This window comes from Chryseobacterium sp. DZ-32 (assembly GCF_059587025.1).
Map to the genome: position 1 here is coordinate 173,014 of NZ_JCAIOM010000003.1, position 115,343 is coordinate 288,356.

The 115,343-nt window shown below is 36.9% G+C and carries 121 protein-coding genes, 4 tRNA genes, 1 pseudogene and 1 riboswitch (2 of these 127 only partly in view); of the genes and pseudogenes, 86 read left to right on the forward strand and 40 right to left on the reverse strand.

What is annotated here, in order from left to right:
- The 6 genes from AC59HC_RS04510 to AC59HC_RS04535 form a co-directional block, all read left to right on the forward strand.
- On the forward strand, positions 1-684 hold the 3' portion of the coding sequence (locus AC59HC_RS04510) for a cytochrome-c peroxidase (RefSeq protein ID WP_496558072.1). 366 nt of this gene lie to the left of the window's left edge; 684 of the gene's 1,050 nt are visible here — the last part of the coding sequence; the start codon falls outside the window, past its left edge; its stop codon occupies positions 682-684.
- Between the two features lie 12 nt (positions 685-696).
- Entirely contained in the window at positions 697-1,644 is a 948-nt protein-coding gene (locus AC59HC_RS04515) for a transporter (RefSeq protein WP_202840907.1), read from the forward strand.
- 92 nt (positions 1,645-1,736) lie between these two features.
- A riboswitch (cobalamin riboswitch) is annotated at positions 1,737-1,921 on the forward strand.
- Positions 1,922-2,030: 109 nt separating this feature from the next.
- On the forward strand, positions 2,031-4,064 hold the full coding sequence (locus tag AC59HC_RS04520) for a TonB-dependent receptor plug domain-containing protein (protein WP_496558073.1): 2,034 nt from the start codon (positions 2,031-2,033) through the stop codon (positions 4,062-4,064).
- Entirely contained in the window at positions 4,061-5,194 is a 1,134-nt protein-coding gene (locus AC59HC_RS04525) for a YncE family protein (protein WP_411414249.1), read from the forward strand. The genes AC59HC_RS04520 and AC59HC_RS04525 overlap by 4 nt, the downstream gene beginning before the upstream one ends.
- Positions 5,195-5,207: 13 nt before the next feature.
- A complete protein-coding gene (locus AC59HC_RS04530; protein WP_496558074.1) occupies positions 5,208-6,401 on the forward strand; it encodes a cell surface protein in 1,194 nt (397 codons plus the stop codon).
- Between the two features lie 36 nt (positions 6,402-6,437).
- Positions 6,438-8,696, forward strand: a complete 2,259-nt coding sequence (locus AC59HC_RS04535; RefSeq protein ID WP_496558075.1) for a T9SS type A sorting domain-containing protein — start codon at positions 6,438-6,440, stop codon at positions 8,694-8,696.
- 142 nt (positions 8,697-8,838) lie between these two features.
- On the opposite strand, the gene AC59HC_RS04540 is transcribed toward AC59HC_RS04535, so the two are convergent.
- The 7 genes from AC59HC_RS04540 to AC59HC_RS04570 all read right to left on the reverse strand — a co-directional run bounded on the left by AC59HC_RS04540 (position 8,839) and on the right by AC59HC_RS04570 (position 11,929).
- Entirely contained in the window at positions 8,839-9,627 is a 789-nt protein-coding gene (locus AC59HC_RS04540; RefSeq protein ID WP_110008510.1) for a T9SS type A sorting domain-containing protein, read from the reverse strand.
- Positions 9,628-9,854: 227 nt separating this feature from the next.
- A complete protein-coding gene (locus AC59HC_RS04545) occupies positions 9,855-10,628 on the reverse strand; it encodes a T9SS type A sorting domain-containing protein (protein WP_202840901.1) in 774 nt (257 codons plus the stop codon).
- Between the two features lie 288 nt (positions 10,629-10,916).
- Positions 10,917-10,988, reverse strand: a tRNA-Glu gene (locus AC59HC_RS04550).
- A 63-nt stretch (positions 10,989-11,051) separates the two neighbouring features.
- Positions 11,052-11,123: transfer RNA gene (locus AC59HC_RS04555), tRNA-Glu, on the reverse strand.
- An 82-nt stretch (positions 11,124-11,205) separates the two neighbouring features.
- Positions 11,206-11,277, reverse strand: a tRNA-Glu gene (locus tag AC59HC_RS04560).
- A gap of 10 nt (positions 11,278-11,287) precedes the next feature.
- The gene (gene rpsT / locus AC59HC_RS04565) at positions 11,288-11,542 is read right to left on the reverse strand and encodes a 30S ribosomal protein S20 (RefSeq protein WP_002983073.1); all 255 of its coding nucleotides are present in this window, start codon (positions 11,540-11,542) and stop codon (positions 11,288-11,290) included.
- A 66-nt stretch (positions 11,543-11,608) separates the two neighbouring features.
- On the reverse strand, positions 11,609-11,929 hold the full coding sequence (locus AC59HC_RS04570; protein ID WP_105683297.1) for a hypothetical protein: 321 nt from the start codon (positions 11,927-11,929) through the stop codon (positions 11,609-11,611).
- 282 nt (positions 11,930-12,211) lie between these two features.
- Here AC59HC_RS04570 and AC59HC_RS04575 point away from each other — a divergent pair, with 282 nt between their 5' ends.
- The gene (locus AC59HC_RS04575; RefSeq protein WP_496558076.1) at positions 12,212-14,383 is read left to right on the forward strand and encodes a zincin-like metallopeptidase toxin domain-containing protein; all 2,172 of its coding nucleotides are present in this window, start codon (positions 12,212-12,214) and stop codon (positions 14,381-14,383) included.
- 6 nt (positions 14,384-14,389) lie between these two features.
- The gene (locus tag AC59HC_RS04580) at positions 14,390-14,707 is read left to right on the forward strand and encodes a hypothetical protein (protein WP_202840897.1); all 318 of its coding nucleotides are present in this window, start codon (positions 14,390-14,392) and stop codon (positions 14,705-14,707) included.
- 330 nt (positions 14,708-15,037) lie between these two features.
- Here AC59HC_RS04580 and AC59HC_RS04585 read toward each other — a convergent pair.
- Together AC59HC_RS04585 and AC59HC_RS04590 are read right to left on the reverse strand one after the other, a co-directional pair.
- A tRNA-Glu gene (locus tag AC59HC_RS04585) sits at positions 15,038-15,109 on the reverse strand.
- Between the two features lie 60 nt (positions 15,110-15,169).
- Positions 15,170-16,456 carry an N-acetylmuramoyl-L-alanine amidase family protein gene (locus AC59HC_RS04590; RefSeq protein WP_202840895.1) on the reverse strand — a complete coding sequence of 429 codons (1,287 nt, stop codon included), beginning with the start codon at positions 16,454-16,456 and terminating at the stop codon, positions 15,170-15,172.
- Positions 16,457-16,509: 53 nt separating this feature from the next.
- On the opposite strand from AC59HC_RS04590, the gene AC59HC_RS04595 reads away from it, so the two are divergent.
- From AC59HC_RS04595 to AC59HC_RS04605, 3 genes are all read left to right on the forward strand, one after another.
- Positions 16,510-19,095, forward strand: coding sequence for a putative LPS assembly protein LptD (locus AC59HC_RS04595; RefSeq protein ID WP_110008515.1), 2,586 nt, complete (start codon positions 16,510-16,512; stop codon positions 19,093-19,095).
- Between the two features lie 144 nt (positions 19,096-19,239).
- Positions 19,240-19,620, forward strand: a complete 381-nt coding sequence (locus AC59HC_RS04600) for a RidA family protein (protein ID WP_034694591.1) — start codon at positions 19,240-19,242, stop codon at positions 19,618-19,620.
- Positions 19,620-20,075, forward strand: coding sequence for a hypothetical protein (locus AC59HC_RS04605; protein WP_110008516.1), 456 nt, complete (start codon positions 19,620-19,622; stop codon positions 20,073-20,075). Before AC59HC_RS04600 ends, AC59HC_RS04605 begins: the two co-directional genes overlap by 1 nt.
- 65 nt (positions 20,076-20,140) lie before the next feature.
- Here AC59HC_RS04605 and AC59HC_RS04610 read toward each other — a convergent pair whose 3' ends face one another.
- Positions 20,141-20,710, reverse strand: a complete 570-nt coding sequence (locus AC59HC_RS04610; RefSeq protein ID WP_496558077.1) for a GNAT family N-acetyltransferase — start codon at positions 20,708-20,710, stop codon at positions 20,141-20,143.
- A 162-nt stretch (positions 20,711-20,872) separates the two neighbouring features.
- Positions 20,873-22,399, reverse strand: coding sequence for a trypsin-like peptidase domain-containing protein (locus AC59HC_RS04615; protein ID WP_202840891.1), 1,527 nt, complete (start codon positions 22,397-22,399; stop codon positions 20,873-20,875).
- 340 nt (positions 22,400-22,739) lie between these two features.
- Here AC59HC_RS04615 and trhO point away from each other — a divergent pair, with 340 nt between their 5' ends.
- Genes trhO through AC59HC_RS04635 form a run of 4 tightly spaced genes read left to right on the forward strand, consistent with a single transcriptional unit; the run spans position 22,740 to position 26,200 of the window.
- Positions 22,740-24,101, forward strand: coding sequence for an oxygen-dependent tRNA uridine(34) hydroxylase TrhO (gene trhO / locus AC59HC_RS04620; protein WP_120232570.1), 1,362 nt, complete (start codon positions 22,740-22,742; stop codon positions 24,099-24,101).
- A 58-nt stretch (positions 24,102-24,159) separates the two neighbouring features.
- Positions 24,160-25,404 carry a peptidase U32 family protein gene (locus tag AC59HC_RS04625; protein ID WP_496558078.1) on the forward strand — a complete coding sequence of 415 codons (1,245 nt, stop codon included), beginning with the start codon at positions 24,160-24,162 and terminating at the stop codon, positions 25,402-25,404.
- A complete protein-coding gene (locus AC59HC_RS04630; protein ID WP_062673534.1) occupies positions 25,404-25,634 on the forward strand; it encodes a ferredoxin in 231 nt (76 codons plus the stop codon). The genes AC59HC_RS04625 and AC59HC_RS04630 overlap by 1 nt, the downstream gene beginning before the upstream one ends.
- A 5-nt stretch (positions 25,635-25,639) precedes the next feature.
- Positions 25,640-26,200: a 5-formyltetrahydrofolate cyclo-ligase gene (locus AC59HC_RS04635; protein ID WP_496558079.1), complete on the forward strand. Its 561-nt coding sequence runs from the start codon at positions 25,640-25,642 to the stop codon at positions 26,198-26,200.
- Here the strand turns inward: AC59HC_RS04635 and AC59HC_RS04640 are convergent.
- Positions 26,164-26,745 carry a hypothetical protein gene (locus AC59HC_RS04640; RefSeq protein WP_202840883.1) on the reverse strand — a complete coding sequence of 194 codons (582 nt, stop codon included), beginning with the start codon at positions 26,743-26,745 and terminating at the stop codon, positions 26,164-26,166. The two genes, AC59HC_RS04635 and AC59HC_RS04640, sit on opposite strands and share 37 nt — an antisense overlap.
- Positions 26,729-27,910 (reverse strand): hypothetical protein, encoded by a 1,182-nt coding sequence (locus AC59HC_RS04645; protein ID WP_496558080.1) that lies wholly within the window; start codon positions 27,908-27,910, stop codon positions 26,729-26,731. The genes AC59HC_RS04640 and AC59HC_RS04645 overlap by 17 nt, the downstream gene beginning before the upstream one ends.
- Before the next feature lie 183 nt (positions 27,911-28,093).
- Between AC59HC_RS04645 and AC59HC_RS04650 the strand changes: the two genes are divergently transcribed.
- The gene (locus AC59HC_RS04650; protein WP_034694620.1) at positions 28,094-28,423 is read left to right on the forward strand and encodes a hypothetical protein; all 330 of its coding nucleotides are present in this window, start codon (positions 28,094-28,096) and stop codon (positions 28,421-28,423) included.
- A 122-nt stretch (positions 28,424-28,545) separates the two neighbouring features.
- On the opposite strand, the gene AC59HC_RS04655 is transcribed toward AC59HC_RS04650, so the two are convergent.
- Positions 28,546-29,313: a TrmH family RNA methyltransferase gene (locus tag AC59HC_RS04655; protein ID WP_343642463.1), complete on the reverse strand. Its 768-nt coding sequence runs from the start codon at positions 29,311-29,313 to the stop codon at positions 28,546-28,548.
- Between the two features lie 142 nt (positions 29,314-29,455).
- Complete coding sequence (locus AC59HC_RS04660) at positions 29,456-30,961, reverse strand: DNA recombination protein RmuC (RefSeq protein WP_343642465.1); 1,506 nt, start codon at positions 30,959-30,961, stop codon at positions 29,456-29,458.
- A gap of 220 nt (positions 30,962-31,181) precedes the next feature.
- Between AC59HC_RS04660 and AC59HC_RS04665 the strand changes: the two genes are divergently transcribed.
- The 5 genes from AC59HC_RS04665 (at position 31,182) to AC59HC_RS04685 (ending at position 38,861) form a co-directional block, all read left to right on the forward strand.
- Positions 31,182-31,856, forward strand: a complete 675-nt coding sequence (locus AC59HC_RS04665) for a response regulator transcription factor (protein ID WP_496558081.1) — start codon at positions 31,182-31,184, stop codon at positions 31,854-31,856.
- Positions 31,857-31,858: 2 nt separating this feature from the next.
- Positions 31,859-33,223 carry a sensor histidine kinase gene (locus AC59HC_RS04670; protein WP_411414585.1) on the forward strand — a complete coding sequence of 455 codons (1,365 nt, stop codon included), beginning with the start codon at positions 31,859-31,861 and terminating at the stop codon, positions 33,221-33,223.
- A 146-nt stretch (positions 33,224-33,369) separates the two neighbouring features.
- Positions 33,370-34,644: a TolC family protein gene (locus AC59HC_RS04675; RefSeq protein WP_343642469.1), complete on the forward strand. Its 1,275-nt coding sequence runs from the start codon at positions 33,370-33,372 to the stop codon at positions 34,642-34,644.
- A gap of 15 nt (positions 34,645-34,659) precedes the next feature.
- Positions 34,660-35,763, forward strand: coding sequence for an efflux RND transporter periplasmic adaptor subunit (locus tag AC59HC_RS04680; protein ID WP_496558082.1), 1,104 nt, complete (start codon positions 34,660-34,662; stop codon positions 35,761-35,763).
- A complete protein-coding gene (locus AC59HC_RS04685; protein ID WP_496558083.1) occupies positions 35,763-38,861 on the forward strand; it encodes an efflux RND transporter permease subunit in 3,099 nt (1,032 codons plus the stop codon). The genes AC59HC_RS04680 and AC59HC_RS04685 overlap by 1 nt, the downstream gene beginning before the upstream one ends.
- Positions 38,862-38,919: 58 nt before the next feature.
- Here the strand turns inward: AC59HC_RS04685 and AC59HC_RS04690 are convergent, their stop codons facing one another.
- Together AC59HC_RS04690 and AC59HC_RS04695 are read right to left on the reverse strand one after the other, a co-directional pair.
- Positions 38,920-39,675, reverse strand: a complete 756-nt coding sequence (locus tag AC59HC_RS04690; RefSeq protein ID WP_429816955.1) for a DUF5995 family protein — start codon at positions 39,673-39,675, stop codon at positions 38,920-38,922.
- Between the two features lie 204 nt (positions 39,676-39,879).
- A complete protein-coding gene (locus AC59HC_RS04695; RefSeq protein ID WP_496558084.1) occupies positions 39,880-40,116 on the reverse strand; it encodes a hypothetical protein in 237 nt (78 codons plus the stop codon).
- Positions 40,117-40,383: 267 nt separating this feature from the next.
- Between AC59HC_RS04695 and AC59HC_RS04700 the strand changes: the two genes are divergently transcribed.
- Positions 40,384-40,551: a bacteriocin-like protein gene (locus tag AC59HC_RS04700; RefSeq protein WP_157885768.1), complete on the forward strand. Its 168-nt coding sequence runs from the start codon at positions 40,384-40,386 to the stop codon at positions 40,549-40,551.
- A 34-nt stretch (positions 40,552-40,585) separates the two neighbouring features.
- On the opposite strand, the gene AC59HC_RS04705 is transcribed toward AC59HC_RS04700, so the two are convergent.
- The 3 genes from AC59HC_RS04705 to AC59HC_RS04715 all read right to left on the reverse strand — a co-directional run bounded on the left by AC59HC_RS04705 (position 40,586) and on the right by AC59HC_RS04715 (position 42,935).
- Complete coding sequence (locus tag AC59HC_RS04705; RefSeq protein ID WP_496558085.1) at positions 40,586-41,056, reverse strand: YciI family protein; 471 nt, start codon at positions 41,054-41,056, stop codon at positions 40,586-40,588.
- A 127-nt stretch (positions 41,057-41,183) separates the two neighbouring features.
- Positions 41,184-42,362, reverse strand: a complete 1,179-nt coding sequence (gene pncB / locus AC59HC_RS04710; protein ID WP_110008537.1) for a nicotinate phosphoribosyltransferase — start codon at positions 42,360-42,362, stop codon at positions 41,184-41,186.
- Positions 42,363-42,458: 96 nt separating this feature from the next.
- Positions 42,459-42,935 carry a Dps family protein gene (locus AC59HC_RS04715; protein ID WP_062673577.1) on the reverse strand — a complete coding sequence of 159 codons (477 nt, stop codon included), beginning with the start codon at positions 42,933-42,935 and terminating at the stop codon, positions 42,459-42,461.
- Between the two features lie 436 nt (positions 42,936-43,371).
- Between AC59HC_RS04715 and rpsL the strand changes: the two genes are divergently transcribed.
- The 8 genes from rpsL to AC59HC_RS04755 all read left to right on the forward strand — a co-directional run bounded on the left by rpsL (position 43,372) and on the right by AC59HC_RS04755 (position 52,622).
- Positions 43,372-43,785: a 30S ribosomal protein S12 gene (gene rpsL / locus AC59HC_RS04720; protein ID WP_002983146.1), complete on the forward strand. Its 414-nt coding sequence runs from the start codon at positions 43,372-43,374 to the stop codon at positions 43,783-43,785.
- Positions 43,786-43,808: 23 nt separating this feature from the next.
- Positions 43,809-44,285, forward strand: a complete 477-nt coding sequence (gene rpsG / locus AC59HC_RS04725; RefSeq protein WP_062673583.1) for a 30S ribosomal protein S7 — start codon at positions 43,809-43,811, stop codon at positions 44,283-44,285.
- Positions 44,286-44,291: 6 nt separating this feature from the next.
- Positions 44,292-46,409, forward strand: a complete 2,118-nt coding sequence (gene fusA, locus AC59HC_RS04730; protein WP_062673585.1) for an elongation factor G — start codon at positions 44,292-44,294, stop codon at positions 46,407-46,409.
- A 16-nt stretch (positions 46,410-46,425) separates the two neighbouring features.
- Positions 46,426-46,731 carry a 30S ribosomal protein S10 gene (gene rpsJ, locus AC59HC_RS04735; RefSeq protein WP_002661363.1) on the forward strand — a complete coding sequence of 102 codons (306 nt, stop codon included), beginning with the start codon at positions 46,426-46,428 and terminating at the stop codon, positions 46,729-46,731.
- 328 nt (positions 46,732-47,059) lie between these two features.
- Positions 47,060-49,315 (forward strand): TonB-dependent siderophore receptor, encoded by a 2,256-nt coding sequence (locus tag AC59HC_RS04740; protein WP_343642484.1) that lies wholly within the window; start codon positions 47,060-47,062, stop codon positions 49,313-49,315.
- Between the two features lie 15 nt (positions 49,316-49,330).
- Entirely contained in the window at positions 49,331-49,618 is a 288-nt protein-coding gene (locus AC59HC_RS04745; RefSeq protein WP_343642486.1) for a hypothetical protein, read from the forward strand.
- A gap of 126 nt (positions 49,619-49,744) precedes the next feature.
- Positions 49,745-50,251: a low affinity iron permease family protein gene (locus AC59HC_RS04750; protein ID WP_496558086.1), complete on the forward strand. Its 507-nt coding sequence runs from the start codon at positions 49,745-49,747 to the stop codon at positions 50,249-50,251.
- A gap of 142 nt (positions 50,252-50,393) precedes the next feature.
- Positions 50,394-52,622, forward strand: coding sequence for a zinc-dependent metalloprotease (locus AC59HC_RS04755; protein WP_496558087.1), 2,229 nt, complete (start codon positions 50,394-50,396; stop codon positions 52,620-52,622).
- A 60-nt stretch (positions 52,623-52,682) separates the two neighbouring features.
- Here the strand turns inward: AC59HC_RS04755 and AC59HC_RS04760 are convergent, their stop codons facing one another.
- The 7 genes from AC59HC_RS04760 to AC59HC_RS04790 form a co-directional block, all read right to left on the reverse strand.
- Entirely contained in the window at positions 52,683-55,403 is a 2,721-nt protein-coding gene (locus tag AC59HC_RS04760; RefSeq protein ID WP_496558088.1) for a hypothetical protein, read from the reverse strand.
- 77 nt (positions 55,404-55,480) lie between these two features.
- Positions 55,481-56,458: a hypothetical protein gene (locus tag AC59HC_RS04765; protein WP_496558089.1), complete on the reverse strand. Its 978-nt coding sequence runs from the start codon at positions 56,456-56,458 to the stop codon at positions 55,481-55,483.
- Positions 56,459-56,695: 237 nt separating this feature from the next.
- Positions 56,696-57,118, reverse strand: a complete 423-nt coding sequence (locus AC59HC_RS04770) for a hypothetical protein (RefSeq protein ID WP_411414595.1) — start codon at positions 57,116-57,118, stop codon at positions 56,696-56,698.
- Positions 57,119-57,276: 158 nt separating this feature from the next.
- Positions 57,277-58,086 (reverse strand): hypothetical protein, encoded by an 810-nt coding sequence (locus tag AC59HC_RS04775; RefSeq protein ID WP_496558109.1) that lies wholly within the window; start codon positions 58,084-58,086, stop codon positions 57,277-57,279.
- Positions 58,087-58,094: 8 nt separating this feature from the next.
- The gene (locus AC59HC_RS04780; protein ID WP_496558090.1) at positions 58,095-58,826 is read right to left on the reverse strand and encodes an MIP/aquaporin family protein; all 732 of its coding nucleotides are present in this window, start codon (positions 58,824-58,826) and stop codon (positions 58,095-58,097) included.
- Positions 58,827-58,847: 21 nt separating this feature from the next.
- On the reverse strand, positions 58,848-60,344 hold the full coding sequence (gene glpK / locus AC59HC_RS04785; RefSeq protein ID WP_496558091.1) for a glycerol kinase GlpK: 1,497 nt from the start codon (positions 60,342-60,344) through the stop codon (positions 58,848-58,850).
- A 10-nt stretch (positions 60,345-60,354) separates the two neighbouring features.
- The gene (locus AC59HC_RS04790; protein ID WP_343642498.1) at positions 60,355-61,953 is read right to left on the reverse strand and encodes a glycerol-3-phosphate dehydrogenase/oxidase; all 1,599 of its coding nucleotides are present in this window, start codon (positions 61,951-61,953) and stop codon (positions 60,355-60,357) included.
- A 116-nt stretch (positions 61,954-62,069) separates the two neighbouring features.
- Between AC59HC_RS04790 and AC59HC_RS04795 the strand changes: the two genes are divergently transcribed.
- Positions 62,070-62,834 carry a DeoR/GlpR family DNA-binding transcription regulator gene (locus AC59HC_RS04795; protein ID WP_202840850.1) on the forward strand — a complete coding sequence of 255 codons (765 nt, stop codon included), beginning with the start codon at positions 62,070-62,072 and terminating at the stop codon, positions 62,832-62,834.
- A gap of 75 nt (positions 62,835-62,909) precedes the next feature.
- On the opposite strand, the gene AC59HC_RS04800 is transcribed toward AC59HC_RS04795, so the two are convergent.
- The gene (locus AC59HC_RS04800) at positions 62,910-63,362 is read right to left on the reverse strand and encodes a GNAT family N-acetyltransferase (RefSeq protein ID WP_202840849.1); all 453 of its coding nucleotides are present in this window, start codon (positions 63,360-63,362) and stop codon (positions 62,910-62,912) included.
- A gap of 17 nt (positions 63,363-63,379) precedes the next feature.
- Complete coding sequence (locus AC59HC_RS04805) at positions 63,380-63,772, reverse strand: rhodanese-like domain-containing protein (RefSeq protein WP_202840848.1); 393 nt, start codon at positions 63,770-63,772, stop codon at positions 63,380-63,382.
- Positions 63,773-63,903: 131 nt separating this feature from the next.
- Between AC59HC_RS04805 and AC59HC_RS04810 the strand changes: the two genes are divergently transcribed.
- From AC59HC_RS04810 to rplQ, 29 genes are all read left to right on the forward strand, one after another.
- Positions 63,904-64,800: a LysR family transcriptional regulator gene (locus AC59HC_RS04810; RefSeq protein WP_202840846.1), complete on the forward strand. Its 897-nt coding sequence runs from the start codon at positions 63,904-63,906 to the stop codon at positions 64,798-64,800.
- A gap of 191 nt (positions 64,801-64,991) precedes the next feature.
- Positions 64,992-65,618, forward strand: a complete 627-nt coding sequence (gene rplC, locus AC59HC_RS04815; RefSeq protein WP_002983195.1) for a 50S ribosomal protein L3 — start codon at positions 64,992-64,994, stop codon at positions 65,616-65,618.
- Positions 65,609-66,238 carry a 50S ribosomal protein L4 gene (rplD, locus tag AC59HC_RS04820; protein WP_034694672.1) on the forward strand — a complete coding sequence of 210 codons (630 nt, stop codon included), beginning with the start codon at positions 65,609-65,611 and terminating at the stop codon, positions 66,236-66,238. The genes rplC and rplD overlap by 10 nt, the downstream gene beginning before the upstream one ends.
- A 3-nt stretch (positions 66,239-66,241) precedes the next feature.
- Positions 66,242-66,532, forward strand: a complete 291-nt coding sequence (gene rplW / locus AC59HC_RS04825) for a 50S ribosomal protein L23 (RefSeq protein WP_002983204.1) — start codon at positions 66,242-66,244, stop codon at positions 66,530-66,532.
- 22 nt (positions 66,533-66,554) lie between these two features.
- Positions 66,555-67,376 carry a 50S ribosomal protein L2 gene (gene rplB / locus AC59HC_RS04830; protein ID WP_027381305.1) on the forward strand — a complete coding sequence of 274 codons (822 nt, stop codon included), beginning with the start codon at positions 66,555-66,557 and terminating at the stop codon, positions 67,374-67,376.
- 2 nt (positions 67,377-67,378) lie between these two features.
- Positions 67,379-67,657 (forward strand): 30S ribosomal protein S19, encoded by a 279-nt coding sequence (rpsS, locus tag AC59HC_RS04835; RefSeq protein WP_002983209.1) that lies wholly within the window; start codon positions 67,379-67,381, stop codon positions 67,655-67,657.
- Positions 67,658-67,659: 2 nt separating this feature from the next.
- Positions 67,660-68,058: a 50S ribosomal protein L22 gene (gene rplV, locus AC59HC_RS04840; RefSeq protein WP_002983214.1), complete on the forward strand. Its 399-nt coding sequence runs from the start codon at positions 67,660-67,662 to the stop codon at positions 68,056-68,058.
- Between the two features lie 7 nt (positions 68,059-68,065).
- The gene (gene rpsC / locus AC59HC_RS04845; RefSeq protein ID WP_034694675.1) at positions 68,066-68,815 is read left to right on the forward strand and encodes a 30S ribosomal protein S3; all 750 of its coding nucleotides are present in this window, start codon (positions 68,066-68,068) and stop codon (positions 68,813-68,815) included.
- 97 nt (positions 68,816-68,912) lie between these two features.
- Positions 68,913-69,338, forward strand: coding sequence for a 50S ribosomal protein L16 (gene rplP, locus AC59HC_RS04850; protein WP_076596996.1), 426 nt, complete (start codon positions 68,913-68,915; stop codon positions 69,336-69,338).
- Positions 69,339-69,350: 12 nt separating this feature from the next.
- Complete coding sequence (rpmC, locus tag AC59HC_RS04855; RefSeq protein ID WP_034694678.1) at positions 69,351-69,536, forward strand: 50S ribosomal protein L29; 186 nt, start codon at positions 69,351-69,353, stop codon at positions 69,534-69,536.
- Between the two features lie 12 nt (positions 69,537-69,548).
- Positions 69,549-69,803, forward strand: a complete 255-nt coding sequence (rpsQ, locus tag AC59HC_RS04860) for a 30S ribosomal protein S17 (protein ID WP_027371715.1) — start codon at positions 69,549-69,551, stop codon at positions 69,801-69,803.
- Positions 69,804-69,805: 2 nt separating this feature from the next.
- Positions 69,806-70,174: a 50S ribosomal protein L14 gene (gene rplN / locus AC59HC_RS04865; protein ID WP_002983226.1), complete on the forward strand. Its 369-nt coding sequence runs from the start codon at positions 69,806-69,808 to the stop codon at positions 70,172-70,174.
- A 21-nt stretch (positions 70,175-70,195) separates the two neighbouring features.
- The gene (rplX, locus tag AC59HC_RS04870) at positions 70,196-70,522 is read left to right on the forward strand and encodes a 50S ribosomal protein L24 (protein WP_047427597.1); all 327 of its coding nucleotides are present in this window, start codon (positions 70,196-70,198) and stop codon (positions 70,520-70,522) included.
- A gap of 11 nt (positions 70,523-70,533) precedes the next feature.
- Entirely contained in the window at positions 70,534-71,085 is a 552-nt protein-coding gene (rplE, locus tag AC59HC_RS04875) for a 50S ribosomal protein L5 (RefSeq protein ID WP_034694682.1), read from the forward strand.
- Between the two features lie 3 nt (positions 71,086-71,088).
- Positions 71,089-71,358 carry a 30S ribosomal protein S14 gene (gene rpsN, locus AC59HC_RS04880; protein WP_002983233.1) on the forward strand — a complete coding sequence of 90 codons (270 nt, stop codon included), beginning with the start codon at positions 71,089-71,091 and terminating at the stop codon, positions 71,356-71,358.
- 146 nt (positions 71,359-71,504) lie between these two features.
- Positions 71,505-71,903, forward strand: coding sequence for a 30S ribosomal protein S8 (gene rpsH / locus AC59HC_RS04885; protein WP_002983236.1), 399 nt, complete (start codon positions 71,505-71,507; stop codon positions 71,901-71,903).
- Between the two features lie 17 nt (positions 71,904-71,920).
- The gene (gene rplF / locus AC59HC_RS04890; protein ID WP_110008552.1) at positions 71,921-72,466 is read left to right on the forward strand and encodes a 50S ribosomal protein L6; all 546 of its coding nucleotides are present in this window, start codon (positions 71,921-71,923) and stop codon (positions 72,464-72,466) included.
- A 15-nt stretch (positions 72,467-72,481) separates the two neighbouring features.
- Positions 72,482-72,835 carry a 50S ribosomal protein L18 gene (gene rplR, locus AC59HC_RS04895; protein ID WP_002983242.1) on the forward strand — a complete coding sequence of 118 codons (354 nt, stop codon included), beginning with the start codon at positions 72,482-72,484 and terminating at the stop codon, positions 72,833-72,835.
- A 19-nt stretch (positions 72,836-72,854) separates the two neighbouring features.
- On the forward strand, positions 72,855-73,376 hold the full coding sequence (rpsE, locus tag AC59HC_RS04900; RefSeq protein ID WP_002983245.1) for a 30S ribosomal protein S5: 522 nt from the start codon (positions 72,855-72,857) through the stop codon (positions 73,374-73,376).
- An 11-nt stretch (positions 73,377-73,387) separates the two neighbouring features.
- Positions 73,388-73,564, forward strand: a complete 177-nt coding sequence (gene rpmD / locus AC59HC_RS04905; RefSeq protein WP_029297759.1) for a 50S ribosomal protein L30 — start codon at positions 73,388-73,390, stop codon at positions 73,562-73,564.
- Between the two features lie 21 nt (positions 73,565-73,585).
- Positions 73,586-74,035, forward strand: coding sequence for a 50S ribosomal protein L15 (gene rplO, locus AC59HC_RS04910; protein ID WP_110008553.1), 450 nt, complete (start codon positions 73,586-73,588; stop codon positions 74,033-74,035).
- 9 nt (positions 74,036-74,044) lie between these two features.
- Positions 74,045-75,424 carry a preprotein translocase subunit SecY gene (secY, locus tag AC59HC_RS04915; protein WP_002983253.1) on the forward strand — a complete coding sequence of 460 codons (1,380 nt, stop codon included), beginning with the start codon at positions 74,045-74,047 and terminating at the stop codon, positions 75,422-75,424.
- 3 nt (positions 75,425-75,427) lie between these two features.
- A complete protein-coding gene (infA, locus tag AC59HC_RS04920; protein ID WP_002983257.1) occupies positions 75,428-75,643 on the forward strand; it encodes a translation initiation factor IF-1 in 216 nt (71 codons plus the stop codon).
- A 62-nt stretch (positions 75,644-75,705) separates the two neighbouring features.
- Complete coding sequence (rpmJ, locus tag AC59HC_RS04925) at positions 75,706-75,822, forward strand: 50S ribosomal protein L36 (protein WP_007839480.1); 117 nt, start codon at positions 75,706-75,708, stop codon at positions 75,820-75,822.
- Between the two features lie 9 nt (positions 75,823-75,831).
- The gene (gene rpsM, locus AC59HC_RS04930; protein ID WP_002983260.1) at positions 75,832-76,209 is read left to right on the forward strand and encodes a 30S ribosomal protein S13; all 378 of its coding nucleotides are present in this window, start codon (positions 75,832-75,834) and stop codon (positions 76,207-76,209) included.
- A 12-nt stretch (positions 76,210-76,221) separates the two neighbouring features.
- Positions 76,222-76,611: a 30S ribosomal protein S11 gene (gene rpsK, locus AC59HC_RS04935; protein ID WP_002983263.1), complete on the forward strand. Its 390-nt coding sequence runs from the start codon at positions 76,222-76,224 to the stop codon at positions 76,609-76,611.
- A gap of 19 nt (positions 76,612-76,630) precedes the next feature.
- On the forward strand, positions 76,631-77,239 hold the full coding sequence (gene rpsD, locus AC59HC_RS04940) for a 30S ribosomal protein S4 (RefSeq protein ID WP_110008554.1): 609 nt from the start codon (positions 76,631-76,633) through the stop codon (positions 77,237-77,239).
- Positions 77,240-77,272: 33 nt separating this feature from the next.
- The gene (locus AC59HC_RS04945; RefSeq protein WP_047376582.1) at positions 77,273-78,268 is read left to right on the forward strand and encodes a DNA-directed RNA polymerase subunit alpha; all 996 of its coding nucleotides are present in this window, start codon (positions 77,273-77,275) and stop codon (positions 78,266-78,268) included.
- Positions 78,269-78,274: 6 nt separating this feature from the next.
- Positions 78,275-78,793: a 50S ribosomal protein L17 gene (gene rplQ / locus AC59HC_RS04950; RefSeq protein WP_110008555.1), complete on the forward strand. Its 519-nt coding sequence runs from the start codon at positions 78,275-78,277 to the stop codon at positions 78,791-78,793.
- Between the two features lie 104 nt (positions 78,794-78,897).
- Here the strand turns inward: rplQ and AC59HC_RS04955 are convergent, their stop codons facing one another.
- Positions 78,898-79,332, reverse strand: coding sequence for a hypothetical protein (locus tag AC59HC_RS04955; protein ID WP_343643421.1), 435 nt, complete (start codon positions 79,330-79,332; stop codon positions 78,898-78,900).
- A 66-nt stretch (positions 79,333-79,398) separates the two neighbouring features.
- Between AC59HC_RS04955 and AC59HC_RS04960 the strand changes: the two genes are divergently transcribed.
- The 8 genes from AC59HC_RS04960 to AC59HC_RS04995 all read left to right on the forward strand — a co-directional run bounded on the left by AC59HC_RS04960 (position 79,399) and on the right by AC59HC_RS04995 (position 87,594).
- Positions 79,399-81,258, forward strand: a complete 1,860-nt coding sequence (locus tag AC59HC_RS04960) for a glycoside hydrolase family 35 protein (protein WP_496558092.1) — start codon at positions 79,399-79,401, stop codon at positions 81,256-81,258.
- A gap of 202 nt (positions 81,259-81,460) precedes the next feature.
- A complete protein-coding gene (locus AC59HC_RS04965; protein ID WP_496558093.1) occupies positions 81,461-82,093 on the forward strand; it encodes a response regulator transcription factor in 633 nt (210 codons plus the stop codon).
- A 6-nt stretch (positions 82,094-82,099) separates the two neighbouring features.
- On the forward strand, positions 82,100-82,891 hold the full coding sequence (locus tag AC59HC_RS04970) for a hypothetical protein (RefSeq protein ID WP_343643418.1): 792 nt from the start codon (positions 82,100-82,102) through the stop codon (positions 82,889-82,891).
- A gap of 1 nt (position 82,892) precedes the next feature.
- Positions 82,893-83,528 (forward strand): hypothetical protein, encoded by a 636-nt coding sequence (locus AC59HC_RS04975; protein WP_496558094.1) that lies wholly within the window; start codon positions 82,893-82,895, stop codon positions 83,526-83,528.
- Positions 83,525-84,313: a sensor histidine kinase gene (locus AC59HC_RS04980; protein ID WP_496558095.1), complete on the forward strand. Its 789-nt coding sequence runs from the start codon at positions 83,525-83,527 to the stop codon at positions 84,311-84,313. Before AC59HC_RS04975 ends, AC59HC_RS04980 begins: the two co-directional genes overlap by 4 nt.
- Before the next feature lie 67 nt (positions 84,314-84,380).
- Positions 84,381-84,710 (forward strand): hypothetical protein, encoded by a 330-nt coding sequence (locus AC59HC_RS04985; RefSeq protein ID WP_496558096.1) that lies wholly within the window; start codon positions 84,381-84,383, stop codon positions 84,708-84,710.
- A 216-nt stretch (positions 84,711-84,926) separates the two neighbouring features.
- Positions 84,927-86,219, forward strand: coding sequence for a phosphopyruvate hydratase (gene eno / locus AC59HC_RS04990; protein WP_047427629.1), 1,293 nt, complete (start codon positions 84,927-84,929; stop codon positions 86,217-86,219).
- Between the two features lie 88 nt (positions 86,220-86,307).
- The gene (locus AC59HC_RS04995) at positions 86,308-87,594 is read left to right on the forward strand and encodes a citrate synthase (protein ID WP_110008563.1); all 1,287 of its coding nucleotides are present in this window, start codon (positions 86,308-86,310) and stop codon (positions 87,592-87,594) included.
- 108 nt (positions 87,595-87,702) lie between these two features.
- Here the strand turns inward: AC59HC_RS04995 and AC59HC_RS05000 are convergent, their stop codons facing one another.
- Positions 87,703-87,867 carry a hypothetical protein gene (locus tag AC59HC_RS05000; protein WP_156121335.1) on the reverse strand — a complete coding sequence of 55 codons (165 nt, stop codon included), beginning with the start codon at positions 87,865-87,867 and terminating at the stop codon, positions 87,703-87,705.
- 288 nt (positions 87,868-88,155) lie between these two features.
- On the opposite strand from AC59HC_RS05000, the gene AC59HC_RS05005 reads away from it, so the two are divergent.
- From AC59HC_RS05005 to AC59HC_RS05060, 12 genes and pseudogenes are all read left to right on the forward strand, one after another.
- A complete protein-coding gene (locus AC59HC_RS05005) occupies positions 88,156-89,070 on the forward strand; it encodes a dimethylarginine dimethylaminohydrolase family protein (RefSeq protein WP_110008564.1) in 915 nt (304 codons plus the stop codon).
- A gap of 82 nt (positions 89,071-89,152) precedes the next feature.
- Positions 89,153-89,260: a four helix bundle protein gene (locus AC59HC_RS05010; RefSeq protein WP_429816889.1), complete on the forward strand. Its 108-nt coding sequence runs from the start codon at positions 89,153-89,155 to the stop codon at positions 89,258-89,260.
- 12 nt (positions 89,261-89,272) lie between these two features.
- Positions 89,273-89,560 (forward strand): annotated as a pseudogene (locus tag AC59HC_RS05015) (four helix bundle protein); the annotation flags it as partial.
- 55 nt (positions 89,561-89,615) lie between these two features.
- Positions 89,616-90,539, forward strand: coding sequence for a citrulline utilization hydrolase CtlX (gene ctlX / locus AC59HC_RS05020; RefSeq protein WP_202840835.1), 924 nt, complete (start codon positions 89,616-89,618; stop codon positions 90,537-90,539).
- Positions 90,540-90,560: 21 nt separating this feature from the next.
- Positions 90,561-90,920 (forward strand): S-adenosylmethionine decarboxylase family protein, encoded by a 360-nt coding sequence (locus tag AC59HC_RS05025; RefSeq protein ID WP_202840833.1) that lies wholly within the window; start codon positions 90,561-90,563, stop codon positions 90,918-90,920.
- A gap of 2 nt (positions 90,921-90,922) precedes the next feature.
- Positions 90,923-92,389: a DUF4178 domain-containing protein gene (locus tag AC59HC_RS05030; protein WP_496558097.1), complete on the forward strand. Its 1,467-nt coding sequence runs from the start codon at positions 90,923-90,925 to the stop codon at positions 92,387-92,389.
- A gap of 55 nt (positions 92,390-92,444) precedes the next feature.
- A complete protein-coding gene (locus AC59HC_RS05035) occupies positions 92,445-92,573 on the forward strand; it encodes a hypothetical protein (RefSeq protein WP_496558098.1) in 129 nt (42 codons plus the stop codon).
- A gap of 13 nt (positions 92,574-92,586) precedes the next feature.
- Positions 92,587-92,802, forward strand: a complete 216-nt coding sequence (locus AC59HC_RS05040; RefSeq protein ID WP_062673653.1) for a DUF350 domain-containing protein — start codon at positions 92,587-92,589, stop codon at positions 92,800-92,802.
- Positions 92,795-94,309, forward strand: coding sequence for a polyamine aminopropyltransferase (locus tag AC59HC_RS05045; protein ID WP_496558099.1), 1,515 nt, complete (start codon positions 92,795-92,797; stop codon positions 94,307-94,309). Before AC59HC_RS05040 ends, AC59HC_RS05045 begins: the two co-directional genes overlap by 8 nt.
- Positions 94,284-95,873 (forward strand): NAD(P)/FAD-dependent oxidoreductase, encoded by a 1,590-nt coding sequence (locus AC59HC_RS05050; protein ID WP_496558100.1) that lies wholly within the window; start codon positions 94,284-94,286, stop codon positions 95,871-95,873. The genes AC59HC_RS05045 and AC59HC_RS05050 overlap by 26 nt, the downstream gene beginning before the upstream one ends.
- Positions 95,874-95,882: 9 nt before the next feature.
- The gene (locus AC59HC_RS05055) at positions 95,883-96,908 is read left to right on the forward strand and encodes a hypothetical protein (RefSeq protein ID WP_202840825.1); all 1,026 of its coding nucleotides are present in this window, start codon (positions 95,883-95,885) and stop codon (positions 96,906-96,908) included.
- Between the two features lie 28 nt (positions 96,909-96,936).
- Entirely contained in the window at positions 96,937-98,691 is a 1,755-nt protein-coding gene (locus AC59HC_RS05060; protein ID WP_496558101.1) for a discoidin domain-containing protein, read from the forward strand.
- A gap of 137 nt (positions 98,692-98,828) precedes the next feature.
- Here the strand turns inward: AC59HC_RS05060 and AC59HC_RS05065 are convergent, their stop codons facing one another.
- The 6 genes from AC59HC_RS05065 to recJ all read right to left on the reverse strand — a co-directional run bounded on the left by AC59HC_RS05065 (position 98,829) and on the right by recJ (position 106,883).
- Positions 98,829-101,087, reverse strand: coding sequence for a TonB-dependent receptor domain-containing protein (locus tag AC59HC_RS05065; RefSeq protein WP_496558102.1), 2,259 nt, complete (start codon positions 101,085-101,087; stop codon positions 98,829-98,831).
- Positions 101,088-101,133: 46 nt separating this feature from the next.
- A complete protein-coding gene (locus AC59HC_RS05070) occupies positions 101,134-103,395 on the reverse strand; it encodes a TonB-dependent receptor domain-containing protein (protein ID WP_496558103.1) in 2,262 nt (753 codons plus the stop codon).
- 351 nt (positions 103,396-103,746) lie between these two features.
- Positions 103,747-104,085 carry a DUF3817 domain-containing protein gene (locus AC59HC_RS05075; RefSeq protein WP_110008576.1) on the reverse strand — a complete coding sequence of 113 codons (339 nt, stop codon included), beginning with the start codon at positions 104,083-104,085 and terminating at the stop codon, positions 103,747-103,749.
- Positions 104,086-104,166: 81 nt separating this feature from the next.
- The gene (gene nadD / locus AC59HC_RS05080; protein WP_110008577.1) at positions 104,167-104,751 is read right to left on the reverse strand and encodes a nicotinate (nicotinamide) nucleotide adenylyltransferase; all 585 of its coding nucleotides are present in this window, start codon (positions 104,749-104,751) and stop codon (positions 104,167-104,169) included.
- Between the two features lie 26 nt (positions 104,752-104,777).
- A complete protein-coding gene (locus AC59HC_RS05085; protein ID WP_202840811.1) occupies positions 104,778-105,140 on the reverse strand; it encodes a four helix bundle protein in 363 nt (120 codons plus the stop codon).
- A 30-nt stretch (positions 105,141-105,170) separates the two neighbouring features.
- On the reverse strand, positions 105,171-106,883 hold the full coding sequence (gene recJ, locus AC59HC_RS05090; protein ID WP_202840810.1) for a single-stranded-DNA-specific exonuclease RecJ: 1,713 nt from the start codon (positions 106,881-106,883) through the stop codon (positions 105,171-105,173).
- Between the two features lie 110 nt (positions 106,884-106,993).
- Between recJ and AC59HC_RS05095 the strand changes: the two genes are divergently transcribed.
- Complete coding sequence (locus AC59HC_RS05095; protein ID WP_202840808.1) at positions 106,994-107,806, forward strand: M48 family metallopeptidase; 813 nt, start codon at positions 106,994-106,996, stop codon at positions 107,804-107,806.
- A gap of 79 nt (positions 107,807-107,885) precedes the next feature.
- Here the strand turns inward: AC59HC_RS05095 and AC59HC_RS05100 are convergent, their stop codons facing one another.
- The gene (locus AC59HC_RS05100) at positions 107,886-109,508 is read right to left on the reverse strand and encodes an ABC-F family ATP-binding cassette domain-containing protein (protein ID WP_429816864.1); all 1,623 of its coding nucleotides are present in this window, start codon (positions 109,506-109,508) and stop codon (positions 107,886-107,888) included.
- 121 nt (positions 109,509-109,629) lie between these two features.
- Here AC59HC_RS05100 and smpB point away from each other — a divergent pair, with 121 nt between their 5' ends.
- The 5 genes from smpB (at position 109,630) to AC59HC_RS05125 (ending at position 114,367) form a co-directional block, all read left to right on the forward strand.
- Positions 109,630-110,088, forward strand: coding sequence for an SsrA-binding protein SmpB (gene smpB / locus AC59HC_RS05105; RefSeq protein ID WP_047427948.1), 459 nt, complete (start codon positions 109,630-109,632; stop codon positions 110,086-110,088).
- 77 nt (positions 110,089-110,165) lie between these two features.
- Complete coding sequence (locus AC59HC_RS05110; RefSeq protein ID WP_110008580.1) at positions 110,166-111,677, forward strand: OmpA family protein; 1,512 nt, start codon at positions 110,166-110,168, stop codon at positions 111,675-111,677.
- Between the two features lie 95 nt (positions 111,678-111,772).
- A complete protein-coding gene (locus AC59HC_RS05115; RefSeq protein ID WP_076596963.1) occupies positions 111,773-112,513 on the forward strand; it encodes a YebC/PmpR family DNA-binding transcriptional regulator in 741 nt (246 codons plus the stop codon).
- Between the two features lie 57 nt (positions 112,514-112,570).
- Positions 112,571-113,395 (forward strand): UDP-2,3-diacylglucosamine diphosphatase, encoded by an 825-nt coding sequence (locus tag AC59HC_RS05120; protein ID WP_110008582.1) that lies wholly within the window; start codon positions 112,571-112,573, stop codon positions 113,393-113,395.
- Entirely contained in the window at positions 113,396-114,367 is a 972-nt protein-coding gene (locus AC59HC_RS05125) for a glycosyltransferase family protein (protein ID WP_202840806.1), read from the forward strand. It abuts the gene before it with no gap.
- On the opposite strand, the gene AC59HC_RS05130 is transcribed toward AC59HC_RS05125, so the two are convergent.
- Both AC59HC_RS05130 and AC59HC_RS05135 read right to left on the reverse strand, forming a co-directional pair.
- Positions 114,356-114,646 (reverse strand): GNAT family N-acetyltransferase, encoded by a 291-nt coding sequence (locus tag AC59HC_RS05130; protein WP_202840804.1) that lies wholly within the window; start codon positions 114,644-114,646, stop codon positions 114,356-114,358. The two genes, AC59HC_RS05125 and AC59HC_RS05130, sit on opposite strands and share 12 nt — an antisense overlap.
- Before the next feature lie 132 nt (positions 114,647-114,778).
- A protein-coding gene (locus AC59HC_RS05135; protein WP_429816855.1) for an RDD family protein crosses the window boundary here: on the reverse strand, positions 114,779-115,343 show its 3' portion. The gene runs 185 nt beyond the window's last position; only the last 565 of its 750 coding nucleotides appear in the window; its start codon lies off the right edge, out of view; the stop codon is at positions 114,779-114,781.

Sequence of the window (115,343 nt, forward strand, 5' to 3'; positions counted from 1 at the left end):
TATATGTGGGACGGAGTGATTCACAATCTGAATGAGCAGCCCATCAGCCCGATTACTGATGTGAATGAAATGGACAGTTCCATACCGGAAGCCATTTCAAAAATAAAAGATGACCAGAAGTATAAAAAACTTTTCAGGGAAGCTTATGGAGACGAAACTATTACCGGAGAAAGAATTCTGAAAGCATTGTCGCAGTTTATGGCTTCCTTAATTTCTGCAGATTCAAAATATGACCGGTTCAGACAGGGAAAAGAGCAGCTGACTTCGGCAGAATCTCAGGGGATGGCATTATTCAATCAGAAATGTGCTTCCTGTCATAGCAGAGAATTATTTACTGATGAGAGTTTCAGAAATACGGGAATGTATTACAATACAGAATTCAAGGATGCCGGACGTTACAGAGTTACTCTTAACCAGGTCGACTGGATGAAATTCCGTGTTCCCAGTTTAAGAAATGTAGAATATACCGCACCTTATATGCATGACGGAAGATTTTACACGTTAGAGGCGGTACTTAATTTCTATTCTGATCAGGTAGAAGATAATGCCAATCTTGATCCTCAGCTAAAACAGAACGGCCACATAGGAATTGCTATGAACAGCCAGGAAAAACAATCGATCATTGCGTTCCTGAAAACATTATCGGATAAAAATTTTATATCCAATCCAAAATTTGCAGAATAATTTATAAAAGACATGAAGAAGATTATAGTGATAGTAAGTTTGATCCTGTTTAGTCAGTATCAGGCAAAGATCATCAGAGACAGTGCTTATATTGCTCCGGAAACTTTCAGCAGATTCAATTTTGATGATGACTGTGATGCTTGCGGCTGTGCAGCAGGAAACGGATCTTCCGGCTTTGAGTCATTGTTGAATCCACAGTTTGTCGGAATTAAGTATTTTGCGCAGCATTACAAAGCTAAAGAGAACTTGTTTGTAAAAGACCTTACCCAAGATCAGTATTTCAATACGCTGCAACTTTGGGGGAAAATTCCTCTGACTAAAAAGCTGAGTGTTTATGCGAGTCTGCCATTCCATTTTCATGAAAAGAAAACCATGCAGGGAGATATTAGAATCAATGGAATAGGAGATTTAAACCTGATGGGAATTTACCAGCTGATGAGCTCTAAAGATAATTTCCATCATCTGAGTGGAGGTTTGGGCGTGAAAATTCCACTTGGCAAGTTTGATGAAAAAGGAGCATCCGGTGTCAACCCTAGCTTTCAGCTGGGAACCGGAAGCTGGGATTATCAGGCCGCTTTGAATTATAAGTTTCAGAAAAATAAAGTAGCCGTATTGGTCAATACAGACTATATGATCAAAACAGAGAATAAGAAAAATTACCGTTTTGGAAACCAATGGAACTATGCAGCAACGGGTTTTTATCAGGTTGCAGGAAATGAAAAATCTATATTCTCTGTAAAAACTGGAGTTCAGGGAGAAGTCTACGCTCAGAACAAACAGTTTGATGAGGCACTGCCGAATACTGCTGGTAGCGCTTTGTACGGAAAACTGGGATTTGAAGCCTCTTATAAAAAGCTGAGCCTGGGAAGTGAAGTCATGCTTCCCATGTACACACGCCTGGCGGGAGGAGATATTGAAGCTCAATCAAGATTCAGTATTTTTCTGAATATTGGAATTTAAAAAGAAACCCTTGTTGAAATCATGTTAAAGCTCCTTCGGGAGCTTTAATTGTTTATAAATCATTATTTTAGTTGGGGATTAGGAATAATTATTTATCTTTGCCGGAATTTGGTGAGCCGTAAAAAGCTCTTAAAAGGGAATCCGGTGAAAATCCGGGACAGACCCGCTGCTGTAAGCTCCGCACCAAAGTTTTTGAAGAATATATCCACTGTTTTTTAATGGGAAGGATTTCAAAAATGGAGTAAGTCAGAAGACCTGCCAGACAATAATCGTTTGACGCTTTCGTGGAATAAAGCTTAGGACATCAATGATTCTGTGCAGTGACAGCTGTGCTTTGTCGTTGTATTCTTATACCCATTAGCGTCTTCATTACCCTAAATGAGCTAATGGCGGCAAAACTAACTACTTCTGCAATTCATAAAGCTGTTTTCACAATATTAGTGTTAACATCTCAACTTGTGTTTTCCCAAACTAAGAAAAAAGACAGTCTTCAGGAAGAGACCATTAAAGGAATCAATCTTTATAAAAAGAATTTTAAAGAAATCCTTCCGGCACAAACGCTGCAGGGAGAACAGCTGGAAAGACTGAACAGTCATTCCGTTGCAGATGCACTGCGGTATTTTTCAGGCGTTCAGATTAAAGACTACGGCGGATTGGGTGGTTTGAAAACCATTAATATCCGAAGTATGGGAAGCCAGCATGTAGGGGTTTTTTATGATGGAATTCAATTAGGAAATGCTCAAAACGGACTGGTAGATCTGGGAAGGTACTCTTTGGATGATCTGGAAGAAATATCGTTGTATAACGGACAGAAAAGTGAAATTTTTCAGCCAGCAAAGGACTTTGGCTCTTCGGGGTCTATCTATTTACAGCCTAAAACACCCGTATTTAAAGGAAATAGAAAAACCAATTTGGTGATAAGAGCAAAAAGTGCATCTATTGATCTCTTTAATCCTTCATTCCGGTTGGAACAGAAGATTTCAGACAAGGTTTCTGCCAGCTTCAGTGGCGAATTTATGCAGAGTGACGGAATTTACAGATTTCGGTATGCGAAGAAATACCCTGATGGGCAACAGGCCTATGATACCATTGCAAAAAGACAGGACTCAGATATCAAAGCAAAACGTTTTGAAACTTCTCTCAACGGAACTTTAAATAACGGAAGCTGGAATATCCGTGGCTACGGTTATATTTCAAACCGCGGAATGCCGGCACCCATTGTTAACGGGCGCTTTGAAGGAAGAGGAGCGAGACTTTCCGATGAGAATTATTTTGTACAGGCTAATCTGAGAAAAAAACTGTTCCCGAAATTTGAAACACAGCTTAAGGCAAAATTTGCCTACGATTATACCCATTTCATGGACACAGTTCGTTCGCAGTCTATTATTTATACCGATAACACCTATATCCAAAGGGAACTTTATCTTTCCTCTTCCAATATTTACTCAATCACTCCCAATTGGGATGTCAGCCTGAGTGGAGATTTTCAGTATAATAACCTGGATGCCAATCTGGATAATTTTTCTTATCCTACCCGCTACACTACATTGGTAGCATTGGCAACAACCTATCAGTGGAACAGATTCAAAATTATGGGAAGCCTTTTAGGAACCTTTACTTTTGAAGAAGTAAGAAAAAATAAAAGACCGGGAGATGCCAGAGAGTGGACACCTGCGGTGTTTATGAGCTATCAGCCGGAAAAAATTCCGGAGCTTACTCTAAGGGCTTTCTATAAAAGAATTTTCAGACTTCCAACCTTCAATGATTTGTATTATACCAATATCGGAAATACCTACCTGAAACCGGAATTCACCAATCAATATGATGTAGGATTTACTTATCAGAAGAATTATAACAACCGTTTCTTTAAAACATTTTATGCTAAAGTAGACGGTTACTACAATAAAGTACAGGATAAAATTGTGGCAGCTCCGAACGGAAGCATGTTCCGCTGGCTGATGATGAACCTGGGATTGGTTGAAATCATTGGTGCAGATGTGAATGTACAGACTGAAATGCAGCTTGGAAAAGTAACCCTCCGACCTTTGCTTTCCTACACCTATCAAAGCGCGAGAGATATAAGTGATCCGGAAGACACGTTTTATCGCAATCAGATTCCTTATACCCCATGGCATAGTGGATCTTTCAGTCTTATGGCAGATTATAAAGACTGGAGTTTCAATTACAGTGCAATGTACGTAGGAGAAAGATATGACGTGAATCAGGATAACATTCAATACAATTATGTGCAGCCCTGGTATACGCACGATTTGTCTGTTCAGAAAAAATTCAACTGGGCGAATCATCAGTTTAAAATAAGCCTTGAGATGAATAATATTTTCAATCAATACTATGATGTTGTCCTCAATTATCCGATGCCCGGAAGAAACTTTAAACTTATTCTAAACTTCACCCTATGAGAAAACTAAACTTTTATTTTTTATTTCTTGTGTTAGCTTTTCTTACTTCATGCCGTACAGATGAAATTATTGTCCGTCAGGAAGTAGTAGAAGGGCTTCCTTCAGAAAATACAGCAATAAAAGGCTTCTATATGCTTAATGAAGGGAATATGGGGAGTAATAAATGTACCCTTGATTTTTTTGATTACACCAAGGGAACTTATTTTAGAAATATTTATGCTGAAATCAATCCCAATGTGGTAAAAGAGCTGGGAGATGTAGGAAATGATATCAAAGTGTACGGAAGCAAACTTTATATCGTAGTCAATGTTTCCAATAAAATTGAAGTGCTGGATGCCAAAACGGCCAAACGTATTACTTCTATTCCATTACAAAACTGCCGGTACCTTGCTTTCAAAAACGGAAAAGCTTATGCCAGCAGCTACGCCGGACCCGTAGCGATTAACCCGAAAGCACCAAAAGGGAAAGTAGTGGAAATTGATACCACTTCTCTTTCCATCCAGCGTGAGGTAGTGGTAGGATATCAGCCCGAAGAAATGGAAATTGTGGGAAATACCTTATTTGTTGCCAATTCCGGAGGATATAAGGCTCCCGATTATGACAATACTGTTTCGGTAATTGATCTGAATACTTTTACCGAACTCAAAAAAATAAATGTTGCCATCAATCTTCATCACATTAAAAAAGATAATTACGGTGATCTCTATGTAACCTCAAGAGGAGATTATTATAATGTTCCTTCCAGTCTTTATCTCATAGATGCAGCCACGGGAACAGTCAAGAAAGATTTTCATCTCTCCGTGAGTGAAATGACAATCGTAAATGATAAACTCTATTTCTATGGAAATGAATTCAATTACAATACCCACAGCTATAAAAAGACATTTGGAATCATTGATGTAAAAACAGAACAGATCATCGCCAACAGAATTTTTGACAAAGAATATGAAGATGCCATTAAAACCCCTTACGGCATTGCCGTAAACCCAATCACAGAAGATATCTACATGACAGATGCCAGAAATTATGTATCCATGGGATTTGTGTATTGCTTTGATAAAAACGGACACTTTAAATGGAAAACGGAAGGCGGAAATATCCCTGCCCACTTCGCTTTTTTATACAAATAACCAACCTTAAGACATGAACAGAAATACCTTTACTTATTTAAAAACCGGGCTTTTATCCTTTTTCCTTTTAGGAGCAATTGCCTGTAAACATGATGATGAAGACGAATTTACCTTTAACGGCCTTGATGATTCCTATACCATTGAGCGTTTAAAGGTTTTGAGTATTCCTACCAATGCATCAGGATCGGTTACTTGGATTATCAACGATTCTATTATTTCCCAAAACTCAGAACTTGAATTTATCAGTGTGAATGCAGATGCTTATCCTCTGACTTTAAAGATCAGGAATAAAGGAAACGAGCAGGTTTTTCATTCTAAAATAATTGTAACCAAAGAAAAAACACCTTATAGCAGATACATTTCCAAAGTACTGGAGTTCCGCCCTGCCGTAGGACAGTTTATGAATGAAATCCCGGAATATTTACCAGGGAATACTGCCGCGAATATGCTTCAGAAAGCCAATGAATCTTTGGTGGGAGGTAATTCAACCATGATCAGTCTGGGAGGATATGGAGGATATGTAGTGTTCGGTTTTGATCATACCATTCCGAATTTAAATGGACGTGATTTTAAAATACTCGGAAATGCATTCTTTGGAAATGATGCTGCGGATCAACGTTCAGGATCTTGCGAACCGGGAATTATTATGGTTGCCTACGACAGAAATAAAAATGGAAAGCCGGATAATGATGAATGGTACGAAATTGCAGGCAGTGAATATTTTAAAAATGCTACCGTAAAAGATTACAGCATAACTTATTTTAAGCCTGACGAAAATAAAACACCTGTAGCCGGAACTGAATTCTGGCAGACCGATGTGGAATATATCAAGTGGAGTGACAACCTCGGAAATCAGGGGTTTAAAACAAAAAATACATTTCACGTACAAAGCTATTATCCCTTATGGTATACTGAGAGTTCTTACGGCTTTTCGGGAACAAGACTCACCAATAATTTTTATGATCAGAACGGTGACGGATCGTATTGGGTAGGAAAATCATACGAGTTCGGATATGCAGATAATGCTCCGAATAATGATGAAGCTTCCAATATTGATATTTCATGGGCGGTAGACAGAAGTGGAAAATATGTAAAACTTCCGGGTGTAGACTTTATGAAAATATATACAGGAGTCAATCAGGAAGCCGGCTGGCTGGGTGAAGTTTCTACAGAAGTAGCAGGAGCTTATGATCTGCATTTCAAATAATAATTCAAGAATACAATTTATTTAAATTAATAAAAAATGAAAAAGTTTTATCTTTTTATGATGCTTTTTCTGTTTGCATGCGTATCCAATGCACAGATAAAAGTACAGGGTGTGCCCAGAAATGATATTTCAGGGATCAGTAATCTTAATACCACTGCCATCAGTTTTTCTGATATTCAGTATTGGGTAGGGTCGGGAACCAATCAGGCTGCTTTTGTAGTACAGTGGAACGACGGTAAAAATCCTGATGCGATGGTTTGGGGATTCAAATGGAACGGAAGTGCTACCGGAGAAGATATGCTGAAAGCTATTGCTAAAGCAGACCACAGATTATATACGTTGCTTTATCAGGGAACACAATTTGGATCAGCAGTCGGAGGGATTGGATTTGATCTGAACGGTCAGGGGACCAATGCCCTGATCAAAAGCGGAAATACCACTTATCCGTTATATCCGGTCAATGGTTTTGTCAATACGACAGCTTATGATTTCGACAGCTACACCATTGTAGATGCTGCGAACGATCACTGGCAGTCAGGTTGGACCGTGAACGGATATTGGGCGTACTGGGTAAAGAATCCGACGGATGCAGATTTCGGATATTCCAGTGTTGGAGCTTCCTCACGTGCATTGCAAAATGGTTCCTGGGATGTATGGAATTTCAATGTAGGATTTAATGAAACACCTGTTTCTTCTACCATGACTCCGGTTTCTCCATATGTAGCTTCTACAAACTATACCAACGGATATTTTATGGTGAACGAAGAATGGTTTGGTCATACCAACGGTTCTGTAAACTTCATTGATAATAACGGCCAGATCAATTACCGTGTGTACAGTAATGCCAATAATAATCAGGCTTTCGGGGCAACGACACAGTACGGAACAATTTATGGTGATAAATTTTACTTCGTATCAAAGCAGGCTGCTGATGGGGGAGATACTCAATATACTCCGGGAGGAAGATTGGTTGTAGCCAATGCACAGACCATGCAGAAAATTGCTGGTTTTAATAACATCGGAGGCGGTGATGGTAGGTCATTTGTAGGAGTAAACGAGCATAAAGGTTATATCGGTACTTCTACCGGTATAGTTCTTTTTAATATTGATAATTTACAGGTTGGTAATTTAATTACCGGAACAGGTGGAAATGGGCAGATCGGAAATATGATCCGTACTTCACAATATGTTTTTGCCGTAAAACAGGGAGTAGGAATTTTAGTGATTAATCCTAATACCGATACGATAGTGAGTACTATTGCAGGAGGGTTCTACTCGGTGGTTCAGGCTAAAGACGGAAGTGTATGGGGAATTCAGGACCAGAAGCTGATCAGCATTAATCCTACCACTTTTGCAACACAGATCTACAATATCCCAACTACAAAGTATATCGGAGACTGGGGCGCATGGAATGCCGGAAGATTCACAGCAAGTAACAAAGAAAATGCTTTATACTGGATCAATTCAATAAGCAGCTGGAGCTCAGGAACACAGATTGTGAGATTTGATGTTACAACGAAAACATTTAACGAAAACTTTGCTGCAATTCCAGGACAAACAGGTCAGTTTAAACAAATTCCGTACGGAGCGGCTCTTCGTGTAAACCCTGTTACCGGAGAGTTGGTTCTGAATACCACAGAAAGCGGATATGGAGCACACTACCAGAAAAACTGGGTTCATACCTATGATATGACCGGAGCCCTTATCAATACAAAAACTCTGAACGACTACTATTGGTTCCCTTCGCTGACGGTATTTACCAATAACTCAGTTCCTGTTGTAAGTAATGTTTTCCCTTCACAGGTTACTGCAGGAAACACAACGACAATTGATCTGAAATCAATAGTTTCTGATGCCGATAATATGACGGTATCTGTTGTAAAAACTGTAAAATCAAACAGCAATCCTACCACGGTCTCTGCTGTAATTAATAATAATGATGAGCTGGTTCTGACACCGCTTGTTTCAGGTATATCTGATATTGTGATCAGCTTTAACTCAAACGGTAAATTGATTGAAAAAACACTTACAGTAAACAGTACTGCTTCAACATTAGCAACTGCTGAGGTTAAGAAGCTTGAGTTTGGCATCTATCCAAATCCTGTAACAGATATTCTTACGATTAAAACGCAGGAGAAAATTCAGAATGTTTCTCTTTACGATGCTTCAGGCAGAGTAATCAATGTACAGCTGAACAATGGTCAGATTAATGTAAGTGCACTTCCAAAGGGTATTTATATTGTAAAAGCTGTAACCGATAAAGCGGTATATCAGCAGAAATTAATCAAAAACTAATACTATTGCAGATAGTAATCTTGTTATTTTAACCCCTGATCAATTTTGGTCAGGGGTTTTTATTGACCAATCAATAGGGGATGATATAAAAAACCCGGCAAGCTTTTAAAGCTTGCCGGGTTCATTCTGTTGTATATCTTCTTTATTTGATAATCACTTTTTTAGAGTATGTTTTTCCTTCTTTTGTCTGAAGTTTCATAATATATACCCCTTGTGGCTGTTTGGTATCAAAAGTATTTGATGTCAGCTTGGAACGGAATACTTCTTTCCCTGAAGTATTGGTTAAAGTAACTTCGGAACCTTCTGCAGAAACATTTTTGTCAAGAGTGAACTGCCCATCCTGGCTGTGAGCCATGAAATTGATGAAAGGATCTTTGTACTGGTAAGCATAGTATACTCTAAGCTCTCCACCGATATTCAATAATCCGGAATTCACATTTATTTTAATGCGGTCAAAAGGGATGTTCATCGTCATCTCTATTTCCCCTTTGCTTGGATCTCCGCTTCCAAGAGTGATCAGTTTTGTGGCAAGACTTGTGTAATCGTTATTGGAAACATCTCCATTAAATGTTTCAATAGATACCCCGCCCAATAGCTGTGCAGATAGAGGAGTTCCGTTTGAACCTATCGCAAGAACAAGTTTATTGGTATTGTTCGCAATATTGGTAGTTGGGAAAATCAATGTCTGTTCTGTTCTTGCAAGAAGCCCCACTGAAACCTGTAGAGTAGAATAGTCATTCTCGTTGCTCCCTACAGCATTCTGAGGATTCAATACACCACAACCCAGGCATACTCCTAGCACCTGATTGGTCTGGCTGCTTGCGTAGGTTTTTACGATCTGAGCAAAAGACATTGTGCTGGTTAAAAATAGGAATGATGCCAAAACTGCAGCTTTCATCGTGCGTTGGCTCAATAATAAATAAGTTTTCATATGTAGAAAATTTTGGATTTTAGTTTTTTTTGTAAATTTATAAATAAAATAATTATGTTGCTTATTTTATTTCATAATTATGTGATTTGTTAATAATTTATTGATATTTGCAATTAATGATTTATTATTATTTAATGGGGTGAATGCTTGTAGTTGCTTGAAAATGAATGTAAAAAATATGGCAAGCTTGAAAAAAGTATACTGCATTTATTCTGTAATCAATTAAATTATTTGATTACAATTTTTTTTGAATAGATTTTACCTTCTTTCGTTTGTACATTCATGATATAAACACCTTCCGGCTGTTTCGGCTCAAATGTATTTGAGGTCAGCTTGGAACGGAATACTTCCTTTCCTGAAGTATTGTACAGGATAACTTCGGAACCTTCTACAGGAACATTTCCACCAAGAGTAATCTGTCCGTTCTGACTGTGAGCCATGATATTCATCAATGGATCCTGGTAAGCATAATAAACTCTGAAACCACCGCCAAGGCTTAGAACACCGCCTGTTAATCCGATTCTTATCCCATCATAAGGCTTTGTAGGTTTGAATTCTATTGTACCTCTGTTTGGGGTTGCGCCCAGTTTAAGAAGGCTTACATCAATTGTTCTCCGATCATCATTGGATGTACCTCCATTCATTGTTTCAAGCGTTACTCCGCTTAACAACTGTACAGATAATGGTATGTTGTCTGTTCCGATTCCTACTACCAGCCTTGTGTCAGATCTTAGGTCAGGGAAAATCAGGGTTTGCTGAATTCCTCCCAACAGAGCTGTTCCCAATACCATTGTTGAGTAGTCATCTTCGTTATCTCCTACGGCATTAAGGGGATTATCGATATGACATCCCAGGCAGGCTACTCCGAATACTCCGGAGCTTTGTGCGTGTGCATAAATTCTGTTTTGTGCCAAGGACATTGTGCTGGTAGAAAATAAAAATAAAGCTATCAATCCGGCCTTTAAAGAGGATCGGCTTCCCGAAAATAAATTGAATTTCATGTTATATTTTTTAAAAATGAATAGTTTTATTCAAATGTAAGGATTAATGGAAGAAGTAAAAAAAAATATTTCCATAAATGGTGATATTTTTGATGAAATTTAATATGACGTTCCTGTTGGGGTGAAAATTGTACAAGAGGTCTGGTGGATAGACTATTGTATCTGAAGAAATTATCGCTTAGTTCCTTAGGGTAGGTATAATGGAGCTATAGAAAGCTTAAACCTTGGGAAGAATCCCCGAAATCTATATATAGAAACGAAAAAAGGACTTTCGAAAAAGTCCTTTTGTAGCCCGTAGGGGAATCGAACCCCTCTTACCAGAATGAAAATCTGAGGTCCTAACCGATAGACGAACGGGCCCTCTATCTTCCATTACCGAAGTAATGTGTTAGCTTTTGTTTTTATAAGTGTCAACTCTTATTGTAGCCCGTAGGGGAATCGAACCCCTCTTACCAGAATGAAAATCTGAGGTCCTAACCGATAGACGAACGGGCCGGTTAGATTTATTTAAATATAGCTTTTTCTACAGTGATCTTTATAAAACCACCGTTGTTACAGTGGTCTTATAAGATGTAAGTAGCCCGTAGGGGAATCGAACCCCTCTTACCAGAATGAAAATCTGAGGTCCTAACCGATAGACGAACGGGCCAGCTATATTGTTACGCTAATTTATTAACGTGCTTTGTTAATTTGCTTTTCAAGTTAGCTGCTTTGTTTTTGTGGATAATGTTTTTCTTAGCTAATTTATCCAATAAAGCGATAACTTTTGGCAATTGTTCTGTAGCAGCAGCTTTGTTCTCTTCATTTCTTAAAGCTTTTAAAGCTGTTCTAGCAGTCTTGTGGTAATATCTGTTACGAAGTCTTCTAGTTTCGTTTTGTCTGATTCTCTTTAGTGCTGATTTATGATTTGCCATATCGTTTAAATGTGAGTGCAAAACTATAAACTTTTTTTTAAACTACCAAATTTATTTTTAAAAATTTTAATTTTCTTCTGATAGATACTTTCTGAGTTTATTTATTGCCTGTTCTATTTTTAAATTTTCTTGTTCTTTCTCTAATTTTTTGATCGTATTTCCCAGCATGATCAGTGCATTATTCCATTCTCCAGTGGTATTGGTGAAAGTAAGTTCATCAATTGTTACTTCAAAAGCAACCCTTTCTCCAGTCCTGTAAAGCCTGAAACTGATTTTATCATCTCTGCCTGTAATCCCGCCTTCATTGATTTGTAAATCGTAACTTTTTGGGTTAGAGTGGATTTTCTTAAAAAGCAATTTCGCTTCTTGTATTTTTAAATCCGGCATGATATAAAATTTGATGGTCTGCAGAAAACTGCAAACAATGATTTATCAATAATATTTTTCATCAGTGTTACCATATTGGTAGAACCAACTATGGATAAATTTTTTGCAAATATAATGCTTTTGTGACATATAACATATAGGGATTGCCTTTTTCAAATAATTCTTAATACAAATATTGCTAATAGCAATATTATGAGGTGAAGTCTCAAGTAAAATAAATATAATACGTCAGGTTCTGTCGTTACCCGAATCTACATTTGGCTCATAATAAATTCAAATGATATGATACAAAGATTAAATTACGTCTTGAGCAGAGACATTGACAGCCCTTTAGGAGAAAACAGTGTGTTTTTTGAAACATTTGTTGTTCCTCCCGAAGATTTCGATAAAATACCCGAAACTAAAGAAACAGATCGCATAAAATATACTTTCATACAATGTAAGAGTGGTGTTGAAGTGTTTGATAGATACGAAAAAGAGGGGGTAGAAGAGAAACAATTTAAAGTTTTCTATGAAGAAGATGACCCTAAAAAAAGTAACTTTTTTGGCACTGCCTGTCGGGTAAAAATGGGAAAAGATGCCAAAAACTTCTTTAACAGAATTTATAGTAATAATCAAAATACCACGTATGTAACTCCAACAGAATCAATAACCGTAAGTGGGTTTGACAATCTTGTTAGAGAGCTTGCAGATGATACAAAGATAAACGAAACTCTTTTAAGGGGTGCAATCTATCTGGAAATTGCTGAACAAAGTAAACTAAATGAAGTCTATAAAAAGGTATTCTCATTAAACAATCAGTTGGCAGACTGGATGAGAGGAGGCATAGAAACCATTGAGAAATGGAAATTTACAGAGGAAAATTACGATTACATCAAATATTATGTAAACCCGATGTACAGCACTTATCAAAATAAAATAGGAACAATTGGTTTTTCAAAACAGGAAGTGAAATACAAACCGATTATTCCTGTTCCCATTGCTGCTCAAGAATATAAGACCATGCAAAACGCTTCTGAAGTTGCAGCAACAGGATTTAGCAGGTTTAAAGAGTTTGCAAACTATTTTGAAGAAGTTTCTTTGGCAATAGTCACAACCGTAGTAAAGGCAACACCTACTATTACGGATGATATTTTCTTTGCTGTTGTTTTCTATTTAAAAAATTTCATTGAAGATAATATCCCTGAAAGTATAAAAAATGTCTATAACAAGCTCAAAGTTTTTTTTAATGAAATATTGGAAGTTTTTTCAGGTATTGGTGCAATTATCGTGGAGAAAGTCAATCGAGAAGTTGCAAAAATTAACGCTTTTTTATGTGGTCTGCTCAATAGCTTAATTTCTTTAGCACAAACCGTTATTATGCTATTAGCAATGGTTACGGATAAAATTCCTTTTTTGGAGATGGAAAAAATGAGTCCGTTAGAGTTGGCAAAACATCAAGAGAAATTAGAATTCATAGAAGATTTTGTAGATTTATTTACCAAAAATTCTAAAGAATTTCTTGCAGGTATTAAAAGTCTGTTCAGTGAAGGTAAGATATGGAAAGAACTATCAAAAGTTATTGATGTACTAAAAAAGAAGTTTTCTTCAATAAAAGATTATAATGAGTATTTTTGGGCATACTTCATTGGTGCTGTTGCATTTGAACTTATCTTAGATGCTATTATTGCATATTTTACAGGAGGAGGCTCTTTAGTGGCAGACCTGTCAGCTAAAATCAGCAGAATAACAGCTAAGGCAGAAGAGTTAGGAGCGAAGGGAATACAACTCTCTAAAAATTTAGGTGGGAAAATTGCTAATTCTGCACAAGACTTTTACAAATGGTTGGAGAAAGAGTTTCTTGAAATGCTGGAAGCTATAAAAAGTGGTAAAGTTGCGGAATGGATTAGAAAGAAAATTGATGCTATATTTGGAAGTGGTAATAGAATTCATGATGAAGTAGTTGAGGATATTGAAGAGCTTTTCAGAAAAATTGATGATAGTTTTGGATTAGATGGAGGGAGATTATTAACTTTAAAAGAATTAAAAAAGCTCCGAAAGCTGCTAAAGGAGTTATATGATGTAGATTTGAAAATTGTAGATAAGGACTTTGGAATGAAACAAAAACTTAAGGACTGGAATGCAAGAGGTGTAGTAGGTTCTTTCAATCCAAGACTTAAAACTATGTTTTTACGTTCAGAGGTTTCAGAATTGACAGTTTTCCATGAAATGGTTCACATGAAAACTTGGAAAAGATTATCCCCTGAAGAATATGCCAAATTACCTCTTTGGGAAGATGAAACAATGGTTTGGGAAGCTATATGGAAAACAAAAGAAAAATGGACTAAAAGAGAATTGGTTGATTCTTATGAATATTTAAATGATAAGATTAGAATACCAATGGGACAGCCAAAATTAGTAATTGATGAAATGGAAGAGTTAGTCAAATTAAAAAAATTAGGAATATTAAAATAAATAGATATGAAGCATACAAAAGAACAAATTGAGGAAATTGCCAAAGATGTTTTAGAGAAAACAAATTTCATATATGATACTAAAGAAAAAATGATTATTCGTGAAAATAAAGATTTTTATTTGGATGGAGAAAAAATTAATTCTTGGAATGTATCTGTATTTTTCGGAGAGGAAGATTGGGGAAAAAATCAACTAGCTGGACTTGTAATTAATGATGAGAATGGTCATCCTATTTATTTACAACATAGTTTTAACAGCTTTATATATTATAAAGTGAGTGATAATGGAGAAATTTTCACAGAAGTAAGACAAGGTAGTAAATAAATAATTAAAAAAGTTAAAAATAAATTTTATAAACAGAACAGGCTTGTTTTGAGCCTGTTTTTGTATTTCTCAAAAAGCTCCTTTTCAAACAAAAGAAGCAAATTCAAGGGGCTTTCAGCCCTGAGAGCAAGATATTTTCGAATTAACTTCAATAAATACAAAGATAACAAAAGGAAAGAAAAATTTTAGCGAACAAAAAAGATTTTCGAAATTCGCCCTGTACAAAGCGTGTATGAGAGTTCTTTTAAAATCCGTGGAGATTCCGTTGACTTTTGGAATAAAAAAATCCCTGAACCTTGTATTGATCAGGGATTGAGTGGTGTAGTTTAGTAGCCTATAGGGGAATCGAACCCCTGTTGCAAGAATGAAAATCTTGAGTCCTGACCACTAGACGAATAGGCCAAATTTTGAGGTTGCAAAAGTAGGAATTAACTTTTAAACTTCAAAATTATTTTTTTTGATTTATCTGTAGACCTTTTGTATCACGGTATTTTTGATACCTTTAGCTTCAAGTTCCTTCTGAAGTTTTACAGCATCTTCCAATGTGTATACTTTTCCATACGTGTAGTAGAATACACCGTTGTCCTTATTTCGTTCCACATCTTTTAAATTCTGGAGGATATAAGAATTCCCGTTCAGTTTATCGCCTGCATACACTTCAATCGTATAATATCCCATGCTGATTCTCTGATTAGGCATAAATCCTACGGCAAATGCATTTCTGAAGCCGGCATCCTTTGCTGTTTTAAGATTAATATCTTTTACCGAAGCCATATTGGTGACAGCATAGTAATATTTGTACTGCCCGTTTTCTTTAAGCGTAAGAATATAGTTCAGGCCTTTCAGGGCAGGATCATTTTCATTGTATTTCGTAGGAGAACTCATTAATAGAATTCTGAAATCATTTTTCAAAGGAACCTCTGCAGGTTTTTCCGGTTCTGGCTTTCTTGTTGCAATAGAACCACCGGATTTTCTGTCAATCGCCTTTTTATAATCAATTATGGCATTGTAGATACTTTCTGCAATTTCAGTCTGCCCCTTATCTGAAGCGATGTAGTGACTTTCTTCAGGGTGATTGATGAACCCGGTTTCTATCAGTACAGATGGCATGGCATTCATACGGAGAACGTGAAGGTTTTTCTGAAATACACCTCTTGATGATCTTTTATCTTTATTCACAAAATTATCTTCTACCAATCCTCCCAAAAGAAGACTTGATTCGAGATATTTACTTTGCTGAAGTTTCAGGGCAATTAATGACTCCGGTGAGTCCGGATTATAAGAACCAAAGATCTGTTTATCTTTTTCATCCAGGAAAATTACGTCATTTTCTCTTTTGGCTACTTCCAGGTTTTCATTATTCTGGTTGGGTCCCTGCACATACGTTTCTGTTCCATACGCTGTAGGTCTCTGGGATGAGTTACAGTGAATGGATATAAAAAGGTCTGCTTTGCTTCTGTTGGCCAGATTGGTTCTGTCAGACAGAGACGGATACTCGTCTATTTTACGGGTATAAATTACCTTAAAATCTCTGTTTTTTTCTAACATGGCACCTACTTTTAACGTAATGGCAAGTGTAATGTCTTTTTCTGCGATTCTTCCGATGTCGGAATAGGTCCTGTTGGCTCCATGATCACTTCCTCCGTGTCCAGCATCCAGAACGATAGTAAACTTCTTCTGGGAGAAAATAAAGTTGCTGATAAGGATAAGGAGAAATGATAAAATTATTTTAAAATTTTGTTTGTGCATCTTACAGTTATAAAAATTATATTAATTTTGGGCCTTAATTATATAGTATAAAATTGGCCAAAACCGTCTTCAAAAATATATTACAAATTTTAATTATCCTAATTTTTAACAATTTTTTAGCACAGAAAACTCCTGAAAAATTGCCTAAAAATGCGGTTAATGATACTATTTCCAAAAAGGATACCATAGTTGTAAAAAAAGAAACCCTCAATGATGTTCTCCGTACAAAAGCGGATGATCAGAGAAGAGACGTTCCGAAAAAAATGACATTCCTGAACAAAAATGCTCAGGTAAAGTATCAGGATATGCAGATTGATGCAGATTATATCTCTATTGATGATAATAAAAATCTGATCTATGCAAGAGGAAAACAAGACTCTTTGGGCAAGATTGTGGAGCCTGTAATCACTACGCAGGCCGGAAAAAAATACGAAACCAACGAATTCAGCTATAATACAAAAACAAAACAGGCCATTGCCTTCAATGCAAGAACAGAAGAAAGTGAAGGGGTAATTATAGCACAGAAAACCAAAAAATATAATGATTCCGTATTTGCAATGAGAAAAGCAGATTATACAACGGATGATTATTTTATCAAGAAAAAAGATACGGCAGCGGATTATTTTATGAGAGCTTATAATATTAAGCTGATTAAAACCAAAACAAAATCCCAAATCGTGACAGGTCCTATTCAGATGTTTATCGAACAGGTTCCTACACCGCTTTATCTTCCATTCGCTATTTTACCATTCTCAGATAAAAGAGCTGCGGGTATTCTGATTCCAAGTTTCGGGGAAAGAGAAGATGTAGGTTTCTTCCTGAACGGAATAGGATATTACCAACCCATCGGGGAACATTTTGACCTTAAAGTTTTAGCAGATATTTATACAAAAGGAAGCTGGAATTTACGTCCGCAGGTGAATTACCAGAAGAAATACCGTTACTCCGGAAACTTTACGGCAGATATCGGTACAATGGTGAGAGGAATCAAAGGTCTGGACGATTATACTAAAAACAGTACCTACAGAATCAACTGGACACACTCGCAGGATTCCAAAGCCAATCCTTTCCTTACATTCAGTGCTTCTGTTGATATTGTAAGTACCAAGTTCTATAACAACCCGCTTAACAACAATTACATTTTCAACCAGAATGTATTGAATACTCAGCAAAACTCTACGGTAACCCTTACCAAAAGATTCCTGAAACTGCCGATGACGATTACAGGAACTGCTTCATATTCCCAGAACTTTGCGACAGGATTGGCAGACCTTCGTCTTCCGCAGATGAACGTGGCCATCAACCAGTTTTATTTGTTTAAATCAAGAACAGGAATCAGACAGGGATTGCTTGAAAATATTACAGTGAATACCGGTTTCAACCTTACCAATTTCGTGAATACTCAGGAAAATGAGTTGTTTAAAAAAGAAATGTGGGATAAAATGCAGACCGGCCTTAAAAATAATATCGCATTGGCTACCAATACAACTTTGGCGAAATATTTTACTTTCAGTTTAAGTGCGAATATTGACAATGCCCTGACAACAAAAACACTGAACAGGTATTATGATCCGGTAAAGAATGTAACTGTTGATGAAATCAATAAAAACTTTACAGGATACTCTACTTTCTCTACTTCTGCCAGTCTTCAGACCACACTTTTCGGGATGATGAAATTCAAAAAAGGATCTGCTGTGGAAGCCGTAAGACATATGATGACCCCGAGTGTAAGCTTTACTTATTCCCCGGATTTTTCAAGTCCTAATTTCGGATATTACAGAAACTATTATAATGCAAACGGAGCGTTGACGCCATATTCTATTTTTGAAAAAGGAATTATCGGAAGCCCGTCAAGCGGTATGCAGGGAGCTTTGGGTTTTAATATCGGTAACAATATCGAGATGAAAGTAAAATCTAAGAGTGATTCTACAGGGGTGAAGAAAATCAAAATTTTTGAATCTTTAAACCTTGCAGGAAGCTACAACTTTGCCGCTAAAGATCACCCTTGGTCTGTGTTCTCCATCAACGGACAGTCTTCATTTTTCAATAATAAGTTAACGGTAAATACCAGTCTTGCACTGGAACCTTATAAAATTGAGTTTTTACCGGGACAGGATACCGGAATAAGAACAGAGCAGTTCGGACACTTCAGTGTACAGGGATTCAATGTTCAGTTATCATATCCTTTAAGCAGCGAGATCTTTGGAGAAAAAACAGATTATGCCAAAAAATATTCCTCGAAGGGAGAAATCCGAAATGAAAATTATTATTTTGATGATGATCATTATGCTCACTTTGATCAGGCCTGGACTTTAAATGTCAGCGCCAATTACGCTTATTCCAAAGGATTAAGCAGATTTGGTAATAAAATTGCATCCATTGGATTGGATGGTAGCATCAAACTGACTCCATACTGGAATATCAACGGAAGTACCCATTATGATATGGTGACCAAAGAATTGGCATATACAAGAATTGGTTTTTCAAGAGATCAGCGAAGCTTTACGATCAATTTCAACTGGGTTCCTTTCGGACAATATAAAGTGTATGACTTCTTTATCGGTATCAAAGCCAATATCTTAAGTGATGCCTTGAAGTACAAAGACAGAAGCTTTACCCAGCCTAATGCACCTTTCTAATATCAGATTGGCATTTGACAATATAAATTTTATATTTGCAAGCAAAATAAATTCTAATGAAAATCACTGTTGGCAGAATTCAAATACCAACGAATATTGCAGATAGTGATTGCATATAACCATAGAAAAAAATAAATATCCGTTATGAAACAAATAATCAACACAGTTAATGCACCTGCAGCGATCGGACCTTATTCACAAGCTAATATGGCCAACGGAGTTTTGTATATCTCCGGACAGATTCCTGTAGATCCTGCAACTGGTAAATTGGTAGAAGGTATTGAAAAGGAAACGCACCAGGTAATGAAAAACCTTGAAGCGATTCTTACTGAAGCCGGCATGACTTTCAAAAACGTTGTAAAAGCTACCATCTTCCTTAAAAGTATGGATGATTTTGCTGTAATGAATGATATCTATGCATCTTACTTAGATTCAGAAAGCTATCCAGCTCGTGAAACAGTACAGGTTTCATGTTTGCCTAAAAATGTGGATATCGAAATTTCTATGATTGCACATCAGGATTAATGAATTTTATAAGAAATACAGTTGCGGTTCTGATAGGTCTTGGTATTGCAGGGCTTATTATTACTCTTGGTATAAGGGCTTTTCCGCAATGGGTAACTTTTGAGGCTTTTGCTCCGTTTGAGCACTGGCAAAGGTTTCTTTTCAGTATGAAAGATGATAAGGCGTTTTTCGGCTTCCTTTTATTTATTTCCGGATTAGGAACTACTATTGGGGGAGTGGCAACCGCTATCATTGTTAAATATGCTAAAGTAGCCTATGCTATTCTGATTGGCTTTATTATGCTTTTTATTGCCATGTTGGATGTTATTATTTTTCCCTATCATCCTACGTTTTATAAGATCTCCATTTTCCTTACGTTCTTTCCGTTTTCCTGGATTGGAGGGAAGATTGTAGAAGTGATCTATGAAAGAAATAAAAAGAAAAGTATCGCTGACAAAATGAATAAGTCTAAATAAATAATAAAAAAAACGCTGCAGATTCTGCAGCGTTTTTTGTTGAAAAGAGTTAGTAGATTTCCGTATTAAACATATTTCAAAAAATAAAGAGGATAATCCAGCTCAAAGGTTTCATGGAAAATGGTAAATCCATTTTGTTGGTAGAAGGTTCTGTTTTCTAATGTTGTTGTTTCAACATATATGAGTTCGTTCTCATATTTACTCATAGATTCTTTTAAAAGTCTTGTTCCAATTCCTTTGCCCTGTTCACCAGGAACTACAGCTATTAACCATAAATGAACAAATTTTTCTTCCGGATGAAATTTTACTAAGAGTTTTTCTCGTTGTAAAACTTTAAAGATATTTTCAATTCCAATACAATTGAACAGCAATTTTATTTCAAGCCAGATTTTTTTTAAACTGATTTGGGATTTTTCTAAGTATAAAATGCATGCTTTGTGATCGTCGCTGAGAAATATGCTTCCATTTAGCAGTGATAAATCAAATTGAAATTCCATTAATGCTCTCAATCTCTTATATCTGTTGCCAGAATTCTTTATGACAAAATTGATAGAATTAGGAATAAGAACATTTATGAAAGACTGGCATAAAATAGTAACGACTTTTTCTCTATCCTCATAGGTAGCTTTTTTCATGCATTTTTGTTTTTTCAAATATATAAAAAATAGAAGTGTGTTAATCAGTGTTTTATATGGCTTGTGTTAGTTTCTGCATTGAGCTTAGTTAACTTTTTTTCAAAAAAAACCATTCTTAAGCAAGAATGGTTAACTTTTTAATGTGAAATCAAAAAAATTCAATTAAGGCATTTTGAATCCTTTCGTATAAATTCTTCCGTAATCATCTACGAATTTTACCTGTACATTCCCCTGATATTTCTCAAGGATTTTTTCTACATCTTTTTGTGAATTGACAGGTTTGCCGTTTACCTCGATGATGATATAGTTATCTACAATTCCGATTTTAGCCATTTCACTGCCCTCAGAAACGTTTTTAGCTACTACACCACTGTTCAGTCCATATTCTGTTTTGAAACGTTCCGTAAGAGGGTCAAATTCAGATCCGATTTTTTCTGTTACGCTAAGATCGGCTTTCGTTCTGGTTGAAGTTCCTCCTTTCTGGTCTCTAAGTGTTACCGAAGTAGTTCCTTCTTTACCATTTCTTGAGTAGGTTACCTGAACTTTGTCACCAGGACGCTTGCTTCCGATAGACATGGAAAGATCAGCAAAGTCTGTAATATCGTAGTTGTCTACTTTGGTGATAACGTCTCCTTTTTTCAATCCTGCATCTTCAGCACCACTGTTTTCACCAAATCCTGTAATATAGATTCCTGATCCTACTTTTAGATTTGTTTTAAACTGCTTGTTGTAAGATGCTACTAACTGATCATTTGAAAGATCTAAAGACTGAACTCCAAGGAATCCTCTCTGTACAATTCCGAATTTCTTGATATCCTCAACAATTTTTCTCGCCAGGTTAGAAGGAACGGCAAATCCGTATCCCTGGTAATATCCTGTGGTAGACTGAATCGCAGAATTGATCCCGATCAGTTCTCCATTGGTATTTACCAAAGCACCTCCTGAGTTACCCGGGTTAATAGCAGCATCCGTCTGGATGAAGCTTTCAATAGGATTAGCAGCTTTTCCCTGGCTTCCCAGGATTCCGATACCTCTTCCTTTAGCAGAAACAATACCTGCTGTTACCGTAGAGTTTAATCCTAATGGATTTCCTACTGCAAGAACCCATTGTCCTACATCAATATTGTCAGAATTCGCAAAATTCAGATAAGGAAGCCCTTTTTCTTCAATCTTTAATAAAGAGATATCTGTATTAGGGTCTGTTCCAACCAATGTTGCAATATATGATTTCTTGTTGCTTAGTACGACCTCCAGCTTATTAGCACCTGCTACCACGTGGTTGTTGGAAATGATATAACCGTCCGGAGAGATGATTACCCCTGAACCCATTCCCGATGGCATATTATCAGGAACCTGCTGCTTTTGTCTCTGCTGGCCTCTTCCCCCGAAAGGATCTCCGAAGAAAAAGTCAAACAAATCCTGCTCTGAAGCTCTGCTTGATGTTCTGCTTTGATAATTTTTAATAGTTACTACAGCGGGAACGGTTGTTTTAGCCGCCTTTACAAAATCATCACCTACTGCTCCCGTATTCATTCCTGCGAATGAAGTATTGGGTGCTGCTGTTGTGAAATAAGATTGATCTCCATTGTTGGAGCCGTGTCCGAAATATTGTAAAGCTCCAACGGTAGTAGCTCCGGAAAGGACTCCAACTACTGCAAATGGTAATAGTTTTTTTAAAGTACTCTTCATTGTATATCTTTCTTGTTTATTAATTAATTTTCTTTTTATGTTTTTGAGTAAACAAATTTAATGTTAAATAAGTAAGCAATTAGTATGCTATGTTTCAATTTTAACTAAAATTTAACGGCTATTATATGATTTTGTGCCTTATGTCATAATTGTTAATGCCACAGTTAACAAAACTTAAAAAAAAATTAAAGAAAATATGGCAGACTTATCATACATAGTGATCTGATTTTCATTGCTGGCAGGTTACTGATTATTGTTCGTGATTGGTGTTATAAATATACTTAATTCTAAAATGATTATCTTTGCAAAAATTTTTATTCTCACTTAAAACGTTTATAGCATGCAACTGTATAACACCTTAAGCGCAGAAGAAAGAGCTCAACTTATTGATGAAGCCGGTAAAGACCGTCTTACCTTGTCTTTCTATGCGTATGCCAAAATCGAAGACCCCAAAAAATTTCGCGACGAACTATTTATAGCCTGGAATGCATTGGACGCACTTGGCCGTATTTATGTTGCTACAGAGGGAATTAATGCTCAGATGAGTGTTCCTGCAGATCAGTTTGAGGCTTTTCGTGATACGCTCGAAGTTTATGACTTCATGAAAGGAATCCGTTTGAATGTAGCGGTAGACCAAGACAATTACTCATTTTTAAAATTAACCATAAAAGTCAGAAACAAAATTGTTGCTGACGGTTTGAATGACGAAACTTTTGATGTGACCAATAAAGGAATTCACTTAAAAGCTCAGGAATTCAATAATATGCTGGAAGATCCCAATACCATTGTTGTAGATTTCAGAAATCACTACGAAAGTGAAGTAGGGCATTTTGAAGGTGCCATTACTCCGGATGTGGAAAATTTCAGAGAAAGTTTACCCATCATCAATGAACAGCTACAGGATTTTAAAGAAGATAAAAACCTGTTGATGTACTGTACCGGAGGAATCCGTTGTGAAAAAGCCAGTGCTTACTTCAAACACCAAGGTTTCAAAAATGTTTATCAATTGGAAGGAGGTATCATTGAATATACACGACAGATCAAAGAAGAAGGAATAAAAAGTAAATTCATTGGTAAAAACTTTGTATTTGACCACCGACTGGGGGAGAGAATTACAGATGATATTATTGCACAATGCCACCAGTGTGGAAAACCTTGTGATAATCATACCAATTGTGCCAATGATGCCTGTCATTTGTTGTTTATCCAATGCGACGACTGTAAAGCTGCGATGGAAAACTGCTGTTCTACGGAATGTCTGGAGACCATTCATTTGCCGTGGGATGAACAGGTGAAACTGAGAAAGGGATTACAGGTTGGAAATAAAGTATTCAGAAAAGGAAAATCAGATGCACTGAAATTTAAAAACTCAGGAGATTTAACTGATAAGCCTTTGGCAAAAGCAGAGACAAAAAATATCCGTCAGAAGATTGCTGTTAAAAAAGAATTGATTGGAAAGGCAGAACATTACTACTCAAAATCAAAGATTGCACAGTTTTTAATTGAACATAAGGATTTATCAGTGGGTGATAAAGTATTGATCTCAGGTCCTACAACGGGAGAGCAGGAAGTCACCATTACTGAAATCTATGCTAACGGAGGGCCTTGTGAAACGGCAAACATTGGAGATCAGATTACTTTTGCGCTGCCATTCAGAGTTCGTTTATCTGATAAATTGTACAGAATTGTGCAAAACGCATAATTCATAGCTGTCAATACAATTATTTCTGTTTTAACAACTTAATAATTCCAGACTTGAAATGACAAAAAGCGGAAAAATAGAACTGATGTCTCCTGCAGGAGATTTCATATCACTTCAGGCAGCTATAGATAATGGTGCAGATTCTGTCTATTTTGGTGTTGAACAACTCAACATGCGTGCAAGAGCAACAATGAACTTCACCATTGATGATCTGCCGGAAATCGCCAGAAGATGTGCTGAAAAAGGAGTAAGAACGTATCTGACCCTTAACACCATCATCTATGATCATGATCTTTCTATCGTCAGAACACTTTTAGATAAAGCGAAGGAAGCCGGTCTTACAGCAGTGATTGCAATGGACCAGGCTGTAATTTCTTATGCAAGGCAAATTGGTATGGAGGTGCATATTTCCACCCAGATTAATATAACCAATATTGAAACCGTAAAATTCTATGCTCTTTTTGCTGATACCATGGTGATGAGCCGTGAATTAAGTATCAGCCAGATCAAAAAAATCTGTACTCAGATTGAAAAAGATCAGGTAAAAGGACCTTCCGGTAATCTTGTTGAAGTGGAAATTTTCGGACATGGTGCCTTATGTATGGCCGTATCCGGGAAATGCTATCTAAGTCTGCATTCCCATAATTCTTCAGCAAACAGAGGGGCCTGCAAACAGAACTGCCGGAAAAAATATACTGTGATTGATCAGGAGTCAGGTTTTGAAATTGAACTTGATAACGAATATATGATGTCTCCCAAAGACCTTTGTACGATTGGTTTCCTGAATCAGATTGTGGATGCCGGTGTGAAAGTCTTGAAGATAGAAGGAAGAGGAAGGGCTCCTGAATATGTAGCAACAGTTACAAAATGTTATAGAGAAGCAATTGACAGTATTGCGGAAGGAACGTTTTCTCAGGAAAAAGTGGATGAATGGATGAAACTTCTGGAGACCGTATACAACAGAGGCTTCTGGAGTGGATATTATCTTGGCCAGGAGCTGGGTGACTGGTCTTCAAACTCCGGTTCCAGTGCAACACAAAAGAAAGTCTATATTGGAAAAGGAAGGCATTTTTATCCGAAATCCAATATCGCAGAATTTGTGGTTGAGGCCTATGATATTTCTGTAGGAGACAGTGTCCTTATACAGGGACCCACTACAGGATCACAGGAAATGATCATTGAAAGTATGATCGTTGATGAGAAGGCTGGGGCAGACAAGGCAACAAAGTCTGATGTGATTACTTTCCCTACGAAGTTCCGTGTACGGCCAAGTGACAAATTATATAAAATTGTTAAAGCGTAATGGTCATTGCTACACTTCAGAGAGATAAATGTATTGGTTGTAATTACTGTGTTGAATTCGCTCCGGAATATTTTAGAATGTCTAAAAAAGATGGTAAATCAGTATTGCTTAAGACGATTGATAAAAAAGGCTTCTACACGTTAAAAACACCAGACCACGAAGCGTTTGAATATTTGGAGAGAGCAGCCAACGCCTGTCCTGTGAAAATTATTTCTGTAAGAATCACTTAATCATTATGCTGAAAGCTGAGCTTAGAAAAAAATATACCCAAAAAAGGAAAGCCTTGTCTGCTGATGAGGCTTTTCTGTTATCTGAGAAGATTTTTGAAAATTTCATTCAATATTTTAAGCCAAAAGAATCAGAAAAAGTACACGTTTTTATCCCGATTCCGGCAAGGAAAGAAATTGATACCCAAATCTTCATTCATTATTTTTTAGCACAGAATATCCGGGTGTATGTGCCTAAAATTGTAGCTGATAAGCTTATTAATATTGAAATTTCTGAAGATACTGCTTTTGAAACCAACAGTTGGGGGATTTCAGAACCTGTTTCCAATGAAGATTCTGGCGAAAAATACTTTCATTATGTGATTACGCCTTTGTTGTATTGTGACAAAAAAGGGAATAGAGTAGGCTATGGTAAAGGATTTTATGACAGCTTGTTTCAAAGTATTTCTCCCGAGGCAAAAAAAATCGGAGTCAATTATTTTGCCCCCGATGAATATGTGGATGATGTCTGGGAAAATGATATTCCTCTGGACTATTTGGTTACTCCTACCGAAGTGCTGTCTTTTTGAAGCGGTTTGGAATAAAAATCTAAAAAGTAGAATTTAAACTCTTTTTTAAGCTTTGATGTAGACAATAAGATGTATTGTGCATTCTTTTCAAAGCTTCCCAGCGACTTGTTTTTACTGTCAAAATATTCCACATTAAACCTGGCATAGTCTAGTGTATCTTTTTTATAAAAATCTTTATATACATTCAGATTGCTGACTTTCGCTGTTTTTACTTTCATGCTGTCCAGTTCCTTCAGCAATCTTTTAAATGTCAGTGAATCCGGTTTGTGAAAATAGCTTTCCATCTGGGAATAAATGACAGTATCTATTTCCGTATTTCTGTTTCCGCTGAGATATAGAGTAGACAGATCAAGAAGTTCCTGAACTTTCTGTTTGGTGATGGAATTAATCGCCTGCATGCTATCCATCTGTACGGCAGGATAGCTTTTTTCGTTGGTGCTGTTTCGTAGCTTATCGAGGTCGCTTACCTCTGAGGTTTTATTATTACAGGCAATAAATAATGTCAGAAGCACGGTGAAAATTAAAAAATTACTTATTCTTTTCATCTGTGGTAGCAATTTTAAATTTGATGGATACAATTTTACCTTTGGTATCCTTTTTCATTTCTATTACATTCAGGTTTTTCAGAGAGGTTGTTGGAGTCGTTACCAGCGTGATATACTTCTGCTTATCCAGCCTTTCAATGCCATAAGTATCATTATCATATACCTGGTAGATCACGGCATTACTGCTGATTAGGTTTTCCAGCTGGTTTCTCTTCTGCTTGATAAGAGCAACCTGCTCATCCGGATTTCCTCCTTTGATATCTTTGATAGAGAAATAATAGACAGCCATCTTATAATCATCAGGCTTTAGTTCTATTTTTTCTTCTTCAGGAGCATTTTCAAGATTTCTGTTCACTTCCAGAGGCTCATAGAAAGGAGCGCTGATTCTCATTTTTAAATTTTTATCCTTGGTAGAATAATAAAAACATTCGCCCGGCTTTATTTTATACATCAACGGAGATTCATTTTCCTTCACTACCATTATTTCTAAAGTATTGATCACAGAAACACCTCTGTCCTTATCAATGAAACAATATTTATAAGTTTTTGAAAAAAGAACATCTTTAAATCCTAAAAGGCCGGTAATGGTAATCAAAACGGAAGTAACAAGAGCCCATGCATTCTTTTTGAAGAAGTTCTTCTTCGCAGGAGCAGACGAAATTTCGATTTCGTTGGGAGTTGTTCTATTTTGTGTAATCGATTGATTTTCAGTATTTGATTTTTGTAAATCAGTATTTTCTGGGGTCCTGATTTCAACTTTTTTAGGTTGAAGTTCAATTTTTGGAAGTTCAGGAGCTTCAGAAACTGTTTTTTCAATTTCATCAATATCTTCTTCATCAAAATTTTCATTTTCCTGTAGCAGTTCACCCGCAAAAAGATGCTGTTTTTTGAACTCATACCAGGAGTCGTAACCCGCATAAATACTCAATAAATTGAGCATATCTATTCTTGGTAGTTTAGTAACCGGTGAAGTTTTGAAATACGTGTAAAATGACTTTTCACTGATGTTTCCTTTCGCTTTTTTTCGAAGGTCTTCCTGAAAATATATAATATCTATACCCTTCCACTTGGATATGTCATCCTGCGAAGGGGTATATTCTTTTAAGTATTGACCCTGAACATCCTTTTTTAGCTGTTCAAAGTGTAATAGATCCAAATCTGTCAATTTTTCAAAAAATAATTAAATTATTGATTATCAGCTATGTTTTTTTGTAAAACTATTTTACAAAGGTATTACAATTATTTTTCATAGACAAATTTTCTAACTGCTCTACCTTTGTCTTGTTCAAATAACAGAACAGAAGAAAATTTTATAAAACAATATTAACAAAATTAAATTTAATTTATTATGAAAAAGTCATTATTCGTAGCTGCTATCGCTGCAATCTCTCTAGTTGCTTGTAAAAAAACTGAAGCTACTGCTACTGAAGGTACAACTGATTCTGCTGCTGCTACTGTAGCTGATTCTGCTGCTGTAGTTTCTGATTCAGCTGCTAAAGTTGTTGATTCTGCTGCAACTACTGCTGTAGAAGCTACTAAAGATGCTGCTGCTGCTACTACTGCTGCTGGTGCTGAAGTTGCTAAAGATGCTGCTAAAGGTGCTGCTGACGCTGCTAAAGGAGCTGCTGATGCTGCTAAAGGAGCTGCTGATGCTGCTAAAGATGCTGCTAAGAAATAATTCTAGCATACGCTTAACAATAAAAGAACCGTTTCACCCAGTGAAACGGTTTTTTTATGCTTAGTCATTGCGAGCTAAAGGCGAAGCAATCTCTTTCATATCAAAATCAGATCAGGAATAGCTTATCCCTTCTTCTGTTTCAGAGATTCATAGCAGGTAATAGCTACTGCATTACTCAGGTTTAAAGAATCAATACTTCCTGCCATCGGAATTAAAGTGTTTTTTCCTTTTCCGATCCAGAAGTCACTTAACCCGGAATGTTCCGTCCCGAATAATACGGCAGAACGCTGTCTGAAATCTCTTTGATAAAGGTCTTCAGCACTTTCGTCCATCAGCGTAGTGTAGATATTAAAACTGTTTTTCTGCAGGAATTCCAATGTTTCCGTATTTTCAGCCTGATAGACTTCCATTCCGAACAGGCATCCTACACTGGATCTGATCACATTAGGGTTGTAGAAATCGGTTTTCCCGTCAGCAACAATCAAGGCATCAATACCAAATGCCTCACAGCTTCTTAAAATAGCACCAAGATTTCCTGGCTTTTCTACACCTTCAACAATAATTACCGTAGAATCTTTTTTAGGAACAAATGATGAAAGTGAATTTTCTTTGGTATGGTAAATGCCGATAATTCCTTCGGAACTTCCTCTGTAAGCGATTTTTTCATATACCTTCTCACTTACATAATGGATTTTTCCATCGGGAAGAGTTCCTTTAAAGATATTTTCAGAGATAAAGAACTCCAGCGGCTCAAAATCATACTGCATGGCTCTTTCATTTTCCTGCTGGCCTTCTACTACAAAAACTTTTGATTTTTTACGAAACCTGTTGTCAGTAAGAAGCTTAGTGACATTTTTTATTTTATCGTTTTGAAAACTTTCTATCAACATGCTGCAAAATTATGCAAAATTTATGATTGAACTTCTCTGGTTTTAATAAAAAGGTTTTTCCACGATATTTCAAATGGACTGTATTTTTCCATTTTAAAAATGAGAATGGTTATAAAGGTATGATGATTAGCTTTCCTGAGATTTAACTTTCTGATGGTTCAATAAGATTACTATTGTCAATAAGACTTTGTGGCAGCTCTTTTTTATTTTTAATTCCTAATGATTTCAATTTCTGAGTCTGGATCACCAGGTTGTCATTTCCGGTATGAAGCTGTTTGTAAGCATCATTGAATACATTTTTCGCCTGATCCAGATTTCGTCCTACTTTTTCCAGATTTTCTACAAAACCTACAAATTTGTCGTACAGTCTGGCACCGCGTTCCGCAATTTCAATAGAGTTTCTGTTCTGATATTCACGTTTCCAAAGATCGGCAATCAGCTTAAGAGAAGTGATCAGATTACTTGGATTAAGCAGAAGGATTCTTCTTTCATAGGCATAGTTCCAAAGATTCTGGTCTGCCTGCATTGCCGCAATATAAGCCGGTTCACTCGGAATAAACATCATTACGAAATCCAGTGATTTTCCATAGTCATCGTATGCTTTTTGACTGAGTTGATTAATATGATTCTTGATAGATCCGAGGTGCTGGCTCAGTTTTATGGCGTAAACATCAGCATCAGTTTCGTCAACCAATTCTGTGAAAGCAGTCAGAGATACTTTAGAATCAATGATGACATTTCTTTCATCCGGGTATTTTACAACAGCATCAGGACGCATTTTCTTTCCGGAGAATTCAGAAAATAAAGCTTTATTGTCTTCATCGCGCAATTCATGTTCGAGAAAATATTCTCTTCCTTTTACCAATCCTGATTTTTCAAGAATACTTTCCAGAATCATCTCGCCCCAGTTTCCCTGAGTTTTGCTTTCTCCTTTCAGGGCACGGGTTAATTTTTTGGCATCTTCGGAAATCTGCTGGTTCAGTTCTGCCAGTTCTTTCACCTTTTCTGCAAGGGAGAAACGTTCTTTATTTTCCTTTTCGTAAGCTTCGTTGACTCTATTTTTTAAATCCGCGATTTTCTCCTGAAAAGGTTCAAGGATATTTTTTAAGTTATTTTGATTTAAGGTAGTAAACTTTTCAGTTTTTTCTTCTAAAATTTTATTGGCAAGATTTTCAAACTGAAGTTTAGAATCTTCCTGAATTTTAACAATTTCTTCTTTCTGGGTGTCAAGAGATTGTTGAAGACCTTCATTTTTGGCAGAAAGTTCAGAGTTTTTAGCATAAAGAGTCTGTTTTTCAAGAATGTGAGTTTCTATCTGAGAAGTCTGCCTCTGATTGATTTGTTTTAACTCCTGAAACTGAAGATTTAAGGATGAATATTCGGCAGAGATTTTAGAAAATTCATTTTTAAGGTCATCCAATAGATCCTGCTGCAGCATATTGGCTTCTTTCTCTTTACTGATGATTTGATTAAGCTCCTGAATTTTCTGGTTTGAATTTTCAAGATCAGATTGGGTTTTAATGGATAAAGTGTTCAGTGCATCATAAGAACTTCTTGAAACCATTGACGATTTTAGTACAAAGTATAGTATAACAGCGCCCAGTACACCACCGGCAATCAATCCAATAATTAAATATATCATCTCCATCTTCCAAAATTATGAAAAAAGGTCGGAAGCTGGAAGCGGGATGTTGGAAGTTCCTTTTGGACAAATAAGAACTGATTTTTTTTACAATTAAATTCAATGTTTTTTAAAGGGAAATAAAATGGAAACAATCGCTTTATAAAATTCCATTACCTCTCGCTTCCGGCCCCCAGCTTTCTTTCTGAATTAGAATACCTATATTTATAGGAAATTTCAGAGACTTATGAATATTTTGTTGGTAGAAGATGATCAAAGAATCAGTAATTTCCTGATAAAAGGCCTTTCCGAGGCTGGCTATAATACAACCCTGGCAGATTCCGGGGAAAATGCACGTGAGCTTCTTCATACCTATGATTTTGATATTATTTTAATGGATATTATGCTTCCCGGACTGGATGGCATGCAGTTGACACAAATTATCAGATTTAAAGGAAACTTTACTCCGATTTTGGTTTTAAGTGCCCTGAACAGTCCTGATGATAAAATCAAAATGCTCGATATGGGTGCTGATGATTATTTATCCAAACCCTTCCATTTTGAAGAATTGATTTCAAGGATTAAAGCTTTAACCAGAAGAAATAAAATGAGCTACCAAAAGGAGGATCAATATTTATCATGCGGAAATATTGTGATTGATACTGATCTTCATAAAGTAACTCAGAATGATAAGGAAATAGAATTTTCCCCTACGGAATACAAACTGTTTACTTTTCTGATGGAGAATAAAAATAAAGTGTTGAGCAGAACCCAGATTTTACATAAGGTATGGGGAATTGATTTCGATAATACAACGAATGTAGTAGATGTTTATATTTCCTATGTCCGTAATAAGATTGATGAGACAGAACAGAAAATTATTCATACAGTAAAAGGAACCGGATATTTGATCAAAGACTGAAGATGACGCTAAGAAGTAGATTTACCCTTATTTCAAGCCTCTCATTTGGCATCGTTTCTATCATCACATCTGCGGTGATATTTTTTGCCTATTATGACAGTACCAAGATTTTCTATTTTGAAAAGCTCAGAAATACGGCTCTTATCTCTGCTATTTATTATCTTGAAAAGGATGAACTCCCGAAAGACCGACATGCCCAGATTAAAAAAGAATACAACCATCTGATTCAGAATAACAGGGTAGCGGTTTATAATCAGAATAATGAAGTTACCTTTGGACATAACCTTAACGATAAGAATATAAAGCTTTCCCATTTGCAGGCTGTCCGAAAAAACAAAGGAATACAGTTTATGTCTGATAATCAATTCTACTACGGAATTTTTTATCCTGATAACCAAGGTGACTTTGTGGTTTTTGTGAAGTCTTCCAACGATTCTTTTCAGTCACAAATCCTGAGATTGGCTATTATCATGCTTTCCGTATTGTTGATCGGGCTTCTCGCAATCTATTTTCTGAGCAGATACCTTTCTAAAGTAGTTTATAAACCTATCTCCAATGTAGTAGAACGGATCAATAAAGTAGAGTATAATAACATTTCTACGGCAATTATTACTTCTACCAATACCAATGACGAGATTGAAGATTTGATAAAGTCCTATAATAAACTGTTGGGCAGAATCTCTGAAAATGTACTCTTGCAGCAGAACTTTATCAATTATGTTTCCCATGAATTCAAAACACCCTTAGCAGCGATTTCTGGAAATCTGGAGGTGTTTGCCCAAAAAGACCGTACACCGGAAGAATACAGGGAAGTGGCTAAAGAGTCATTGGAAAATGTATATGAGATTGAAAATATTCTCAACAATCTTTTACTGATGTCCGGAATGACAAAGCTTGAGTCTTCTCACAAACCGATGAGAGTGGATGAACTGGTCTGGAAGATTTATGCAAAACTGGAACCCAAAGCAAAAGAAAACCATTCATCTATCAAAATACAGCTTCAGGTAACAAAACCTGCTTTACTGGAATTCCCGGGAAACGAAACACTTCTCTACCTGGCGTTATATAATATTGTAGAAAATGCCATCAAATATTCCTATGACAAACCTATAGTGATCACATTATCTGAAATGAACAGTCAGTTGTACATTGAGGTCAGAGATGAAGGAAGAGGAATTCCTGCTGATGATCTTGTGAAAATATCAGAGACTTTCTATAGAGGAAAAAATGTAGATGCTGTAAAAGGCAGCGGAATTGGTTTATCGCTTTCAAAAAGTATTTTTGATCATCATCATATTATCATGAAAATTGATTCTACGGTCAATGTGGGAACTAATGTTCTCCTGGAATTTCCTACCCATTCATAATCGTGTTATTTGTGAAAAGATTTGTGTTTTTCGTGTTTTAAAAAAGTTCTAATCAAACTCTAATGTTGAACTAACCGAATTTTAATTTTCTTTACAATTCCCTCTAATATTAGACAAATAGCTTTGTGGTCTTAAATAAGAGACCCTTGAAGAAGCTATTTTTTACACTATTTTATATTCCCTGTTTCAGTTTCTTTTCTGCACAGATTTCAGACACCATGAAAATCAGCAGAAAGGAGGCTGAAACTATTTTTCTGGCTAAAAACCTTGACCTTATTGCACAGAAGCTTGAAATTTCACAAGCCGAGGCAAGAGCTGTTCAGGCTAAATACTGGCCTAATCCTACATTGAGTATCAGTGAGGTTAATTTATGGAGAACTTATGACATCGAAGAACAGCCTGCGCTTATCAGAAACTGGGGAAAAAGCACCCAGATTTCGGCAGAGATCGAACAGGTGATTCAGACGGCAGGGAAGAGAAGAAAAAATATTGAACTTCAGAAAATAGAAGTGGAGGGAGAGAAGTATGAACTGCAGGAAGTTTTACGTGAACTTAAAAAGACCCTCAGGAATACGATTACTGAAATTCTTTATAATCAGGAACAGCAAAAGATCTATCAGGGACAGATTGCTTCCATTGAGAAATTAACAAAATCCTATAATAATCAATTAAACCTCGGGAACATCAGTAAAGCTGAATATGTCCGCTTAAAAGCACAGGAAATTGAATTCAAAAAGAAACTGGTTTCATTGAAGCAGGAAATCGAAGACCAGCAGGTAGAACTGAAAGCTTTATTAATGCTGCCTTCTCAAACGTATCTGGAGATTTCAGATTCATTTGTTATGCCCGAAAAACAACTATCAGAACTGGAAGTGACTCAATGGATGGAAAAAGCAAAAGAAAACCGTCCCGATATCATGATCTCCAAAAATAAAGAGAAACACGCTGCCAAAAATCTGGAAATTCAAAATGCCATGAAAACACCTGATGTTGCAGTTTCTATAGGATATGACCGCGGAGGAAATATCATGAAAGATTTTATAGGACTGGGGGTTTCTATGGATCTTCCCATTTTTGACCGTAACAAAGGGAATATTCAGGAAGCTAAGCTTGAGATTGAAAAAAGCAAACTGGAGACCCGCAAAAACATGATGAAATCTGATAACGAAATTGTATCTGTTTTCAGAAACTATATCAGAACACAACAGGTCTCACAAGAAATTGATGAAAATTATGAATCTACGCTGGATGGTCTGTTGGTGAGCCATGAGAAAAACTTCAGACTAAGAAATATCAGCATGCTTGAATATATGGATTTCCTGGATACCTATATCGGAAATAAAATGATCATCCTGGACACTAAAAAAGAATTGAATCAATACTACGAAAACCTGCAGTATGTTGTAGGACAAGATTTATAAGATATGAACAAGAATATGAACCCATACATTGCTGCGGCTTACCTGTCTGCCCTCGTCATTTTTACAGGCTGTGCCGAAAAAGTAGAAAATAAAGAAACCGAAAAAGCATATTGCATCAGCAAAGAACTTAAACAAGAGATTAAACTGGCCAAAGCAGAAATGCTTCCTATACAAGAAAGTATCACCCTTACCGGGGAAGTGGAAAGTAATTCTGATAAGACAGTTCCTTTTGTAAGTCTTGTAGACGGAGTGGTAATAGATACTTATTTCTCTCTTGGTGATTATGTGAAAAAAGGACAAACGCTGGCTAGTGTAAAAAGTACAGCCGTTAACGAAATGCAGGATGATACCCAGACCCTACAGGCGCAGTTGGCTGTTGCGAAAAGAAAACTTTCTTCTGTAGAAGCCATGTATAAAGATGATATTGCCTCCCAGAAAGATTTGCAGGAAGCAAGATCAGAAGTAGCCATATTACAATCCAATATTTCCAAAACACAGAAAAATATGCAGCTGTATTCCGCAGGAGGAAGCACGATTCAGATAAAAGCACCTGCGGACGGATATGTTATCTCGAAGAATATTTCAAAAGGAATGCCTGTTACTGCCGGAGGAGATCAGCTCTTTACGATTTCCAATCTGGATAAGGTATGGGTAATGGCCAATGTGTATGCCACCAATATGAGACACGTTTATGTGGATCAGCCGGTAGTGGTCAAAACGCTTGCTTATCCTGATGATAGTTTTTCGGGGAAGATTAATACTATTTCCCAGGTTTTCAATGAAAATGAAAGAGTACTCAAAGCCAAAATCATTATGGATAATAACGGAATGAAGCTGAGACCAGGAATGTCTGCAGATGTAGTATTGCCAGTAAATTCACAAAATAAAAGCGCATTGGCTATTCCTGCGAAAGCCTTAATCTTTGATAATAACCAAAGCTATGTAGTGGTTTACAAAAAAGACTGTGAACTGGAGATAAGACCCGTAACAGAAATTGCTTCCAACAGTCAGTATATTTATGTAGAAGGCAATTTAAAACCAGGTGAAAATGTCATTGCTTCCAACGGGCTGCTGATTTATGAAAACCTGAAAAACCAATTAAATAATTCCACGAAGTAATGCGAAAATTTGTACAGAATATAGTTTCCTTCTCTTTAAAAAACTCACTGATTGTTCTTTTGGGAACTTTTCTATTGCTGGCCGGAGGAATCTATTCCTATCTGCATACACCCATTGAAGCATTTCCGGATGTTACCAATACAAGGGTAAGGGTTATTACCCAGTGGCCGGGAAGAAGTGCTGAAGAAATAGAGAAATTCGTCACATTACCCATTTCAAAGGAAATGAATGCCATTCCGAACAAAACTTCGGTACGTTCTATTTCCTTATTCGGATTGTCTGTGGTGACGGTTATTTTTGATGATCATGTCAATGATTTTTATGCCCAGCAATATGCTTCCAATAAACTCGGAAATGTAGAACTTCCTGTCGGAGCAGAATACAGCATTGAGCCTCCTTCGGGAGCTACCGGTGAAATTTACAGATATATTATCAAGAGTAAACTTCCCATCAAAGAAGTAACAGCCATTCAGGATTGGGTGGTAGAAAGAGAGTTGCTGGCTGTTCCCGGTGTTGCGGATGTGGTAAGCTTTGGTGGAGAAGAAAAAACATATGAAATAAAAATTAATCCTACGGAATTACACAATTACGACCTTTCCCCCCTGGATGTGTATGAAGCAGTTTCTAGAAGTAATATCAATGTAGGAGGAGATGTAGTAGCAAAAGGTGATCAGGCTTATGTAGTGCGGGGGATCGGTCTTTTGGAGAAGAAAGAAGATATTGAGAATATTCAGATCGAGGTAAAAGGTTCTACACCTATTCTGGTGAAACATGTAGCTGAAGTAAAAGTTTCAGCAAAACCAAGATTGGGACAGGTAGGATACAACAAAGAAAATGATGTGGTAGAAGGAATTGTGATTATGCTTCGGGGTGAAAATCCAAGTGAAGTGATTGCAAGGCTGAAAGACAGAATAGAAGAACTGAATGGAGGAGAATTGCCGGGAGATGTCCAGATTGTTCCGATCATCGACCGTACGGAGCTTGTGAATACTACAGTGCATACGGTTTCTAAAAATCTTATTGAAGGAGTCATTCTGGTTTCCATCATTGTATTTATTTTCCTTTACAACTGGAGAACAACTTTCATCGTGGCATCAGTAATTCCTTTGGCTTTTCTGTTCGCTATTATTATGCTTAAAATTCAGGGATTGCCGGCCAACCTTATTTCCATGGGGGCGCTGGATTTCGGATTGCTTCTGGAAGGAACGCTGGTTATCGTGGAACATGTCTTTGTCGCCCTCGAACTTAAAGCGAAAAAGATAGGACTGCGCAGATTCAATAAAATTTCAAAACTCGGGATCATCAAGAAAAGTGCGGGAAGCGTAGCGAGCTATATTTTCTTCGCCCTACTGATTCTGATCGTTGCCCTGATGCCTATTTTCTCTTTCCAGAAAGTAGAAGGAAAAATGTTCTCTCCATTAGCATTTACACTTGGGTATGCATTATTAGGATCATTGATCTTAAGTTTAACATATGTTCCGGCAATGTGTAAACTGCTATTGACAAAAAATATTGAAGAGAAAGAAAACTTTATTTCAAGATTTTTCAGAGTTAATATCTATAAAATTTACGAATTCAGTGACCGCCATAAAAAAGGATTCATTGTTGGTTTCGTTGCTTTGCTTGCCATGTGTGGATGGAGATTTTCCAATTATGGATCCGAGTTTTTACCCAAACTGAACGAAGGCGCAATTTATGTAAGAGCAACCCTTCCCAACAGTGTCAATCTGGATGAATCTGTAAGACTGACTAAAGAAATGAAGGAAATTCTCATGAAGTATGATGAAGTAAAATTTGTCATGACCCAGACAGGCCGTCCCAATGACGGAACCGATCCCACCGGGTTCTTTAATATCGAATTTAATATTCAGCTGAAACCGGAAAATGAATGGAAGAAAAAAATATCCAAAGAAGAACTTCTTGAAGAAATGAGAGTCTCCCTTGAGAGATTTCCAGGTATCAATTTTGGATTCAGCCAGCCGATACAGGATAACGTGGAAGAATATGTGGCAGGAGTAAAAGCTCCGCTGGTTATTAAAATTTTCGGAAATGATTTATTTGAGCTGGAAAATTACGCCAATAAAGTAGCTAATTCCATCAGAACCGTTCCGGGAATATCGGACGTGAATGTTTTCAAAAATATCGGACTTCCGGAGCTGAGAATACAGCTTCACGATTCCAAAATGGCAAAATATGGAGTCTCCACAGCAGATGCACAGGCCGTCATCGAAATGACCATCGGAGGTCAGGCAGCCACCAAATTTTACGAAGAAGAAAGAATGTTTGACGTAATGCTCAGGTTTGAAAAAGATTACAGAGATACGCCTGAAAAGATGGGAAATATTCTCATCCCGACTCAGGACAATAAAAAAGTTCCGCTGAAAGAAATTGCAACCATTGATTATCATACGGGGCCATCATTTATTTACCGTGAAGGAAACAGCAGATATATCGGAGTTGGATTTAATATTGAAGGACGCGATCTGGGAAGTACCATCAAGGAAGCCAAAGCGAAAGTAGATCAAGAAGTGAAGCTTCCGAAAAAGCATAAAATGACATGGGCCGGAGAATTTGAAAGTAAAGAAAGAGCCGCAAAACAGCTGGCTATGGTAGTACCGATTTCTTTAGTTCTTATTCTGATGCTGTTGTACTTCAATTTCGGAAATATAAAAGATACGCTGATTTCATCCATTACACTCGCTTTTGCATTCATCGGAGGTTTTTTATCCCTTTGGTTTACGGGAACCATCTTTGGAATTTCAGCGGGAATCGGGTTTATCATCCTGTTTGGAGTGGCTACCATAGACGGTATCGTACTCATTGGAGTGATGAAAGAAAATCTGCAAAACAGAATGTCACTCAAAGAATCCATAGCTCAGGGAGTGAAAAGCAGAATCCGCCCGGTGGTGATGATTGCCCTGATGGGTTCTATGGGACTTCTTCCGGCAGCCATGTCGAATGGAATGGGATCGGAAATTCAGAAACCTTTAGCCATTATGATTGTAGGAGGATTAATTATCTGTATGCTGCTTTCATTTACAGTGTTACCAATTATTTTCCACTATGCCTATCGCAAAAAGTATAAGGAAGCCATATAGTTTCTTTCATTTTGTTCATTATGAGGCCGGGATCCGTGAGGAAGATCCCGGCCTTTTTTTACGAATTTTTTGTAGCTTCTAAAATCTCAATATTTTTTACCACATCACTGCTCTCACATTTTTTTAGTTCTTTTAAAAGAGCAGGAGTGAGGATCTTCGGGTTCAGAATTTGGGTGGCAACTTTTGCAGCGGCGTAATCTACAATACCGATCACCGATTCCCTTAAGAAATTAGGAGTATTGGAGGCAATGACTGCCGTTGCCCAGGAAGTGTCTCTTGCTTTGGATATGGCAAAATCAAGGACAGCATTATCCTTTCCGTTGGAGAGTTGGTCAACAAGATCTACAGGATAACAGATTTTGTTCAGCGAATTCTGTACATTCTGATTAATGGATGCAATGACATTATTAATGTTCTCAAAATCTTTTTTCAAAGGGTTTATTTTCCGGTAAGGCATAATAGAAGCGGCAGAAACACCAAGGTCCAGGTTAATGTGAGCATTCATACCAAGAAATATATGCTGTAATATTAAAAGATTCCTGTTTTTAGCAGCTTCAAAAGCGATGTACCATGAGTTGGTGCATCTTTCATTTTTACTGTAGCTTTCCCATGCCTGAAGATATCTTTGTGCAAAAGCAATATCAAGCAATGTCATTCTGGGATTATCTTCAAATTTTTTCTGCTGAATTCCTTTCAGAACCTGTGCGGTCATAATTCTGTAGGTACAGGCAAAATATCCTGCCGGACTTTTGTTTTTTTTACACCAGATAATAATTTCATCCAGTTTTTTAAGAACTTCGTCAATGGTTTTCATGATGGTTTTTTGTTATTTAAAGATACTAAAAAAGAGGCGTCTCAAAATTGTCATTCTGAACGAAATGTAATGTAGTGAAGAATCTCATATAGTTGTTTATCAATCAGATTCTTCCTTCGTCAGAAATCGAAGATTCGACGTAGTCAATGACAAAAGCCAATTGTTTGACTTTTGAGACAGCCTCTTTATGTATTGTTATTCTGATTATGGGGTGATGATAATCGGATCTGGAAAAGGTTCAAGAATCAGTGGCTTGCACATGGCAGCCGGTTGGCAGGTTCCTCCCATGCATATAAAGTTAGTCATTGTGGTAGTACCGTCAGGACATCTGATCATGCCTTCACCATGGCATCCGCCCGGACATTCTGCCGGATACAGGGTTCCTCCAAATACATCTTTCAGCTCTGTTCTCAAAAGTTTTGTAATGTTTAATTTTTTCATGTGTTTAATTTTTAATTATGGTATTAATTGATGGTTAACTTATTGGTAATTAGTTGAATAATGCTAATTGTCAATAAGCTAAAATAGTTAAATTAATTCATAGAAGCAAGGGAGATTAATTAATTTTTTTAATTTATTTTATATATAATTGTTTGAAATTTAATGAATTAAAAAATAAATTGTATATTTATTTCCAGGTAAAGAGAAATAATAAAGAGGAATCCGAAAATCTTCAAGAGTAGGAAATCAAATTAAACTAAATTAATCATGAAAAATTTAAAAAGCTTAAACAGAAAAGAGTTAAAGACTGTTTTAGGAGGTGCAGCATTAGCCTGTGAAGCACCTGTAGATGGGGGATGTCCGGCAGGGTACACATTCTGCAGCAACCCTTATTGCTGCTATCCACCAAGAAAACCATTTATCTGTTTCGATTAAGAAAAAATCCCTCAACTGAGGGATTTCTTATTTATTAAGGATTTTCTTTTGTAATTTCATCATGATGTTTAAGATACAATGGCAGCGCTGCGGAACCATACCATGGGAAAATTTCATAGCTGAAGACACCGGCCTGAACTGCAGGATCTGTTTTTACCCATTGTTCAGCTTCTTCTTTAGATTTGGTATTGAAAATAAACATGCCACGGTAGTTTTCTTTATTCTTTTCAAGGAAAGGTCCGGCAACAACAATTTTGCCTTCATTGGCAAGTTTACCGATATTAGACATATGCCCTTTCATGAGTTCGCCCATTTTGGCTTTGTCTTCAATTTTAGTAGTGCCAGATGTCAGCATAACAATCGTATAAGGTTTCATCCCATATTTATCAGCACCTAAAGAAGTAGCCAGTTCCTGATTATATTTAGGTTTTTCTGCTTTCTTTTCCTGAGCAAAAGAAAATGCTGAAAGAAAGAGACCTGCAAGTAGTAATGTTCCTGATTTCATCTTGTTTTTATTTTGATAAATATAATAAATCCTTATAGATTTCTGAAAACTGAATTTCAAATGTCGCTATGAAACAAAAAAACCTCGATGAGTTCGAGGTTTATATCTAATTATTCTGATGAGGTTACTAGTCTTTAATTCTTAAAAATTCTTTCGCCAGTTCGATCATCTTTGGATCTCCGGTATATTTACCATGCTCGTCGGAAAGTTTTACTGTAGGAATCCATTCTTTATTGGGAGCCTGTACGCCAATAAGTTTCATTACGATATTCATGGGCTTCAATCCCACATCATTGGTAAGGTTGGTGCCGATTCCGAATGAGATACCAATTTTTCCTCTGCAATAATTGGTAATTTCCTCCACTTTTTCAAGATTTAATGCATCTGAAAAAATAATATATTTAAACATAGGATTGATCCCATTTCTTTGATAGTGGGCAATGGTTTTATCTGCAAATTCCAGAGCGTCTCCACTGTCATGACGAACGCCATCGAAAAGCTTTGCAAATTTTTTGTCGAACTGCTGGAAAAATACATCTGTAGTATAAGTATCAGACAAAGCTACTCCAAGATCACCCCTGTACACATCTACCCAGTGTTCCAGCGCCAACTCATTGGCCATTTTGAATCCATATTCGGCAGCATGGAACATAAACCATTCATGAGCATGCGTTCCGATAGGTTTTACACCATATTTCATTGCAAAATGCACGTTTGAACTTCCGATAAAAGTAGACTCTTTTTTCTGGGTTAAAGCTTCCATCACCAGATTTTGTACCTTATAAGAGTGTCTTCTTCTCGTTCCAAATTCTGCAAATGTTACTCCAAGTCTGCCCAAGGAGTCAGCCTTTTCGATTGTTTTGCTCATTACCACCTCGTTGGAATCTCTTTCCATGTGGTTCATTTCATAATGCAGTTCACTGATCAATGCCAGCAGTGGAACTTCCCAAAGAATCGTTCTGTACCAAAGCCCTTCAACAATGACAGAAAGATCACCTCCTTCCTGATGGATTTTTACTTCAGAAGGATCATAGTGATAACCTTCTAAAAAATCAAGATAGGGCAGATCTATATAAGGACATGTTCTTGCCATGAACTTTTTTTCATCTTTTGTAAGTTTAAGTTCAGCCATTTTATTGACAGCTTCTCTTAAAGCAGCGTCAAACCCTTCCGGAAAGTGGTGTTTTCCCCTGTTGATAAATTCGTATTTTACGATAGAACTCGGGAATAGCTTTACCACAGCATTCTGCATGGTTATTTTATAGAAATCATTATCAAGGATAGAGTTTAATCTGACGTCGCTCATAATATGTGTAATTTTAACGCAAATATAAAAATAAAAAATAAAATCGCCTAAATGTAAGGCGATTTTTTTGAAATATTTCCATGCTTATGGATGGAGTTATTTTCCAAGATAAGAATTGTACATCCAAACTTCTTTCTCCTGCTCGGTGATATAGTCGCTCATCTGCGAATTTGTACCTTCGTCTCCTGCTTTATCTGTAATATCTAAAAGTTCTCTCTGCAGGTCAATTACTACTTTGAATGAACTTAGAATCTGTTCCACACTTTTGGTACCGTCCGTTACTTCTTTACTTTCTTTAATGGTTGCTACCTTTAAGTAATCTGAATAATTATGTGCAGGAGTAGCTCCTAACGTAAGGATTCTTTCTGCAATCTCATCAATCTTTAAGACCAGGCTATTGTACAATTCCTCAAACTTTGGGTGAAGGGTGAAGAACTGATCACCTTTAATATTCCAGTGAGAACCTCTTGTGTTCTGGTAGAATACTGAATAGTTAGCTAATAGTACATTTAATTTTTCTGAGATGTTTTTACAGTCGGCTTCTTTAAGACCGATAATACTTGCGTTTTTCATATGTATATATTTATTTTTAAAATGTGATACAATCACCACTTCCATTCAGTAGAATATGAAGCTTTTTAATGATGACTGCTGTGTTTATCATTGTATATCCCAAATTTACGAAATATCGTGCCGAACTCGTTGGATTATTCATAGATCATAACTATAAGAAAGTTTTTAAATATAGTTTGGATATATCGGGTATATGATTATGATTTACAGATCTGATTTAGAATTATAAAAATTCATAATTATTTAATACCCATTTTTTAAGCTTGGAAAAAAGTTTCTTTTCTATCTCTTTTCCTTATGTATATTATACTTCTTTGAATGTTATATCGAAACGTCTTCTATTTTCGATGTAAGTATTTGATTTTAATTTTTATATAAGTGTTTGCAGATTAAAAAAATATTACTATTTTTGCACCCTAAAATAAAAAGCAATTAAATGCCTACTATTCAACAATTAGTAAGAAAAGGAAGAGCCACGCTTGCCAAGAAGAGCAAATCGGCTGCCCTTGATTCTTGTCCACAAAGACGTGGTGTATGTACGAGAGTATATACAACTACACCTAAGAAACCTAACTCTGCACTTAGAAAAGTAGCAAGGGTAAGACTTTCTAACGGTAAAGAAGTTAATGCCTATATCCCGGGCGAAGGACACAATCTTCAAGAGCACTCGATAGTATTGGTTAGAGGCGGAAGGGTGAAAGACCTACCGGGAGTACGTTACCACATCGTAAGAGGTGCATTAGACACAGCTGGTGTAAATGGAAGAACACAGAGAAGATCTAAGTACGGAGCTAAGAGACCTAAACCAGGACAAGCAGCTGCTGCTCCTGCAAAAGGAAAGAAAAAATAATCATTAAATAAGGTACAAAAGCAATGAGAAAGACAAAAGCGAAAAAAAGACCGTTGTTACCAGATCCGAAATTTAATGATCAATTGGTAACGAGATTCGTAAACAACTTAATGCTTGATGGTAAGAAGTCAATCGCATTCAAAATTTTCTATGATGCATTAGATATCGTAGAAACTAAAAAAGGAGATAACGAAAAAACTGCACTTGAAATCTGGAAAGATGCACTTACAAATGTAATGCCTCACGTAGAAGTACGTTCTAGAAGAGTAGGTGGAGCTAACTTCCAGATCCCTATGCCAATCAGAGCTGATAGAAAAATTTCTATGGCAATGAAATGGTTAATCAAATATTCTAAAGCTAGAAATGATAAGTCTATGGCTTTGAAATTAGCTAACGAAGTTGTAGCTGCTTCAAGAGAAGAAGGTGCTGCTTTCAAAAAGAAATCTGATACTCACAAAATGGCGGAAGCTAACAAGGCTTTCTCACACTTCAAATTCTAATCTGAAATGGGAAGAGATCTTAAATTTACAAGAAATATTGGTATCGCTGCTCACATTGATGCAGGTAAGACTACCACTACAGAAAGGATTCTATTCTATACAGGGGTAAACCACAAAATTGGAGAGGTTCACGATGGTGCTTCTACAATGGACTGGATGGAGCAGGAAGCAGAAAGAGGTATTACTATTACTTCTGCAGCTACCACTTGTTCTTGGAACTTTCCAACAGATCAAGGAAAAGCTTTACCAGAAACTAAACCTTACCACTTCAACATCATTGATACACCGGGACACGTTGACTTCACAGTAGAGGTAAACAGATCTTTAAGAGTATTGGATGGATTGGTATTCTTATTCTCTGCAGTAGATGGAGTAGAGCCTCAGTCTGAAACAAACTGGAGACTTGCTGACAACTACAAAGTTGCAAGAATGGGATTCGTAAACAAAATGGACAGACAAGGTGCTGACTTCCTTAACGTGGTAAACCAGGTTAAAGAAATGTTAGGATCTAACGCAGTTCCAATCGTTTTACCAATCGGTGCTGAAGAAGATTTCAAAGGAGTTGTTGACTTAATTAAAAACAGAGCGATCATCTGGGATGAAGCAGGACAAGGAGCTACTTTCGAAGTAGTGCCAATTCCTGAAGATATGAAAGATGAAGTTCTTGAATATAGAGAGAAACTTGTAGAAGCTGTTTCTGAGTATGACGAAACTTTGATGGAGAAATTCTTCGAAGATCCGGATTCAATTACAGAAGAAGAAATCAATGCTGCATTGAGAGCTGCTACTATCGATTTATCTATTATCCCAATGACTTGTGGTTCTTCATTCAAGAATAAAGGAGTACAGTTTATGTTGGATGCAGTATGTAAATACTTGCCTTCTCCATTGGATAAAGATGATATCAAAGGTACTGATCCGAGAACAGACGCTGAAATTACAAGAAAGCCATCTGTAGATGAGCCTTTTGCAGCTTTAGCATTTAAGATTGCTACTGACCCGTTCGTGGGAAGATTAGCTTTCTTCAGAGCTTACTCTGGAAGACTTGATGCAGGTTCTTATATCTTGAACTCCCGTTCAGGAGATAAAGAAAGAATCTCAAGAATCTATCAGATGCACGCTAACAAGCAAAACCCGGTAGAATATATTGAAGCTGGTGATATTGGTGCAGCGGTAGGATTCAAGTCTATCAAAACTGGTGATACGATGTGTGATGAGAAAAACCCAATCGTTCTTGAATCGATGGTTTTCCCTGATCCGGTAATCGGTATCGCTGTTGAGCCTAAAACTAAAGCTGACCAGGATAAAATGGGTAACGCTCTAGCTAAATTGGCTGAAGAAGATCCAACGTTTACTGTAAGAACTGACGAAGCTTCTGGACAAACGATCATCTCTGGTATGGGTGAGCTTCACTTAGATATCATTGTAGACCGTATGAAGAGAGAGTTCAAGGTTGAAGTAAACCAGGGACAACCTCAGGTAGAGTACAAAGAAAACTTAACAAAAGTTGCCAGCCACAGAGAAGTTTACAAAAAGCAATCTGGAGGTAAAGGTAAATTTGCTGACATTGTATTTGAACTAGGACCTGCAGACGAAGGTAAAGTTGGTTTAGAATTCATCAATGAGATCAAAGGTGGTAACGTTCCTAGAGAATTCGTTCCTGCAATTGAAAAAGGATTTAAAGCTGCAATGAAGAACGGTCCTTTGGCTGGTTTCGAAGTTGAAGGTATTAAAGTTACTCTTAAAGATGGATCTTTCCACGCAGTGGATTCTGACGCTCTTTCTTTCGAAATGGCTGCTAAGCTAGGATTTAAAGAAGCTGGTAAAGCTGCTAAACCAGTAATTATGGAGCCTATTATGAAACTGGAAGTTGTAACTCCGGAAGAATATATGGGTAACATCATTGGTGACCTTAACAAGAGAAGAGGTACTATCAGTGGCCAGGAAGAGAAAAACGGAGCTGTTGTAATCAAAGGTTCTGTTCCACTTTCTGAAATGTTTGGATATGTAACAACTCTAAGAACACTTTCATCAGGAAGAGCTACTTCTTCTATGGAATTAGAGAAATACGCACCAACTCCACAAAACGTTGCTGAAGAAATCATAGCTAAAGCAAAAGGTTAATTTTTAAATTAAAGAAATGTCACAAAGAATCAGAATAAAACTAAAATCTTACGATTACAACTTGGTAGACAAGTCTGCTGAGAAAATCGTAAAAACGGTAAAGGCTACTGGTGCTGTTGTAAACGGTCCTATTCCATTACCAACGAATAAGAGAATCTTCACAGTGTTGAGATCTCCGCACGTAAACAAGAAAGCAAGAGAGCAGTTCCAACTTTCAGCTCACAAGAGACTAATGGATATCTACTCTTCTTCTTCTAAGACTGTTGATGCTCTAATGAAATTAGAACTTCCTTCAGGTGTAGACGTTGAAATTAAAGTGTGATAAATGCATACTTTGCAATGATTATACAATCCGTTCCTTTTCAGGGACGGATTTTTTTATGCATCTGCTATTTGTATAAACTCAGTCAATGGCCAAAGTCAGATCTGTATTTTTATCAATCTGACTTTTTTTGATTGTACTTTCTCTAATCATATCAAAAAACTAAAAGATTAGTATTAATAATAGAACAGATCTGTTTGATCATTGTAAGGAGTCCTTTTATTGAATTAATGATTTGATATTAGCAGGACTTTTCATGGTGACATATGTCACACTACTTTATTTATTTAGAATTAATAAAAATAATAATTTTGTAAAAAATTATCAGATGAATAAAGTAGTATCCTTTTCTCTGCTATTATTGGGTGGGGTTCTGGCCAATGCACAGAAAGTAAATGATTCAGTTAAACACAAAAAAATTGAAGAAGTAGAACTATTTGGTGAGAAAAAGAAACAGCCGCAAGGCCTGGACGCAATTACCAGATTGCCATTGAAGACCAGAGATCAGATACAGAGTATTTCTGTAATTTCCCATAAAGCCATTGAAGAATTAGGAGCGCTTACAGTTACTGATGTTGCCAAAAACGTTCCGGGGGTAACTTTATTTTCAAGCTATGGCGGAGGAAATGAGAGTATGTCTATCAGAGGATATCGAGGAGTTCCTGTACTGAAAAACGGGGTTCAGCTGGATTCAGACTTCCGTACTGCAGGGATGATTACGGATATGCAGGGAGTGGAAAGTATTCAGGTGATCAAAGGATCTGCAGCTATCGGCCAAGGGATCGGAAATGGTTTAGGATCTGCAGGAGGAGTAATTAATGTGGTAACAAAAAGACCGCAGTTTATTGATCAGACTAATGTAGGATTCCGTTATGGAAGCTGGGATTTTTACAGACCTACCGTAGATTTCCAGAGAGTTCTGGATTCTCACGGAAAAGTAGCTGTGAGATTCAATGGAGCATACCAAAATAATAATTCATTCAGAAGCCACGTACAGGGTGAAAGAATTTATGTGAATCCATCTGTTGCTTTCCGCCCGGATGATAAAACAATAATCAATGTGGAAATGGATTATCTTCATGATAAAAGGACACCGGACAGAGGAACAATCAATCTTGCTCCGGGAACTGTTGAAGCATTATATCATATGCCGAAAGGGAAGTTTTTAGGATATGCATCTGATTATTCAAAAACAGAGACATTCAACTTTGCGACTACCATCGTACGTAACCTTACAGACAAATTAAAAGTGAGAGCTGCTTTCGTTAATTCCGTAAGCAATACAGATTCTGAAGCTTCATCAGTATCATTACCGGCTGGTGAAACCAACTATAATATCAGACAGCGTACCATTGGAAAATCACAGGGAGAAGATATCAACAAAGTATTACAGTTAGACTTCATTGGAGAGCAGATAAAGACAGGATTTATCAATCATACTTTCCAGGTTGGTTTTGACTGGAGAGAAACAGAAACTTCATCCACAACTTACGGAGCTTATAAAAATTCAATTGCACCCGGAAATTTAATTACTGCGCGTGATACAAAAATTGATAATATAACGTATGCCGCCAATCCGCTTGATATTTTCGACGTAGTGAACGGAAGTATTCCCAATCAGCTTCCGGTAAATGTCATCTATAAAAATCTGGGAAGATCAAACGCTGTTTTAACTCCAAGTATCGGAGCAATGGCCCAGGACGTAATGACTATCGGGAAATATGTAAAAGCTCATTTGGGACTTCGTTACAGCAGACTGAACGGATCCACCAATGAGTCTGTAGATACATGGAATCCTAATTTTGGATTGATCGTTTCTCCACTTCCGAATGTTAATGTGTTTGGATCATATACTACAACAACCTCTTTACGATCTTCTAATAACCTCCTTTTAGAGGGTGGAAGAGTAGGCCCGTCGATGACCAAACAATGGGAAGCAGGTATTAAATCAGACTGGTTTAATGAGCGTTTAAGGTTTAACGTAACAGTATTTGACATTAAAACAGATCACCTTTCGTTCACTATTCTTGACGAAAATTATAACCCTGTTGTGATCGACAAACAGACGATGTATGGTCTTGCAGGAAATCTTCGAAGAAAAGGAGTTGAAGTAGAATTGATCGGAAGAATTCTTCCCAACCTTCAGGTGATGTCGGGGTGGGCATATCTGGATGCTCAATATCAGGACAGCCCTGCTTATATGAACGGATCAGCACCAATGAATGCCCCTAAACATACTGCAAACGGATGGCTGAATTATAAATTCAATGAAGGTACTTTATCAGGACTTGATGTAGGGGCAGGAATTTATTACGTAGGAAAAAGACCGGTTGACGAATGGACTCAGAAAACATTTACAGCAGGACACCTGAACAGTGTGAGGCCCGGTGACAAACCTTTCGATATGCCGGAATATACAACAGTAGATGCTCAGGTCGGTTATTCTCTGAAAAATGGAATGGGAATAAGAGTATTCTTCAATAATATTTTTGACAGTGTAGGATACAGTTCCTATTTCAGAGGTGGATATATCGATCAGATCCAGCCAAGAAACTTTGCTGTACAGGTAAACTATAAATTCTAACACAAAAAAAATATTATGAAAATTACCAGAATAGTATTTTTAGTAATCATTGCCATTGCCGGTTTAACCTCATGTTCCGAAGAGCATCTGTCTGAAGAGGAACTGAAAACGGCAAGAGAAAATATAGAAAGACATTACACAAATCCCAGAAGTATATATTCATGGGGTAATATTTCTCCCTGGAAAGATCATTGGAACAATACCTCTTATCCAAAAACTTTTTCACCTGGACAGGTCGGAAAGAGTATGATAGCAGAAGAAAAACAAAATCTTGAAAAGCATTTCTCAGGAAAAATCAAATAATTTAGTTTCAATCATTCATATCAATTTTAATTCAAAGAACATTAAGACAGAACTTTTGTCTTAATGTTTTTTAGTATTTATTATTCCGGATTCCTGTTAATTTTATACATTTAATCAATCTATAAAATGACGGTTATGGGAAAAAAAAGCCATAGTTTTTTTGAAAAATTTTCAAACTGGGCTGTAAAATTTACAGGAAGTCCATATGCTTTTATAGGAGCTTTTGTTATCGTAGTGCTATGGGCGGTAACCGGACCTTTCTTTGATTATTCCGAAACCTGGCAGCTGGTGATCAATACCGGAACTACAATCATTACCTTTCTGATGGTATTTTTGATTCAGAAAGCGCAGAATAAAGACTCCAAAGCGATACAGATTAAACTGAATGAACTTATAGCTGCTCATGAAAAAGCAAGTAATCGTATTGTGGATATTGAAGATCTTACAGAAGAAGAACTTGATCAGCTTCATGTTTATTATGAAAGACTAGGACATCTGGCCAAAAAAGAGACGGATATTCATACTTCCCATTCTATTGATGCCGCGGAAAGAAACCATGACTATAAATATGAGTTCTTCAAAAGAAAACATGAAGAATGGCTGCAGAAAAAAGATCATAAAAATATTGATTGAAAATTTTTCTTAATATTTTAAATACTGTGTTTTTTTTACATTGTATTACAGATATTATGGAGGTTTTGGTAGCTGTTTTTGAATTTTCATCTGGTTTCTAGTGTTTTTTTTAATAAATATATACATTTATTGAAAAAAACATATGAAAACAAAATTATTTTGTTTGCCGGTATTCCTGTTGGCAATATCTGCAAATGCCCAATGGAACAGAGGGCTGCCTCAACAAAAAATAATAAAAAAGAGTGATCATTCTGTTTACTACCAGCTTGATATTGATCAGATAAGGACACAGCTGCTAAGAGCTTCTAAAATAGGCGAAGGTTCTCCCGTCACTATTAATATTCCTACTCTTAATGGAAAAATCGAGAAATTTTCAGTCAACAGCTTTCCGGTAATGGATGAAGCCCTGGCTAACAAATACCAGCTGGGTTCCTACGTTGGGCTCGGAGTGGACGACCCAACCAAATACATCAGGTTCAGTGTCGCCCCCAATGATTTTCAGTCCATGATCATTGGTGCCGACGGTCAATATGAGTTTATAGAACCGGCAACATCTGATAAGTCCTTTTATTCCGTACATGGAAAAACTAATAAAAACGGGCATGCATTTACATGTTCTACAAAGGAAGATAAGGAATCTGTTGCCAATCTTCAAAAGTTGAAAAATGCAGGTGTTACTGCAAGATCTAATAATAAAACTTTCCACACCTTAAGGCTGGCTATGTCAGTGACAGGTGAATACACTACCTATTTCGGAGGAGTTTCTGGTGCACTTACCCAGATTAATGCCACTTTATCAAGGGTAAATGGGGTATTTGAAAAGGAATTTAATGTACATGTCAATGCAATCGATGCCCCTGGCCTGATCTTTACCAATTCTGCTAATGATCCCTACAGTATAGCTGATAATAAGTGTAAATGGAATTACGAACTAATGAATACATTGCATGGAGGAGCTTATGGTGTTACAGATGATGATTTTGATATAGGACACTTGTTCGGAGCTTCTGGAGGAGGCGGAAATGCAGGCTGTATTGGCTGTATAGGAAGTAATGATACTTCTACAACGATTGATCCTGATTGTGATGATATACCTTCTCCCGATAATTATAAAGGGAGTGGATATACTTCTCCTGCGGACGGTATACCACAGGGAGATAACTTCGACATAGATTATGTAGCGCATGAAATGGGACATCAATTGGGAGATAATCATACCTATAGTTTTAATGAAGGAACAGGCGTTTGTGTGGAACCAGGATCGGGATCTACCATTATGGGCTATGCCGGAATTACAGGGACCAATACAGATGTTCAGCAACATTCTGATGCCTATTTTCATAGCGTAAGTATTGACCAGGTGCAGGCTAATCTTGCTGCAGTAACTGCTGATGTGGAAACACCTATCACCAATAATCCACCGGTTGTAACCGCAATGAATACAACTTATACCATTCCTAAATCTACAGCATTTGTATTGACAGCATCAGCAACAGATCCGGACGGAGATGCCTTGACTTATTGCTGGGAACAAGTGAATTCATGTTTATTAGCCGATGGCATTGGTAAATCAGGAGGTACAGGTGATGGAGCGTTAGCTATTGGTAACACATCATCTGGAGCTAATTTCAGATCCTGGACACCTACCTCCAGTCCTACCAGGTATTTTCCTAAGCTGGCAACCGTATTGGGAGGTGCAGTAAAAAATACAGCAGATTTTGAAGCGGCAAGTACTGTCGCAAGAACTACAGATTTCCGGGTAACCGTAAGAGATAATAAGCCGGGTGGACAGGCTCAGACTGCTTATGCTACTCAGACTGTAGTTGTAGGATCTGCAGCCGCGTTTACTGTAAATACAACATCATTAACACCCAATGCCAATTCTGCAATTGCATGGACGGTTTCCGGAACAACTGCTGCTCCATATAACGTAGCTAACGTAAAAATTGATTATACAGCAGATGGCGGAGCAACCTGGAATGACCTTGCTGCATCAGTTCCCAATAACGGATCAGCGAATGTTTTTATCCCGGCATCTTTAGCTGGAAAAACGATTCACCTGAGAGTCTCTGCTATTGGAAATGTTTTCTATGCTGTGAAGCAGGCTACCGTATCCGGTTTATTGGCAGTTTCTGAAGCTGGAAATGCGAAACCTGTGAAGATTTATCCAAACCCTGCAGAAGATGTATTGAACGTCACAAATGTTTCTTCAAGCGCTTCTTATGAAATTTTCAGTGCTCCGGGGCAGATCATTGCCAGAGGAACTATAGGCGACGGCAAAATTAATCTAAAAACTCTTGTGAAAGGAATCTACTTTATTACCATCAATAATAAAGAAGAAAAGAGTACAACTAAGTTTGTTAAAAAATAATCAGGTCATCCATCAAAATAAAAAACCTCTGATCATTCAGAGGTTTTTTTATGGTTTGTCTTATCTCATAAAATAGTTGAAATAACTACAGCTTCCCATCAGATTTCGGGTAGTTTCAGTGTCAGAATACTGAGCCTTCAGCTGAGCAAAATAAGTTCTGTACTTCTGGTTTTTAAGATTGTCCATTTCTTTTTGTCTGGCATCTTCTTTTTCAGACCATTTCGGATCAGAATAATCAAAATCCTTAGGTGCCTTGGCTTCATACTGATAATATTTACCCTGTTCAGCACTTGCCATCTGGAATAGGATTCTAGCTTTTTCTTCTTTATTATTGGAAAGCTTAAGCGCCTTTTGATAATAATTGATGGGAAGGTCAAAATTATCAGGTTCAATATAAGAAGTATCAAGAAAGTTTTTATAATAATACTTGTAAGGATTCTTTCTGTCTGTATTCCAGAAATCATATTTACCACCGTTGCTGTTGTCGATATCCATAACAAACAATTCGCGGTAGTATCCTAAAATAGAAGTATTGTACAATAAGTTTCCGATAAGCTGATTGGCTTTTGCTGCTTTTTCACCTGTGCCGTTTCCAATCTTTTTCAATTGAATCAATGCGTCAGCAAGTTGAAGCTTATCCATGCTTGTTGTAATGAAAGGGAAATCAGTGTAGTTTTCTGCTTTCATACTTTCACTATCCGGGCTTCCGAAACTTTCCCAAACATTATGCCCGAAGACAAGGTTTGAAATATTTTTAAATCCGTTGTACTCTGCAGGAGCATATTGTTTTGGAGTGATGGTCTGGCCATTCTTTTCTGTCCATTCGTAATTTTGTCTTGGAATCCCAGCAAAGCTTTTAGCTTTTTCATAATAAGATTTCGCCTTTTCAAAATCGGCAAGTCTCATGGCTCGGTCTCCATAAATCGTATTGAAGAAGGCATCAATATTACCTACACTATCCATGTTTTTGGCGATGATCTGCTGCTCAAACTGGGTTTTATCAGGCTTTCTGTAAAATTCTTCTACGCTTTTTACCAGACTGGAGTTCGGGTTGTACTGCAGATCTGAAAGTTTATTGTTCATCAGGAATGATTTTCCGTCCTCTCCCTGAAGGAAGTAACGGTTCGCAATAACATCCTTAAGGAAATCTGCAGTAGAAGGTACTTCACCATAATAATCAAAATTATCTGTAGTGGCAGTGTCTTTCTCTACTTTTTTCTCTACAAAGTATTCCGCATACTCTTTCATCAGATGGTCTTCATAGTCTGCATCAATTTTCGGCTGGGAAACAATATCATTAAGAACTTTCATTCTTTTGATTTCCTCCAGATATTCCGGATTGGTCGTTTTGATGTCATTCAGAATTTCAGAACTTTCTTTATAGTCTTTCTTTAAAAACTTAAGATAAGCATCTGCAATCTGCCAGTATTCATCCTTAGACTTTTCTTTTGTTTTGTCTGTGAATTTTTCCAGGTCATTAAGGAAGTCCTGTGTCTTCTCATCGTAATAATACCCTGTTCTGTTATAGAATGGAATTCTGTCCGGATTGCTGAACAACTCATCATCACTTTGGTCAGCTTTAACGTTATTACCTGTTTTATCAGATTTGGAACCACCGAAAAGATTTTTGAAGAACCTTACAATTTTCTGCCAGAAAGAAAGCTTTTCTTCTTTCACCTCAGTTTTGGTTGAATCTGCAGATGTATCTTTTGAGGTGTTATCCGTTGAATTTTCCTTCGTCGTTGCTTTTTGAGCATCTGAAGTGTAGTAATAGGTAGGCAGATAGCTTCTTTCAAGCTCGTTGATACTTCTGGCAGCCATTACCTTCAGAATCTCGGAATCTGGATCAATTTCATACATCTTTTCCATCATGGGAATTGGATTGTTGAAATCTTCATAACCCAAAAGGAAGTAAGCCATATTCTTTTCTTCATTCGTATTGGCTCTTTTCATGATATTGCTGAAAGAGGCAGTGTCTGAAAGTTTCATGGAAACAAAAGCAGACTCCTTACGGTCTTTACTGTTCATGAATACCTGAAAAAAGTTCCAGTTGGCATCACTGTTCATTTCCAGTCCTCTTTGAGCTCCTGCCAATTGGTCCAGAGACATGAAGTAGACCGTTCCTTTCAGTTTGATGGGAGCAACATATGTTTTGAAAGCCTGCAAAGCAGAATCGTAGTTTCTGGTATAATGATTAAGACGTACCAGTTGATATCCGTACCGCTGCTTGATTTCAGGATTTCTCGCTGCGTTGTACAAAGAGGTTAAAGCAGCAATGGTTTTATGGTAATCAAGAGCCGTAGCATTTTTTCTGTTGGCATCCCTGTCGTAATAGAATGAGTTTTCACTTTCTATATAATTGATGCTCATATAAGGCTCAAGATACTTGGCTTCAATCAAATAATTAATACCTTCCTTATATTTCTGGTAAAATCCGGTGCCTAGCTTTTGTAAAAGAGGGTTGGTTGGATTTCCGTTCTTTAAAGCATTCAGGTCGTTCATACTGATCTTATACACCAGATTCTGGGTTTCGGAATAGCTCAGCTGATTGTTAAAAAACTTTTTCCATGTTTCAACATTATCATCAGGAATCAATGCAGAATTATATCCTCCATAAAATCTGCTTGAATAATTATGCAGGAAGGGGAGATAAGCCTTGTCTTTGATGATGGTTTGCGTAAAAAGGTTGAAGTAATCATAATCAGGATCCGACCACGCACAGGCGTCAGATTGTGTATAGAAAAGTGATACGACCGCAAGTGAAAGAATATACTTTTTCATAGGGTGTGCAGTGTTTTTTTAGTTTTAATATTGTATGATGGTAGTGTTCTGGCAAGTATGCCTCTATCTCCAGGAGATTAAAATTTCCGGTCTGACACAAATTTACTATCTAATTGATAATAAATGATATTAAAATGCGGGATTTTTTTCTGTAAAAACCCAATAACATCATTAAGCTGTTCTTCAGATATTTCCTCTGCCTTTATTTTGAAACCTTTATTCAAATAACTTCCAAAGTAGAATCCGTCTTTCATGACTTCAACTTCGTGATCTGAAATCTTTTTGAAACTGGAGTTTTCCAGATCTCTTTTCGATAAGGCATTAATAAGTCTGTGTTTTCCTAAATGATTGGTAACAATTCCCCATGAATATATGGGAAGTGCCACTTCAACATTTTTGATCGGATAATCTTCCATTTTTGAAAGGTAGCTTTTCAGAATATTCACATCCAGGATAGAATTCTTATCAGATTTTTCAAGAGGCGATGAAGTAGAGTAGCACATCAGATACACTTTTCCTACGGGAGGAATTCCGGTCTGCTTTTTATCTTTTACCTGGTGAAGGCGAAGTGTACAGGTAATTTCTTTTCCGGAAACTCTTTTGAGTTCTTTCAGAAATTTAAAATAATCATTCCGTGTTCCCGCAGTCCAGTCGCAGTCAATTTGAATTTCATTATTGGTTTTGAGATGATATTCTTCTGTTTTCTTTTGAATTAAAAGATGAATGCTTTCTGCCAGAAATCGGATCTCATCTGCAGAGATCCCCAGCAAGGTCTGATTGGTAATGAAAACCGTAGGAACAATCTGTTTGTCTGTCTGAAAACTCGGGTCCTTGGTAATCACTGCTACTGGCTGAAATTTTCCGTTTACTTTATCTACATCAAAGAATCTGGTGTATAAGTAAGGAACCGTAGCTTTATCCAATGCTTTATTTTCTGCATTGTCAAGCTTCAGTTTGGTTTTCCAGTAATAGAAAGTGTAAGGATGATTCTCTTTCCTGTTGCATGATACAGTAAGAAAGAGGAGAAATAGAAATAAAATTTTAAAATGTTTCATTGGTGTAAATCACCCTTCAAAAATAAAGATATTTTGGCAGAATATAACCCGTAAAATCCCGGTGATTAAAGGTAATAAGCAAAAAATATTGTATTGATGTAGTATGATTTGTTCAAATGCAGTAGGTTGTATAACGATTCCCCTCCTCCGGAGGGGTGGCAAATTTATAATTTGACGGGGTGGTTTTCCACAACAGGAAAACCACCCCAAATGGAGTGGCTTTTTCTCTATATTGTACTACTTAAAAAATTCGCTTTCACAGGTACAGGTTTCTTTATTGATGCTCTCAGTGGATGAGCAGCAGCCTTCAAGATTCTTAACATTTCCTTTTTCATCGGTAAGGTAGATTTTATCTTTATCAAATTTCACGAAAAACGTTTCCTCATATTTTTTAAAAACCACTTTCATTACCTTATTGGGTGCGTATTTACCAACATTGATTTCTTCCGTTGTTTCTTCTCCGCTGGCCTGATTCACCTGAACGTATCCAAAATGTACATCACCATTATTTTTGAGATCCAGATAATAATGAGGAGTACCTGTGCCACTATATCCTTTCATGATATCAAAAGCTCTGTATCCAATAAAAGGAAGCTCTGTCTGCTGTGCCCACGTAAAAATACTGATGCATAGAATCATTATACTGAAAAACTTTTTCATAGATATTTTTTTCAAAAGTAAAGATTTTTAAGCAAAAACATTCACCGTAAAAACACGGTTGTTTAAAAGATGTGTTGTACAAAATCTCTTTCAAAGTTTTTTATAACAATAAAGCCACTTCTTTTGGGAGTGGCTTTCTATAATGAGTTAAAATCAGATTAAAAAACGGTTGCCGCAAGCTGAATCCTTGCAAACTTATTCGATGGATTCCACATCGCCATCATGGTTACAGGAAGACTGTAATGATCGGTAATCTTAACAACCTTTCCGGCCTTTAGGCCTACATTTACGATGTCAAAGCTGTTTTTGCCATTGCCATATAAGAACGTTTTATCATTGAGAGCAAACCCGGCTCCTACAAATGCATCCAGATTGACTTTCTGTCCCTTAATAACAGGATAGCTTGCCTGTACATAAGTGGAATATCTGTTCTTTTTGTAACTCCCATCAGCTTCAAGAATAACTTCTCCTGCATTGGCTCCTCCATACAGCATGATATCAGCCTCAATATTGATCGGGAATGATGGCCCGAAAGTATAGTTGGTCCTTAAATCAATAATATGAGCAGTTCTTCTCTGTGAATAACTGAAAATATCGTCCGCAGCCACTGCAGTATTGATGTTTCGGGAATTGTAAAGGTCCCATAGCCCAATATAAAAACGTCCGTCAGAATATTGAACATAATAATTGATCTCTTTATAATGGGTATTGTCTTTATCATCCGCTAACGCAGAAGCTCCCCAGATTCCTACCTTCCATTTCTTTTCCGCATCCAGGGCATACGACAGGTTTCCCATTACAACAGGCTTATCAGTAATAATAAGGCCTCTCCATAAATGATTGTTCTGAATATTGGCCGTAAAATCAAGTCTTCCTTCTTTGGTTTCCTTAGCTTCACCACTTTCCTGTGAAAATAGCTTTCCTGTCCCTAAAACAAGAAGGAAAATCCCTTTTAAGATTTTTTTCATCATGTGTTTTATTTTAAAAATCCATATAATACTGCTGCGATAATAGCCCCTGTAATCGGACCTACTACAGGAATCCACGCATATCCCCAATCACTGCTTCCCTTTACAGGTAAAATGGAATGCATGATTCTTGGTGCAAGATCTCTTGCCGGGTTAATGGCATATCCTGTAGTTCCTCCCAAAGATAAACCGATTGCCCAAACGACAAAGGTAACAGGGATCGCTCCGATGGAACCCAGGCCTACTTTGGCGGTTGGATCTGCCTGCAGGGAAATACTTGGATCTGCAAAATAGAATACACAGAATACCAGTACAAATGTCCCGATAATCTCACTGATAAGATTGGACGATGTTTTTCTGATAGCAGGACCTGTACTGAAACATGCCAGCTTGGCTCCTTCATCGTCTGTAATCGCAAAATGGTCTTTATGAAACAGCCATACCAGAAATGCACCCAGCATTCCTCCAATCATTTGCGCTGCAATATAAGAGGGAACCAGGTCCCATGAAAACTTTCCTGCAGTCGCAAGACCAATGGTTACAGCCGGATTCAGATGGGCCCCACTTATTGGCCCTGCAACGGTTACTCCCACAAATACGGCCAATGCCCATGCGGTAGTAATAACAATCCATCCGGAATTATTTCCTTTCGTATCTTTTAAGACAACATTGGCTACAACACCGTTGCCTAACAATATAAGAAGCATCGTTCCGATCACTTCTGCAATAAATGGGGTCATATAAGTTTTTTTATGAGTGAGTTAATCTTCTATCCAGCTTTGGGCACTTTTTACAGCTTTCTTCCAGAAGTGGGTCATTTTATCCACTTGTTCTCTGGCCAGCTGAGGGTGGAAATCCTTGTCTACAATCCATTGTTCCTGGATTTCGTCTATACTTTTCCAGTATCCTACTGCAAGTCCGGCAAGGTAAGCTGCTCCTAATGCTGTTGTTTCAAGGGTTTTAGGTCTTGTGGTTTTGAACCCGAATAGGTCGGATTGTATCTGCATCAGAAGATCACTTGCAGAAGCACCACCGTCTACTCTCAGCTCAAGACTTGCTCTCCCTGAATCTGCTTCCATTGCTTTCACAATATCATAAACCTGAAATGCAATTCCTTCCAATGTTGCTCTTGCAATGTGTGCATCAGTAGTTCCACGGGTAATTCCTACAATCGTTCCGCGGGCATACTGATCCCAGTAAGGTGCGCCAAGACCTGTCAGTGCAGGTACGAAGTAAACACCACCATTATCTGGTACGGAAGCTGCCAGTTTATTGATTTCATCAGAAGAATGAATAAGCTTAAGACCATCTCTTAGCCATTGAATAGCAGCGCCTCCTACGAATACACTTCCTTCCAAAGCGTAGTTGACTTCTCCATTGATTTTCCAGGCTACAGTGGTAAGAAGATTGTTTTTAGAAGAAACTGCTTCCGTTCCTGTGTTCATTAATAAGAAACATCCTGTTCCATAAGTGTTTTTTACCATTCCCGGAGTGGTGCACATCTGTCCGAATAAAGCTGCCTGCTGATCGCCGGCAATACCTGCGATTGGAATTTTAGTGGAGAATAGAGTAGTAGCGGTCTCTCCGTATATCTCACTGCTTTGCTTTACTTCAGGAAGAATGTTTCTTGGAATGTCAAACAATTCTAATAAATCATTGTCCCATTCTAAAGTATGAATATTCAGAAGCATTGTTCTGCTGGCATTGGAAACGTCTGTAATAAACATTTTTCCGCGAGTCAGTTTCCATACAAGCCAGGTATCAACGGTTCCGAAGCATAATTTCCCTTCTTCGGCTTTCTGTCTTGCTCCTTCTACATGATCAAGAATCCATTTCAGCTTGGTCGCTGAAAAGTACGCATCCAGAACCAGTCCTGTTTTTTCTTTGATGGTTTCTGCATGTCCCTGTTCTTTCAGCTCGTCGCAGTATTTTGAAGTTCTCCTGTCCTGCCATACAATGGCATTATAGATGGGTTCACCGGTTTCCTTATCCCAAACGATTGTAGTTTCACGTTGGTTGGTTATTCCGATGGCTGCAACTTCCAGTCCTGAGATTCCTGCCTTTGCAATAACTTCAGCTGCTACAGAGATCTGTGAAGACCAGATTTCGTTTGGATCGTGTTCTACCCAACCCGGAGTAGGAAATATTTGTCTGAAATCTTTTTGAGATACATATTCTATTTCTCCACTGTGATTGAAGAGAATCGCTCTGGAGGAAGTTGTTCCCTGGTCTAGAGCGAGAATTAGTTTTTCATTCATGTATATAATGCTAATTTAGGTTGATTACTTTAGGTGAATAAGGAGTTAGTAAATATCCTCTTGCCAGTTCAATGAATTCATTTTCCTGCTGCTGAGCCCATTCTTCAGAATATCCTTTTTCTTCAGCAATGATTTTTGCTACGTTATGAGCGCTGTCTATCGCTGCTCTGGCATCCAGGAAAAGCAAACGTACTCTTCTTGCCAGGATATCTTCAATCGTTTCTGCCATTTCAGCTCTTACTGCCCATACTACTTCTGCTACAGTAAAAGGGTGATCCGGGTGGATTTTTTGAGCATAGCGCGGATTACTTTCCTGTAATTTTTTGATCGCCGGAATATCAGATCCGTACACATACAGATGATTGGTTCTGTCTACCTGTTCCGGTTTTACATTTCCATGAATGGAAAGATGTTCTGTTTTAGACGGGCTGTTTCCCAATCTGTGAACTTTCATGGCTTCGTTTACGGTATCTTCTGCCATTTTACGGTAGGTGGTCCATTTTCCTCCGATAATGGAAACTAATCCCGTTTCTGAAGTAATGACTTTGTGGCTTCTTGATACTTCTTTTGTACTTTTGCTTCCGTCTTTAGGAGCTGCAAGCGGACGAAGACCTGCGAAAACAGATTTTACATCTTCACGCGTTGGTTTTTTAGCTAAATATTGTCTCGCTGTATTCAATACAAAACTGATTTCCTCTTCCAGTGCACGAGGCTCAAAGCTTTCATCTTTCAAAAGGGTGTCTGTAGTTCCCACCAAAGCTCTGTCATGCCATGGAACAACAAATAAAACCCTGCCGTCCGATGTTTTTGGAATCATGATGGCATCATCGCTTTTCAGGAAAGATTTATCCAGTACCAGGTGAATTCCCTGGCTTGGTACCACCAATTTACCATGCTTAGGGTTGTTCATATTAAGAATGTCATTCGTAAATACACCAGTGGCATTGATGACTACTTTACCATGGATCTGATATTGCTGTTTAGAAAACTGGTCTTCTGCAACTACACCGATTATTTTATCCGAATCATCTTTCAAAAGGTTGATTACTTTAACATAGTTGACAGCACTTCCGCCTTTTTCAATAATAGTCTGGGTAAGGTTGATAGCAAGTCTGGCATCGTCAAACTGTCCGTCCTGGTAAACAACTCCACTCATTAAGTGATTTTGTTCAATAGTGGGAAGCTTTTCAATGGTTTTTGATTTGCTGATGTATTTCGTTTTACCTAAGCTCAATTTTCCGGCAAGAAAATCATAAACAGATAATCCTATCTTATAATAGATTCCTCCCCACCAGGTATAGTTAGGAATAATAAAAGACTGATTTTTTACAATATGTGCTGCGTTCTTTGCTAAGAGTCCTCTTTCTTTTAATGCTTCTTTTACCAATCCGACGTCTCCCTGAGCGAGATATCTAACTCCGCCGTGTACCAATTTGGTACTTCTGCTGGATGTTGCTTTTGCGAAGTCATGAGATTCAAGCAATAAAGTTTTGAATCCCCTGCTTACCGCATCTAATGCTGAACCTAAACCACTGGCTCCTCCTCCTATGACAATAAAGTCCCATTCTTTTACATTGGTTAACTTACTGAGTTCTTCGTTTCGTTTCATAAATGTTTCGTTTATGTTTCGTTTTCAAATATATAAATTAAAAATGAAAGCAAAAAGAAAATAAATGAAATTTTAAAATATCGGAAAAAATCGGTAATTTTGATGAAACGAATAAAATGGAAAAGCTATTACCAAGGCAGGATGAAATACTTAAAGAGCTGGATGAGAAAGGGCATGTGCTTGTCCAGGATCTGTGTGAAAAGCTCAATGTTTCTTCAGTTACGATCCGAAAGGATCTGAATTATCTCGAAAGCCTGGGGCTTCTTTTCAGAAATCATGGAGGAGCAAGTAAGCAGGTAAGATATGCTTATGAAAAAAATGTGGGTGAAAAAGAAAATATCAATGTGGAAGCGAAGCAGGTTATTGCCAAAGCTGCATTATCATTGATTCACGAAAACGACTGTATTATATTGGCATCCGGGACAACCATGCATTATCTTGCCAGAATGCTTGTGAATTTCAATTCGCTTACTGTTTTAACGTCCTCACTAAGGGTGGCTATTGAGCTTTGTAACAATCCTAATATTAATGTGATCCAACTGGGAGGGGAGGTGAGGAAAAGTTCAACTTCAATCGTAGGGTCCATTTCGGAAGGAATTCTCAAACAGTTTTCCTGTAATAAACTTTTTCTGGGGGTAGACGGTATTGATCTTGAATTTGGAATCAGTACCTCCAATGCGGCGGAGGCACATCTTAATCAGGTAATGATTGAGTGTGCGGATAAGACAGTCGTTTTGGCAGATTCGTCCAAACTGAATAAGAAGGGGTTTGGTAAAATTGCCTCATTGGACGAAGTGGATTATCTGATCACAGATAATGGTATCGGTGAAGAAGACCGGTCTGCGTTGGAAGAGAGAGGGGTTACGGTTATTGTAAAATAGGCTGTATTCAGCTTAATTAAATAGTTAAAAATAGAGACCATCTGACTTCAGGCGGTCTCTATTTTAAAATAGAAATCATTTGACTTGTACTTTCCAGAAAAATCTCTTTTTGTTTTTTCTTTCCGCTCCAAGCAGAGTGTAGAACTTAATGGCTCTTGTATTAAAATCCGGGGTTTGCCATTGAATCATCGAGCAGCCTTCTTCTTTTGAGTGGATTTTTATTAATTCCATTATTTGTTTTCCTGTTCCGTTTCCCCTTGCATTCTCTTTTAGGAATAAGCAGTCAACATACATATAGTAACCTGCGTCCCAGGTGGAGAACTGTTTGAAAAATGTTGCATATCCTGTTATTTCAGTATCAGATTCTGCAACCAGACATTTTATATGGGAATCCGGATCAAGGAGGTGTTTAGCGAGCTGTTCCTTTTTGTTTTCTTCCTTAAAAAAGTTTCTTTCATAGTGCGCATGGGCTTTACATAATTCAATAATGGAACTTATGTCTTTTTCTTCGGCGAATCTTATTTTCATATCTTTATGTTGATGGATTAGCAGGCGCATACAAAAGCGGAACCATTGGTAGGATCTGTTCCTTCTGTGGCATAGCCATCAAATTTCCACCATTCCATTCCTCCTATTAATTCCATCACCTTAAATCCTAATTGGGTCATTTTTAAAGCTCCTTTTGTGGAAGCATTACAGCCTATCCCGTCGCAGTAGCAGACATATATTTTTGACTTATCAAGGTGCCGGGTGCTTTCTTCTGTCATTTCCTGATGGGGCAGATTAATTGCAGATGGGATGTGTTCTTTGCTATAGCCATGTGGTCTTCTGGTATCTACTGCAATGTAATCTGTGCTGTTTTGAAATCCATCATATAAATCTGAAGGATCCATTTCATACATTAATTTTTTCTGGTAGAATTCAATTTGTTCTTGCATACTATTAAATTGTTTGTAGTGCAAAGCTATGATCGGGTTTATTCTTTTCCTAAGATTGAAATTGAATGTTCTGCAGTGTTAAATGAAATATTTTCAGATAGTGTTTTTTGTTATATGATTAACTTTGCGCTATGGAAATCAAGTTTTTAAAACTTATTAAAACAATTGCGGAGGAAGGGAGTATTGCAGGTTCTTCTGAAAAACTTTTTTTGACACAGTCAGCATTAAGCCATCAGCTTAAAGATCTGGAAATCCAGCTCGGGTTTAAAGTGTTTTACAGGGCAAGGAACAAATGGGAGCTTACTGAGGAGGGAAGTGTGCTTTACAAAACTGCATGTACGGTAATAGATAGTATAGGGAATGGCCTGAATGAGATTCAACAGATAAGAGCCGGAGCGGCGGGTACCATAAAAATCAGTACAGAATGTTACTCATTTTATCAGGGACTACCGTTATTTATTCAGAAAATGAAAGTATTATATCCTGAGATTGAAGTGGATCTGGTATTGGAAGCAACTCATAAGCCTGTGGAAAAAATCATATCCAATGAAATTGATATTGCAGTGGTCACTTCAAAACCTGCCGGTAATAATGAATTGATCTGCATTGAGATTTTTGAGGATGAAGTTTTTGCAGTAATTCATAAAGAAAACCTTTTAAATGATACTGAATATCTTAGTGCTGAGGATTTTCGGGATGCTCATTTAATCATTCATTCTTTTCCTTTAGAAACCGTTTCTGTTTACGATCGGTTCCTTAATCCTAGCGGAATGATGCCTGTGAAGATTTCAGCAGTTCCGTTAACAGAAGTTACTTTGGAAATGGTGCAGGCCAATATGGGGATTACCTGTATGCCGAAATGGGCATTGCATTCATTCAGGCTGTCTGATGAGCTGAAATTTAAAAAAATCGGAAGTAAAGGTTTGAGAAGAAAACATTATCTGGTGGTAAGAAAATCGGATGCCGGAAAAAAATATATTAATGACTTTCTTTTGAACTTCAAAGAATATTTTCAAAATTTTGGATAGTTTTTTTTCTGAAACTGCTAAATGATTAAAAATCAAAATATTTTAGTCGAAATATTTGTCAGTTACAAAATTATTCATAAATTTGCACACTCATTTTAGGGGCGTAGTATGCCTATATCAAAAGTAGAAATTACTTCAGACTTCCGAAAAATGGGGATAAATAAAGGATAAATTTTATTATAATATAAACAATGTCAGGTATTATTGGTAAAAAAATCGGTATGACATCTTTGTTTAACGAAGAAGGAAAAAACATTCCTTGTACAGTTATCCAAGCTGGTCCATGCTCGGTTTTACAGGTCAGAACCTTAGAAAAAGACGGTTATAAAGCTGTTCAGTTAGGTTTCGATGACAAGAGTGAGAAGAACGTTGGTAAAGCGTTAGCTGGTCATTTTAAAAAGGCTGGTTCTGCTCCTAAAGCTAAATTAGTAGAATTCTACAGAGAATTCGTTGATGAAGTAAAAGTAGGAGAAGAAGTAAAAGTTGATTTATTCGCTGAAGGTGAATATGTTGACGTAACAGGAACTTCAAAAGGTAAAGGCTTCCAGGGTGTTGTTAAGAGACACGGATTTGGAGGTGTAATGCAGGCAACTCATGGTCAGCACAACAGACTTAGAGCTCCAGGTTCTATCGGTGCTGGTTCAGACCCTTCAAGAGTATTCAAAGGGATGAGAATGGCTGGAAGAATGGGAGGTAAGCAGGTAACTGTTCAAAACCTTCAAGTGTTAAAAGTTGATCAAGAACAAAATCTTTTAGTAGTAAAAGGTGCTGTTCCGGGAGCTAAAAATTCTTATGTAATTATCAGAAAATGGAACTAGTAGTATTAAATACATCAGGAAAAGAGACCGGAAGAAAAGTAACTCTAGACGAAACAGTATTCGGAATTGAGCCAAATCAGCACGCGGTTTACTTAGAAGTTAAACAGTATCTTGCTGCTCAAAGACAAGGTACTCATAAAGCAAAAGAAAGAAGCGAAATTACTGCTTCTACTAAAAAGCTTAAGAAGCAAAAAGGATCAGGATCTGCTAGATACGGTGATATCAAATCTCCAGTATTCAGAGGTGGAGGTAGAGTATTCGGACCAAAACCAAGAGACTACAGATTCAAATTGAACAAAGCTCTTAAGAGATTGGCTAAGAAATCTGTTTTATCTCAAAAAATGAGAGACAACAGCATTAAAGTTTTAGAAGATGTGAGCTTTGACGCTCCTAAGACTAAAGATTTCATCAATGTATTAAATGCATTGGAACTTAACGGTAAAAAATCTTTATTCGTTCTTCCTGAAGCTAACAAGAATGTGTATTTATCTTCAAGAAACTTACCTAAAACTAAAGTAATGAACTTCAACGAGATCAGTTCTTACGATTTAGTAAACGCTGGTGAGATCATTTTCTTCGAAGGTGCAGTTGAAAAATTCCAGGAAAATTTAAAGAAATAAATCATGTCAGTTATTATTAAACCAGTTATTTCAGAAAAGGCTAATTACCTTACAGATTTAAGAGGTTCTTATTCTTTCTTAGTGAATCCTAAGGCGAATAAAATCGAGATCAAAAAAGCTGTTGAAGCGGCTTACGGTGTAAAAGTAGCAGACGTTAACACAATGATTTATGCTCCGAAGGTTTCTTCAAAATACACTAAAAAAGGTCTTCAAGTAGGAAAGACAAATAAATTGAAAAAAGCGGTAATCAAACTTGCTGAAGGTGAGGTTATCGATATTTTTGCTGTAAATTAATTATTAATTATAAATAATAGTAATGTCTGTTAGAAAATTAAAACCTATCACCCCGGGACAGAGATTCAGAATTGTAAACAATTTTGAGGAAATTACTACCAACAAACCAGAGAAATCTCTAACAGTTGGTATTAAAAAGTCAGGTGGACGTAACCAAACAGGTAAAATGACCATGCGTTACACCGGAGGTGGACACAAAAAGAAATACAGAATTATTGACTTCAAAAGAAACAAAGCAAACGTTGAAGCTACTGTAAAATCTGTAGAATACGATCCAAACAGAACTGCATTTATCGCTTTATTAGAGTACGCAGACGGAGAGAAGAGATATATCATCGCTCCAAACGGTATCAAAGTTGATCAGAAAGTAGTATCAGGAGAAAGCGTTGAACCAAACGTAGGTAACGCAATGAAATTGAAAAATATTCCATTGGGTACTGTAATCTCTTGTGTTGAAATGAAGCCTGGACAAGGTGCAATTTTAGCAAGAAGTGCTGGTTCTTCAGCTCAATTAACTTCAAGAGATGGTAAATATGCAATCATCAAGTTACCTTCAGGAGAATCAAGAATGATCCTTACTGAATGTATGGCAATGATTGGTTCTGTTTCCAACTCAGATCACCAATTAACTGTATCAGGTAAGGCTGGTAGAAGCAGATGGTTAGGTAGAAGACCAAGAACAAGAGCGGTTGTAATGAACCCAGTAGATCACCCAATGGGTGGTGGTGAAGGACGTTCTTCAGGAGGTCACCCAAGATCTAGAAACGGTAAACCGGCTAAAGGTTACAAAACTAGAAAGAAAAACAAAGTGTCTAACCGTTACATCGTATCTAAAAGAAAATAATTATGGCAAGATCACTTAAAAAAGGACCGTTCATTCATCATACTTTAGATAAGAAGGTTCAGGCAAATATAGAGTCTGGTAAGAAGACAGTTATCAAAACTTGGTCTAGAGCATCTATGATCTCTCCGGACTTCGTAGGACAAACTATTGCTGTACACAACGGGAAATCTTTTATCCCTGTTTACGTTACAGAAAACATGGTTGGTCACAAGTTAGGCGAATTTTCTCCAACAAGATCTTTCAGAGGTCATGGTGGTAACAAAAACAAAGGAAGCAGATAATCATGGGATCAAGAAAACAAGATAGTTCAATCGCAAGAAAAGAAGCTAACAAAGACGTTGTAAAAGCTTCATTAAATAATTGCCCGTCTTCTCCAAGAAAAATGAGATTAGTTGCTGATATCATTAGAGGAGAGCAGGTAGACAAAGCACTTTATATCCTAAAATATTCTAAGAAGGATGCTTCTAACAAGTTAGAGAAATTACTTCTTTCTGCTATGGCTAACTGGCAAGTGAAAAACGAAGGTGCTGACATCGAGGAAGCAAACCTTATCGTTAAAGAAATATTTGTGGATAGTGCAAGACAATTGAAGAGACTAAGACCAGCTCCACAAGGTAGAGGGTATAGAATCAGAAAAAGATCTAACCACGTTACATTAATCTTAGGTAACAAAGAAAATTAATCAAGGTATGGGACAGAAGACAAATCCAATTGGTAACAGATTAGGTATCATCAGAGGATGGGATTCTAACTGGTTTGGTGGAAACGATTATGGAGACAGAATCGCTGAAGACTACAAAATCAGAAGATACCTTGAAGCTAGATTATCTAAAGGTGGTATTTCAAAAATTTATATTGAAAGAACTTTAAAATTAGTTACAGTAACTATTACTACTGCTAGACCGGGACTTATCATCGGTAAAGGAGGTCAGGAAGTTGATAAATTGAAAGAAGAGTTGAAGAAATTGACTGGTAAGGATATTCAAATCAACATTTTCGAAATCAAAAGACCTGAATTAGATGCTGTACTAGTTGCTGATAGTATTTCTAAGCAAATTGAAAACAGAATTTCTTACAGAAGAGCTGTTAAAATGGCAATGGCAAGTACTATGAGAATGGGTGCTGAAGGTATCAAAGTTCAAATCTCTGGTAGATTAAACGGAGCTGAAATGGCAAGATCAGAATCTTTCAAAGAAGGAAGAATTCCATTGTCAACTTTCAGAGCTGATATTGATTACCACTGGGCAGAAGCTCACACTACTTACGGTAGACTAGGGGTAAAAGTTTGGATCATGAAGGGTGAAGTTTACGGTAAAAGAGAACTTTCTCCACTAGTGGGACAACAGAAAAAAGGAGGTCAGTCAGACAGAGGAAACAGAGGAGGAGACAGAGACAACAGAAGACCTAGAAAAAACAACAACAATAACAATAATAATTAAAATTTTAGATTAGAAATTTTGAATTTTAAATTACCGTTACTTTTTTAAAATAAAAAAAATCTAAAATCTAAAATCTAAAATCTAAAATTTAGAAATTATGTTACAACCAAAAAGAACCAAATTCCGTAGAGTTCATAAGATGAAGATGAAGGGGAATGCCCAGAGAGGTAGTCAACTTGCTTACGGAACTTTTGGGATCAAAGCAACGGAAGGAGCTTGGATCACTGCAAGACAGATTGAAGCGGCTCGTATCGCTGCGACAAGATATATGAAGAGAGAAGGTCAACTATGGATCAAAATCTTCCCAGATAAGCCAATTACTAAGAAACCAGCGGAAGTACGTATGGGTAAAGGTAAGGGTGCTGTTGAATATTGGGTAGCTGTAGTAAAACCAGGTAAAATTATGTTCGAAGTTGGAGGTGTACCTTACGATATCGCTAAGGAAGCTTTAAGACTTGCTGCACAAAAATTACCAGTAGTTACTAAATTCATCGTTGCTAACGATTTTGTTAAACCTCTATAATCTTTGAATACAATGAAAAATGCTGATATTAAAAATTTAAGCGCGGGTGATATTCAAGCTCAATTAACTGAAGCAAAAGCTCAATATTCTAAATTGAAATTGGCTCATGCAATCAGCCCAATTGAAAACCCGATTCAAATCAGAGATTTGAGAAAAACAATCGCAAGACTAAACACTGAGTTAACTAACAAACAATAATTTCATTTTACAATGGATAGAAATTTAAGAAAAGAAAGAATCGGAGTGGTTTCCAGCAATAAAATGGAAAAAACTATTGTTGTTAGTGAAACTACAAGAGTAAAGCACCCGATGTACGGTAAATTCGTTTTGAAAACGAAAAAATATACTGCACACGACGAGAACAACGAATGCACAGAAGGTGATACAGTTTTGATCCAGGAAACTAGACCTTTGAGCAAGAGCAAGAGATGGAGATTAGTAAGAATCATTGAAAAAGCTAAGTAATAATGTTACAAACAGAATCAAGATTAAAAGTTGCTGATAACACAGGTGCTAAAGAAGTACTAGTGATCAGAGTTCTGGGAGGAACCAGAAGAAGATATGCTTCAGTTGGTGATAAAATCGTTGTTACGATCAAGGATTCTACGCCATCTGGAAACGCTAAAAAAGGTCAGGTATCTAAAGCTGTAGTAGTAAGAACTAAAAAAGCAGTAAGAAGAAAAGATGGTTCATACATCAAATTCGACGACAATGCTTGTGTATTACTAAACGCAGCGGGAGAAATGAGAGGAACGCGTGTTTTCGGACCAGTTGCTCGTGAGTTGAGAGACAAAGAATATATGAAAATCATTTCATTAGCTCCTGAAGTACTTTAATTTTAAAAATTTTTAAAAGAAATGTCAAAGTTAAAAATAAAAAGAGGAGATAACGTAATCATTACTACTGGTAAGAAAGATATCAAAGGTAAGACTGGTGAAGTTATTGAAGTGATCAAGAAAGAAGGTAGAGACCCAAGAGTAATCGTTGCAGGACTTAACATCGTTAAAAAACACGTTAAGCCTTCAGCTTCTAATCCTCAAGGAGGAATTACTGAGAAGGAAGCTTCTATTCATATCTCAAACGTAGCTTTAGTTGGTAAAGACGGAAAAGCTATCAAAATCGGTTACAAAATCGAAGGAGATAAGAAAGTAAGAATTAACAAAAAAACGGGTGAAACTTTATAATTTGAATTAACATGGAATATATAGCAAGACCCAAAAAAGCATATAAAGAGACAATTGTTCCTGCAATGATGGAAGAATTCGGGTATAAGTCAGTAATGCAAGTACCTAAATTAGAGAAAATCGTTGTATCACAAGGTTTAGGTGATGCTACTGCAGACAAAAAAATCATTGATTATGCTGTAGAAGAGCTTACAAATATCACAGGTCAAAAAGCTGTTGGTACAATCTCTAAGAAAGACGAAGCTGCTTTCAAATTGAGAAAAGGTATGCCTGTAGGTGCAAAAGTTACTTTAAGAGGAAACCAGATGTATGAATTCTTAGACAGACTTACTGCTTCTGCTTTACCACGTATCAGAGATTTCTCTGGTATCAAAGCTGATGGTTTCGATGGTAGAGGTAACTACAACTTAGGTATTACTGAGCAGATTATCTTCCCTGAAATCGTAATTGACAAAGTGAAAAAAATCCAGGGGATGGATATCACTTTCGTTACTACTGCGAAAACAGATAAAGAAGCTAAAGCATTATTAACTCACTTCGGTTTACCATTTAAAAAGAACTAAGAAATGGCTAAAGAATCAATGAAAGCGCGTGAGCGCAAAAGAGAAGCACTAGTTGCTAAATACGCTGCTAAAAGACAAGCTCTTAAAGAAGCTGGTGATTACGAAGGACTTCAAAAATTGCCTAAAAATGCTTCTCCTGTAAGATTACACAACAGATGTAAACTAACAGGTAGACCAAGAGGATACATGAGAACGTTCGGTATTTCCAGAGTAACTTTCAGAGAAATGGCAAACAACGGTCTTATCCCAGGTGTAAGAAAAGCTAGTTGGTAATTATTACTAATTAAAAATCGGGACAATTAAGTTGTTCAGATACTAAAGATAAAAATATCAGACCGAAGATTTCTGAAGTCTGATATTTTACTCTTCAAGTCTTTGCAAAACTGATTGTTCTTTAACCAATAATTTATAAAAGAAAAATGGTAACAGATCCAATTTCAGATTTCCTAACAAGAGTAAGGAACGCACAAAGCGCAGGCCACAAAGTGGTGGAAATTCCTGCATCGAAAATCAAAAAGGAGATTACTAAGATCTTATTTGATCAAGGGTATATCTTAAACTACAAGTTTGAAGATAACGCTGTTCAAGGAGTGATCAAAATCGCTTTAAAGTATGATAAGCAAACTAACAAACCGGCTATCAAGTCTATTCAAAGAGCTTCTAGACCAGGTTTGAGACAGTACAAAGGTTCAGCCGAGCTTCCAAGAGTACTAAACGGTTTGGGTATTTCTATCATCTCTACTTCTAAAGGAGTAATGACTGACAAGAAAGCTAGAGAAGAGAAAGTAGGCGGTGAAGTAATCTGCTATGTTTATTAATTTTTAATCAGAGGAAAATGTCAAGAATTGGTAAAGCAATTATAACAATTCCAGCAGGAGTTACAATCACTGAAAACAACGGTGTAGTAACTGTAAAAGGAGCTAAAGGAGAACTTTCTCAGGAGCTTACTGCAGGAATTACTATAGAACAAAAAGATGGTGAACTTAACGTAAACAGACCATCTGATTCTAAACAACACAAAGCGCTTCACGGTTTATACAGAGCGTTAATCAACAACATGATTGTTGGTGTAAGTGCAGGTTTCGAAAAGAAACTTGAACTAGTAGGGGTAGGATATAGAGCTTCACACGCAGGTCAAAAACTTGAGTTGGCTTTAGGATTCTCTCACGGTATCGTATTAGAACTTCCAAGTGAAGTAAAAGTGGATACATTGACTGAAAAAGGTAAAAACCCAATTATTACTTTAACGTCTCACGACAACCAACTTCTAGGAATGGTAGCTGCAAAGATCCGTTCTTTCAGAAAGCCTGAGCCATACAAAGGAAAAGGTGTAAGATTCGTAGGAGAAATTGTTAGACGTAAAGCTGGTAAATCTGCTTAATAAATTATAAGTATTATGGCATTAAGTAAATTAGAAAAAAGAATAAGAATCAAAAGAAGAGTAAGAGGGAAAATCTCTGGATCTTCTGAATTGCCAAGATTATCTGTATACAAAAGTAATAAGGAAATTTACGCTCAGTTAATCGACGATAAAAATGGTAAAACTTTAGTTTCAGCTTCTTCAAGAGAGAAAGGTGTAGACGCTAAAGGGACTAAGACTGAAGTTTCTGCTGCTGTTGGTAAAGCTATCGCTGCTAAAGCTATCGCTGCAGGAATCGAAAGTATTGTATTTGACAGAAACGGATTCGTATACCACGGTAGAGTAAAAGCTCTTGCTGATGGTGCAAGAGAAGGAGGACTTAAATTCTAATCATTAAATTTCGGAAAATATGTTAGGACTAGATAATATAGAAAGAGTAAAACCGGGAGGATTAGAATTAAAAGATCGTCTCGTAGCTGTTAACAGAGTAACAAAAGTAACAAAAGGAGGTAGAGCTTTCGGATTTTCTGCTATTGTTGTAGTAGGTAACGAAGAAGGTGTTATCGGTTTCGGTTTAGGAAAATCTAAAGAGGTTGCTTCTGCAATTGCTAAAGCAGTTGAAGACGCTAAGAAAAACCTTGTGAAAGTTCCTGTAATGAACCATACTATCCCTCACCAAACTACTGCTAGATACGGTGGTGCAGATATCTTCCTAAGACCTGCTTCTCACGGTACAGGATTGATCGCCGGAGGTGCGGTAAGAGCGGTATTGGAATCTGCTGGTATTCACGATATCCTTTCAAAATCTAAAGGATCTTCTAACCCTCACAACGTAGTGAAAGCTACTTTCAAAGCGTTATTAGACATCAGAAGACCTGAAGAGATCGCTAGAATGAGAGGAATTTCTCTAAGTAAAGTGTTTAACGGTTAATAATTAAAACAATGGCAACAATTAAAGTAAAGCAAGTAAGAAGCGCTATTGGTAGAACAAAAACCCAAAAGAGAACGCTTGAAGCATTAGGATTAAAAAAACTTCACCAAGTTGTAGAACACGAAGCTACTCCTTCTATCTTAGGAATGATCGCTGCAGTAAGCCACTTACTTGAAGTTCAAAAATAATTTTATAAAAGAGAAATTAAAATGAATTTAAATAACATAAAACCTGCTGCAGGATCTACTTTCAACTCAAAGAGAATTGGTAGAGGTCAAGGTAGTGGAAAAGGAGGTACTTCAACAAAAGGACACAAAGGTCAGAAAGCGAGAGCTGGTTATTCTCAAAAAATCGGTTTCGAAGGTGGACAGATGCCTTTACAAAGAAGATTACCTAAATTCGGATTCAAAAACGTAAACAGAAAAGAGTTTAGAGGAGTTAACCTTGATACTATCCAGACTTTAATCGAGAACAAATCCATCACCGGAGATATCACGAAAGAAGTTTTAGTAGCAAACGGAATAATTTCTAAAAACGAATTAGTGAAAATTATGGGTAGAGGAGAATTGAAATCTGCGGTTTCAATCTCTGCTGACAAATTCACTAAATCTGCTGAAGAGCTTATTGCTAAAGCAGGTGGAAAAGCAATTACCTTATAATACTTACTAATGAAAGAATTTATACAAACACTTAAAAATATTTGGAGTCTTAAAGAACTTAGAGATAAAATTCTCTTCACTTTAGGGATTATCCTTGTGTATAGATTCGCATCTTATATCTCGCTTCCTGCAATTAACCTTGCAGAGGTGGGAGATCTCTTAGAGCATTATAAAAATCAAGGCGGTAACAAGCAAGGAGCAGGTCTCCTTGGCTTGCTTTCGTCGTTTACGGGGGGAGCTTTCAGCCACGCTTCCGTAATGGCGTTGGGAATCATGCCTTATATTTCTGCTTCTATTATTGTTCAGTTGATGGGGATGGCTATTCCTTATCTTCAGAAGCTTCAGAAAGATGGAGAGTCAGGTAGAAATACATTGAACCAAATTACAAGATGGTTAACAATTGGAGTTTGTCTGGTACAGGCACCTTCTTACTTAACTTCTATTACTCAATTATTCTTACCATATGCTCAGTTCCAGTCTGCATACTATGTAGAGCCAAATTCAATCATGTTCTGGTTGCCAAGTATTGTTATTTTGGTTGCCGGTTCAGTATTCGCAATGTGGCTGGGTGAAAAGATTACCGATAAAGGAATCGGAAATGGTATCTCTATCCTTATTATGGTGGGGATCCTTTCAAGATTACCTGAGGCATTCGTACAGGAGATGGCCGTGCAGAACGGAAAAGGAGGAATGGGATCTATCATGATCCTTATTGAAGTATTATTCTGGATGTTGGTAGTTCTTTTAGCAGTAATCTTATCAGTAGCTGTTAGAAAAATTCCAATTCAGTATGTAAGCAGAGCTCAAGCAAGAGGAGGTGTAAACAGAAATCTTATGCAGGGAGCAAGACAATGGATTCCATTGAAAGTAAATGCTGCTGGTGTAATGCCGATTATCTTTGCCCAGGCATTGATGTTCGTACCAGGATTATTAACAAAATTCGATGAGTCTAACACTTTTCTTGCAGGTTTCAAGAATGTTTTTAGCTGGCAGTACAACGTATTGTTTGCGCTATTAATTATTATCTTCTCATTTTTCTATACTGCGATTACAATTCCGGTAAACCAGATGGCTGATGACTTGAAGAGAAATGGAGGTTTAGTACCGAAAGTAAGACCCGGTAAAGAGACCGCTGATTATTTAGATGATATTTTATCAAAAATTACCTTGCCAGGTGCAATTTTTTTATCTATCTTTGCAGTCCTTCCAGCAATTGTGCATGGAAGCTTTGTTCAGACAGATGCGTTTGCCCTATTTTTCGGGGGAACATCATTATTAATTATGGTGGGTGTAATTTTAGATACAGTTCAACAGATTAATACTTATCTGCTGAACCATCATTATGATGGCTTAATGCAGTCTAAATTATCAAGAACGACTGGATATTAATTTATGGCAAAACAAAAACATATTGAACAAGATGGCGTGATCGTGGAAGCACTTTCTAACGCCATGTTCCGTGTAGAGCTGGAAAATGGGCATATCCTTATTGCTCATATCTCCGGCAAAATGAGAATGCATTATATTAAACTTTTACCTGGAGATAAGGTAAAACTAGAAATGTCTCCCTATGATTTAACAAAAGGGAGGATCACATTTAGATATTAAAACAATTAGCCAAATGGAATACACATTCCATTTGGCATTTGTAAAAAATAAATACTATCAAAATGAAAGTAAGAGCATCAATTAAAAAAAGAAGCGCTGATTGCAAAATCGTACGCAGAAAAGGTGTACTATTCGTAATCAACAAGAAGAACCCAAAATTTAAACAAAGACAAGGTTAACATTAAATTATGGCGAGAATTGCAGGTATTGATTTACCAAAAAACAAAAGAGGTGTTATCGGTTTAACTTACATCTATGGAGTAGGAAGAAGTACTTCTTCTGAAATCCTTAAAGCTGCCGGTATCAGCGAAGACAAGAAAGTCAACGAATGGAATGACGATGAATTGGCTGCAATCAGAACATATATCTCTGAAAACGTAAAAGTAGAAGGAGAATTGAGATCTGAAGTGCAATTGAACATCAAGAGATTGATGGACATAGGATGCCAACGAGGAATACGTCACAGACTTGGATTACCTTTAAGAGGCCAGAGAACGAAAAACAACTCTAGAACACGTAAAGGGAAGAGAAAAACTGTTGCTAACAAGAAAAAAGCTAGTAAATAATCGTTAGGAATTATGGCAAAACAAACTAAAGTAGTTAAGAAAAGAAAAGTAAAAGTTGAAGCTATTGGTGAAGCTCATATTCAGGCTTCTTTCAATAACATCATCATTTCTTTAACAAATAAAAACGGAGAGGTTATCTCTTGGGCTTCTGCCGGTAAAATGGGTTTCAGAGGTTCTAAAAAGAATACTCCATTTGCTGCTCAGATGGCAGCTGAAAATTGCTCTGCTGTAGCTCACGAAGCTGGTTTAAGAAGAGTAAAGGTGTTTGTGAAAGGTCCAGGTGCAGGTAGAGAATCTGCTATCAGATCTATCCACAATTCAGGAATTGAAGTTAGCGAAATCATTGATGTGACTCCTATGCCACACAATGGATGTAGACCACCAAAAAGAAGAAGAGTTTAATTTTTAGAATTTACCCATTATGGCAAGATATATTGGACCTAAAACTAAGATTGCTAGAAAGTTTGGTGCTGCAATCTACGGAGATGATAAAAACTTCGAAAAAAGAAAGAACCAACCGCCAGGACAACACGGTCCTAACAAAAGAAGAGGTGCTAAAAAATCAGAATATGCAATTCAGTTAGCTGAAAAACAAAAAGCTAAATATACTTACGGTATTTTAGAAAGACAGTTTGCTAACCTATTTGACAAAGCACACAGAAGTAAAGGTGTAACAGGGGAAGTTCTATTACAACTTTGTGAATCAAGATTGGATAACGTAGTATACAGATTAGGTTTTGCTAAAACAAGATCTGGAGCTAGACAATTGGTTTCTCACAGACACATCACTGTGAACGGAGAGATTCTTAATATCCCTTCTTACTTGGTAAAAGCTGGTGATGTAATCGCTGTAAGAGAAAAGTCTAAGTCTCTTGAAGTTGTTACCAATGCATTGGCTTCTAAGTCAAACTATGAGTGGTTACAATTCAACGATGAGAAGAAAGAAGGAACTTTCGTTTCTGCTCCTGAAAGAATCCAGATTCCGGAGGACATTAAGGAAAACCTTATCGTCGAACTTTACTCTAAATAATTTTTTAATCAAATTTTTGCTCAACCCAATAATATGGCAATTTTACAATTCATAAAACCCGATAAAGTAATTTTACTTAACTCTGATGAATTTAAAGGTCAATTTGAATTCAGACCTTTAGAACCAGGTTTCGGGCTTACAATCGGTAATGCTTTGAGAAGAGTGTTGCTTTCTTCTCTGGAAGGATACGCTATTTCATCTATCAAAATAGAAGGTGTAGAGCACGAATTTTCAACTATTCCAGGAGTAATCGAAGACGTTACCGAAATTATTCTTAACCTTAAGCAGGTAAGATTAAAAGCTGCAGCAGAAGGCCAGGCTAACGAGCAGGTTGTTGCTAAAGTTTCAGGTCAAACGGTTATTACTGCTGGTGATTTAGGAAAGTCTATCAACGGATTTGAGGTTTTAAACCCGGATTTGGTGATCTGCAACCTAAACAGTGATGTAACTTTCGAAATTACTTTCAATATTGAAAAAGGTAGAGGGTATGTTCCTTCTGAACAAAATAAATCAAACAATGCTCCAGTAGGAACTATTGCTATTGACTCTATTTTTACGCCGATCAAGAAAGTACAATACAGCATTGAAAATTATCGTGTAGAGCAAAAAACAGACTACGAAAAACTTGTATTAGATATAGAAACTGACGGGTCTATCAGCCCTCAGAATGCTTTAACTGAAGCTTCTAAGATATTAATTTATCACTTCATGCTATTCTCCGATGAGAGAATTACGCTTGAAACTGAAGCTGTAAAAGCATCTATCCAGTACGATGAAGAAACTCTTCACACAAGACAACTTCTTAAGTCTAAATTAGCAGATATGGATCTTTCTGTAAGAGCCCTTAACTGTCTGAAAGCGGCTGAAGTAGAAACTCTTGGAGAACTGGTTTCTTACAGTAAGTCTGATTTGATGAAATTCAGAAATTTTGGTAAAAAATCTTTGACAGAACTAGAAGAATTAGTGCATTCAAAAGGTCTTAACTTCGGTTTCGACGTTGCAAAATATAAGTTAGACGCTGATAAATAATTAATAATGAGACACGGTAAAAAATTCAATCACTTAGGAAGAACAGCTTCTCACAGAAGTGCTTTACTTTCTAATATGGCTTGTTCTCTAATTGAGCATAAAAGAATCAACACTACTGTAGCTAAAGCTAAAGCTTTAAGAGTATATGTTGAGCCTCTATTAACAAAAGCAAAAGAAGATACTACACACAATAGAAGAGTAGTATTCTCTTACCTTCAAAATAAATTTGCGGTTGCTGAATTATTCAGAACTGTAGCTCCTAAAATCGCTGAAAGAAACGGTGGTTATACAAGAATCATCAAGACAGGATTCAGACCAGGTGATGCTGCTGACACTGCTCTTATCGAATTAGTTGATTTCAACGAGCTTTACAACCCTAATGCTGAAGAGAAAAAAGCTACAAGAAGAAGCAGAAGATCAACAACTGCTAAAAAAGCTGAAGCAGTAGTTGCTGATGCTCCTGCAGTTGAAGAGAAAGTAGAAGAAGCTAAAGCTGATACTACTGAGGAAAAAACTGAAGAATAATATTCATTCAGATATATAAAAAAACCATCCGGAATCCGGATGGTTTTTTTATGTAATACTTATCAAATAAAATGTCCCTCAATATGGAAGGACAATTTTTTATTTTAAATCTTTGTTCTTTTCAGCTCAATAATATTATTACCCTGTTCAAGGTGAAGGCTGTCTCCTTTTACCCTTGCAGTCATATCATCTTTTTTGTAAATCGTTTCATCTCCTTTGGTTTCCGATTTAGGCAAGGTAAACGTTTTCTTGTTGCTGGTAATAGCTACCGTACTTTCTTTAGGATCGTTTTTAAATACTACTTTCACCAGTGTTCCGTCAGTAGCTTTATACACAAAATCTGTTTTTTCTGTTTTTTGACCGTTGATGTTTACAGTAGAAGAACTTTGTGTTAACGAATCTATCTTTCCGTTGTTGTCTGTAACTACAGTTTCTGAACTGTCTGTTTTGATAACGCTTTTGTTTCCGCTTTCACTTTTTTTACAGCTGACTACTGCCAGTGCCAATACAGCACCTAGTGCTAAAAGACTTTTTTTCATGATTATATTATTTGATATTCAATTGATTTTTATATTTTAAATTTTACAAAAATCATGCCTTACAATATGAGAAATTTTAAACGTTATTTAAGCATTATTCTTTTATTTTTCTCCTTAAATACTGTGTTTTCACAGAAAGGAAATTTTGAAATTAAAGATGGACATTTCTTCCTGAACGGAAAATCATTTACCGTGTATTCAGGAGAAATGCATTATCCCAGAGTTCCGTCGGAGTATTGGAAGCATCGTCTGGAGATGATGAAAGCAATGGGACTGAATACCGTTACGACCTACGTTTTTTGGAATTATCATGAAGAAGCCCCGGGAAAATGGAATTTTTCAGGTGAAAAAGATTTGCAGAAGTTCATCAAAACGGCACAGGAAGTTGGCTTATACGTTATCATTCGTCCGGGGCCTTATGTTTGTGCAGAGTGGGAATTCGGAGGATATCCGTGGTGGCTGCAGAAAAATAAAGACCTTGAAATAAGAAGAGACAACAAAGCTTTCTTAGAGGAATGCCGTAAATATATCAGTCAGCTGGCAAAGCAGATCGTACCTCTGCAGATTAATAATGGCGGCCCGGTTATTATGGTACAGGCAGAGAATGAATTTGGATCTTACGTTGCCCAGCGAAAAGATATTCCGTTGGAAGAACACAGGGAATACAGTCATAAGATTAAAGATGTGCTGTTGAAAAGCGGAATCTCGGTACCTTTATTTACCTCAGACGGCAGTTCACTTTTTAAAGGAGGATCTATTGAAGGTGCTTTACCTACCGCAAACGGAGAAGGTGATATTGCTGTTTTAAAGAAAAGCATCAATGAGTATAATGGTGGAAAAGGTCCTTATATGGTTGCAGAATATTATCCCGGATGGCTCGATCATTGGGCAGAACCATTCGTTAAGGTCTCCACAGAAGAAGTGGTGAAGCAAACAAAGCTCTATATAGAAAATGATATTTCTTTTAATTATTATATGATTCATGGCGGAACCAACTTTGGATTTACCAGTGGTGCCAATTACGATAAGGATCATGATATCCAGCCGGATCTTACGAGCTATGATTATGATGCTCCCATCAGTGAAGCAGGATGGGCAACCCCTAAATATAATGCGTTGAGAGAAATTTTTCAATCCCTCAATAAAAGTAAGCTTCCGGATGTTCCAAAACCAGTAAAAGTCATCACCATTCCCCGGATAAAATTTTCAAAAGTAAATTCTCTGTTTGATCTTACCGATCATCAGAAACCTGTTATTAATGACCAGCCACTGACGTTTGAAGATTTGAACATCGGAAACGGATATGTTCTTTACAGAAGAAAGTTTGACAAAGACCATAAAGGGATATTGGAAATAAAAGGACTCCGTGATTATGCGAATATTTACATCAATGGCCAATGGAAAGGTGAATTGAACAGAGTATATAAAAAGTATGATCTTGCTATTGAAATAAAATCCGGAGACCGGCTGGAAATTCTTGTTGAAAATATGGGAAGAATCAATTACGGAGCAGAGATTGTTCATAATTTAAAAGGAATTATCAGCCCCGTAAAAATTAATGGCGCTGAAGTTTCCGGGAACTGGGAAATGCTTCCTCTTCCTTTTGATACTTTTCCAAAACATCACTTTAAAAATAAAGAAATTGCAGATCATTCACCTGTTATTCAGGAGGCAGAATTTGTGCTTGAAGAAACCGGTGATACTTTTCTTGATATGAGAAATTTTGGAAAAGGTATTGTTTTTATTAACGGGAAAAATGCAGGAAGATACTGGAGTACTGCAGGTCCTCAGCAAACACTTTACATTCCCGGAGTATGGCTGAAAAAAGGCAAAAACAGGATTCAGATCTTTGAACAGATTAAGTCCCATCATACAATAAGCAGTATTGATCATCCTATCCTTGATCAGATTGTGAAAAATAATTGATTTTAAATATGTATTTATAATTTTTTATTTTAATTTATTATGAAATATTTATGATAATATTGTTTTTGAAGTGAAAAATTGATTAAATTTAATACAGCTAAAACACTAAGCCATAACTTCAAACTCAAACAGTAATATTACACAAAGGTGTAATTGATTTCAAATTGTTTTCTGTTGAAATTTGCTTCAAACAAACAAAGTCATGAGCATTTCCATAGCCATAGTAGAAGACGAAAAAAACTACAACAATGCGTTGAAGAAGGTCATCAATTATCAGAAGGATATGAAAGTGGTTGCCCAGTTCTTTGACGGCAATGATGCCATAACGAACCTGCCAGATATCTCTCCTGATGTTGTGATGATGGATATCCAGTTACAGGATATGCTCGGAATCGAAATCATAGAAAAACTGCGAAAAGAAATTCCCGATACCCAATTTATTATGTGTACCAGCTTTGATGATGATGAAAAGATCTTTAATTCTTTAAAGGCTGGTGCTATGGGATATCTTGTAAAAGGTGAAAGTATGGATAAGATTCTTTCTTCAATACGGGACGTATATCAGGGAGGTGCTCCTATGAGCTTTTCCATTGCCAGAAGAGTATTGAATCATTTCGAAAAAAAGCTTCCGGAAATAAAAGGCTTTGATGAACTTACGGAACGCGAAAAAGAAATTCTAGAACTTCTTTCACTGGGGCTTCTTTACAAAGAGATTGCGGATAAAAAATTCATCAGTATTGACACCGTCAAGAAGCACGTAGGAAATATTTACAGAAAACTCCACGTCAACAACAAAGTGGAGGCAGTCAATAAATTTAACCAATCAAAAAACTAAGAAATTATGGAAAATTCAAATGCAACAAGTCAGGTAGTCCTTGATGACAATTTAGCTTACAGAGAAGGCCCTATCGGTAATAAACTTGAACAGCTGGTTGAAGATGTGTCGGAAATGAGGCCCATTAGCCACATTCTGGCAGAAAGTTTTATTGACAGTGCTAAAAAGGGCGTTTTGCCTTTTATGCAAAATCGGGAGGTGAATTTTAATCTTGGGGGTATTTATGCTGTAAAACATTCTCTCCTGAAAGATATTTGTGAGATTATGAAAGATATTAAGGCGACCTATTTAACATTTACTTTCGTACAGATAGATCCCCGGGATTCCAGATTACGACTTACACCTTATTCTGAAAACAAGATGATCTACATGGTGGCCTCTTTGCAAACAGAGGGGAAAAATACCATTGATGAGCATAATTATCTTATCATCAATGCCAATCAGGATCTTTCACTTAAGGATCTGAAAATCTCCGATGAGAATGTAAAAGCACTTAATGATTTTTATCTTAAGAACGGACATCAGGTATTGACTAATTATTTAGGACGAAATAATACATTTTATATCAGTTATCATATCGTTGATCTGATAGATACCCTGTCAAAAGATGATAGTGAGACATTTATCATTAATCTTTGCGAGATCAGTGATGTGAAGAAAGTCGTTTTTGAAAATAATCTTGGCGATAAATTTCGCGAAGACCAATATAAAAGACATTTTGAAACCCATGAAAAACAAATGACACTGGTTTTTAGTACAGACGAAGGATATTACGATATGGGTTCATTATATCCGTAAAATGGTAATCCAGATAATATACATCGCAGTACTCCTGGCGGCTACTGTAAAGTCCATAGTTTTAGCTGGGAAGAAAGGTCTTTCCAGCCAAAACTATTTTGCGATATTTTTATTTCTTTCGCTTTGTCTGGAGCTGTATGGCCATTATAAAATATTCAATAAAGAATTTGACTTTGCTTATCTGTTTAATTACTACAGCATTTTTTTGATTATTTTTTTTGGCATCTACTATGCTAAAATTTTCCCCAAAAAAATCATTGTATTTTCCCGGTATGTTCTGATGGCCATACTTGCGTATATTATTCTGTTTATAAAGTTTTATAGTGATAACTATGAAAATACATTAGGAATATTAGTATGCTTTTATTTCATCATTAATGTGCTGGTTTGGTTTTTTATAAGGCTGAAAAATTTTGACGAAATAAAAATTCTGGACGATCCGCATTTCTGGGTTTCCTGTGGTTTACTTTTTTGGAGTATTTTCTTTATTTTCAGATCCATACCCATGTTTTTTCTTCGGGATAATGATCCGGGGCTTCTGCAAATTCTGAAAGTGATGCAGTATTGTGTAAATATCATTATGTATGGAATGTTCTATATTGCTTTAAGGAAATTTGAAAATAAAAACACAATATGAAGCAACTGCCGGATACAATAAGATTGGCTTATATTATTGCGGTTATTTTATTAATAACTTTTGTCATCTTTATTGTTTTAATAGTTGTTCTGTATAACAAAAGACAGCTTTTTTTTATTCAGCAGCAGCAGCTTAAAGAATCTGAGCACCAAAACCAGCTTCTTCAAAAAGAACTGGAAAAACAAAAGGTGCTGGAACAGGAGCGGGAACGTATCTCCCACGATATGCATGATGATCTTGGAGCCGGAATTTCTGCATTGAAGCTTCAGGCAGAATTTCTGAAACAGAAAGCGGAAGATGATGATCTGTTAAACGACATCGATGAGCTTCTGAAAACCTCCGAAGAAATGAATATTTCCATGAGAGAAATGCTGTGGAGCCTGAACTCAGGAAATGACACATTGGGGAGCTTTATCGATTATGCTGTCCTTTATACCGGAAACTTTTTGAAGAAAACAAAAATAATCGTGTATTCAGAATATGAAAATATCATAGCAGAAACACCGATTTCCACAGAAATGAGGCGTAATCTCTTTCTTTGTCTGAAAGAAGCCGTTAATAACGTTTATAAACACAGCCGTGCCAACAGCCTGAAACTTTCATTTTCGCAGGAAGAAAATAACTTTTCTATGAAAATCTCTGATAACGGAAAGGGAATTTCCGACGGCCATAAAGAAGGGAACGGTCTTAGAAATATGAAACGAAGAATGAACGAATTATCCGGCGATTGTACAATCATTTCCGGAAATCCCGGAACCTGTCTGGTCTTCAAAATAAAATTATAAATTACCCTTTTGTGTAATTGACTGGTCCGTTTTTTAGAGGGAAATTTGATACATAAAATCAAAGGCCATGAAAACTCTTATTAACGACAGTATCGAAGATCTGGAAGCTGCTTTAAAAAACAGCAGTGATCTTCAGGAAAAGTTCAGAATAAATCCTATAGAGGCTATAAAAAATGTAGAAATAAGAAATCCTAAGGATACAGACTACTGGATTTACAGGATTATTGTCCTGATGCTCGGGCTGGCAGTTATCGCAATTATTGCAGGGCTTATACTCATTGCTTACTGGAATGACGGCTCCTCCAAGGATAATCAGCTGGTTACTATATTTGCAACGATTTCATCAGGAGCAATAGGTGCCCTGGCCGGTCTTTTATCTCCCACGCCCAGAAAATAATAATAACTCCTATACCGTATCATAAAGCTCACTTTTCAAGGTGAGTTTTGTTATGATCTTCCATTTTTTAATTCCTGATCCATTCCCTCAAAAATGGGGAATTATCATAATATAAATTAACTAAAATTTAACTTGGATTTATTTCAAAAAAATGCTGTGAAATACCCTTGAAAGTTAAATTTTGATTAAATTTGTCTAAACTAAAAAAAATAAAAAATGAGTGCAATTTCTTACATAGAAGCAAGACAGATTTTAGATTCCAGAGGAAATCCTACCATTGAAGTAGATGTATTTACAGAAAGCGGGGCAATGGGCCGTGCAGCTGTACCTTCAGGAGCATCTACAGGAGAACACGAGGCGGTAGAATTACGTGACGGTGGTTCAGAATATCTGGGAAAAGGAGTTCTGAAAGCTGTTGAAAATGTAAAAGAAGTAATTGCAGAGAATTTAGTAGGACAGCCGGTTTTTGAACAAAACTATATCGATCAGATTATGATTGATCTTGATGGAACGCCTAACAAAGGAAATCTTGGTGCCAATGCTATTCTTGGTGTTTCTCTGGCAGTAGCAAGAGCTGCTGCTGCAGAATTGGGAATGCCTCTTTATAAATATGTAGGTGGAGTGAACGCCAACACACTTCCTGTTCCAATGATGAATGTAATCAACGGTGGATCTCACTCAGATGCTCCTATCGCATTCCAGGAATTCATGATTATGCCGGTAAAAGCTGATTCTTTCTCTCATGCATTGAGAAAAGGAACTGAAATTTTCCACAACCTAAAATCTATTCTTCATTCAAGAGGTTTATCTACTGCGGTAGGTGATGAAGGTGGTTTTGCACCAACTTTCAAAGGAACTGAAGATGCTTTGGATACTTTACTTCAAGCTATTGAAAAAGCAGGTTATAAGCCAGGTGACGATATTATGTTGGCACTTGACTGTGCGGCTTCGGAATTCTACAAAGATGGAATCTATGATTACAGAAAATTCCAGACTCCGGATGCAGCCCAGTTTTCAAGCAGCGAGCAGGTTTCTTATTTAGCGGAACTGGCTGCAAAATATCCAATCATTTCTATTGAAGATGGTATGCAGGAAAACGACTGGGAAGGTTGGAAAATGTTAACAGATAAAATTGGTGACAGAGTACAGCTGGTAGGAGATGATTTATTTGTAACCAACGTAGAAAGATTATCCAGAGGAGTAAAAGAAAATATTGCGAACTCTATCCTTGTAAAAGTAAATCAGATTGGTTCTCTTTCTGAAACAATGGCTGCTGTACAGATGGCTCAGAATAACAAATTCACTTCAGTAATGTCTCACAGATCAGGAGAAACTGAAGATTCTACAATTGCTGATTTAGCAGTAGCAATGAACTGTGGACAGATCAAAACCGGTTCAGCTTCAAGATCAGACAGAATGGCAAAATACAACCAGTTATTAAGAATTGAAGAAGCTTTAGGCGAAACTGCAATTTTCCCAGGGTTGGAAGCTTTTAAAATCAAAAGATAATTAATCGAATTTATAAATAACGGCAAGCGAAATTTTTAGTTTGCCGTATTTTATGGAAAGTGGTATATTTAAAAAAAATAAATAAATAATGTCAGACAACAAAGTAATATTGAATTACGACGGTAATTCATATGAATATCCAATCGTGGATAGTACTATCGGAGACAGAGGGATTGATATTTCAAAATTAAGAGACCAGACAGGTTTAATCACTCTGGATTTAGGTTACAAAAATACAGGAGCTACTATTAGCGACATCACTTACTTAGACGGAGATAAAGGAGAATTATTTTACAGAGGTTATCCAATCGAGCAGATTGCTGAAAAATCTAACTTCACTGAAGTAATGTATCTTTTATTACATGGAGAATTACCTACTCAGGATCAGTTTACTTCATTCGACAACAATATTAAAAAATACAACTTCATCGCAGACGAAATGAAAAAAATCATTGATGTTTTTCCTCGTTCTGCTCACCCTATGGGAGTTTTATCTTCTTTAACGTCTGCTTTAACAGCCTTCAACCCGAAAGCTGTTAACGTAAACTCTAAAGAAGAAATGGATCACGCTGCTGAGCTTATGATCGCTAAGTTCTCTCACCTTTGTGCATGGACTTACAGAAAAACTCAGGGCTTACCATTAAACCACGGTGATAACAACCTGAACTACGTAGAGAACTTCTACAAAATGGCATTCAGATTACCAAACGCTGATTTCGAAATCGATCCGGTAGTTGTAAATGCTTTAGATAAATTATTAATCCTTCACGCAGACCACGAACAAAACTGTTCTACTTCTACAGTAAGAATGGTAGGTTCTGCCCACACAGGTCTTTTCGCTTCTATCTCTGCCGGAGTATCTGCACTTTGGGGACCACTTCACGGTGGTGCTAACCAGGCTGTAATCGAAATGCTTGAACTGATCGAGAAAGACGGTGGTGACGTATCTAAATATGTTGCTAAAGCTAAAGATAAGAATGATAACTTCCGTTTAATGGGATTCGGACACAGAGTGTACAAAAACTTCGACCCAAGAGCGAAAATCATCAAGAAAGCTGCTGACGATATCCTTAAAGCATTAGGTATCCAGGATAAAGCTCTTGACATTGCAATGCAGCTGGAAAGAGTAGCGCTGGAAGACGAATACTTCGTAGAAAGAAAACTATATCCAAACGTAGACTTCTACTCAGGTATCATCTACAGAGCGTTAGGAATCCCTACAGAAATGTTCACCGTAATGTTTGCATTAGGAAGACTTCCGGGATGGATTTCTCAGTGGAAAGAAATGAGACTGAAAGGAGACCCGATCGGAAGACCAAGACAGGTTTACCAAGGTGCTCAGCAAAGAAACTACATCGATATTGCAAGCAGATAATATTTGCTTATACTATAAAAAAATCCCAAAGCATGCTTTGGGATTTTTTATTTATATCAATTAGCTCAATAAGAAAGCCCGCTTTTTTAAGCAGGCTTTCTTTGTTTATTAAGGACACTGGCATCTGTCGCAAGTCCAGATATAACAGTTTCCTGCATCATCCCATTCACAGCATCTTCTGCCTGTTGAGATTGGAGCGCCTCCCATTACGGATTTTTGTTGATCTCTTCCTAACTTTTGTGCATTTTTCAGCACCGGATTGTTCTTGTTCATGACTTTGATTTTTGGTGTTAATAGTTCATTTTAAGGTTTATAATTTCGCGAAAATTATATCACTAATATAGGAAATTAAATAATATGATTATCTATTTTTTTGTTCTTATGTAGATGGAAAATAGTAAGTTGTAGATGTTTTTGGAACTATTCACTACAGTTGGCTCATATACAAGGAAATTTTGTTGAAGTGTATTGATTTTGGGAACCCAATTTAATGCATAAAATAATCCAAAAGTTTTATAGGTAGAGACCTTTACTTATATTTGTAGTATTGCATAAATCTTTATGAGACTAAACATTAAAAACGAAACGGGCAGGCTGAAGTCAGTAGTTCTGGGCCAGCCTAATTCATTGGGGCCTGTTCCCACACTAGAGGAAAGTTATGACGCAAAGTCATATTACTCAATCGAACACAACATTTATCCTAAAGAAGAGGATATTATCAATGAAATGAACGCTTTTGAAGCGGTTTTAAAAAAGTATGGCGTTGAAGTACTGCGTCCCAGCATCATCAAAGATTACAATCAGGTTTTTTCAAGAGATGTAGCCTTTGTAATTGATGATAAAATGATCATTTCCAATGTGATTGCAGACAGAGCAGACGAGCAGGAAGCCTACAAAAGCGTTTTTGAAAAAGTAGCATGGAGAAAGATCATCAATCTTCCCGAAACTGCACATATCGAAGGAGGTGATGTGATTGTATGGAATGATTTCCTTTTCATCGGAACCTGCTTCAGTGAAGATTACAGAAACTATAAGACGGCAAGAACCAATGAATATGCCATTGAAATCTTAAAAGAATATTTTCCGAAGAAAAGAATTATTGATCTGGAACTGAAGAAAAATGATAAAGTTCCTTTTGAAGGTATTCTGCATCTGGATTGTACATTTAATCCGGTAGGTGAAGACAAATGTATTATTTATAAAAACGGATTTGTAGATGAAAGCGACTACCGTTTAATCATTGATATTTTTGGAGAAGAAAACTGTTTCCATATCAATGATGAAGAAATGTTTGAAATGTTCCCGAATATTTTCTCCATTTCTCCTGATGTTGTCGTTTCGGACAAAGCATTCACTAGAATGAATGACCACCTGAGAAACGAGTGGGGAATGACTGTTGAAGAAATTCCTTACAGAGAAATCTCTAAAATGGGAGGCTTGCTGAGATGCTCTACAATGCCGCTTGTGAGAGAGTAATTGAGTTGGAGAGTTTTAGGGTTTGAGAATGATAGCATTGATTGGTTTGGATATTTTTTTAACTTTAAATAAATAGTAATGTATGTCAACGATCAGATTTCATCAGGACTTAAAAGTGTATCAAAAATCATTTGAAACAGCTCAACTGATTTATGAACTCTCAAAATCTTTTCCAAAAGAAGAACTTTAATCACTTACAGATCAGATAAGAAGATCATCAAGATCTGTAACGGCAAATATTAGTGAGGCTTGGGGCAAAAGAAAATATGAAAAATCCTTCATCGCTAAGCTTACAGACTCAGAGGGTGAAGCAAGAGAAACCCAAACATGGCTTCAGTTTGCTTTTGCCTGCCATTATATGAATGACGAGCAATATAATAATTTGCACAACAAGTATAACCAAATAATAGGGATGTTAGTTAACATGATGAGCCAGTCAGAAAAGTGGTGTTCATTTTCTTCGGTGAATAAAGAAGATAATAATTTGTAAAACGCTGTTCAGACACTCAAACTCTCATACACTAACACCCTCAAACTTAGAAAAAATGCAAACAACAGATACAGTATTAATGATAGAACCGATTGCATTCGGTTACAACGCTGAAACAGCGAAAAATAATTATTTCCAGGTAGAACAGACAGGCTCTGATATCCAGTCAAAAGCGTTGGCAGAATTCAACACCTTTGTCGGAAAGCTGAGAGAAAAAGGAATTAATGTGATCACTATAAAAGATACGTTGGATCCCCACACTCCGGATTCTATTTTCCCGAATAACTGGGTAAGTTTCCATAAAGACGGAAAAGTGGTTTTGTACCCGATGTTCGCTTCCAACAGAAGAGTGGAAAGAAGAGAAGATATTATCGAAAGTATCAAAGATCAAGGGTTTGAAGTGGCTGAAATTGATGACTGGTCTTTCTCTGAAACCCAGGGACACTTTCTGGAAGGAACAGGAAGTATGATTTTTGATCACGATAACAAAATTGCTTACGGTTCTGTTTCTTTGAGGCTGGATGAAAAACTGTTCAGAGAATTCTGTACAAAATACGGATTTACTCCCGTTGTATTCCATTCTTTCCAGACTGTAGGCACAGAAAGGCTTCCAATCTATCACACCAATGTAATGATGTGTGTAGCCGATAAATTTGTCGTAATCTGCCTTGACTGTATTGATGATGAACTTGAAAGAGGAAAAGTAGTGGAAGCTATTAAAGGATCCGGAAAAGAAATCATTGAAATTTCTGAAGAACAGATGCAGCAGTTTGCCGGAAATATGCTTCAGGTTCAGAATAAAGAAGGCAAAAAATTCCTGGTCATGAGCCAGACTGCTTACCAGTCTTTAACTCCGGAACAGGTAGCTGCTATTGAAAAATACTGCGAAATTATCTATTCAGACCTGAATACCATTGAAGTAAATGGTGGAGGAAGCGCAAGATGTATGCTTGCTGAGGTTTTTCTTCCAAAAAAATAATATATTTACAAAAAAAATTAATTGAAACCATTATCAAGTAAAGGTTTACATATTCTTCTGACTTTGGAAACAGAGTCAGAAGATTTGTTATTAGACAGCAAAGGTTTTCTGGCGTTTACAGAAGGAATTCTGGAAACCAAAGAGGTGGAAATTGTAGGCGTTACCAACCATATTTTTGAGAATGACAGCTTTACTTCCGCCGTGATCCTTAAAGAGTCTCACCTTTGTATCCACACGTGGCCGGAATTTAAACAGCTTACTTTCGATGTTTTCCTTTGTAATTATACCCAGGACAATACCACAAAAGTAGAGCAGATTGCAGATGAAGTGGTTCAGTATTTTAAAGCTAATACCATTCAAAAACACAAAATTTACAGATAAAAATGCACTATGTCTGCTCAGCATGCGAATCCGAAAATACATTAGATCTCACCTTTCCTGTTGAAGAATACGTTTGTATGACCTGCTCCCATCTCATTGATGTAGCCTGGAACAAAAAAATTAAACATCTGAAAGTCCCAACGGAAAATGTTGTATTGGATGTCGGACAAAAAGGAAAAATTGACGGTACGGAATATACAGTTGTTGCGATTACTGTTAAAAAATACGGAAACAGTATTTTCTGGCGGGAATATTCCTTAAAAGACAGCAAAGGAAATGATGCTTTCTTGAGTGAGAGCGATGGACATTGGGTATTCCTGATCTCTATACATCCTGATGATTTTAAAGGTAAAGATTCAAAATTACCAACCTATCTCGGGCGAACCTACCGATGGTACGAAAATACTCCATGCACTATTGATGCGGCTGCCGGTTTTTATGATGAACACCTGGATTTCAGCATTGCGACCTACAAAGAATATGTCAATGGAACGCGTATGATCTCTCAGGAGAAGACCGGTAAGAAAAGCCAGTATTTTTATGGAGTTCACATTTCAAAATATGAAGTTAAGAAAGCTTTTAAAATAGCTAATCTGCCCAATTATACAGGAATAGGGATTGTTCAGCCCTATTATTTCGATATCAGACAAGCCTTGAACATCTTTTGTGTGGCTGCATTAATGATTTGCCTGCTCCAGATGTATGTCTACACTTCAAGAACGAACGAAACCGTTTTTGCAGAGACCATCAATTTTGCAGATGTAAAAGACAAAGAAATGGTCAGCAAAAGTTTTACCCTTTCAGGAGGTTCTGCACCATTAAAAGTGAATGCATTTTCAGGTGTTGATAATTCCTGGGCTAATGTTCAGTTGAGTCTTGTGAATGAAAAGACTAACGAAATTGTCTATACCTCAAAAGATATCGAACAATATCATGGGTACGAAGATGGAGAAAGCTGGTCAGAAGGAAGTCAGTCTGAAGAATTTAACCTTTGTGGAGTAAGCTCGGGACAATATCACTTTCTTATTTCAGCAGAAAAGGAAGGATCTTTATTACCTGCATTTTCCGGTCTTCAGTCACCGGATTCAAGGATATTAATCTCCAGGGATAAATCAGGAACAGTAGAGGTAACCGATATCTATAAAGGGCAACCTATCACTTTCATAGACGGAAAGACTTTAGAAAAAGATACAACAGAATTAGGTAAACTGGTGAAAGCTTCCTTTGGAACTTCAAAAATAGATTCTCTTATCAATACAGAAGGGTTAAGACTCACTACAGATCCTATTTCAAACAATACCTATATACAGCTCAAAGCGACCTGGCTTCCTGTTTCATTCTGGAACTTCGGATTCATTTTATTCATAATGATTGCGCTCTTTGTCGCCATGTGGATAGGAAAACATTTCTTTAATGTGAATAAATGGAAGAATAGTTCAAACACCCCTTATCCTGCAAATGATAACTAATATTACCAATTACATAAGACAAAACTGGATACTCTGCTTGATCGGAGGGTTTTTCATGACCTGGTTTGTATACCTTACCTATCAGGGAAATCAGGTCTGCGACTGTGCCAAAACAGAAACATACCGCGACGGAACTACAAGAAGTCATTCCAGAGTAGGATTCTACAGATACTATCACAAATAAAAATATAAAAACTATGGACAACATCAATTTCTTACCCATACTAAACTCGGTTCTTTACTCATTTTTAGGAATCGCTATTCTGCTGGTGTGCTATTTCGTTATTGAAAAGCTTACCCCGGAAAAAACATGGCATGAGATCGCTCAGAATAAAAATATAGCACTGGCTATTGTTTTCGGAGCATTTATCATCGGAATTTCAATGATTATAAGCGCGGCAATTCATGGATAAGAAGAGGATTCCTCTTGAGCTGCTTTTATTGTTTTCAGTATTCGTCATTGCTACATGTGGATTGATTTATGAGCTGGTGGCCGGAGCCCTGGCGAGCTATCTTTTAGGAGACTCTGTAAAGCAGTTTTCTTTCATTATCGGAGTGTATCTCTTTTCAATGGGAGTAGGTTCCTATCTTGCGAAATTCATCAAAGGAAATCTTATTGATAAATTCATTGAGATCGAAATCCTCGTAGGAATTGTAGGCGGAATCAGTTCTGTTGTGCTTTTTATTCTGTTTAATACACTGGCACATTTTGAAAGCGTTCTCTATCTCTTTGTCTTCTTCACCGGATGTCTTGTAGGGGTGGAAATCCCGCTTCTGATGAATATTTTAAAAGACAGGGTTCAGTTTAAAGATTTAGTTTCAAATGTTTTTGCATTCGATTATATCGGGGCTTTGCTGGCATCCATTCTTTTCCCGTTGGTTTTGATTCCAAAATTAGGGATTGTTAAAACCCCTTTGTTTTTTGGATTGATCAATATCTCTATTGCGATATTCCTGTGCTATTATCTTACAAAGGAATTATCAAAACCCTTATCCCTGAAAATAAAATCTATCGCGGCATTTGCCTTCTTGCTGGGACTTTTCTTTTTTTCAGATACGATTCTGTCTTATTCTGAAGAAAAACTATATGGCGAAAATGTGGTTTATACTAAAAGTTCACCCTATCAAAGAATCGTTTTAACGAGGAATACGCACGAGTTTCGTTTATATTTAAATAATAACCTACAGTTTTCTTCCACGGATGAATACCGTTATCATGAAGCTTTGGTACATCCTGCTATGTCGATGGCGAAAAACATTGATAATGTCCTGATTTTGGGAGGAGGTGACGGCTTCGCAGCCAGAGAAGTATTGAAATACAAAGACGTTAAAAAAGTAACCCTGGTGGATCTTGATGGTGAAATGACTCAGTTTTTCAAGACCAATGAAACCATGCGCAGGCTGAACCAGAATTCTTTTTCCAATCCAAAAGTAGAAATCATCAATAAAGACGCTTACATATGGGTAAAAGACAGTAAAAAGAAATTTGACGTTATCATCATAGACTTTCCTGATCCGTCCAATTATAGCTTAGGAAAACTCTATTCCCTGCATTTTTATAAAGAACTGGAGAAGCTGACAACGCTTGATACGAAAATTGTGGTTCAGACCACATCTCCATATTTTGCTCCGAAATCTTTCTGGTGTATTGAGAAAACAATCAATCAGATCTTTCCATTCACAGCAGCGTATCACACCTATGTTCCCTCTTTTGGAGAATGGGGATTCACGATGGCTTCATTTGAACCCATCAACAACAGGATCTACAGAAAGCTGCCTGGATTAAAATATTATGATTACAATTTTTCACAGATGTCTTATTTCAATAAAGATATGAAAGTGAAAGAAGTAGAAGTTAACCGTCTGGATAACCAGATACTAGTCCGTTATTTCGATGAAGAGTGGGGGAAAGTACAGTAGAAAAGATTTTCTTACAACTATATTTTTAGGTAGCCTTATGCTTCCTTTTTTGCAGTATTGCGGAAAGAAAGTAAAAGCTTTGCTGTTAAAGATCACAGGGACCAATCATGTTCTCGGGCATAGATTATGGGCAAAAGATTTTCCACAGTTTTCAGAAGTTATCCACACTAAGTATCTTATTGTCGGAGGAGGAATTTCCGGACTTTCAGCGTGCAGGTTCTTCAGCCAGCAACATGAGCCGGATTATCTTCTTCTGGAAATGGAAAATCATCTTGGCGGCAATTCTTCGAACGGACAGAATTCATTTTCAAAATTTCCTTTAGGCGCTCATTATTTACCGTTACCGAACAAAGAGAATACAGAAATCATCGACTTCTTGAAAGAATGTGAAATCTGCTTAGGAACAGAAGAAAACGGAGAACCCATCCTTGATGAATACCAAATGACTTTTCCACAACAGGAAAGACTGTTTTATAAAAATGCCTGGCAGAACGATATTGTTCCGCAAAGAGGAATTTCAGCAGAAACCCAGCAAGAGCTTGCCCGCTTTTTTAAGCTGATGGATGAATTTCGTACAAAGAAAGACACGGAAGGAAAATATTGGTTTGCCATTCCGGTACATGATTCCAGTAGAGAAGATGAGGTTGTAAAGCTTGAAAAAATCATTTTTAAAGACTGGCTCAAAGAAAATAACTTCTATTCGGAAGAACTTCTCTGGCTGCTGGATTATTCCTGCAGAGACGATTTCGGATTAGGAATAGACTACGTTTCAGCATGGGCAGGCATTCATTATTTTGCCGGAAGAAAAAACAACTGGAGCACAAAATATAAAGATCAGGTATTCACCTGGCCGGAAGGAAATGCAAGACTGGCAAACCATTTTTCAAAATATACGGAGGGAAAACATTTGCCGGGAAATCTGGTTTTTGATATTAAAATCAATGATAAAGTTGAGGTCTTAAGTTTTGATAATACCCAAAAGAAAACTAAAAAGATCATTGCAGATAAAGTACTGTTTGCAACCCCACAATTTGTGAATGAAAGAATTTTTAATCAAAAAAGAGCATCATCATTTCATTATGTTCCGTGGCTTTTAACCACCATTACGTTTAAAAACGAATTTGGAGGAGATGAAGAGCTGGCCTGGGATAATGTGATCTACGGTTCTTCGGGATTAGGCTATATCTATGACCAGCACCAGAATCTGAACCAGATCATAGGTGAAAAAGTAATTACCCATTATAAGAGTTTTTCAACTGCAGATTGCAAAAAAGCAAGAAAAAAGCTCTATGCCATGAAAGAATCTGAACTTAAAACTTTAGTTTTGGATGATTTGAAGAAAGCCCATCCGTTGATAGAAGATTTCATTCTGGAAATGCAGTTCCATAAAATCGGACATGCGATGATCGCTCCGGTTCCCAACCAGATTTTTGGAGAAGAAACCCAAAAAGCAAAAAAAACGATAGAAGATAAAATTTTCTTTGCCCATTCCGATCTTTCGGGAATATCTATTTTTGAAGAAGCTTTCTATCAGGGAATCCGGACTGCAGAACAAATGATGTAAAATACAACAATGAAACAACCGTGGATACATAATGCAAAAACAGACTGGTGGTTTATTTTATCGCCGCCTTTTCTGGTATTGATGATTATCTTTCTATTTCAGAAACAAATTCAGGGGCTGGAAAATCATTATTCCTTTTACACATGGCTTTTCCTGATCGTTTTTGTGGATGTGGCTCATGTATATTCTACGCTGTTCAAAACGTATTTCGTAAAGGGAGAAATACAGAAAAATAAACTGCTGTATCTGGGAATTCCTGTTTTGAGCTGGATCTTGGGAATGCTCCTGTTCCAGTTGGGTAGCCTGACATTCTGGTCAGTACTGGCATTGATTGCCGTTTTTCATTTTATACGGCAGCAATACGGATTTATGAGAATCTATGCGCGCTTTGAACCGGATAACTGGAGCAAAAAAATAGATGAGGTGGCTGTGTATTCCGCAACGATTTATCCGATGCTGTACTGGTTTAAAACGCCCCGTGCCTTCACCTGGTTTGTCAACAATGAGTTTGACTGGCTTCAAAATCTTCCGGATTATATTCCTTTAATTACCATTATCTATTTTGCCATTCTGATTATTTGGATTATTAAAACTGTTGTTGAAGCTTTTAAAACAAAAAAAATTAACATTCCGAAAACAGCACTGATCACCGGGACTTTTCTTTCCTGGTATTTCGGGATTGTTTACTTCAATAATGATCTTCTGTTTACTTTTCTGAATGTGGTTTCTCACGGTATTCCCTATATCGCATTGATCTATATCCGGGAAATAAAGCAAAAAGAAAATCATCAGCTGAACCGGATGCAGATTTTTAAATCCTTTTCAGGAATATTCCTATTTGTCGGAGTCATTTTATTGTTTGCCTTTCTCGAAGAATTTTTGTGGGAAACGCTTGTCTGGAATGAGCACTTTTCCCTGAATGTGGTGATCTCAGAAAATCTCTTTCAGTTTCTGGTTCCTTTATTGGTTGTTCCGCAGCTCACTCATTATCTTCTGGACGGCTTTATTTGGAGAAAACCCAAAAAAGTTAGTTAACTTTGTCCGGAACGTTTAAAATCTGAAAATGAGACAATATTTTTTATCATTAACAATTTTTATGGGAATTATTGTTGGAGCCCAGCAGAAAACATTCTGCAATCCTATCAATATCGACTACGGATATACCCCTTTTGAAGCCTTTTCCAAGCAGGGAAAGCACCGCGCTACAGCAGATCCGGTAATTGTCAATTTTAAAAATAAACTTTTCCTTTTTTCTACCAACCAGGAAGGATACTGGTACAGTGATGATATGCTGGACTGGAAGTTTGTAAAAAGAAAATTCCTCAGAGATAACAAATACATCCATGATCTTAATGCTCCGGCAGTCTGGGCAATGAAAGATACTTTATACGTGTATGGCTCTACCTGGGAACAGGATTTCCCGGTCTGGAAAAGTACTAATCCCACCAAAGACGACTGGAAAATTGCAGTGGATACTTTAAAAGTAGGAGCTTGGGATCCGGCGTTCCATTATGATGAAGATAAGAATAAATTATATCTTTACTGGGGTTCAAGCAATGAATGGCCATTGCTGGGAACAGAAGTGAAAGTAAAAAACCTTCAGTCAGAAGGTTTCGTAAAACCTATTATTAAGCTAAAACCTGAAGACCACGGATGGGAAAGGTTTGGGGAATACAATGATAATGTTTTTCTGCAGCCTTTTGTAGAAGGAGCGTGGATGACGAAGCATAACGGGAAATATTATATGCAGTATGGTGCTCCGGCAACAGAATTCAGTGGATACTCGGATGGAGTATATGTGAGCAAAAGTCCTTTGGAAGGCTTCGAATATCAACAGCATAATCCGTTCTCTTATAAACCGGGAGGTTTTGCAAGAGGTGCAGGGCACGGAGCGACATTTGAAGACAATTACAAAAACTGGTGGCATGTTTCGACCATCTTTATTTCAACTAAAAATAATTTTGAAAGAAGACTGGGGATCTGGCCTGCAGGCTTTGATAAAGATGATGTAATGTATTGTAACACGGCTTATGGCGATTATCCGACTTATCTTCCGCAATATGCACAGGGAAAAGATTTTACTAAAGGTCTTTTTGCCGGATGGATGCTTCTGAACTATAATAAACCTGTACAGGTTTCATCTACTTTAGGTGGATATCAGCCTAACTATGCGGTAGATGAAGATATCAAAACCTACTGGAGTGCTAAGACAGGAAATTCCGGGGAATGGTTCGAGACGGATCTGGGTGAAGTTTCGACAATTAATGCCATTCAGATCAATTATGCGGATCAGGATGCAGAATTTATGGGAAAAACATTGGGGAAAATGCATCAATATAAAATCTATGGTTCCAATGACGGGAAAAAATGGAATGTGATTGTGGATAAAAGCAAAAACACAAAAGACGTACCTCACGACTATGTAGAACTTGAAGAGCCTGCAAAAGCCCGTTTCCTTAAAATGGAAAACCTTAAAATGCCAACAGGAAAATTTGCATTAAGCGGTTTCAGAGTATTCGGAAAAGGAGCAGGAAAACAGCCTGCTAAAGTGGAAGGGTTTGTTTCTCTGAGAGCTGATCCAAAGAAATATGGTGAAAGAAGAAGTATCTGGATGAAGTGGCAGCAGAACCCTGATGCAGACGGCTATGTAATCTATTTTGGAAAGACTCCGGATAAATTATACGGAAGCATCATGATATACGGAAAGAATGAATATTTCTTTACCGGAGCAGACAGAACGGACGCTTACTATTTCCAGATTGAAGCTTTCAATGCCAATGGAGTTTCTGAAAGAACAGCTGTTGCAAAATCTGAATAAATTTCAATTTTAAAATAAAAAATAACACGTTTTGAGGATTCAGGACGTGTTATTTTTTGTTAGAAATAAATAAAAAATCCGCTGAAAAGAATCAGCGGATACCGTAAGAATAATTAAATATGAAGAAAGATAATTCTCTATCTTGTTCTGCTTTTGATGGCATCTGATGCCCCTTCGATGTCTCTTACCTTTTTCACTTTCTGGTTTCCGAAATTGTAGGTAAGGCTTACGATTAAACTTCTGTTGTAACGGTTTTGGTGGATATAATTATAATTTCCGTTCTCCTGAAAGTCTTCAATTTTCACGATGTTGGTATTCAGTACATCATTTACATTCACTGCAAAAGTCCAGTCGTTCCACATTTTTTTAAGACTGAGATCCAGACTCATTAAGTTTTTCAGTGAACCAAGCTCAATCTGCTGTTTGTCAACAAAGAAATAATTAAGTCCGAAGAACCATGTTTTCTTTTTATCAAGACGGATGGTATTATTGGTCTGGATCAGAAGACTGGTAGAATTGGTTTTATTGGTGTAGGTAATAAAGTTTCCATTAGGCCCTTTTTGATCTTTGAAGCGATCCCCGGTTGTAGGATCAGTATCAAGACTTCCATTGTTGATATTATGCTGCACTCCAATATTGAAATTGGTTGTCCAGTACTGTTTGAAAAACGACTTCTGAATACCTACCATGGCCGACATTTCCTGCTTATTTCCAAAGTTGGTTCTGATGTATCTCAATGCAGGATTATCACCAATTTTACCATCCGGTGATACCGGGTATCCCTGAAGCGGAACCTGTGTAATGACGTCCTGAATGTAAGAATGGTTTAAAATCAGGAAATACGAATTTCTGTACATATAGGTAAGTTCCTGATTGTAGTTGGAAGAGGCCTTTACAAACGGATCATTCTGAGTATAGTTATCATCGGTCAGAATATTTTTGACCGGATTAAGTTCCCAGAAACTTGGCCTTCTCATTCTGCTTGAAAAGGAATAGGAAATATTGTTTTTGTCATTAATCGCATAATTCAGACTTAGATAAGGAAGAAGGTTTTTGTAATTTCTTTCAATTCTTCTAAGGGCTTCTGTGGGAGCATTGTCAGACGTTCCAAGACTGTTGGTGATCTCGTATCTGGCACCTACTTTTCCTGAAAGTTTGTCGGAAATTTTTTTCTCAACGGTAAGATACATTCCGTAGATGTTTTCATCATAAATAAAATGGTTGGGTCTTGAATCCGGAGCTGTTACTGGATTAAATGAATAAGTGATGTTTTTAGAATCGTTATCTGTTTTAGTCTTGTTATAATTTCCACCGACGGAAACGGTAAGATCATTTTTAAACTTTTGATTATAATCCACCATTCCGGAGAAATTATTAATGATCTGCGGAAGGTCCTGAATAACTTGTTTTGTTCTTGCTCCTACATTTCGGTTGATATCTGAGGTAAAGGTTTGGTTATCCGTAAACTGGAACCTTCTGTAGTTGAGGTATGCTGCATTTACATTCAGTTTGCTACCCAGAGAATCCGTTTTTAATTCATAGTTTAAATTCACAGAATTGTTATAAGATCGTGTATTCTCTCTGTTTTTAGACCATGTATATTCCGTATTCGTTTTTTTTATGGTATTGAATAAATCTACCGTTGAATTATAACTTTTATTGGCCCATGTATTCCATGATAAGGCAAGGCTGCTTTTGTCGTTCAGCTGGTAATCAATATTCAGATAACCTCCTATGTTTTTATTCGGATCGTCAATATCTCCGGTAGATTCGTTGGAAGTTGTTGAGGTCCCGTTTCTCAGGGTATAGGTTTGTGCTTCGATATTTTCACCGCCGCTAAGACTGGCACTTACTCCCAGTTTATCTTTTCTGTAATTGGCTGAGAAACTTGCCTGGCTTCCGTTATACTTATTGGTTGTGTTAGACATTCTCATGTTTCCGTTGAGACCGTCACTCATTTTTTTCTTTAAAATGATATTGATGATTCCATCAGAAGATTCTACCTGATACTCGCTGCCGGGAACAGTAATCACTTCAATTTTCTGGATATTTTCAGCCGGAGTATTTTTCAGAAACTGAGCCAGTGACTCAGAATCCATATTGCTTTTTCTTCCGTTGATATAGATCAGAGCATTGTTTTTTCCTGCTATTTTTAATGTTTTATCATCTGTAGAAGATAATAAAGGAGTTTGTTTTAAAAGGTCAAAAGTGGTGTTTCCTTTGGCAACAGGTGATGCTGCCACATCGTATACAAAACGGTCACTTTGCTTTTTGAAAACCTGCTTTGTGATGGTAACACCTTCTATGTTTTTTGTTTTTGCCGTATCAGATTTCTTCTCTTGTGCAAATGCACAGGTACCGAATATAATAGCCATTGACAAAATTATACGTTTCATGTTGTTTTTATTTAAGAGTGGATTTAGTGAAATAAGTTTTTATAGATTAGGTTCTTGATTTTACAGCATCGTTAGCCGATTTCATTTCCCTTGCCTTTTTCAGTTTCTGATTTCCGAAATTATAAGTAACCCCGATGCTCATCAACCTTGGATAATTGAAGTTGGTGATATTGTTAAATTTCCCATCGGGCTGTACGCCTCTAATGCTGTAGAAACTTTGATTGAATAAGTCACTCACTTCCGCTACAATAGTCCAGTCTCCTGCAATTTTTTTCAAACTGAAATCGAAACTTTGTCTTGATCGGATCATACCTCCTTCCATGGCAGTCTGGCTGGCAAAGAAGTAATTCACTCCCAGGAACCAGTCTTTTTTAGAAGACAGTCTGATCACATTATTGATGGTTGCAGACATATTGTAGTTTTTAACATCAATGATGTAAGGATCCACTACTTCAGTTTCTCCCGGAACCGGCATGGAAGTAGGATCTTCATATACTCCGCCTTTGTAGGTAACATATCCCAGATTGACAGAATAATTGGTTGTCCAGATGTCTTTGAACCAGGACTTGTTCATTCCTAGAGTAAGAGCAATTTCCCTGTTTTTACCATAATTGGTTCTGATATATCTTAAGAATCTGGTAGTTTCCATAATTGGATTTCCTTTGATATCCTTGATGATTTTCCCGTCAGCATCTTTTTTAGGAGCTGTTACCGTTCCCTGCAATGGAATCAGGTCTGAAGCTGCTGCATCTTCCACCATATTAAAACTAAGATTGGCATAGAATGCATTTTTGTACATATAATTTAACTCCTGATTATAATATTTGGAAGCCAGTATAAATGGATTGTTCTGTGTATAATTGGTAGGAGTAAAATAAGTTCTTGAAGGATTCAGTTCCCAGAATCTCGGTCTTCTGATTCTGCTGGAGAAAGTATAGCTCAGATTATGATTGGTATTGATGGCGTAGTTTAAATTCAGATAAGGCAGAAGGTTGTTGTAATTTCTTTCAAAACCTGTTTTATCTACAATATCCCCGGTACTTCTGGTCATTTCGTAGCGGGCACCAATCTTTCCGGATATTTTCTCAGTCAGTTTTCTTTCATAGTTCAGGTAAATTCCAAGAATATTTTCTTTATAAATGAAGTGATTGGTTTGGTTGGGATCTATGATAAATTCCCCCTTTATTAGTTTATCCTGTTTGGTATCGTTATCTGTATTGGTGTGATTGTAGCTGATCCCCATTAACCATGTTGCGCCTTTTGCTGTCTTTTTCAGATAATCAATATTGGCTGCATAGTTGTTGATAATTTGGGGTACCGCCTGATGCAATGCAGAATATTTGTTAATCGTATCATTCGTTAGAGGAAAACTCTCATTGAAGCTTACTTTATCTCTGTTGAACCACAGGTAAGAAACGTTTGATGTAAGTTTACTTCCCAGAGAATCTGTTTTCATCTCATAATTTAAATTGAAAGAATGATTTCTGGTCTGTGCATCCTCGTTATTCACTGTTCTGTTGTTTAAGACTCCGTTTTGCCAGTTGGTAATATCCAGTACAGAATTGAAACTTTTATTGTATCTCATGTTGTAGGAAAATCCAAGACTGTGTTTTTTATTAATTTCATAATCAACATTAAAACCGCCTCCAAAATTTTTGTTAGGATCATCATTAAACCCAAAAGACTCATTTCTGAAAGTAGGATCACCGTTGGACAGCGTATATCTTTGTCTGTCTGTCCAGCTTCCCGTTCTGAAATTGGAATTACCAGACCATTTACCTTGTCTGAAATTAAAAGAAGCTCCTGCATTAGGGTTATTGTAATAAGCCTGCTCGTTCTGCATTTTCAGCGTTCCGTTGTAGCCGTTGTTTTTGCTTTTTTTCATCACAATATTGATCACCCCTTCTTTAGATTCAACCTGGAATTCACTTCCTGGAACTGTAATCACTTCTATTTTCTGGATATCCTCAGAGGGAGTAGACTTCAGCATTTCAATCAACGCCTCAGAATCCATATTGGTTTTTTTATTGTTGATATAAATGATTGCATCATTTTTTCCCAAAATCTTCAGCGTCTTTCCGTCAATGCTGGAAATCATCGGTGTTTGTTTCAAAAGAGTAAAGGTGTTTGTCCCTTTAGCAATAGATGAAGAAGCTACATCGTATACCAAACGGTCACCCTGCTTTTTGAAAACCTGCTTCTTGAGAGTCACTGCATCAATAGCATTGACTTTCAAACTATCTTTTTTCTGCTGGGCAGTGATAAGTCCACCGAAAAATAGTGCTGCAATAAGAATTTGAGTCTTCATGATTATTCTTTTTTAATTAATAGCTTGTATGGTTTGTTATTTAACATTACAAAGATATATAATAAATTTAGTATTATGCAATACAAAGTACTTAAAAATATTTTTGAATCATCGCAATTGATTGATTGTCAGTTGATAAAAATTTAGTTTAAAATATTGATTGCTTAACCTTTCTGTATAATAAGACAAATAAATGATGCTAAATGTTACATCAATGAAAGAAATTATGAAAGAATTTTTTTTAAATTGGATAATTAATATTGGAATTTATCCTCGTAGTTCAACAATTATGTCACAAAGGTTATATCCGTAAAAATAAAAAAGGACCGAAAAGGTCCTTCATTATATTGTTTATTCTCTGTCGAATCGGGCCAGCTTTTTATCTACCCAAACCGTTGCAAAGGGGAAGAATGCCGATAATAAGGCAAAAACAAAATCTTCATCATCCCAATTATAAATTTTTCTGGCAGGAAGGCAGAGTAGAAGGTAAAGAGTAAAAAATAATCCGTGTAAACTACCAATAACACTGATGAAGATGATAGAATATAAATTTTCATCATACCGGATCCAGATCATCGCAACACCATACAATAAAAGACATGAAATGGCCTCTGCAAGACAAATCTGCTTAAACCATCTGATGATTTTTTCCTGAGAATATTTTGAGAATATTTTTTCGATGAAGTTCATTTCTTAAGATTGTGGTGAGGGTTAAAAGGTAAGAGTCTTTCTCCAGGCTTGGTTTTAGCCTCTCATTTCTGATTTACAAAATTACTTATAAAAACTACTACCATCCAAATATTCAAAAACTTCTGGTGGCAGCATAGGTCTTACATTTTTACCATCCTTTATCATATTACGGATTTCCGTAGCTGAAAGCTCTATTATGGGTGCTTTTACCAGAGAGATATTTTCATGCTGTAAATATTCAGGATCTTTTTTCTCGCCTTCAAATACTCTTGGGTAAACAATAATATGATGATTTTTGATCAGGATATCAGCATTTTTCCATTTGTGAAGGCTCTTTAGATTATCCTCTCCCATGATCAGACTGAAAGAATAATCAGGGTATTTCTCATGCAGATACGTTAAGGTATCAATAGTATAACTTGGTTTCGGAAGAGAAAACTCCACATTGGAAGCTCTCATATTGGGGTAATTCTTTACTGCCAGTTGTACCATATCAAGTCTGTTATGGTCATTCAGTAAAGACTTTTTGTCCTTAAATGGGTTTTGCGGGCTTACCACAAACCAAAGCTCATCCATATCAGAATTTTCCAGAATATAATTGGCCAGAATAAGATGCCCGATATGAATAGGATTAAATGATCCGAAAAATAAACCGATTTTTTTCATTGTTATAAGGAACTAGGTAGCAGGAATTAGGTTTTAGGGGTGTGAAGCTTTGTAATTATTGCATTCAGCATTTTTGATATTTCAGATGTTTTTTTAATTAAAATTTGAAACTCTTCAGGATTCAAATAATGTAAGTTTTTTGAAATAATCAATTGGGTTTCCAGCTCAGCACAGCTACCTCTTGCAATTTTCAAAAACTGAAGATAATCGCTGGTAGATCTTCTGGAATGTCCTTCAGCAATATTGGACGGAACTGAAATTGACGCTCTTCGAATCTGGCTAGTAAGTCCATACAGTTCTTCTTTTGGAAAAATAGTGGTCACGGAATAGATTTCAGTAACGAGATCTACAGATTTGTTCCAGACAATTAATTCCTTATAATTTCCCATATGATTCTCCTATTCCCTTATTGCTAAATCCTAACCCCTGAATTTTACATCCTTGATATTAAGATAATGAGTGACATTGCCTTTCCAGTGATTCTCTTCCAGGGTAAAAGCAAGATCAAAATTTTTATTTTTAAAATCTTCAGCAAACTGTCCGAGTTTGAATCCGACACATTCAATATTTCGTCCCGTAGATTCCTGCTTGATATAAAACTTCAGGTGATTATTATCTTTTCCCATGGTTTTTACATATCCGGAAAGCTTCTGATTGGTTAATGTAAAAATAGGCTTCATATTATGAGGCCCGAATGGCGCCAGTTTTCTGTGGAAATTGATAAACTCTCTGTTGATTTCGTCAATTCTTATTTCCGTATCAATCGTAATAGAAGGTTCCTTTTGGTGCTCCTGGATTTTTTCAGAAACAATTCTTTCAAATTTTTCCTTGAAGGCATCAAACTTATCTTTTTCCATCGAAAGTCCGGCAGCAGCATGATGGCCTCCGAATTTAAGGAAATATTCAGAGCACATATCAAGAGCTTCATGTACATCGAAATCAGAAACAGACCTTGCAGAAGCTACCATTTCTCCGTTATTACCATCGGTAAAAACTAGTGTGGGTTTATAATAGGTTTCAATAAGCCTTGAGGCTACAATACCGATAACGCCTTTATTCCATTCAGGATGATAAACGATAGTCGTATGTTTGGTTTCCTGCTGGGATTCTATAATCTGATTGAGGGCCGAAAGGGTGGAATTCATATCCAGTTCACGCCTTTCATCGTTGAGGTTCATAATATCATTCACAATCTGATTGGCATGTTTCAGATTGTCGGAAACCATAAGCTCTACAGCTGCTTTACCATGAGAAATTCTTCCGGCAGCATTAATTTTGGGAGCTATTTCAAAAACGATATTGGAAATTTCAAAATGAGAAAGTTTATCTTCCGGAATCAATAATCGTAACCCAAGATTTCTGGTCTTCCTTAAGGTTTTTAATCCCATTTTAGCCAACACTCTGTTTTCACCTGTCATCGAAACAATATCTGCTGCAATGGAGATCGCCAGAAGATCGGTCAGTTCAAATAATTCTGCTTCCGGTAATTTATAAATGGTATTCAGTCCCTGGCAAAGCTTAAAGCCAACCCCGCATCCTGAAAGTTCCTTGAAAGGATAGCGGCAGTCGCTTCTTTTAGGATCAAGAACAGCTGCAGCGTTTGGAATCTCTTCACCCGGAAGGTGATGATCGCAGATAATAAAATCTATACCCAGATTGCTGGCATAGTTGATCATATCAAGTGCCTTGATTCCACAGTCTAGAGCAATGATTAATGAGAAACCATTTTCTTTGGCGAAATCAATTCCTTCCGTGGAAATTCCATATCCTTCAGAATTTCTGTCCGGGATATAATAATCTAAATATTTTTTCTCAACAATTTTGCTGAGATACAGGTACATTAAAGCAACCGCTGTGGTTCCGTCCACATCATAGTCACCATATACCAATATTTTTTCACCGTTTTCAATGGCGGTAGCAATACGCTCTACAGCTTTTTGCATATCTGCCATTAAAAAAGGGTTGTGGATATCGTTAAGGTTCGGTTTGAAGAATTCTCTGGCCTTTTGATAATTGTCAATTCCCCTAAGAACGAGGATTTTAGATTCAAAAGTACCAAAACCAAGTGACGAACTTAGTCTGTCCACAACTTCCTCATCGGGTTCAGGCTTGTAAATCCATTTTTGACTCATTTCACAAAAATAAGGAAAAAAAATAGCATTCAGGGAAGAACTGAAACGAAGTTTTGACTTAATAATTGTTAAAAAAAGGCTATCTTCGTGCTCCAAAATTTTAAATGACTATGAAAAAAATTACTCTATGCTTTCTGTTACTGGGAACAGCATGTTCGATCAACGCACAGAAAATTAATCTTGGCAAAGCAGCCGGAATGGTTTCAAATGGTGCAAAAGCCTTAACATTTACCAACGAAGATGCTATTAAATTATCCAAAGAATCAGTAGAGTGGATGGATAAAAATAATCCTGTAGCAGGACCGAAAGATCCTTACACTGTGAGACTGAACAGGCTGTTTGGAAAACACAAATCTCAGGATGGTCTGAACCTTAATTATAAAGTTTATAAAGTAAAAGATATCAACGCGTTTGCCTGTGCAGACGGAAGTGTACGTGTATTCTCTTCCTTAATGGATATTATGACTGATAATGAACTGCTTGCCGTAATCGGACATGAGATCGGGCACGTAAAGAATCAGGATACCAAAGATGCTATGAAATCGGCTTATCTGAAGGCGGCTGCATTAGATGCTGCTTCCTCAGCTTCGTCAGATGTAGCTTCACTAAATGAAAGTCAGATAGGGAAGATGGCGAATGCATTTTTAGATGCTTCGCACAGCAAAAAGCAGGAATCTGAAGCAGATACTTATTCATATGATTTCATGAAGGCCAATAAGTATGATGTGGTAGGAGCATATACAGCTTTTAAAAAGTTAGCCTTACTTTCACAGGGAAGTACACAGACTAATTTTGAAAAGATGTTCAATTCTCACCCCGATAGCAACAAGAGAGCTGAATCTATCAAAAAGAAAGCAGAGAAAGAAGGCTTATGGAAAGATCCGGGAACGGTTACTTTACCTGCTGCAAAATTGACGAAATAAATATTATTTATTGTTTAAACGAAAACACCTCAAAGCACTGCTTTGAGGTGTTTTTATATAGATTTTAATGTTGTTCAGATTAAGAATACATTTTCTCTCTTAATTCTTTTACTTTTTTATCCGCAAGATACTCGTCGTAAGTCATTTCTCTGTCGATAATTCCGGAAGGAGTCAATTCGATGATTCTGTTACAGACTGTTGAAAGCATTTCGTGGTCATGAGATGCCAGTAAAAGATTTCCTTTGAAGTTGGATAAAGAGTTGTTCAAGGTTGTGATACTCTCCAGGTCTAAGTGGTTGGTAGGTTCGTCCAATAAAAGAACGTTCGCTTTTTGAAGCATCATTCTACTGAACATACATCTCATTTTTTCACCCCCTGAAAGTACTTTACAGGATTTCAAAGCTTCATCTCCTGAGAACAGCATTCTTCCTAAGAATCCTCTTACGAATTCTTCATGACGCTCTTCGTCATTTTTTGTAAACTGTCTCAACCAGTCAACTAAACTAAGGTCTTCCTGGAAGAAGTTGGTGTTGTCCAAAGGCATGTGAGACTGGTTGGTTGTTACTCCCCATGCAACAGTTCCTTTGTCTGCTTCTACATTTCCAGCAAGAATTTCGAAGAATTCTGTGATAGCTAAAGAGTTTTTAGAAAGTACTGCTACTTTATCTCCTTTCTTAAGGTTTAGATCAACATTAGAGAATAATAATTCCCCGTCTTTTGTTTTCTCAAGACCTTTTACATCAAGGATCTGATCTCCTGCTTCTCTTTCCATTTCGAAAATAATAGCAGGATATCTTCTTGAAGAAGGTTTAATATCGTCAATATTTAATTTGTCGATCATTTTCTTTCTTGCAGTAGCCTGTTTTGCTTTGGCAACGTTGGAACTGAATCGTGCAATAAAGTCCTGAAGTTCTTTTTTCTTCTCTTCAGCTTTCTTGTTGGCCTGAGCTCTTTGTCTTGTTGCCAATTGAGAAGCCTGGTACCAGAAAGAGTAGTTACCTGTATAAAGGTTAAGTTTAGAATAATCAAGGTCACCGATGTGTGTACAAACCGTATCAAGGAAGTGACGGTCGTGAGATACAACGATTACCGTGTTTTCATAATCAGCAAGGAAGTCTTCAAGCCATGAGATGGTATCGATATCAAGGTCGTTGGTAGGCTCATCCAGAATCAATACGTCAGGATTTCCGAAAAGTGCCTGAGCCAAAAGAACTTTTACCTTGTCTTTGTTCTCAAGTTCACTCATCAGCTGCCAGTGCATATCATCCGTAATTCCTACGTTAGAAAGCATAGTCTGAGCATCAGATTCTGCAGTCCAGCCACCCATTTCGTCATAAATTACACCTAGTTCACCGGCTTTAATACCGTCTTCGTCAGAGAAATCTTCTTTTGCGTATAACGCATCCATTTCCTCTTTTATTTCAAATAATTTCTTATTACCTCTTAAAACAGCTTCAAGAACTGTAAACTGATCATAAGCAAAGTGATCCTGTTCCAAAACTGACATTCTTTTCCCTGGTTCCAGAGATACATGCCCTGTTGTAGGATCCTGCTTTCCTGTTAGTATTTTCAGGAATGTAGACTTTCCCGCACCGTTTGCTCCGATGATTCCGTAGCAGTTTCCTTTGGTAAACATAATATTTACCTCGTCAAAAAGAATTCTTTTCCCGAATTGTAAAGATAAGTTAGATACTGTTAACATATAGTTTTGTAAATTTGGCGCAAAAATACGAAAAGAATTTGGGTATTTTGTAATAATATAATAGTCAAGTTTTTAAATGTACGGTATTTTTTATATATTTCATTAACGAAATTTTAAAATGATGAAGATTGAGAAAACAGTTAACATATTAAACAAAAGAGCCCGTTTTGAATATGAAATTCTTGAAGAATATGAAGCCGGAATGGTTTTAACGGGTACCGAAATAAAATCTTTACGTTCATCCAAAGCATCTATCACAGAATCGTTCTGTCAGTTTATTGATGGGGAATTGTACATCATCAACATGATGATTGATGAGTACAAATTGGGAACTTTTTACAATCACAAAACAAAAAGGGAACGGAAATTGCTCTTGCACAAAAAAGAATTACAAAAACTTGAAAAAAAGTTAAAGGATGCCGGGAACACCATAATACCTTTAAAATTATATATCACTGATAGAGGGAAAGCAAAGGTGCTCATAGCGCTTGGTAGAGGGAAAAAACTTTTCGATAAAAGAGAGGCGATAAAAGATAGAGAAAATAAACGGAACCTCGACAGAATATTAAAGAAAAGTTAAAAATCATTTGAAAAACTTTGTATATAAAGAAAAATTATATTTATTTTGCATTATCAATTATTTAATCATTTAATTCTATGAAAAATCTAAAATTAGGAATTTCAGCATTGGCGCTTACTGTTGCCTCTACTGTTTTCGCACAGACTACCAACAATCCGTGGTTAATCGGAGTTGGTGCTCATGCTGAAAACCACGTAGCAGCAAGAAGTAACTTCAGTAATACGTTCTCTGCTAACAATTTGACAAAAAGTATGTTCAATGTGAACAACTTTTCTATTACACCTCCACTATCTAAGTTAACAGTTGCTAGAAACGTTGGTAAAGGTTTAGTAATTGACTGGCAAACTTCTGTTGGAAATGTTGAAAACAAAAGATTCAACATGGGGAAAGAATTTTTCCTAATGACAGGTCTTGGTTTCCAGGCTCACGCTGCAGGTCTTTTATGGAACGAAGAATCTTGGTTTGATCCATATTTAAGAGTTGGTGCTAACTACTTAAGACATGACTATACAGCTCTTACTTTCCCTAGAACATCTGTTGATGATAACGGTAACCCAATCGAAACTGTAACTAACGGTAAGGATGGTAACGAAAACGGTAAAGCTAACCACTTTACTGTAGCTACAGGTGCTGGTGCTAACTTCTGGGTAACTAAGAACTTCGGTCTTGGTGTTCAGGGAGATTATGTATCAACTCCAGGTGACAAATCTACTGTTGCTAACTTCTGGCAAGCTTCTGCTTCCATCTTATTCAGATTCGGAAACAGAGACAGAGATAAGGATGGTATCCTAGATAAAGATGATCTTTGTCCAGATACTCCAGGTTTACCAGAATTCCAAGGATGTCCTGATACTGACGGTGACGGAGTTCCAGATAAAGACGATCAATGTCCAGAAGTGGCTGGTCCAGTTGAAAACAACGGATGCCCTTGGCCAGATACTGACGGTGATGGTGTAATCGACAAAGATGACGCTTGTCCTACAGTAGCAGGTCCTGCTGAAAACAACGGTTGTCCTTGGCCAGATACAGACGGTGACGGTATCTTAGATAAAGATGATGCTTGTCCTACTGTTCCAGGTCTTCCAGAATACAACGGATGTCCTAAACCAAAAGAAGTAACAGCTACTGATGTTGAGAAAAACCTTAAGAGTGTATACTTCGATTTCAACAAAGCTACAATCAAGCCTGAATCTAAAGGAGCTTTAGATACTGCTGCTGAAATCATTAAGAAAGACGGAGGTAGATTCCTATTAGTTGGTGAAACTGACAAAAAAGGAAGCGATGCTTACAACTTGAAATTATCTAAAGAAAGAGCTGCTTCTGTAGTTGCTGCTTTAGATGCAAGAGGTGTAGATATCAACGCATTAAAATCAGTTGGTATTGGTGAGCAAAATGCTAAAGTTGCAGAATCTGCTTCTGATGCTGAAAGACAAGCTGATAGAAAAGTAACTGTTAGATACATTGGTGATGACAGTGAGTGGAACAAATATCAGAAATCTGATGTTGTAGCTCCAGCGAAAAAAGCTACTAAAAAAGCTACTAAAAAAGCTCCAGCTAAGAAAAAAGCTGCTGCTAAAAAGAAAAAATAATTAATTTTTCTAAATAATGAATACCTCCAATTTGATTGGAGGTATTTTTTTTTTGTGGACTTTTGAGTAATTTTGTTGGAAATTTAAAAATTAAAATGGGAAGAGCATTTGAATATAGAAAAGCTTCTAAAATGGCCAGATGGGACAAGATGGCCAAGACATTCTCTAAAATAGGAAAAGATATCGCACTGGCTGTAAAAGCTGGAGGAACAGATCCTGAATCTAATCCTGCCTTGAGAAGATGTATCCAAAACGCAAAAGGGGCTAACATGCCTAAGGATAATGTTGAAAGAGCAATTAAAAAGGCAAGCGGTGCAGATGCAGAAAACTATGAAGAGATCACTTATGAAGGTTACGGACAAGGTGGTGTTGCTTTTTTTGTAGAATGTACTACAAACAATACTACAAGAACGGTAGCCAATGTACGAGCTATCTTCAATAAGTTTGATGGTAACCTTGGTAAGAACGGGGAATTGGCATTTATCTTCGACAGAAAAGGTATTTTCACTATAGATTTGGCTCAGATCAAAATGGATTGGGATGATTTTGAAATGGAAATGATTGACGGAGGAGCAGAAGATGTAGAAAAAGATGAAGAAGAAGTAATGATTACCACTGCTTTTGAAGATTTCGGTTCTTTATCTCACAAATTGGATGCGCTTGGAATTGAAGCAAAAAGTGCAGAACTTCAAAGAATTCCAAATAATACGAAAGAAGTGAACGCAGAACAGTTCAAAGCGAATATGAAAATGCTTGAGCGTTTCGAAGAAGATGATGACGTGCAAAACGTTTACCACAACATGGAAATCACAGAAGAGCTGATGAACTCTCTATAAAAAATAATATAGCATTCATATACAGTTAATTTTCAATTAGTTTCTTTGTGCAAAACTATGAAAAGAAACGTTGAATTAGTTGTTATATCGGATGTTCATTTGGGAACTTATGGATGTAAGGCTAAAGAATTGCTAAGATATCTCAATTCGATCCAGCCTAAAACTTTAGTTTTAAACGGTGATATTATCGATATCTGGCAGTTTAAAAAGTCTTACTTCCCTAAACCTCATTTGAAGGTAATCAGAAAGATACTTTCACTGGCTACCAAAAACACAGATGTCTATTACATTACAGGCAATCATGATGAAATGTTCCGTAAGTTCACAGATTTTGAACTGGGAAAACTTAAAGTCTGTAACAAGATCTGTCTGAATATCGATCAGAAAAAAACCTGGATTTTTCACGGGGATGTTTTCGATGCATCCGTCCAGCATTCCAAATGGATCGCCAAACTTGGCGGAAAAGGTTATGATCTTCTTATTATCATCAATAATGTTGTAAATTGGTTCCTGGAAAAAATGGGTAAAGAGAAATACTCATTTTCCAAAAAGATCAAAAACAATGTGAAAAAAGCGGTAAAATATATCGGGGATTTTGAATTGACAGCTTCAGAGCTGGCCATTGATAACCAATATGATTATGTGGTATGCGGGCATATCCACCAGCCACAGATCCGCGAGGTTGTTAATAAAAAAGGATCCTGTACTTACCTGAATTCCGGTGACTGGATAGAAAATCTTTCTGCTTTGGAATATCATGATAAACAATGGAAGATTTTTTATTATGATGAACATAAACATTTACTGAAAGATGATGAAGCAGAAGAAATCCCGGAGATGGATAATTCTGATCTTTTAAAAATTGTAACTAATTTTTCTTAAATGAAGATTCTGTATGCATTCCAGGGTACCGGAAACGGGCATATTGCCAGGGCACAGGAAATTATTCCTCTTCTCAAAAAGCATGCGTCTGTAGACACCTTGATCAGTGGCCATCAATCGCAATTGAAGGCTGATTTTGACATTAACTTTCAATACAGAGGCATTTCCCTTCTTTATAATAAAACAGGAGGTCTATCTTACCGAAAAACATTTACCGAAAATAAATTCTTTGAAGCCGCTAAAACAATCAGAGAACTAGAGCTGTCACAGTATGATTTAATTATTAATGATTACGAACCTCTGACAGGCTGGGCTTCCAAATTGAAAAAGTTTCCGTTGATAGAACTCAGCCATCAGGCTTCTATGAGTTTTCCTGAAACACCCAAACCAAAGGAAAAAGATTTTCTGGGAGAAATGATTTTGAAATATTACGTTCCCAGCGAAAAAAAAATAGGATTTCATTTTGAAAATTACCATCCACAGATCAAAAAACCTGTCATCAGGAGAAAGATCAGAAACCTTAATCCTTACAAACAGGGATATTATCTTGTTTATCTTCCGAGTTTTGCGGATGAAAATATCATTAAGGTTTTAAGAAAAATCCCTGTGGAGTGGAAAGTTTTTTCAAAATACAGCAAAGTACAGGTGAAAATAAAAAATGTAGAAGTATTTCCCATTGATGAAAGTCAGTACCTGAAATATTTTGAAGGCTGTGACGGAATTTTATGCAATGCAGGTTTTGAAACCCCGGCAGAAGCATTATTTATGGATAAGAAACTATTTGTGATTCCTATCCACAATCAATATGAGCAGGAATGCAATGCATGTGCTCTGGATAAAATGGGAATTCCCAATTCCAAGGTGTTAAATCTTCAGGAAATTATGGAGTGGGTAGCATCAGATCATCATCTCAAAGTAGATTATCCGGATGATATTGAAGATATCCTGGTAAACGAGGTTTTAATTCTTTAAAAAGATATCGGCCACATCACTCATTCTCATCATCACAGACCTTGCATACGAACAGTGCGGGTATACTTTCCAATTGTTTTCTCTGGCAAATTTAATGGCTTCTTCCACAAGGAATTTTCCCATTCCTCTTCCTTCAAATTCCGGGTGTACCAAAACAAAAGAGATAATCAGTTTATGATCTTCAGGGAAAATGGTATAGGTAAGCCTTCCGACTTCTTTTATTTCGTTATTTAAAGTGATAACTCCGCCGTTCCCGGATTTATTGTTTTCAAATTTCATGATTCTTGACTTTAGTTTAAAGATACAAAAATTGAACCGAGCTTTGCATAAGCAATAAGTGTTGCTGTCAATCTCGCTCAACACTTTTCAAATTGACCATTCACTTGCGAAGAAAAATTAACCATTGCCTACCTAATTATCTTTCCCCGTATAATAATTATAATCTTTGATAATTACACCGATGAACTGTCTTTCCGTCATTTTAGTGGGATCTATTTCCAGTTTCAGAATACTTTTAATTTTATCGGATAGTTTACTGATGATCTGGCGATCATCTGCTTTCAATGCTTTGGTATAATTGTCTTTGATAATTCTCATATCATTATCACTCAAAGCAATCACCTGAGGGAAAGAGGGAATATAATTTTCATGGATATTCTCCAGTATTGTATGAGAAATATTAATGCTATTTTTTAGGGAGATCACAGCTGTTCCGGAAGCGATATCACCCAAACGCTGATTATTTTTAGAAACAATCATAGAAATAAGTCCTACTACTCCGGCAAATGAAACATCTACAATTCTGAAAATCCACCGGATCATATAATCTGCTAAACTGGCCTGGTAACCGTCAATTTTCACCACTTTTATTTTCATGAGTTTTTTACCGGGAGTCTGGCCTTCCATCAAACTTTCCAATACAAGAGGATAAATATAAACAGGAAAGGTAAGGACAAGATATACCGCACGTATCGAC

Bases quoted from the DNA above. Each gene is read 5' to 3' on its own strand.
- AC59HC_RS04665 (WP_496558081.1), top strand. From the start codon at position 31,182: ATGAATATTTTGTTGGTAGAAGATGATCAAAGAATCAGTAATTTCCTG.
- rplB (WP_027381305.1), top strand. From the start codon at position 66,555: ATGTCTGTTAGAAAATTAAAACCTATCACCCCGGGACAGAGATTCAGA.
- glpK (WP_496558091.1), bottom strand. From the start codon at position 60,344: ATGAATGAAAAACTAATTCTCGCTCTAGACCAGGGAACAACTTCCTCC.
- AC59HC_RS04740 (WP_343642484.1), top strand. From the start codon at position 47,060: ATGAATAAAGTAGTATCCTTTTCTCTGCTATTATTGGGTGGGGTTCTG.
- AC59HC_RS04600 (WP_034694591.1), top strand. From the start codon at position 19,240: ATGAAACAAATAATCAACACAGTTAATGCACCTGCAGCGATCGGACCT.
- AC59HC_RS04690 (WP_429816955.1), bottom strand. From the start codon at position 39,675: ATGAAAACCATTGACGAAGTTCTTAAAAAACTGGATGAAATTATTATC.
- AC59HC_RS04630 (WP_062673534.1), top strand. From the start codon at position 25,404: ATGGTCATTGCTACACTTCAGAGAGATAAATGTATTGGTTGTAATTAC.
- rpsD (WP_110008554.1), top strand. From the start codon at position 76,631: ATGGCAAGATATATTGGACCTAAAACTAAGATTGCTAGAAAGTTTGGT.
- AC59HC_RS04605 (WP_110008516.1), top strand. From the start codon at position 19,620: ATGAATTTTATAAGAAATACAGTTGCGGTTCTGATAGGTCTTGGTATT.
- AC59HC_RS04985 (WP_496558096.1), top strand. From the start codon at position 84,381: ATGAAAACTCTTATTAACGACAGTATCGAAGATCTGGAAGCTGCTTTA.
- AC59HC_RS04670 (WP_411414585.1), top strand. From the start codon at position 31,859: ATGACGCTAAGAAGTAGATTTACCCTTATTTCAAGCCTCTCATTTGGC.
- AC59HC_RS04775 (WP_496558109.1), bottom strand. From the start codon at position 58,086: ATGAAAAAAATCTTAAAAGGGATTTTCCTTCTTGTTTTAGGGACAGGA.
- rplP (WP_076596996.1), top strand. From the start codon at position 68,913: ATGTTACAACCAAAAAGAACCAAATTCCGTAGAGTTCATAAGATGAAG.
- rpsL (WP_002983146.1), top strand. From the start codon at position 43,372: ATGCCTACTATTCAACAATTAGTAAGAAAAGGAAGAGCCACGCTTGCC.
- AC59HC_RS04625 (WP_496558078.1), top strand. From the start codon at position 24,160: ATGACAAAAAGCGGAAAAATAGAACTGATGTCTCCTGCAGGAGATTTC.
- eno (WP_047427629.1), top strand. From the start codon at position 84,927: ATGAGTGCAATTTCTTACATAGAAGCAAGACAGATTTTAGATTCCAGA.
- rpsE (WP_002983245.1), top strand. From the start codon at position 72,855: ATGTTAGGACTAGATAATATAGAAAGAGTAAAACCGGGAGGATTAGAA.
- AC59HC_RS04810 (WP_202840846.1), top strand. From the start codon at position 63,904: ATGGAAATCAAGTTTTTAAAACTTATTAAAACAATTGCGGAGGAAGGG.
- AC59HC_RS04685 (WP_496558083.1), top strand. From the start codon at position 35,763: ATGCGAAAATTTGTACAGAATATAGTTTCCTTCTCTTTAAAAAACTCA.
- AC59HC_RS04540 (WP_110008510.1), bottom strand. From the start codon at position 9,627: ATGAAAACTTATTTATTATTGAGCCAACGCACGATGAAAGCTGCAGTT.
- ctlX (WP_202840835.1), top strand. From the start codon at position 89,616: ATGCAAACAACAGATACAGTATTAATGATAGAACCGATTGCATTCGGT.
- AC59HC_RS05010 (WP_429816889.1), top strand. From the start codon at position 89,153: ATGTCAACGATCAGATTTCATCAGGACTTAAAAGTGTATCAAAAATCA.
- rpsN (WP_002983233.1), top strand. From the start codon at position 71,089: ATGGCTAAAGAATCAATGAAAGCGCGTGAGCGCAAAAGAGAAGCACTA.
- AC59HC_RS04965 (WP_496558093.1), top strand. From the start codon at position 81,461: ATGAGCATTTCCATAGCCATAGTAGAAGACGAAAAAAACTACAACAAT.
- AC59HC_RS04700 (WP_157885768.1), top strand. From the start codon at position 40,384: ATGAAAAATTTAAAAAGCTTAAACAGAAAAGAGTTAAAGACTGTTTTA.
- AC59HC_RS04955 (WP_343643421.1), bottom strand. From the start codon at position 79,332: ATGAAAAAAAGTCTTTTAGCACTAGGTGCTGTATTGGCACTGGCAGTA.
- AC59HC_RS04960 (WP_496558092.1), top strand. From the start codon at position 79,399: ATGAGAAATTTTAAACGTTATTTAAGCATTATTCTTTTATTTTTCTCC.
- AC59HC_RS04640 (WP_202840883.1), bottom strand. From the start codon at position 26,745: ATGAAAAGAATAAGTAATTTTTTAATTTTCACCGTGCTTCTGACATTA.
- infA (WP_002983257.1), top strand. From the start codon at position 75,428: ATGGCAAAACAAAAACATATTGAACAAGATGGCGTGATCGTGGAAGCA.
- AC59HC_RS04800 (WP_202840849.1), bottom strand. From the start codon at position 63,362: ATGAAAATAAGATTCGCCGAAGAAAAAGACATAAGTTCCATTATTGAA.
- rpsS (WP_002983209.1), top strand. From the start codon at position 67,379: ATGGCAAGATCACTTAAAAAAGGACCGTTCATTCATCATACTTTAGAT.
- AC59HC_RS04590 (WP_202840895.1), bottom strand. From the start codon at position 16,456: ATGCACAAACAAAATTTTAAAATAATTTTATCATTTCTCCTTATCCTT.
- secY (WP_002983253.1), top strand. From the start codon at position 74,045: ATGAAAGAATTTATACAAACACTTAAAAATATTTGGAGTCTTAAAGAA.
- AC59HC_RS04535 (WP_496558075.1), top strand. From the start codon at position 6,438: ATGAAAAAGTTTTATCTTTTTATGATGCTTTTTCTGTTTGCATGCGTA.
- smpB (WP_047427948.1), top strand. From the start codon at position 109,630: ATGAAGATTGAGAAAACAGTTAACATATTAAACAAAAGAGCCCGTTTT.
- rplQ (WP_110008555.1), top strand. From the start codon at position 78,275: ATGAGACACGGTAAAAAATTCAATCACTTAGGAAGAACAGCTTCTCAC.
- AC59HC_RS05030 (WP_496558097.1), top strand. From the start codon at position 90,923: ATGCACTATGTCTGCTCAGCATGCGAATCCGAAAATACATTAGATCTC.
- rpmC (WP_034694678.1), top strand. From the start codon at position 69,351: ATGAAAAATGCTGATATTAAAAATTTAAGCGCGGGTGATATTCAAGCT.
- AC59HC_RS05055 (WP_202840825.1), top strand. From the start codon at position 95,883: ATGAAACAACCGTGGATACATAATGCAAAAACAGACTGGTGGTTTATT.
- AC59HC_RS04750 (WP_496558086.1), top strand. From the start codon at position 49,745: ATGACGGTTATGGGAAAAAAAAGCCATAGTTTTTTTGAAAAATTTTCA.
- rplD (WP_034694672.1), top strand. From the start codon at position 65,609: ATGGAACTAGTAGTATTAAATACATCAGGAAAAGAGACCGGAAGAAAA.
- AC59HC_RS04980 (WP_496558095.1), top strand. From the start codon at position 83,525: ATGAAGCAACTGCCGGATACAATAAGATTGGCTTATATTATTGCGGTT.
- AC59HC_RS05110 (WP_110008580.1), top strand. From the start codon at position 110,166: ATGAAAAATCTAAAATTAGGAATTTCAGCATTGGCGCTTACTGTTGCC.
- AC59HC_RS04635 (WP_496558079.1), top strand. From the start codon at position 25,640: ATGCTGAAAGCTGAGCTTAGAAAAAAATATACCCAAAAAAGGAAAGCC.
- AC59HC_RS04570 (WP_105683297.1), bottom strand. From the start codon at position 11,929: ATGCCGGATTTAAAAATACAAGAAGCGAAATTGCTTTTTAAGAAAATC.
- AC59HC_RS05095 (WP_202840808.1), top strand. From the start codon at position 106,994: ATGAAAAAAATTACTCTATGCTTTCTGTTACTGGGAACAGCATGTTCG.
- AC59HC_RS04970 (WP_343643418.1), top strand. From the start codon at position 82,100: ATGGAAAATTCAAATGCAACAAGTCAGGTAGTCCTTGATGACAATTTA.
- AC59HC_RS05115 (WP_076596963.1), top strand. From the start codon at position 111,773: ATGGGAAGAGCATTTGAATATAGAAAAGCTTCTAAAATGGCCAGATGG.
- AC59HC_RS05000 (WP_156121335.1), bottom strand. From the start codon at position 87,867: ATGAACAAGAACAATCCGGTGCTGAAAAATGCACAAAAGTTAGGAAGA.
- AC59HC_RS04765 (WP_496558089.1), bottom strand. From the start codon at position 56,458: ATGAAACATTTTAAAATTTTATTTCTATTTCTCCTCTTTCTTACTGTA.
- AC59HC_RS04615 (WP_202840891.1), bottom strand. From the start codon at position 22,399: ATGAAGAGTACTTTAAAAAAACTATTACCATTTGCAGTAGTTGGAGTC.
- AC59HC_RS04695 (WP_496558084.1), bottom strand. From the start codon at position 40,116: ATGAAAAAATTAAACATTACAAAACTTTTGAGAACAGAGCTGAAAGAT.
- rpsM (WP_002983260.1), top strand. From the start codon at position 75,832: ATGGCGAGAATTGCAGGTATTGATTTACCAAAAAACAAAAGAGGTGTT.
- AC59HC_RS04715 (WP_062673577.1), bottom strand. From the start codon at position 42,935: ATGAAAAACGCAAGTATTATCGGTCTTAAAGAAGCCGACTGTAAAAAC.
- rpsQ (WP_027371715.1), top strand. From the start codon at position 69,549: ATGGATAGAAATTTAAGAAAAGAAAGAATCGGAGTGGTTTCCAGCAAT.
- AC59HC_RS05050 (WP_496558100.1), top strand. From the start codon at position 94,284: ATGAAGAGTGGGGGAAAGTACAGTAGAAAAGATTTTCTTACAACTATA.
- rpsC (WP_034694675.1), top strand. From the start codon at position 68,066: ATGGGACAGAAGACAAATCCAATTGGTAACAGATTAGGTATCATCAGA.
- AC59HC_RS04545 (WP_202840901.1), bottom strand. From the start codon at position 10,628: ATGAAATTCAATTTATTTTCGGGAAGCCGATCCTCTTTAAAGGCCGGA.
- AC59HC_RS04650 (WP_034694620.1), top strand. From the start codon at position 28,094: ATGAAAAAGTCATTATTCGTAGCTGCTATCGCTGCAATCTCTCTAGTT.
- AC59HC_RS04805 (WP_202840848.1), bottom strand. From the start codon at position 63,772: ATGCAAGAACAAATTGAATTCTACCAGAAAAAATTAATGTATGAAATG.
- rplC (WP_002983195.1), top strand. From the start codon at position 64,992: ATGTCAGGTATTATTGGTAAAAAAATCGGTATGACATCTTTGTTTAAC.
- rplN (WP_002983226.1), top strand. From the start codon at position 69,806: ATGTTACAAACAGAATCAAGATTAAAAGTTGCTGATAACACAGGTGCT.
- AC59HC_RS05070 (WP_496558103.1), bottom strand. From the start codon at position 103,395: ATGAAGACTCAAATTCTTATTGCAGCACTATTTTTCGGTGGACTTATC.
- nadD (WP_110008577.1), bottom strand. From the start codon at position 104,751: ATGAAAAAAATCGGTTTATTTTTCGGATCATTTAATCCTATTCATATC.
- AC59HC_RS05100 (WP_429816864.1), bottom strand. From the start codon at position 109,508: ATGTTAACAGTATCTAACTTATCTTTACAATTCGGGAAAAGAATTCTT.
- AC59HC_RS04945 (WP_047376582.1), top strand. From the start codon at position 77,273: ATGGCAATTTTACAATTCATAAAACCCGATAAAGTAATTTTACTTAAC.
- rpsH (WP_002983236.1), top strand. From the start codon at position 71,505: ATGGTAACAGATCCAATTTCAGATTTCCTAACAAGAGTAAGGAACGCA.
- rpsJ (WP_002661363.1), top strand. From the start codon at position 46,426: ATGTCACAAAGAATCAGAATAAAACTAAAATCTTACGATTACAACTTG.
- AC59HC_RS04520 (WP_496558073.1), top strand. From the start codon at position 2,031: ATGGCGGCAAAACTAACTACTTCTGCAATTCATAAAGCTGTTTTCACA.
- rplR (WP_002983242.1), top strand. From the start codon at position 72,482: ATGGCATTAAGTAAATTAGAAAAAAGAATAAGAATCAAAAGAAGAGTA.
- trhO (WP_120232570.1), top strand. From the start codon at position 22,740: ATGCAACTGTATAACACCTTAAGCGCAGAAGAAAGAGCTCAACTTATT.
- AC59HC_RS04780 (WP_496558090.1), bottom strand. From the start codon at position 58,826: ATGACCCCATTTATTGCAGAAGTGATCGGAACGATGCTTCTTATATTG.
- AC59HC_RS05130 (WP_202840804.1), bottom strand. From the start codon at position 114,646: ATGAAATTTGAAAACAATAAATCCGGGAACGGCGGAGTTATCACTTTA.
- AC59HC_RS04745 (WP_343642486.1), top strand. From the start codon at position 49,331: ATGAAAATTACCAGAATAGTATTTTTAGTAATCATTGCCATTGCCGGT.
- AC59HC_RS04575 (WP_496558076.1), top strand. From the start codon at position 12,212: ATGATACAAAGATTAAATTACGTCTTGAGCAGAGACATTGACAGCCCT.
- recJ (WP_202840810.1), bottom strand. From the start codon at position 106,883: ATGAGTCAAAAATGGATTTACAAGCCTGAACCCGATGAGGAAGTTGTG.
- AC59HC_RS04770 (WP_411414595.1), bottom strand. From the start codon at position 57,118: ATGAAAAAGTTTTTCAGTATAATGATTCTATGCATCAGTATTTTTACG.
- AC59HC_RS05075 (WP_110008576.1), bottom strand. From the start codon at position 104,085: ATGAACTTCATCGAAAAAATATTCTCAAAATATTCTCAGGAAAAAATC.
- AC59HC_RS05065 (WP_496558102.1), bottom strand. From the start codon at position 101,087: ATGAAACGTATAATTTTGTCAATGGCTATTATATTCGGTACCTGTGCA.
- AC59HC_RS05045 (WP_496558099.1), top strand. From the start codon at position 92,795: ATGGATAAGAAGAGGATTCCTCTTGAGCTGCTTTTATTGTTTTCAGTA.
- AC59HC_RS05035 (WP_496558098.1), top strand. From the start codon at position 92,445: ATGACCTGGTTTGTATACCTTACCTATCAGGGAAATCAGGTCTGCGAC.
- AC59HC_RS04790 (WP_343642498.1), bottom strand. From the start codon at position 61,953: ATGAAACGAAACGAAGAACTCAGTAAGTTAACCAATGTAAAAGAATGG.
- pncB (WP_110008537.1), bottom strand. From the start codon at position 42,362: ATGAGCGACGTCAGATTAAACTCTATCCTTGATAATGATTTCTATAAA.
- rpsG (WP_062673583.1), top strand. From the start codon at position 43,809: ATGAGAAAGACAAAAGCGAAAAAAAGACCGTTGTTACCAGATCCGAAA.
- AC59HC_RS04795 (WP_202840850.1), top strand. From the start codon at position 62,070: ATGGAAAAGCTATTACCAAGGCAGGATGAAATACTTAAAGAGCTGGAT.
- rpmJ (WP_007839480.1), top strand. From the start codon at position 75,706: ATGAAAGTAAGAGCATCAATTAAAAAAAGAAGCGCTGATTGCAAAATC.
- rplV (WP_002983214.1), top strand. From the start codon at position 67,660: ATGGGATCAAGAAAACAAGATAGTTCAATCGCAAGAAAAGAAGCTAAC.
- rplF (WP_110008552.1), top strand. From the start codon at position 71,921: ATGTCAAGAATTGGTAAAGCAATTATAACAATTCCAGCAGGAGTTACA.
- AC59HC_RS05005 (WP_110008564.1), top strand. From the start codon at position 88,156: ATGAGACTAAACATTAAAAACGAAACGGGCAGGCTGAAGTCAGTAGTT.
- rpsT (WP_002983073.1), bottom strand. From the start codon at position 11,542: ATGGCAAATCATAAATCAGCACTAAAGAGAATCAGACAAAACGAAACT.
- rplO (WP_110008553.1), top strand. From the start codon at position 73,586: ATGAATTTAAATAACATAAAACCTGCTGCAGGATCTACTTTCAACTCA.
- rpsK (WP_002983263.1), top strand. From the start codon at position 76,222: ATGGCAAAACAAACTAAAGTAGTTAAGAAAAGAAAAGTAAAAGTTGAA.
- AC59HC_RS04995 (WP_110008563.1), top strand. From the start codon at position 86,308: ATGTCAGACAACAAAGTAATATTGAATTACGACGGTAATTCATATGAA.
- AC59HC_RS04530 (WP_496558074.1), top strand. From the start codon at position 5,208: ATGAACAGAAATACCTTTACTTATTTAAAAACCGGGCTTTTATCCTTT.
- AC59HC_RS05085 (WP_202840811.1), bottom strand. From the start codon at position 105,140: ATGGGAAATTATAAGGAATTAATTGTCTGGAACAAATCTGTAGATCTC.
- AC59HC_RS04705 (WP_496558085.1), bottom strand. From the start codon at position 41,056: ATGAAATCAGGAACATTACTACTTGCAGGTCTCTTTCTTTCAGCATTT.
- AC59HC_RS05120 (WP_110008582.1), top strand. From the start codon at position 112,571: ATGAAAAGAAACGTTGAATTAGTTGTTATATCGGATGTTCATTTGGGA.
- rplW (WP_002983204.1), top strand. From the start codon at position 66,242: ATGTCAGTTATTATTAAACCAGTTATTTCAGAAAAGGCTAATTACCTT.
- AC59HC_RS04525 (WP_411414249.1), top strand. From the start codon at position 4,061: ATGAGAAAACTAAACTTTTATTTTTTATTTCTTGTGTTAGCTTTTCTT.
- AC59HC_RS04680 (WP_496558082.1), top strand. From the start codon at position 34,660: ATGAACCCATACATTGCTGCGGCTTACCTGTCTGCCCTCGTCATTTTT.
- AC59HC_RS05060 (WP_496558101.1), top strand. From the start codon at position 96,937: ATGAGACAATATTTTTTATCATTAACAATTTTTATGGGAATTATTGTT.
- AC59HC_RS04655 (WP_343642463.1), bottom strand. From the start codon at position 29,313: ATGTTGATAGAAAGTTTTCAAAACGATAAAATAAAAAATGTCACTAAG.
- AC59HC_RS04755 (WP_496558087.1), top strand. From the start codon at position 50,394: ATGAAAACAAAATTATTTTGTTTGCCGGTATTCCTGTTGGCAATATCT.
- fusA (WP_062673585.1), top strand. From the start codon at position 44,292: ATGGGAAGAGATCTTAAATTTACAAGAAATATTGGTATCGCTGCTCAC.
- AC59HC_RS05125 (WP_202840806.1), top strand. From the start codon at position 113,396: ATGAAGATTCTGTATGCATTCCAGGGTACCGGAAACGGGCATATTGCC.
- AC59HC_RS04515 (WP_202840907.1), top strand. From the start codon at position 697: ATGAAGAAGATTATAGTGATAGTAAGTTTGATCCTGTTTAGTCAGTAT.
- rplE (WP_034694682.1), top strand. From the start codon at position 70,534: ATGGAATATATAGCAAGACCCAAAAAAGCATATAAAGAGACAATTGTT.
- rpmD (WP_029297759.1), top strand. From the start codon at position 73,388: ATGGCAACAATTAAAGTAAAGCAAGTAAGAAGCGCTATTGGTAGAACA.
- AC59HC_RS04580 (WP_202840897.1), top strand. From the start codon at position 14,390: ATGAAGCATACAAAAGAACAAATTGAGGAAATTGCCAAAGATGTTTTA.
- AC59HC_RS05040 (WP_062673653.1), top strand. From the start codon at position 92,587: ATGGACAACATCAATTTCTTACCCATACTAAACTCGGTTCTTTACTCA.
- rplX (WP_047427597.1), top strand. From the start codon at position 70,196: ATGTCAAAGTTAAAAATAAAAAGAGGAGATAACGTAATCATTACTACT.
- AC59HC_RS04660 (WP_343642465.1), bottom strand. From the start codon at position 30,961: ATGGAGATGATATATTTAATTATTGGATTGATTGCCGGTGGTGTACTG.
- AC59HC_RS04760 (WP_496558088.1), bottom strand. From the start codon at position 55,403: ATGAAAAAGTATATTCTTTCACTTGCGGTCGTATCACTTTTCTATACA.
- AC59HC_RS04975 (WP_496558094.1), top strand. From the start codon at position 82,893: ATGGTAATCCAGATAATATACATCGCAGTACTCCTGGCGGCTACTGTA.
- AC59HC_RS04610 (WP_496558077.1), bottom strand. From the start codon at position 20,710: ATGAAAAAAGCTACCTATGAGGATAGAGAAAAAGTCGTTACTATTTTA.